General features: G+C 67.2%; 98 protein-coding genes (2 of these 98 running past the window's edge). 57 read left to right on the top strand and 41 right to left on the bottom strand.

Going from position 1 to position 115,343, the window contains the following annotated elements; genetic code table 11:
- Positions 1–1,726, bottom strand: partial view of a [protein-PII] uridylyltransferase gene (locus IP91_RS08180; RefSeq protein WP_145648455.1) — the 5' portion only. Its footprint begins 869 nt before the window's first position; 1,726 of the gene's 2,595 nt are visible here — the first part of the coding sequence; the start codon lies at positions 1,724–1,726; its stop codon lies beyond the left edge, outside the window.
- Positions 1,727–1,730: 4 nt separating this feature from the next.
- Positions 1,731–2,552: a type I methionyl aminopeptidase gene (gene map / locus IP91_RS08175; protein ID WP_145648453.1), complete on the bottom strand. Its 822-nt coding sequence runs from the start codon at positions 2,550–2,552 to the stop codon at positions 1,731–1,733.
- A gap of 291 nt (positions 2,553–2,843) precedes the next feature.
- Here map and IP91_RS08170 point away from each other — a divergent pair, with 291 nt between their 5' ends.
- The 3 genes from IP91_RS08170 to IP91_RS08160 all read left to right on the top strand — a co-directional run bounded on the left by IP91_RS08170 (position 2,844) and on the right by IP91_RS08160 (position 4,467).
- The gene (locus IP91_RS08170; protein ID WP_145648452.1) at positions 2,844–3,305 is read left to right on the top strand and encodes a hypothetical protein; all 462 of its coding nucleotides are present in this window, start codon (positions 2,844–2,846) and stop codon (positions 3,303–3,305) included.
- A 314-nt stretch (positions 3,306–3,619) separates the two neighbouring features.
- On the top strand, positions 3,620–3,988 hold the full coding sequence (locus tag IP91_RS08165) for a Rap1a/Tai family immunity protein (protein WP_145648450.1): 369 nt from the start codon (positions 3,620–3,622) through the stop codon (positions 3,986–3,988).
- Positions 3,985–4,467 carry a T6SS effector amidase Tae4 family protein gene (locus IP91_RS08160; RefSeq protein ID WP_145648449.1) on the top strand — a complete coding sequence of 161 codons (483 nt, stop codon included), beginning with the start codon at positions 3,985–3,987 and terminating at the stop codon, positions 4,465–4,467. Before IP91_RS08165 ends, IP91_RS08160 begins: the two co-directional genes overlap by 4 nt.
- 88 nt (positions 4,468–4,555) lie before the next feature.
- Here IP91_RS08160 and IP91_RS08155 read toward each other — a convergent pair whose 3' ends face one another.
- The 3 genes from IP91_RS08155 to IP91_RS08145 all read right to left on the bottom strand — a co-directional run bounded on the left by IP91_RS08155 (position 4,556) and on the right by IP91_RS08145 (position 6,994).
- Entirely contained in the window at positions 4,556–5,950 is a 1,395-nt protein-coding gene (locus IP91_RS08155; protein ID WP_307724403.1) for an extracellular catalytic domain type 1 short-chain-length polyhydroxyalkanoate depolymerase, read from the bottom strand.
- A 72-nt stretch (positions 5,951–6,022) separates the two neighbouring features.
- A complete protein-coding gene (locus IP91_RS08150) occupies positions 6,023–6,430 on the bottom strand; it encodes a ribbon-helix-helix domain-containing protein (RefSeq protein WP_145648447.1) in 408 nt (135 codons plus the stop codon).
- A 243-nt stretch (positions 6,431–6,673) separates the two neighbouring features.
- Positions 6,674–6,994, bottom strand: a complete 321-nt coding sequence (locus IP91_RS08145) for a hypothetical protein (protein ID WP_145648445.1) — start codon at positions 6,992–6,994, stop codon at positions 6,674–6,676.
- 287 nt (positions 6,995–7,281) lie between these two features.
- Between IP91_RS08145 and rpsB the strand changes: the two genes are divergently transcribed.
- From rpsB to frr, 4 genes are all read left to right on the top strand, one after another.
- A complete protein-coding gene (rpsB, locus tag IP91_RS08140) occupies positions 7,282–8,034 on the top strand; it encodes a 30S ribosomal protein S2 (RefSeq protein ID WP_145648443.1) in 753 nt (250 codons plus the stop codon).
- Between the two features lie 156 nt (positions 8,035–8,190).
- Positions 8,191–9,102 carry a translation elongation factor Ts gene (gene tsf, locus IP91_RS08135; RefSeq protein ID WP_145648441.1) on the top strand — a complete coding sequence of 304 codons (912 nt, stop codon included), beginning with the start codon at positions 8,191–8,193 and terminating at the stop codon, positions 9,100–9,102.
- 186 nt (positions 9,103–9,288) lie between these two features.
- On the top strand, positions 9,289–10,005 hold the full coding sequence (pyrH, locus tag IP91_RS08130) for a UMP kinase (protein WP_145648440.1): 717 nt from the start codon (positions 9,289–9,291) through the stop codon (positions 10,003–10,005).
- Positions 10,006–10,038: 33 nt separating this feature from the next.
- A complete protein-coding gene (gene frr / locus IP91_RS08125) occupies positions 10,039–10,599 on the top strand; it encodes a ribosome recycling factor (RefSeq protein WP_145648438.1) in 561 nt (186 codons plus the stop codon).
- Between the two features lie 76 nt (positions 10,600–10,675).
- Here frr and IP91_RS08120 read toward each other — a convergent pair whose 3' ends face one another.
- Entirely contained in the window at positions 10,676–10,978 is a 303-nt protein-coding gene (locus IP91_RS08120) for a hypothetical protein (RefSeq protein WP_145648436.1), read from the bottom strand.
- Between the two features lie 171 nt (positions 10,979–11,149).
- Between IP91_RS08120 and uppS the strand changes: the two genes are divergently transcribed.
- From uppS to IP91_RS08050, 14 genes are all read left to right on the top strand, one after another.
- On the top strand, positions 11,150–11,893 hold the full coding sequence (gene uppS, locus IP91_RS08115; protein WP_145648434.1) for a polyprenyl diphosphate synthase: 744 nt from the start codon (positions 11,150–11,152) through the stop codon (positions 11,891–11,893).
- A gap of 28 nt (positions 11,894–11,921) precedes the next feature.
- Complete coding sequence (locus IP91_RS08110; protein WP_145648432.1) at positions 11,922–12,755, top strand: phosphatidate cytidylyltransferase; 834 nt, start codon at positions 11,922–11,924, stop codon at positions 12,753–12,755.
- A gap of 114 nt (positions 12,756–12,869) precedes the next feature.
- A complete protein-coding gene (gene ispC / locus IP91_RS08105; protein WP_145648430.1) occupies positions 12,870–14,072 on the top strand; it encodes a 1-deoxy-D-xylulose-5-phosphate reductoisomerase in 1,203 nt (400 codons plus the stop codon).
- A 260-nt stretch (positions 14,073–14,332) separates the two neighbouring features.
- Complete coding sequence (gene rseP / locus IP91_RS08100; protein ID WP_145648428.1) at positions 14,333–15,691, top strand: RIP metalloprotease RseP; 1,359 nt, start codon at positions 14,333–14,335, stop codon at positions 15,689–15,691.
- A gap of 140 nt (positions 15,692–15,831) precedes the next feature.
- On the top strand, positions 15,832–18,165 hold the full coding sequence (gene bamA, locus IP91_RS08095) for an outer membrane protein assembly factor BamA (protein ID WP_145648426.1): 2,334 nt from the start codon (positions 15,832–15,834) through the stop codon (positions 18,163–18,165).
- A gap of 28 nt (positions 18,166–18,193) precedes the next feature.
- Positions 18,194–18,736, top strand: coding sequence for an OmpH/Skp family outer membrane protein (locus tag IP91_RS08090; RefSeq protein ID WP_145648424.1), 543 nt, complete (start codon positions 18,194–18,196; stop codon positions 18,734–18,736).
- Positions 18,737–18,809: 73 nt separating this feature from the next.
- Entirely contained in the window at positions 18,810–19,880 is a 1,071-nt protein-coding gene (gene lpxD, locus IP91_RS08085) for a UDP-3-O-(3-hydroxymyristoyl)glucosamine N-acyltransferase (protein ID WP_145648422.1), read from the top strand.
- Entirely contained in the window at positions 19,877–20,344 is a 468-nt protein-coding gene (gene fabZ, locus IP91_RS08080; protein ID WP_145648420.1) for a 3-hydroxyacyl-ACP dehydratase FabZ, read from the top strand. Before lpxD ends, fabZ begins: the two co-directional genes overlap by 4 nt.
- Before the next feature lie 11 nt (positions 20,345–20,355).
- The gene (lpxA, locus tag IP91_RS08075) at positions 20,356–21,144 is read left to right on the top strand and encodes an acyl-ACP--UDP-N-acetylglucosamine O-acyltransferase (protein ID WP_145648418.1); all 789 of its coding nucleotides are present in this window, start codon (positions 20,356–20,358) and stop codon (positions 21,142–21,144) included.
- A complete protein-coding gene (gene lpxB / locus IP91_RS08070) occupies positions 21,128–22,297 on the top strand; it encodes a lipid-A-disaccharide synthase (RefSeq protein ID WP_229474132.1) in 1,170 nt (389 codons plus the stop codon). The genes lpxA and lpxB overlap by 17 nt, the downstream gene beginning before the upstream one ends.
- Complete coding sequence (gene rnhB, locus IP91_RS08065) at positions 22,294–22,911, top strand: ribonuclease HII (protein ID WP_229474122.1); 618 nt, start codon at positions 22,294–22,296, stop codon at positions 22,909–22,911. The genes lpxB and rnhB overlap by 4 nt, the downstream gene beginning before the upstream one ends.
- A gap of 8 nt (positions 22,912–22,919) precedes the next feature.
- Positions 22,920–23,705: a TrmH family RNA methyltransferase gene (locus IP91_RS08060; protein WP_145648415.1), complete on the top strand. Its 786-nt coding sequence runs from the start codon at positions 22,920–22,922 to the stop codon at positions 23,703–23,705.
- Between the two features lie 36 nt (positions 23,706–23,741).
- Entirely contained in the window at positions 23,742–24,962 is a 1,221-nt protein-coding gene (locus tag IP91_RS08055; RefSeq protein WP_229474120.1) for an EAL domain-containing response regulator, read from the top strand.
- 384 nt (positions 24,963–25,346) lie between these two features.
- Complete coding sequence (locus IP91_RS08050; RefSeq protein ID WP_145648413.1) at positions 25,347–25,565, top strand: DUF6289 family protein; 219 nt, start codon at positions 25,347–25,349, stop codon at positions 25,563–25,565.
- A 293-nt stretch (positions 25,566–25,858) separates the two neighbouring features.
- Here IP91_RS08050 and IP91_RS08045 read toward each other — a convergent pair whose 3' ends face one another.
- Together IP91_RS08045 and IP91_RS08040 are read right to left on the bottom strand one after the other, a co-directional pair.
- A complete protein-coding gene (locus tag IP91_RS08045) occupies positions 25,859–26,992 on the bottom strand; it encodes a mechanosensitive ion channel family protein (protein ID WP_145648411.1) in 1,134 nt (377 codons plus the stop codon).
- Positions 26,993–27,226: 234 nt separating this feature from the next.
- Positions 27,227–28,159 (bottom strand): RNA polymerase sigma-70 factor, encoded by a 933-nt coding sequence (locus IP91_RS08040; RefSeq protein ID WP_145648409.1) that lies wholly within the window; start codon positions 28,157–28,159, stop codon positions 27,227–27,229.
- 166 nt (positions 28,160–28,325) lie between these two features.
- Between IP91_RS08040 and IP91_RS08035 the strand changes: the two genes are divergently transcribed.
- Positions 28,326–29,363 carry an SDR family oxidoreductase gene (locus tag IP91_RS08035; RefSeq protein WP_229474112.1) on the top strand — a complete coding sequence of 346 codons (1,038 nt, stop codon included), beginning with the start codon at positions 28,326–28,328 and terminating at the stop codon, positions 29,361–29,363.
- Between the two features lie 34 nt (positions 29,364–29,397).
- On the opposite strand, the gene IP91_RS08030 is transcribed toward IP91_RS08035, so the two are convergent.
- The gene (locus IP91_RS08030) at positions 29,398–30,210 is read right to left on the bottom strand and encodes a penicillin-insensitive murein endopeptidase (protein ID WP_145648407.1); all 813 of its coding nucleotides are present in this window, start codon (positions 30,208–30,210) and stop codon (positions 29,398–29,400) included.
- Positions 30,211–30,341: 131 nt separating this feature from the next.
- On the bottom strand, positions 30,342–31,202 hold the full coding sequence (gene ppsR / locus IP91_RS08025) for a posphoenolpyruvate synthetase regulatory kinase/phosphorylase PpsR (protein WP_199754539.1): 861 nt from the start codon (positions 31,200–31,202) through the stop codon (positions 30,342–30,344).
- Positions 31,203–31,450: 248 nt separating this feature from the next.
- Here ppsR and ppsA point away from each other — a divergent pair, with 248 nt between their 5' ends.
- The 5 genes from ppsA (at position 31,451) to IP91_RS08000 (ending at position 37,093) form a co-directional block, all read left to right on the top strand.
- Positions 31,451–33,823 (top strand): phosphoenolpyruvate synthase, encoded by a 2,373-nt coding sequence (ppsA, locus tag IP91_RS08020; protein ID WP_229474190.1) that lies wholly within the window; start codon positions 31,451–31,453, stop codon positions 33,821–33,823.
- A 240-nt stretch (positions 33,824–34,063) separates the two neighbouring features.
- Entirely contained in the window at positions 34,064–34,483 is a 420-nt protein-coding gene (locus IP91_RS08015; RefSeq protein WP_145648403.1) for an NfeD family protein, read from the top strand.
- Between the two features lie 58 nt (positions 34,484–34,541).
- On the top strand, positions 34,542–35,495 hold the full coding sequence (locus IP91_RS08010; RefSeq protein WP_145648401.1) for an SPFH domain-containing protein: 954 nt from the start codon (positions 34,542–34,544) through the stop codon (positions 35,493–35,495).
- A gap of 10 nt (positions 35,496–35,505) precedes the next feature.
- The gene (locus IP91_RS08005; protein ID WP_145648399.1) at positions 35,506–35,931 is read left to right on the top strand and encodes a DUF4259 domain-containing protein; all 426 of its coding nucleotides are present in this window, start codon (positions 35,506–35,508) and stop codon (positions 35,929–35,931) included.
- A 19-nt stretch (positions 35,932–35,950) separates the two neighbouring features.
- Complete coding sequence (locus tag IP91_RS08000) at positions 35,951–37,093, top strand: hypothetical protein (protein ID WP_145648397.1); 1,143 nt, start codon at positions 35,951–35,953, stop codon at positions 37,091–37,093.
- 15 nt (positions 37,094–37,108) lie between these two features.
- On the opposite strand, the gene IP91_RS07995 is transcribed toward IP91_RS08000, so the two are convergent.
- From IP91_RS07995 to IP91_RS07975, 5 genes are read right to left on the bottom strand one after another with little or no spacing between them, the layout of a single operon-like run.
- Positions 37,109–38,221: a TIGR03118 family protein gene (locus IP91_RS07995; protein ID WP_229474110.1), complete on the bottom strand. Its 1,113-nt coding sequence runs from the start codon at positions 38,219–38,221 to the stop codon at positions 37,109–37,111.
- Positions 38,222–38,272: 51 nt separating this feature from the next.
- Positions 38,273–38,986 (bottom strand): TorF family putative porin, encoded by a 714-nt coding sequence (locus tag IP91_RS07990; RefSeq protein WP_158643113.1) that lies wholly within the window; start codon positions 38,984–38,986, stop codon positions 38,273–38,275.
- Entirely contained in the window at positions 38,959–40,188 is a 1,230-nt protein-coding gene (locus IP91_RS07985) for a S8 family peptidase (RefSeq protein ID WP_307724402.1), read from the bottom strand. Before IP91_RS07985 ends, IP91_RS07990 begins: the two co-directional genes overlap by 28 nt.
- Complete coding sequence (locus IP91_RS07980; protein WP_145648393.1) at positions 40,185–40,802, bottom strand: zf-HC2 domain-containing protein; 618 nt, start codon at positions 40,800–40,802, stop codon at positions 40,185–40,187. The genes IP91_RS07985 and IP91_RS07980 overlap by 4 nt, the downstream gene beginning before the upstream one ends.
- Entirely contained in the window at positions 40,799–41,398 is a 600-nt protein-coding gene (locus IP91_RS07975) for an RNA polymerase sigma factor (RefSeq protein WP_145648392.1), read from the bottom strand. Before IP91_RS07975 ends, IP91_RS07980 begins: the two co-directional genes overlap by 4 nt.
- A 107-nt stretch (positions 41,399–41,505) precedes the next feature.
- Between IP91_RS07975 and IP91_RS07970 the strand changes: the two genes are divergently transcribed.
- Positions 41,506–42,333 (top strand): NAD-dependent protein deacetylase, encoded by an 828-nt coding sequence (locus IP91_RS07970; protein WP_145648390.1) that lies wholly within the window; start codon positions 41,506–41,508, stop codon positions 42,331–42,333.
- Between the two features lie 108 nt (positions 42,334–42,441).
- Positions 42,442–43,896: an alpha/beta hydrolase gene (locus IP91_RS07965; protein ID WP_145648388.1), complete on the top strand. Its 1,455-nt coding sequence runs from the start codon at positions 42,442–42,444 to the stop codon at positions 43,894–43,896.
- 52 nt (positions 43,897–43,948) lie between these two features.
- Here the strand turns inward: IP91_RS07965 and IP91_RS07960 are convergent, their stop codons facing one another.
- From IP91_RS07960 to smpB, 3 genes are all read right to left on the bottom strand, one after another.
- A complete protein-coding gene (locus IP91_RS07960) occupies positions 43,949–44,488 on the bottom strand; it encodes a FlgO family outer membrane protein (protein WP_145648386.1) in 540 nt (179 codons plus the stop codon).
- Entirely contained in the window at positions 44,488–45,174 is a 687-nt protein-coding gene (locus tag IP91_RS07955) for a hypothetical protein (RefSeq protein WP_145648384.1), read from the bottom strand. Before IP91_RS07955 ends, IP91_RS07960 begins: the two co-directional genes overlap by 1 nt.
- Before the next feature lie 137 nt (positions 45,175–45,311).
- Positions 45,312–45,761, bottom strand: coding sequence for an SsrA-binding protein SmpB (gene smpB / locus IP91_RS07950; protein ID WP_145648382.1), 450 nt, complete (start codon positions 45,759–45,761; stop codon positions 45,312–45,314).
- A 119-nt stretch (positions 45,762–45,880) separates the two neighbouring features.
- Between smpB and IP91_RS07945 the strand changes: the two genes are divergently transcribed.
- Together IP91_RS07945 and IP91_RS07940 are read left to right on the top strand one after the other, a co-directional pair.
- Positions 45,881–46,318 carry a type II toxin-antitoxin system RatA family toxin gene (locus tag IP91_RS07945; RefSeq protein ID WP_145648380.1) on the top strand — a complete coding sequence of 146 codons (438 nt, stop codon included), beginning with the start codon at positions 45,881–45,883 and terminating at the stop codon, positions 46,316–46,318.
- Positions 46,315–46,599, top strand: a complete 285-nt coding sequence (locus tag IP91_RS07940) for an RnfH family protein (RefSeq protein ID WP_145648378.1) — start codon at positions 46,315–46,317, stop codon at positions 46,597–46,599. Before IP91_RS07945 ends, IP91_RS07940 begins: the two co-directional genes overlap by 4 nt.
- 23 nt (positions 46,600–46,622) lie before the next feature.
- On the opposite strand, the gene IP91_RS07935 is transcribed toward IP91_RS07940, so the two are convergent.
- A complete protein-coding gene (locus IP91_RS07935) occupies positions 46,623–46,955 on the bottom strand; it encodes a helix-turn-helix domain-containing protein (protein WP_145648376.1) in 333 nt (110 codons plus the stop codon).
- Between the two features lie 147 nt (positions 46,956–47,102).
- Positions 47,103–47,606: a DUF4124 domain-containing protein gene (locus tag IP91_RS07930; RefSeq protein WP_145648374.1), complete on the bottom strand. Its 504-nt coding sequence runs from the start codon at positions 47,604–47,606 to the stop codon at positions 47,103–47,105.
- Between the two features lie 155 nt (positions 47,607–47,761).
- Between IP91_RS07930 and guaB the strand changes: the two genes are divergently transcribed.
- On the top strand, positions 47,762–49,222 hold the full coding sequence (gene guaB, locus IP91_RS07925; protein ID WP_145648371.1) for an IMP dehydrogenase: 1,461 nt from the start codon (positions 47,762–47,764) through the stop codon (positions 49,220–49,222).
- Between the two features lie 81 nt (positions 49,223–49,303).
- Positions 49,304–50,914 (top strand): glutamine-hydrolyzing GMP synthase, encoded by a 1,611-nt coding sequence (guaA, locus tag IP91_RS07920; RefSeq protein ID WP_145648369.1) that lies wholly within the window; start codon positions 49,304–49,306, stop codon positions 50,912–50,914.
- A 228-nt stretch (positions 50,915–51,142) separates the two neighbouring features.
- Here the strand turns inward: guaA and IP91_RS07915 are convergent, their stop codons facing one another.
- Complete coding sequence (locus tag IP91_RS07915; protein WP_199754538.1) at positions 51,143–52,570, bottom strand: MFS transporter; 1,428 nt, start codon at positions 52,568–52,570, stop codon at positions 51,143–51,145.
- Between the two features lie 302 nt (positions 52,571–52,872).
- On the opposite strand from IP91_RS07915, the gene IP91_RS07910 reads away from it, so the two are divergent.
- Positions 52,873–53,460, top strand: a complete 588-nt coding sequence (locus IP91_RS07910; RefSeq protein ID WP_145648367.1) for a cupin domain-containing protein — start codon at positions 52,873–52,875, stop codon at positions 53,458–53,460.
- A gap of 86 nt (positions 53,461–53,546) precedes the next feature.
- Here IP91_RS07910 and IP91_RS07905 read toward each other — a convergent pair whose 3' ends face one another.
- Positions 53,547–56,399, bottom strand: a complete 2,853-nt coding sequence (locus IP91_RS07905) for an ATP-binding protein (protein ID WP_145648365.1) — start codon at positions 56,397–56,399, stop codon at positions 53,547–53,549.
- A gap of 244 nt (positions 56,400–56,643) precedes the next feature.
- On the opposite strand from IP91_RS07905, the gene IP91_RS07900 reads away from it, so the two are divergent.
- The 4 genes from IP91_RS07900 to IP91_RS07885 all read left to right on the top strand — a co-directional run bounded on the left by IP91_RS07900 (position 56,644) and on the right by IP91_RS07885 (position 62,195).
- Positions 56,644–57,540, top strand: coding sequence for an alpha/beta fold hydrolase (locus IP91_RS07900; RefSeq protein ID WP_145648363.1), 897 nt, complete (start codon positions 56,644–56,646; stop codon positions 57,538–57,540).
- A gap of 25 nt (positions 57,541–57,565) precedes the next feature.
- Entirely contained in the window at positions 57,566–58,246 is a 681-nt protein-coding gene (locus IP91_RS07895; protein WP_145648361.1) for an isochorismatase family protein, read from the top strand.
- 96 nt (positions 58,247–58,342) lie between these two features.
- Complete coding sequence (locus tag IP91_RS07890; RefSeq protein WP_158643112.1) at positions 58,343–59,752, top strand: ATP-binding protein; 1,410 nt, start codon at positions 58,343–58,345, stop codon at positions 59,750–59,752.
- Positions 59,753–59,825: 73 nt separating this feature from the next.
- On the top strand, positions 59,826–62,195 hold the full coding sequence (locus IP91_RS07885) for an ATP-binding protein (RefSeq protein ID WP_145648357.1): 2,370 nt from the start codon (positions 59,826–59,828) through the stop codon (positions 62,193–62,195).
- 238 nt (positions 62,196–62,433) lie between these two features.
- Here the strand turns inward: IP91_RS07885 and IP91_RS07880 are convergent, their stop codons facing one another.
- On the bottom strand, positions 62,434–63,207 hold the full coding sequence (locus tag IP91_RS07880; protein WP_229474108.1) for a gamma-glutamylcyclotransferase: 774 nt from the start codon (positions 63,205–63,207) through the stop codon (positions 62,434–62,436).
- Positions 63,208–63,828: 621 nt separating this feature from the next.
- On the opposite strand from IP91_RS07880, the gene proV reads away from it, so the two are divergent.
- From proV to proX, 3 genes are read left to right on the top strand one after another with little or no spacing between them, the layout of a single operon-like run.
- Positions 63,829–65,064 (top strand): glycine betaine/L-proline ABC transporter ATP-binding protein ProV, encoded by a 1,236-nt coding sequence (gene proV / locus IP91_RS07875; RefSeq protein ID WP_145648355.1) that lies wholly within the window; start codon positions 63,829–63,831, stop codon positions 65,062–65,064.
- A 44-nt stretch (positions 65,065–65,108) separates the two neighbouring features.
- The gene (proW, locus tag IP91_RS07870; RefSeq protein ID WP_145648701.1) at positions 65,109–66,194 is read left to right on the top strand and encodes a glycine betaine/L-proline ABC transporter permease ProW; all 1,086 of its coding nucleotides are present in this window, start codon (positions 65,109–65,111) and stop codon (positions 66,192–66,194) included.
- 22 nt (positions 66,195–66,216) lie between these two features.
- Positions 66,217–67,266 (top strand): glycine betaine/L-proline ABC transporter substrate-binding protein ProX, encoded by a 1,050-nt coding sequence (proX, locus tag IP91_RS07865; RefSeq protein WP_145648353.1) that lies wholly within the window; start codon positions 66,217–66,219, stop codon positions 67,264–67,266.
- Positions 67,267–67,322: 56 nt separating this feature from the next.
- On the opposite strand, the gene IP91_RS07860 is transcribed toward proX, so the two are convergent.
- The 5 genes from IP91_RS07860 to IP91_RS07840 all read right to left on the bottom strand — a co-directional run bounded on the left by IP91_RS07860 (position 67,323) and on the right by IP91_RS07840 (position 72,679).
- Positions 67,323–68,516 (bottom strand): cation:dicarboxylate symporter family transporter, encoded by a 1,194-nt coding sequence (locus IP91_RS07860; protein WP_145648351.1) that lies wholly within the window; start codon positions 68,514–68,516, stop codon positions 67,323–67,325.
- A 15-nt stretch (positions 68,517–68,531) separates the two neighbouring features.
- A complete protein-coding gene (locus IP91_RS07855) occupies positions 68,532–69,290 on the bottom strand; it encodes a class I SAM-dependent methyltransferase (RefSeq protein WP_145648349.1) in 759 nt (252 codons plus the stop codon).
- A gap of 61 nt (positions 69,291–69,351) precedes the next feature.
- Entirely contained in the window at positions 69,352–70,689 is a 1,338-nt protein-coding gene (locus IP91_RS07850) for an MFS transporter (protein WP_145648348.1), read from the bottom strand.
- Between the two features lie 44 nt (positions 70,690–70,733).
- Positions 70,734–71,525, bottom strand: coding sequence for a substrate-binding domain-containing protein (locus IP91_RS07845; RefSeq protein WP_145648347.1), 792 nt, complete (start codon positions 71,523–71,525; stop codon positions 70,734–70,736).
- Between the two features lie 62 nt (positions 71,526–71,587).
- A complete protein-coding gene (locus IP91_RS07840) occupies positions 71,588–72,679 on the bottom strand; it encodes a porin (protein ID WP_145648344.1) in 1,092 nt (363 codons plus the stop codon).
- 107 nt (positions 72,680–72,786) lie between these two features.
- Here IP91_RS07840 and IP91_RS07835 point away from each other — a divergent pair, with 107 nt between their 5' ends.
- Both IP91_RS07835 and IP91_RS07830 read left to right on the top strand, forming a co-directional pair.
- Positions 72,787–73,740, top strand: coding sequence for a LysR family transcriptional regulator (locus IP91_RS07835; protein ID WP_145648342.1), 954 nt, complete (start codon positions 72,787–72,789; stop codon positions 73,738–73,740).
- A 708-nt stretch (positions 73,741–74,448) separates the two neighbouring features.
- Positions 74,449–74,676 (top strand): hypothetical protein, encoded by a 228-nt coding sequence (locus IP91_RS07830; protein ID WP_145648340.1) that lies wholly within the window; start codon positions 74,449–74,451, stop codon positions 74,674–74,676.
- Positions 74,677–74,706: 30 nt separating this feature from the next.
- Here IP91_RS07830 and IP91_RS07825 read toward each other — a convergent pair whose 3' ends face one another.
- Positions 74,707–76,743: a family 43 glycosylhydrolase gene (locus IP91_RS07825; RefSeq protein ID WP_145648338.1), complete on the bottom strand. Its 2,037-nt coding sequence runs from the start codon at positions 76,741–76,743 to the stop codon at positions 74,707–74,709.
- A 126-nt stretch (positions 76,744–76,869) separates the two neighbouring features.
- Positions 76,870–77,598 (bottom strand): GntR family transcriptional regulator, encoded by a 729-nt coding sequence (locus tag IP91_RS07820; protein ID WP_145648336.1) that lies wholly within the window; start codon positions 77,596–77,598, stop codon positions 76,870–76,872.
- Positions 77,599–77,824: 226 nt separating this feature from the next.
- On the opposite strand from IP91_RS07820, the gene IP91_RS07815 reads away from it, so the two are divergent.
- From IP91_RS07815 to IP91_RS07800, 4 genes are all read left to right on the top strand, one after another.
- Positions 77,825–79,186: an enolase C-terminal domain-like protein gene (locus IP91_RS07815; protein ID WP_145648334.1), complete on the top strand. Its 1,362-nt coding sequence runs from the start codon at positions 77,825–77,827 to the stop codon at positions 79,184–79,186.
- A 41-nt stretch (positions 79,187–79,227) separates the two neighbouring features.
- Positions 79,228–80,298 (top strand): porin, encoded by a 1,071-nt coding sequence (locus tag IP91_RS07810; RefSeq protein WP_199754558.1) that lies wholly within the window; start codon positions 79,228–79,230, stop codon positions 80,296–80,298.
- A gap of 26 nt (positions 80,299–80,324) precedes the next feature.
- A complete protein-coding gene (locus tag IP91_RS07805; RefSeq protein ID WP_145648330.1) occupies positions 80,325–81,677 on the top strand; it encodes an MFS transporter in 1,353 nt (450 codons plus the stop codon).
- A 166-nt stretch (positions 81,678–81,843) separates the two neighbouring features.
- Positions 81,844–82,692 (top strand): MipA/OmpV family protein, encoded by an 849-nt coding sequence (locus IP91_RS07800; protein ID WP_229474094.1) that lies wholly within the window; start codon positions 81,844–81,846, stop codon positions 82,690–82,692.
- Positions 82,693–82,710: 18 nt separating this feature from the next.
- Here the strand turns inward: IP91_RS07800 and IP91_RS07795 are convergent, their stop codons facing one another.
- The 4 genes from IP91_RS07795 to pelA form a co-directional block, all read right to left on the bottom strand.
- Positions 82,711–83,769: a glycosyltransferase family 4 protein gene (locus IP91_RS07795; RefSeq protein WP_158643111.1), complete on the bottom strand. Its 1,059-nt coding sequence runs from the start codon at positions 83,767–83,769 to the stop codon at positions 82,711–82,713.
- Positions 83,766–84,815 carry a glycosyltransferase family 9 protein gene (locus IP91_RS07790; RefSeq protein ID WP_145648326.1) on the bottom strand — a complete coding sequence of 350 codons (1,050 nt, stop codon included), beginning with the start codon at positions 84,813–84,815 and terminating at the stop codon, positions 83,766–83,768. Before IP91_RS07790 ends, IP91_RS07795 begins: the two co-directional genes overlap by 4 nt.
- 339 nt (positions 84,816–85,154) lie before the next feature.
- Positions 85,155–86,567, bottom strand: a complete 1,413-nt coding sequence (locus IP91_RS07785; protein WP_199754536.1) for a glycoside hydrolase family 88/105 protein — start codon at positions 86,565–86,567, stop codon at positions 85,155–85,157.
- A 15-nt stretch (positions 86,568–86,582) separates the two neighbouring features.
- Positions 86,583–87,872 carry a pectate lyase gene (pelA, locus tag IP91_RS07780; RefSeq protein ID WP_145648324.1) on the bottom strand — a complete coding sequence of 430 codons (1,290 nt, stop codon included), beginning with the start codon at positions 87,870–87,872 and terminating at the stop codon, positions 86,583–86,585.
- Between the two features lie 226 nt (positions 87,873–88,098).
- On the opposite strand from pelA, the gene IP91_RS07775 reads away from it, so the two are divergent.
- From IP91_RS07775 to IP91_RS07765, 3 genes are all read left to right on the top strand, one after another.
- Positions 88,099–90,432, top strand: a complete 2,334-nt coding sequence (locus IP91_RS07775) for a hypothetical protein (RefSeq protein WP_199754535.1) — start codon at positions 88,099–88,101, stop codon at positions 90,430–90,432.
- Positions 90,433–90,546: 114 nt separating this feature from the next.
- Positions 90,547–93,669 carry a glycoside hydrolase family 2 protein gene (locus IP91_RS07770; RefSeq protein WP_158643110.1) on the top strand — a complete coding sequence of 1,041 codons (3,123 nt, stop codon included), beginning with the start codon at positions 90,547–90,549 and terminating at the stop codon, positions 93,667–93,669.
- A 75-nt stretch (positions 93,670–93,744) separates the two neighbouring features.
- Positions 93,745–95,103 carry an MBL fold metallo-hydrolase gene (locus IP91_RS07765; protein ID WP_145648320.1) on the top strand — a complete coding sequence of 453 codons (1,359 nt, stop codon included), beginning with the start codon at positions 93,745–93,747 and terminating at the stop codon, positions 95,101–95,103.
- A gap of 18 nt (positions 95,104–95,121) precedes the next feature.
- On the opposite strand, the gene IP91_RS07760 is transcribed toward IP91_RS07765, so the two are convergent.
- Positions 95,122–95,826 carry a hypothetical protein gene (locus tag IP91_RS07760; protein WP_145648316.1) on the bottom strand — a complete coding sequence of 235 codons (705 nt, stop codon included), beginning with the start codon at positions 95,824–95,826 and terminating at the stop codon, positions 95,122–95,124.
- A 104-nt stretch (positions 95,827–95,930) separates the two neighbouring features.
- On the opposite strand from IP91_RS07760, the gene IP91_RS07755 reads away from it, so the two are divergent.
- Entirely contained in the window at positions 95,931–96,671 is a 741-nt protein-coding gene (locus IP91_RS07755; RefSeq protein WP_145648314.1) for a hypothetical protein, read from the top strand.
- Here the strand turns inward: IP91_RS07755 and IP91_RS07750 are convergent.
- Together IP91_RS07750 and IP91_RS07745 are read right to left on the bottom strand one after the other, a co-directional pair.
- The gene (locus IP91_RS07750) at positions 96,668–98,308 is read right to left on the bottom strand and encodes a glycoside hydrolase family 43 protein (protein WP_145648312.1); all 1,641 of its coding nucleotides are present in this window, start codon (positions 98,306–98,308) and stop codon (positions 96,668–96,670) included. The genes IP91_RS07755 and IP91_RS07750 overlap by 4 nt on opposite strands.
- On the bottom strand, positions 98,305–99,543 hold the full coding sequence (locus IP91_RS07745; protein ID WP_371860608.1) for an MFS transporter: 1,239 nt from the start codon (positions 99,541–99,543) through the stop codon (positions 98,305–98,307). Before IP91_RS07745 ends, IP91_RS07750 begins: the two co-directional genes overlap by 4 nt.
- 425 nt (positions 99,544–99,968) lie before the next feature.
- Here IP91_RS07745 and IP91_RS07740 point away from each other — a divergent pair, with 425 nt between their 5' ends.
- The 3 genes from IP91_RS07740 to IP91_RS07730 all read left to right on the top strand — a co-directional run bounded on the left by IP91_RS07740 (position 99,969) and on the right by IP91_RS07730 (position 106,085).
- Complete coding sequence (locus tag IP91_RS07740; RefSeq protein ID WP_145648310.1) at positions 99,969–103,085, top strand: TonB-dependent receptor; 3,117 nt, start codon at positions 99,969–99,971, stop codon at positions 103,083–103,085.
- 100 nt (positions 103,086–103,185) lie between these two features.
- A complete protein-coding gene (locus IP91_RS07735; RefSeq protein WP_145648308.1) occupies positions 103,186–104,391 on the top strand; it encodes an endo-1,4-beta-xylanase in 1,206 nt (401 codons plus the stop codon).
- Positions 104,388–106,085: a glycoside hydrolase family 43 protein gene (locus IP91_RS07730; protein WP_145648306.1), complete on the top strand. Its 1,698-nt coding sequence runs from the start codon at positions 104,388–104,390 to the stop codon at positions 106,083–106,085. The genes IP91_RS07735 and IP91_RS07730 overlap by 4 nt, the downstream gene beginning before the upstream one ends.
- A 204-nt stretch (positions 106,086–106,289) precedes the next feature.
- Here the strand turns inward: IP91_RS07730 and IP91_RS07725 are convergent, their stop codons facing one another.
- Positions 106,290–107,585, bottom strand: coding sequence for an SGNH/GDSL hydrolase family protein (locus IP91_RS07725; protein ID WP_145648304.1), 1,296 nt, complete (start codon positions 107,583–107,585; stop codon positions 106,290–106,292).
- Between the two features lie 14 nt (positions 107,586–107,599).
- Entirely contained in the window at positions 107,600–109,774 is a 2,175-nt protein-coding gene (locus IP91_RS07720; RefSeq protein ID WP_145648302.1) for an alpha-glucuronidase family glycosyl hydrolase, read from the bottom strand.
- A 318-nt stretch (positions 109,775–110,092) separates the two neighbouring features.
- Between IP91_RS07720 and IP91_RS07715 the strand changes: the two genes are divergently transcribed.
- Both IP91_RS07715 and IP91_RS25995 read left to right on the top strand, forming a co-directional pair.
- The gene (locus IP91_RS07715) at positions 110,093–111,295 is read left to right on the top strand and encodes a LacI family DNA-binding transcriptional regulator (protein WP_199754533.1); all 1,203 of its coding nucleotides are present in this window, start codon (positions 110,093–110,095) and stop codon (positions 111,293–111,295) included.
- A gap of 25 nt (positions 111,296–111,320) precedes the next feature.
- Positions 111,321–111,476 (top strand): hypothetical protein, encoded by a 156-nt coding sequence (locus tag IP91_RS25995; RefSeq protein WP_158643109.1) that lies wholly within the window; start codon positions 111,321–111,323, stop codon positions 111,474–111,476.
- An 88-nt stretch (positions 111,477–111,564) separates the two neighbouring features.
- Here the strand turns inward: IP91_RS25995 and IP91_RS07710 are convergent, their stop codons facing one another.
- Positions 111,565–112,584 (bottom strand): glycoside hydrolase family 43 protein, encoded by a 1,020-nt coding sequence (locus IP91_RS07710; RefSeq protein ID WP_145648300.1) that lies wholly within the window; start codon positions 112,582–112,584, stop codon positions 111,565–111,567.
- Positions 112,585–112,616: 32 nt separating this feature from the next.
- Complete coding sequence (locus IP91_RS07705; RefSeq protein WP_145648298.1) at positions 112,617–114,104, bottom strand: MFS transporter; 1,488 nt, start codon at positions 114,102–114,104, stop codon at positions 112,617–112,619.
- Positions 114,105–114,744: 640 nt separating this feature from the next.
- Between IP91_RS07705 and galB the strand changes: the two genes are divergently transcribed.
- Positions 114,745–115,343, top strand: partial view of a beta-galactosidase GalB gene (galB, locus tag IP91_RS07700; protein ID WP_229474090.1) — the start only. Its footprint extends 2,212 nt past the window's final position; only the first 599 of its 2,811 coding nucleotides appear in the window; its start codon is at positions 114,745–114,747; its stop codon lies off the right edge, out of view.

Raw genomic sequence — 115,343 nt, 5'->3', positions numbered from 1 at the left:
CGGTGAGCAGGTACAGGCCCGTGAGGTGGCGTTCGTCGCGCACGGTCTTCGCGAACGCGGCGATCACGTCCGGATCGGACAGGTCCTGCTTCTGCGCCACCGTCGACATCAGCAGGTGCTGCTCGACGAGGAAAGCCACCAGCTCCGTCTCGTCGCGGCTCATGCCGTGCTCCTGGCAGAACTGCACCGCGTCGGCCACGCCCAGCTGCGAGTGGTCGCCGCCGCGGCCCTTGGCGATATCGTGGAACAGCGCCGCCACGTACAGCAGCCAGTGCTGCGGATAGTTCGCCATCAGCTGGCTGCAGTACGGGTATTCGTGGGCATGCTCCGTCATCGTGAAACGGCGCATGTTCCGCACCACCATCAGGATGTGCTGGTCCACCGTGTACACGTGGAACAGGTCGTGCTGCATCTGGCCGACGATCTTGCGGAAGTTCGGCAGGTAGCGGCCCAGGATCGACAGCTCGTTCATGCGGCGCAGCGCGTGCAGGATGCCGGTGGGGGCCTGCAGGATGCGGAGGAAATAGGCGCGGTTGACGGGATCGGCGCGGAACGCCGCATCGATCTTGTGCCGCTCGTGCCATAGCGCGCGCGTGGTGCGCGCCGTGATGCCCTTCAGCGCCGGGCGCTCCGTCATCAGCACGAAGGTTTCCAGGATGGCCGACGGCGTGCGCTCGAACACATCGTCCGCGCTGATGTCGATGAAGCCGCTCACTTCGTTGAAGCGCGGATTGATCGGCTGCGGCTCGCCGCATTGCGGGAACAGCATCGCCTCGATGTTCTGCAGCAGGATCGTGTTCAGCTGCACCACCGTCTTGGCGGCCCAGTAGTAACGCTGCATCAGATACTCGCTGGCGCGGCGCAGGTGCACGCCTTCGCCGGTGGTCTCCATGCCCAGGCTTTCGGCGATCGCGGTCTGCACGTCGAACACCAGGCGGTCCTCGCGGCGGCCGGCGTGCAGGTGCAGGCGCACGCGGATATCCTTGAAGGCGCGCTCCTTCTCCATCAGCTGGCGCGCCTCGGTCTGCGTGATCAGGCCGCGCGTGGCCAGCGTGCGCCACGAGCTGGCCAGGCCGGCCGCCTTGGCCACCCACAGGATCACCTGCAGGTCGCGCAGGCCGCCCGGGCTCTCCTTGCAGTTCGGCTCCAGGCTGAACGCGGTATCCTCGTACTTGGCGTGGCGCTGGCGCATCTCGCCCGTCTTCGCGTGGAAGAACGCCTGCGGATCCATTGCCGCGTCGTAGGCCGCCTGCAGCCGCTCGAACAGCGCTTCGTCGCCGGTGACGAGGCGCGCTTCCAGGAGACTCGTCTGCACCGTGATGTCGGCCTTCGACTCCGTAAGGCATTCCTCCACCGTGCGGATCGACGAGCCGATTTCCAGGCCCAGGTCCCACAGCAGCTGCACCAGTTCCTCCAGTCGGTGGCGCGTGTCCTCGTCGGGCGGCTGGTGCAGCAGGATCAGCACGTCCACATCGGAATAGGGGAACAGCTCGCCGCGGCCATAGCCGCCGACGGCCACCAGCGCGCTCTGCGCGGGCAGCCCGGCCGCCTGCCAGGCCTGGGTGAGCACCTCGTCGACGCTCTGGCGCAGGCTGCGCAGCAGCTTTTCCGGCTTGCCGTCGTCCTTGAACGTGGCGATCACGACCTGGCGGTCGGACTTGAGCCGCATCCTCAGCGTGGTGCGCAGTTCCTCGCGCCGGTCCTTCTGCATCGCGTCGGCCAGCATGGTGTCAGGCGGCGGCCTGGGCGCCGGTGATGAAGGCCGGCGGGGGCGGCGTGCCTTCGGAAACCGTCAGCACTTCGTAGCCCGTTTCGGTGACGAGCACCATGTGCTCCCACTGCGCGGACAGGCTGCGGTCCTTCGTCTTGATCGTCCAGCCGTCGCCCATTTCGCGGATCTCGCGGCGGCCGGCGTTGATCATCGGCTCGATCGTGAAGATCATGCCGGGCTTGAGTTCCTCGCCGGTGCCGGCCTTGCCGTAGTGGAGCACCTGCGGCTCTTCATGGAACACCTTGCCGATGCCATGGCCGCAGAATTCGCGCACCACGCTGTAGCCGGCCTTTTCGGCATGGATCTGGATGGCCTGGCCGATGTCGCCGAAGTGCCCGCCCGGGCGCACCTGGGCAATACCGAGCCACATGCATTCGTAGGTGATCTCGGTGAGGCGCTTGGCCAGGATCGACGGCGGGCCGATATAGAACATGCGGCTGTTGTCGCCGTGGTAGCCGTCCTGCGTGATGATGGTGATGTCGAGGTTGACCACGTCGCCGCTTTTCAGCACCTTGTCGCCCGGGATGCCGTGGCAGATCACGTCGTTGACGGACGTGCAGATGGCCTTCGGGTAGGGCGTGTAGCCGGGCGGCGCGTAGTTCAGCGGCGCGGGAATCGTGCCCTGCACGTTCGTCATGTACTCGTGGCACAGGCGGTCCAGTTCGCCGGTGGTGACGCCCGGCTTGACGAACGGCGTGATGTAGTCGAGGACTTCGGCACCGAGGCGGCCGGCGCGGCGCATGCCTTCGATGTCTTCGGGGGATTTGATGATGATGGCCATAAGTATAGGAGTGCGTGCGGTCGCTTCGCGCGGTCCGGCAGCTGGCCGTGGGCGCACGCGCGACGTTTATTGGAAAGGGAGATTATAAGCGATGGTGCCCCTGCCGCGGCGGCGGCGCTGCTTGGCGCCGGGTGCCGCGGTAGATGGGCGAAGGATCACGCCGCGGCACCTGCATGTGGCTGCGGCAGCAATGCGACACCGTCGGATATTTCCGCGATGACGATTGCCGATCAGCCTAGAATAAGGCAGCGCTTGTCATTAACACATCCCTTTCGACAGGAGACCGATGCCATGCCCCTCGCCGCCAGATCGACCGTTGCCGTCCCTGCCGTTCCCGGTGTGGGCATGACCTGCCACGCCGCCACCTGGTTCTGGGCCGCCAAGGAGGCCCAGGCGCTCGGCCTCAGTGGTCCCAAAGCCGATCTGGTCACGCTGGGCAATGTGGGTGCGATGGGGCCGCAGGTGCAGATGCTGGCCCTGGTGGGGCCGGGGCGGTCCTCGTTCTGGGATTTTGCGATCGTGCCGGCCACGCCGCCGGATGGCAGCGTGCTCATCTGGACCGGCGGCGCCACGCATTCGGCGGTGGTGAGCGCACCCAATGCCATCACGGGCTACAACCAGCCCGTGCAGTTCCCCGGCGTCGGGGTCGGCCACACGACGAACGCGCCGGCCGCGCTGGCGGCCCACCTGCGCAGGTGCGTGGTCATTTCGGACGACGCGATCATTGCTGCCGCTGCGGCGTTCAATCTGTAACGTCTTCAAGCTGGCTGACGACCTGTCACCCCAGCGAAGAACCTCACTGTTGCGTGGACTGCATCGGGCCAAGGGTATTCGTACAGCTGTTAATCCTGCGGCCACCACCTCCTTCGGCCGTCTCGACATCGACGGCGGCGCGGTTCGCGCTCCGTGGCGCACACGTTTCCCGGCGAGTTGCCTGAAAACCATTGCCTGAAAAAGCGACGGACCCAGCCGGCTCATGTAATTGATTGGCCGCACGCGCGGGAACGTTAGGGCGCGGACCTTGCGGCCTCGGGCCTATGATGAACATCCCGCATCGAGAGGTACCCATGAAGCTGAAAACTGACTTCTTTCTCGTAACGTTTGCATTTCTGATGCCATGGCAAGCAGGCGCCGCACAGCGCTTCTACGATCTGAGCGGTGACCTGTATGTTCAGTTTCTATCCCGTCCGGAGCCTCTTGGCGAAGCAGATTATCGAAACCGTGACCGTGCATACAGTTACCTGGATGGAGTGAAAGATGTGTCGATAGGTACTGGATGGTGTCCAGCCCGCCCGCGCAAAACGTTCGAGCTGGCCTATGACGCAGCCGACTACATCCGGAAGCTTCCAGCCGATGCGCGTCATGGCAACGCCGCGCCGCTGCTTCTCGCGTTTTTAAATTCCCGCTATCCGTGTCCGAAAGGAGTTGACCGATGACCCGACCTGCATATGCTGTCGTGCGCAGTAACTTCCCGACCCGAGCCAGATATCCACGCGAGCGCCTTCTCACCGAAGTCCTGGGCTGGGAGGACCTGCTGGAAAATCACTCATTCGTAGACACCTGCGCCATGCGCGTAAGTACCGCGCTTGCGCTGTCAGGTGTCAAATTGATCGGTTCCCGGATGAAAGGGAAAGGCGGCGCCGCCAGAGACCGGATGATTGAACCCGGGCAGGCCAAGCTGTCGCATATCTTGCGACGTATCTGGGGGGCGCCGGAAAGGTACCGCTCCGAAGCCGCGGCTCGCGACGGTATCGGCAAGCGGAGCGGCGTCATATCGTTCTTTCGGATTCATCCAGAAGCAACTGTATCGCAAGGCCACATCGATCTTGTCGAACCTCGCAGCAATGGCTTTTCGGAATGCGCTACACAATGCTTTTTCGGTGCAGCCGAGATCTGGTTCTGGCCACTGAAGTAGTTATCCTTTTCGCGAGCGGCCTGCCGGTCAGGAAATCGGAAGCTACTCGCTTCGTTCAGCGCATTGCAATGCGCCCGACAATCCGCCACTAAGCCACGCGCTTGCTTTCCGCCACCTCGGCAAAGAAGTTCGCCATCGCCCGGCTGGCATCCGGCCCGGTGCCATCAGTGTAGCTGCCGCTGGCGCTGCCGCCGGCCCAGGCGTGGCCGCCGCCGTGCAGGACCCAGTGTTCGGCCAGCAACTTGCCATCCGCATCGCGGTGGATCGAGCGGGTGAACTTGCGGCCGCCCGGTGCCTTGGCCTTCTCGACTTCGGCGGCGGCGCCGGCACCCGCGCCGTGGCGCAGCACGTGTTCGCCGTTGGACGGGTGCACGGTGCGGTCCTTGTCGCCATGGAAGACGATCACCGGCGGCGTGCGCACCGCTTTGCCAGTCTTGCCGCCGCCCTGGTTCATGGCCTGCAAGGCGGACGGCAGGTCGGTCGCGCTGCCGAACGGCAGCCCGGAATGGACGCCCACCGCGCAGAACAGCTCGGGGTAGAGCGCGCCGACGATGACGGCCATTGCGCCGCCGGCGGACAGTCCGGCCACGCCGACCTGCGCCGCGTCGACGCTGTATTCCTGCATCACTTCCCGCGTGATACCGGCAATGATGGCGGGTTCGCCGCGGTCCCGCTGCTGGTCGGCGGTGTTGAACCAGTTCCAGCATTTCGAGCTGTTGGCCTGCTGGGTCTGGCACGGATAGGCGACCAGGCTGCCGGTTTCTTCCGCGATCGTGTTCATGCGGGTACCCGCCGCGAAGTCGTCCGGATCCTGCGTGCAGCCGTGCAGCATCACGATCAGCGGTGCCGGCTTGCTGCTGCTGTACGTGCTCGGCACATACAGCTTGTAGCCGCGCGTACCGGCCTGGCAGGTGAAGCTGGCGCTGTCGAAGCGGGCGCCGTCCGGCAACGGCGGGGGAGGGGTGCGCGGGCGCATGCCAGGCAGGTTGCCGTTCTGCAGGCCTTCCGGCATCTCGAAGCCTTCGGGCATCTTGAAACCCTCGGGCATCTTAAACCCTTCCGGCATCTTGAATCCTTCGGGCATTTTGAATCCTTCAGGCAGCTTCAATCCCTCGGGCATCTTCACACCGTCCGGCATTTTGATGCCGGCCTTGGCGAGGATGGCGGCGATGCCCGCCATGCCGGGAGCCTCCGGCGTGCTGCCGGTGTCCGCTGGCTGGGGCCTGGGCTGCGGCTTGTCGGGGCTGCGGCTGCCGCCTGTCGCCGGTTTCTTCGCCGTGCGGGCATAGTCGGGCGGCGGGTTCAGGTCCTTCATCGTGGCGCCCGGTGCGACGGTGTCGACGGTATCGCCCGTCTTTGCCGGCTCGGGTTCCTGTCCGGCCAGGGCGCGCTGGATCGCGGCGGTCGCGCCCAGCGGGCCGTCACTCATCAGTTGCTGCGTGGCCGCCTGCAGGCGGGCCATCATTGCGGAATCGAATTTCATCGTGCGCCTCTCGAGGTGCGTGGCTGGACGGCGGTTGCCGGCCAGGAGTGTCGTGTAAAAGTGTCGTGTAATTCAGGTAATGCGGCCGGCGAGGGCAGCCTTGACGGCCGGGCTGGCGTGCAGCGCACCCAGTACGGCAATCGACTGGATGGTTGCAGCGGCCAGTTCGGGCGTGACATCCGGCGCGATCGACGCGAGGCCGAGGACGCGTAGGTTGAGCGTTTCCCCTGCGGCCCGGACTGCCTCCAGCTCCGTCACGGTGAGATGCTGCATGCCCAGCACCAGCCGGTTGCGCTCGACGGCCTGGCGCACCACGTCCGCGTGCTGGCTCAGCTGGTTGCGGATCGCCGTGCGGATCAGGTCGGACCGGTTGGCATAGAACCCCTGCTGTACGAGCAGGTCGATCTGGCCCAGGTCGACGGGGAAAAGGTTGATCGTGATCTTTTCTGAATCCGATGCCCGTAATTTTGCTTCTGCCATGAAATCATCTCCTCACCATCCACATGGATGGTATTTGGAGTGATTATCCCGTAACGCAAGTCCCACGTGGAAGTTTTTCGCGCGTTAAGCGGCAGTCTGGATATGCTGTGTCGATGCGGGGTTTGCGGCCGAACTGCGGTGACAGGACGAGACTCAGGGAGCGCGGCCGGTGCTGGGCCGAGGGGACAGGGTATGGGGGAGTATTAGAGGAGCGGGCGCGGCGTGGCGCCGCGCCCCGGTACATCAGCGGGCCGGCGGCTCGACCAGCAGATCGTCGACGGCGAGATAGCCCTCGTTGGCAGCCAGCTGTGCCTCGGGCGGCAGGGCTTCGTGGGCGCGCGCCCGTTCCAGCAGCACCTGCACCGTGCCGATCTTGTGCCGCAGCGTCTCGGCCAGCGCCGGCGCGGTCAGCACCTCCGGCAACATCACTTCGCAAGCCAGTGCCGCCTGAGCGGCGGGGTGATCGGGCGAAAGAGCCCCGGTGCCAGCGCCTTCATCGCGCGCCACCAGTGCCAGCGCCTTGTGCAGCCCCTCATCCAGTTCTTCGAGCCGTTTTGATTCCATTGCGTTCCCCGCATGAGCATTGATCAAACCCGAGGATACGCCGCCGGCCGGCCGGGCGCCGCGCAGTTGCCCTGAATGCGCCGCATGCAGCCGAAACGGGCTTTGCAGAGTGAACCCGGGGTAGCAGCACGCTTGCCTGACGCTGGTCAATCCGCTATAATCTCGGGTTGCTCGGATCCGTCCGTGCAATGTTGTGAAATCCTTACTTTTTTATAAACTCGAATCCGCTCTGCAAGGGTGCCCGCAAGGGTGACTGAACGGATTCCAGACCCAACCCTGGAGTAATTATGTCTGTAACGATGCGTGAAATGCTGGAAGCCGGCGTCCACTTCGGCCACCAAACCCGATTCTGGAACCCAAAGATGGCACCGTTCATCTTCGGCCACCGCAACAAGATTCACATCATCAACCTGGAAAAGACCATGGAAATGTACCAGGAGGCGATGAAGACCGTTCGCCAACTGTCCGCAAACCGTGGCACGATCCTGATGGTGGGCACCAAGCGCCAGGCGCGCGACATCATCGCCGCTGAAGCACAGCGTGCTGGTGTTCCTTACGTCGACCAGCGCTGGCTGGGCGGCATGCTGACCAACTTCAAGACGATCAAGACGTCGATCAAGCGCCTGAAGGACATGGAAGCGCAGATCGAAGACGGCTCCGTCGAGAAGCTGACGAAGAAGGATGCACTGCTGTTCTCCCGCGAACTGGAAAAGCTGCAGAAATCCATCGGCGGTATCAAGGATATGGGCGGCGTGCCGGACGCGATCTTCGTGGTCGACGTTGGCTACCACAAAGGCGCGATCACCGAAGCCCAGAAGCTGGGTATCCCGGTCATCGGCGTGGTCGATACGAACCACTCGCCAGCCGGCGTGAACTTCATCATCCCTGGTAACGACGACTCTTCCAAAGCGATCACCCTGTACGCCCGCGGCGTGGCAGATGCGATCCTGGAAGGCCGTGCCAACGCCTCGACCGAAACCCTGGAAGCCATCAAGACGGCCTCCGGCGACGAGTTCGTGGAAGTCAACGAACAGGCTTGATGTGGTAACCCGCTCCCTCGGGAGCGGGTGTCGATTTGAAAAGGGGTGGCGTCCAGCTCCCCTTTTTTTTAACCGGGCTTGTCGGATGAGCAGGCCTGCCGCAAGGCGCCGCCCCGGCAACAGCACGAATCAATCTCAGGATTACAGGAGAAACATATGGCAGCGATTACCGCAGCAATGGTTGGCGAACTGCGCGCGAAAACCGACGCACCGATGATGGAATGCAAGAAGGCCCTGACGGAAGCGGCCGGCGACATGGACAAAGCGGAAGAAATTCTGCGCGTCAAGCTGGGCGGCAAGGCATCGAAGGCCTCCGCCCGCGTGACGGCCGAAGGCGTCGTGGCAGCATTCATCTCGGGCAATGTGGGCGCCCTGGTGGAAGTGAACTCGGAAACCGACTTCGTCGCCAAGAACGACGACTTCCTGGGCCTGGCAGCGAGCGCCGCCAAGCTGGTCGCCGAACAGAACCCGGCCGACGTGGCTGCCCTGCTGGCCCTGCCGACTGCCGATGGCAAGACGCTGGACGAAGTGCGCAGCGCCCTGATCGGCAAGATCGGCGAAAACATGTCGATCCGTCGTTTCCAGCGTTTTGAAACGACCGGCAAGCTGGCTTCCTACCTGCACGGCACGAAGATCGGCGTCATCGTCGAATTCGACGGTGCGGACGAGCAGGTCGGCAAGGACGTGGCGATGCACATCGCCGCCATGAAGCCGGTCTCGCTGTCGAGCGACCAGGTGCCGGCCGAACTGATCGAAAAAGAGCGTTCGGTAGCCCAGGCCAAGGCCGACGAAGATGCGTCCAAAGCCGCTGCCGAAGGCAAGCCGGCCCAGTCGCCGGAAATCGTCGCGAAGCGCCTGGAAGGCTCCGTGCAGAAGTACCTGAAGGAAGTGTCGCTGCTGAACCAGGCGTTCGTGAAGAACGACAAGCAGTCCGTCGAACAGATGCTGAAAGCGGCCGGCGCCACCGTGAAATCGTTCACGATGTACGTCGTGGGTGAAGGCATCGAGAAGAAGGTCGATGACTTCGCAGCCGAAGTCGCAGCCCAGATGGCTGCCAACAAGGCGTAATGACAAAAACGGGCCGCGAGGCCCGTTTTTTTAAGCACGCGTTTCAGCACGACTGAATCTGCACGATCCGGCCGCCCGTGCGCGCGGCTGGCGAAACACCGACACGGGGCAGCTTGTTGCTATCATGGCCAGCGCTGCCACCCGGCCGGAATGGTACCGAATACATTTACTTAGGAGCCCCAGCTCATGTCAAAACCAGCCTACAAGCGCGTCCTCCTCAAATTGTCCGGTGAAGCCCTGATGGGCGACGATGCCTATGGCATCAACCGCGCCACGATCGAGCGCATGGTGGCCGACGTGGCCGAGGTCGCGAAACTGGGCGTGGAACTGGCGGTCGTGATCGGCGGCGGCAACATCTTCCGCGGCGTGGCGCCCGGCGCCCAGGGCATGGACCGTGCCACGGCCGACTACATGGGCATGCTGGCCACCGTGATGAACGCCCTGGCGCTGGCCGATGCGATGCGCCACGTGGGCGTCGTGGCCCGGGTCATGTCCGCCATCGGCATCGAGCAGGTTGTCGAGCCGTATGTGCGCCCGAAAGCGCTGCAATACCTGGAAGAGGGCAAGGTCGTCGTCTTCGCCGCCGGCACCGGCAACCCGTTCTTCACCACCGATACCGCGGCCGCGCTGCGCGGTTCGGAAGTCTCGGCCGAAATCGTGCTGAAGGCCACCAAGGTGGACGGCGTCTACAGCGCCGACCCGAAGAAGGATCCGGATGCCACGCTGTACGACACGATCAGCTTCGACGAAGCGATCGCCAAGCAGCTGCAGGTGATGGACGCCACCGCGTTCGCCCTGTGCCGCGACCAGAAGCTGCCGATCAAGGTGTTCTCGATCACCAAGCCAGGCGCTCTGATGCGCGTGATCATGGGTGAGAACGAGGGCACCCTGGTTCACGTTTAAAATAGCAAACTCAAGAAATAATAGGAGAGCAGCATGTCCACCGCTGACATCAAGAAAAACGCGCAAGACAAGATGGCCAAATCGCTGGAAACGCTGAAGGCCGACCTGGCCAAGGTGCGTACCGGCCGTGCCCACACCGGCATTCTGGACCACGTGATGGTCGAGTACTACGGCAACCCGACCCCGCTGAGCCAGGTCGCCAACCTGACCTTGGTCGATGCCCGCACGATCGGCGTGCAGCCGTTCGAGAAGAAGATGGCGTCGACGATCGAGAAGGCCATCCGCGACGCGGACCTGGGCCTGAACCCGTCGTCGCAGGGCGACCAGATCCGCGTGCCCACGCCGCCGCTGACGGAAGAGCGCCGCAAGGAAATGGTCAAGCTCTGCAAGAGCGAAGCCGAGGATGCGAAGATCGCCGTCCGCAACATCCGCCGCGATGCCAACGAGCAGCTGAAGAAGCTCACGAAGGACAAGGCCATCTCGGAAGACGACGAGCGCCGCGCGTCGGACGATGTGCAGAAGCTGACCGACAAGGCCATCGTCGACATCGACAAGATCGTGGCCGAGAAGGAAAAGGAAGTGCTGACGGTGTAAGCGTCAGTCGGACGGGGCGGCCGCCGCATTGCGGCACCGCCTCGTGCCGCTGCCTGTTCCCGCATTGTTTTCTTCGTTAGTCGCAGCTGCCGCCATCCCCGCCGCCGCCGTCGCTGCTGCCGCAGCTGTCCGATGCACCGGTTCCCGAACTGTCCGTGTTTGACGTGGAATTGTCGGCGTAGACCACGCCGCCACTGTCCGCAGCACCGGCGCGTGCCTGCCCGGCAACTGCGCGGCGCCGGAGCCGTCGCACGGCCCATGCAATCGCCGCCATCACCGCAAGCGTTCCCCACAGGGGCTGCTCGATCACCATGTACATGATCAGGCTAACAACTCCCACGACCCCGCACGCCACGACCGGCGCCAGGAGCGCTGCCATGGCATCCGGCATTTTCGATCTGGTTCGCCTTTGCATGCGTCCTCCATTTCTGAAAGTAGTGCCGCACAGTAACGGCGCGCTGATTTGCTGGCGTGGAAATTGTAGACTGAAATTCATGCCGGTCCAGTTTTTTGCCTGTTAGAATTCATCTTTTGCCGGTTAGCGTTTCTAATGAGATATTCGAGTTCCACCACCGCGGTGCCAGAAGTGCCGAACGTACCGCGCCACGTGGCCATCATCATGGACGGCAACGGCCGCTGGGCGACGCGCCGTTTCCTGCCCCGCGTGGCGGGCCATGTGAAGGGCGTCGAGGCGGTGCGCACGGTCGTCGAGGCCTGCGTCGCGCGCGGCATCGAATATCTGACCGTGTTTGCCTTCAGCTCGGAAAACTGGCGCCGCCCGGAAGAGGAAGTGTCGCTGCTGATGCGCCTGTTCGTCACGGCCCTCGAGCGGGAAGTGGCTAAGATGCATGCCAATAATATCCGCCTGAAAGTGGTGGGCGACCTGTCCCGCTTCGACGCGAAACTGCAGGACATGATCAGCGCCGCCGAGCGCAAGACCGCCAACAATACCCGCCTCACCGTGACCGTGTGCGCCAACTATGGCGGCCGCTGGGATATGATGCAGGCCGTCGGCAAGATGGTCGCGGCGCACCCCGGCATCGGCGAGTACACGGAAGAACAGCTGGCGCCGCACCTGGCGATGGCGTATGCGCCGGAGCCGGACCTGTTCATCCGCACCGGCGGCGAGCAGCGCATCTCGAATTTCCTGCTGTGGCAGCTGGCGTACACGGAGCTGTATTTCACCGACACGTACTGGCCGGACTTCACGGCCGAGAAGCTCGATGAAGCCATCGCCTCGTACCAGCACCGCGAGCGCCGCTTCGGCCGCACCGGCGAGCAACTGAAAAAATAATACCGAATAAACGGAATAGATAAAAACAATGCTGAAGACCCGGATCATTACCGCTGTCGTGCTGTTCGTCGTGCTCGTGGCCGTGCTGTTCTCCGGCTCGCTGGCAGCCGTGCAGGCCGTCGTCGCCATCGCCTTCGGCGCCGCCGCCTGGGAGACCTTCCGGCTGTTCAAGCTGCGTGCACCGGCCTTCGTGGCCGCGGCATGGACGGCGGCCTTTGCCTACACCTTCTTCTTCAACCACGGCCTGGAACAGGCCCGCTTCTGGCTCGCGCTGGGGGTGGCGATCTGGCTGCTGCGCTTCGTGCCGTCGCTGAAGATCGGCTTGCCGCCTCTCGAAGGCTTCGGTAACACGCTGCTGTCGATGGTGTATGCGGCCACGCTGGTGTCGTGCTTCGTGGCGATCCTGGTGCTGTTCGGGCATTCCGCGCTGTACCTGGTCTCCGCGATGGCCCTGGTGTGGATCGCCGATATCGGCGCCTATTTCGCGGGTAAGAAATTCGGCAGGCGGAAGCTGGCGCCGTCGATCTCGCCGGGCAAGTCCGTGGAAGGCGCGATCGGCGGCTGGATCGCCGTGCTCGTGCTGGCCACCATCACGATCCTGGCCGCGCCCTCCGTGCCCTGGCTGCAGGACACGTTCGCCGTGCGCATGCAGGCGAAGCTGGGCTGGCTGGTGGCCCTGATCACGCTCACCGTCATCGTGGCCGCGTCGATTGCCGGCGACCTGTTCGAATCCCAGCTGAAGCGCCGCGCCGGCATGAAGGACAGCAGCAACCTGCTGCCCGGCCATGGCGGCGTGCTCGACCGCATCGATGCGCTGGTGCCGGTTCTGCCGATTGCTGCCCTGATTGGCGGCTGGCTGTAAGAAACATGCCAAGACCGTCCGTGGCGTTGTTGGGGCACCTTGCCGTGCAAAGGCACGGTCTGCGGCGCCCCGCCCAGCCACGAACGGTTTGATCAAGTTTCAGAGGAAATGACAATGCAAAGCATCACCATCCTGGGCGCCACCGGCTCCATCGGCGTCTCCACCCTCGACGTCATCGCCCGCCATCCGGACCGCTACCGCGTGTACGCGCTGACGGCGCACAGCAAGGTCGAGGAACTGGCCGCGCAGTGCCGGCAGTTCCGGCCTGACGTCGCCGTCGTCGGTACTGCCGCTGCGGCGGACCGGCTCGCGACGCTGCTGCGCGCCGCCGATCTGCGCACCCAGGTGGCGTGGGGCGAGCAGGCCTTGTGCGACGTGTCGTCCGCCCCCGAAGTGGATGGCGTGATGGCGGCGATCGTCGGTGCCGCGGGCCTGGCGCCCACGCTGGCCGCGGCGCGCGCCGGCAAGAAGGTGATGTTGGCGAACAAGGAGGCGCTCGTCATGTCCGGCCAGCTGTTCATGGATGCCGTGGCGGACAGCGGCGCCACGCTGCTGCCGATCGACTCGGAACACAACGCCATCTTCCAGTGCCTGCCGGCCAACTACCGCCGCGTGCCCGAAGCGGCGGGCGTGACCAAGATCCTGCTGACGGCCTCCGGCGGCCCGTTCCTGAAGCGCGCCGTGGCATCGCTCGATGCCGTCACGCCGGACGAAGCGTGCAAGCATCCGAAGTGGGTCATGGGCCGCAAGATCTCGGTGGATTCGGCCACGATGATGAACAAGGGCCTGGAAGTGATCGAGGCGCACTGGCTGTTCGGTGCGCCGGCCGCGCAGATCGAGGTGGTGATCCACCCGCAGTCCGTGATCCACTCGATGGTGTCGTATGCGGACGGCTCCGTGCTCGCCGAACTGGGCAACCCGGACATGCGCACGCCGATCGCCAACGCGCTGGCCTACCCGGAGCGCATCGCTTCCGGCGTGGCACAGCTGGACCTGACGCAGGTGGGCACGCTGCAGTTCGAAAAACCGGATTTCAACCGTTTCCCGTGCCTGGCATTGGCCTACGATGCATTGACGGCGGGCGGCACCGCGCCGGCACTGCTCAATGCCGCCAACGAGGTGGCCGTGCAGGCGTTCCTGGATGAACGCATCGGCTTCCGGCAGATCGACCGCGTGATCGCCACCGTGATGGACCAGCTGCCGCATGGTCCGGCGTCGTCGATCGAGGCGGTCATGGCGCAGGATGCCGCCGCGCGCACCGCTGCCGAACGCGTCATCGGCACGTTCGGCCAGCCGCTGAAGGCCGCTACGGCATAATGGCCTGCTCTGGGCAGCTGCATCATGCAGATGAACCAAGCCGATGCACCAGGTCGATCCACTAGGCCGCTGGACTAAGCCGATCCACTAAGCCGCTGGACTAAGCCGATCCACTAAGCAGCTGTACTAAGCCGATCCACTAAGCCGATCCACTAAGCCAATCCACTAAGCCGATCCACCAAGCAGATGCGCCAAGCTGCTGCCCGCAGCTGCTGCCTTGAGCGCCTGCTGCAATCACCGCCACCACCGAGGTCACTGCCATGAACCTGCTGCAAACCCTGGTCGCCTTCGTCGTTGCGCTGGGCACGCTCGTCGTGATCCACGAACTGGGCCACTTCCTCGTCGCGCGCTGGTGCGGCGTGAAGGTGCTGCGCTTTTCCGTCGGCATGGGCCGCATCGTCTGGTCGCGGCGCTTCGGCAAGGATCGGACGGAGTGGGCCATCTCCGCGCTGCCGCTGGGCGGCTACGTCAAGATGCTCGATGCGCGCGAACAGGGCATCGACCAGATCCCGCAGGCCGAGCTGCACCGCGAGTTCACGCGCCAGAACGTGTGGAAGCGCATCGCCATCGTCGCGGCCGGCCCGCTCGCCAATTTCCTGCTCGCGATCCTGATCTTCGCCGGCCTGTACATGCACGGCATCGAGGAGCCGTCGACGCGCCTGGCCGAACCGCCAGCGCAAAGCGCTGCGGCACTGGCAGGCCTCGACCGCGATGACGTCGTCCGGTCCGTCAACGGCGAACCCGTCACCGGCTGGTCGGAACTGCGCTGGGAGCTGATCCAGGCCGCCGTCGATGCGGAGGGCGGCGAGGGCGCGCGCATTGCGGTGGACCGTCCGGGCCGCGGCGAATTCACCTTCGTGCTGCCGGCCGCCGCGCTGCAGAAGGCCGACCTGGAGGAGGACGTGCCGGGCAGCCTGGGCTTCGACATCGCCTTACCGCCGCCGGCCATCGGCCGCGTCGAGGCGGGCGGTGCGGGCGGGCGCGCCGGCCTGCGCAGCGGCGACCAGGTCACCGCCATCGATGGCGTGCCGGTCGGCGATGTTGCCGCCTTCATGAAGGCGATCCGCGCTGCCGGCGGGCGCACGCTGCAGCTCGATGTGCGGCGCGGCGGCGATCTGATCCGGCTGCCCGTCACGCCGGATGCCGAACCGGGTAAAGACGGTGTAACAGTCGGTAAGATCAGGGTCGAGCTGCTGGGGCGGCCGGATATGATCGTCGTGGCCGATGGTCCCGCGACGGCGGCGGGCAAGGCAGTACGCAAGGTGTGGGACACCTGCGCGCTGACCGTGAAGATGATCGGCCGGATGATCACCGGCGAAGCCTCGTGGAAGAACGTGACGGGACCGATCACGATCGCCGACTACGCAGGCCAGAGTTCGCGCATCGGCCTGGCGAGCTATCTGTCCTTCATGGCCATCGTCAGCATCAGCCTTGGCGTGATGAATTTGCTTCCGATACCCGTTCTGGATGGTGGGCTTTTGCTGTATTATTCGCTGGAAGTTTTGACTGGACGCCCCGTGCCGGAGCGTTTTGGGGAGATTGCACAGCGCCTCGGTGTGGGATTGTTGGTGACCCTGATGGCGCTCGCTGTGTTCAACGACGTTGCACGGTTGCTTTGATCCGCAGTGATCGACACGGTCGTGCGTGCACTCTCGTATTCGGGAAGCTGGTTCGGAATGGTTATCGGGCTGCGGTGAGCTGTATGCCCCGCATCGTCCCTGGCCATCGCGAAGCAGCTTCCGAGCTATTTTAATTGCCAATGAAATTCAATTCTGACCGCCTTGCCCCTTCGTTTCGCCGCACGCTGATCGGCGCCGCCGTCCTGGCCTTCACCTCCGCCAGCGCGTTTGCCGTCCAACCCTTCGTCGTCAAGGACATCCGCGTCGAGGGCATCCAGCGTACCGAAGCCGGCACCGTGTTCAGCTACCTGCCGGTACGCGTCGGCGAAACCTTCAGCGACGACAAATCCGTCTCCACCATCAAGGCCCTGTACGCCACCGGCATCTTCAAGGACGTGCGCCTGGAAGTGGACGGCAACGTGCTCGTCGTGATCGTCGAGGAACGCCCGGCCATCGCCAAGGTCGATTTCACCGGCACCCATGAATTCGAGAAGGACATGCTCGTCAAGGCGCTGAAGGACATCGGCGTGGGCGAAGCAAAGACCTTCGACAAGGCCACCACCGACCGCGCCGAGCAGGAGCTGAAGAAGCAGTACCTGTCGCGCGGCCTGTACGGCGTGAAGATCACCACCACCGTCACGCCGATGGAACGCAACCGCGTCGGCATCACGTTCGCCGTGGACGAAGGCGAGATCTCCCGCATCAAGCAGATCAACATCGTCGGCAACAAGGTGTTCAAGGACAGCGAGCTGCGCAAGGAACTGAGCCTGAACACCAGCACCTGGCTGAGCTGGTACACCAAGGCCGACCAGTATTCCAAGACGAAGCTGACGGGCGACATCGAGGCGCTCAAGTCGTTCTACCTGGACCGTGGCTATGTCGAGATGAACGTCGATTCGACGCAGGTGTCGATCTCGCCGGACAAGAAGGACATCTACCTCACCATCAACATCACCGAAGGCGAGAAGTACAACGTCTCGGACATCAAGTTCGAAGGCGAGATGTTCGGCCGCGAGGACGAGCTGCGCCAGCTGGTGCTGCTGAAGAAGGGCGAAGTCTATTCCGGCGCGCGCCTGACGGCCACCAACAAGCTGATCACCGACCGTCTCGGCACGTTCGGCTACGCGTTCGCCAACGTGAACGCGAATCCGGAAGTGAACCGCGAGAAGCGCGAAGTGGCCTTCACGTTCTTCATCGATCCGGGCAAGCGCGCCTACGTGCGCCACATGAACATCCAGGGCAACACGACCACGCGCGACGAAGTGATCCGCCGCGAATTCCGCCAGTTCGAATCGAGCTGGTACGACGCGAACAAGATCAAGCTGTCGCGCGACCGGGTCGACCGCCTCGGCTACTTCAAGGAAGTGACGATCGATACGCCGGAAGCGCAGGGCACGTCCGACCAGGTCGACGTGAACCTGACGGTCGAGGAAAAACCGACCGGTAACTTCCAGATCGGCGGCGCGTTCTCGCAGGCCGAGAAATTCAGCCTGTCCGCATCGGTCCAGCAGGCCAACTTCGCCGGCTCCGGCAACACGGTCGGCATCGAGCTCAATACCAGCAAGTACAGCCGCACGATCGCGTTCTCGCAGACCAATCCGTACTACACGGACGATGGCGTATCGCAGAGCTACGAGCTGTACCTGCGCACCTTCGAACCGCCGGCGGTCAACATCGGCGCGTACTCGATCAAGCAGAAGGGCGGCCGTGTCAGCTGGGGCGTGCCGTTCTCCGAAGTCGACACCGTGTTCTTCGGCATCGGCCTGGAAAACGCCAAGGTCACGACGGATGAAACGTCGCCGAGCTTCTACCAGAAATACGTGGCCAACCTGGGCGGCCCCGCTTCCGGCGTCGGCACCGTGTCGTCGAACTCCGTGCCGCTGACGGTGGCCTGGGGCCGCGACAGCCGCGACAGCGCCGTCACGCCGACGCTGGGCCGCTACCAGCGCGCCAACCTGGAGCTGGACCTGATCGGCGATTCGAAGTACTACCGCCTGGTGTACGAGCACCAGTGGTACCGGCCGATCACCACCTGGGCCACGCTGGCGCTGAAGGGCGAGTTCGACTTCGGCCACGGCATCGGCGACCGCCCGTACCCGATCTTCAAGAACTTCTATGCCGGCGGCATCGGTTCGGTGCGGGGCTACTACAGCTCGTCGCTGGGCTACCTCGATCCGTCGAACGGCGATGCGCTGGGCGGCTCGTCGCGCCTGATCGGCAATGCCGAGCTGCAGTTCCCGTTCCCGGGGCAGGGCAAGGACCGCAGCCTGCGCTGGTTCGCGTTCATGGACGGCGGCCAGGTCTACCAGGAAGGCCAGAAAATGCGCCTGGGCGAGCTGCGCTTCTCCACGGGCCTGGGCGTGAGCTGGATTTCGCCGGTGGGTCCGCTGAAGTTGAGTTATGCTAAGCCCCTGAATTCGCTGCCGAGCGACCGCCTGGAACGCTTCCAGTTCCAGATGGGTACCGGCTTCTGATCCCCGGGCACGTGATAGGAGAACCGATTTGAAGACTGCATCCGCACCATTGGGCAAGGCGCTGGCCGCGCTGGGGCTGAGCTGCTGCGCACTGTTCGCGCTGGCGCCCGCCCATGCACAGACGGGCTCCGCACAGTCTTCCCGCATCGCCTGGCTGAGCCCCGAACGCATCTACAACGAGTCGAAACTGGCCAAGCTGGCCAGCGACAAGCTGAAGGAAGAGTTCTCGCCGCGCGAGAAGGCCGTCAACGAACTGGCGGCACGGCTGAAGACGGCGTCCGACAAGTACGCGAAGGAAGAAGGCGCACTGGGCGAGGCGGACCGCTTCCGCCGCCAGCGCGAAGTGGCGGACCTGGACAAGGAACTGCAGCGCCGCCAGCGCGAGTTCCGCGAAGACCTGTCCCAGCGCACCAACGAGGAACGCGCGTCCATCGCCGAGAAGGCCACGGCCATCATCAAGCAGCTGGCGCTGACGGAAGGCTTCGACATCGTGCTGCAGGATGCCGTGTGGGCCAGCCCGCGCATCGACATCACCGAGAAGGTCCTCGCCGCACTCGACAAGGGCAAATGATTTACACTGATGCCGGCCACGCCGCCCCTGGTTGCGGCGTGGCCGGCATTTTTACATTGAGATTGGATCATCCATGAGCATTCGACTGGCAGAACTGGTCGAGCGCTGCGGCGGGGAGTTGATCGGCAGCCCGGACACGCAGGTGACGGGCATCGCGCCATTGACCGAGGCCGGCGTTTCACACATCAGCTTCCTCTCCAACAGCAAATTGCGCGCGCAGGCCGGGCAGAGCCGCGCCGCCGCGCTGATCGTTTCGCCGAACGACGACGCGCTGGTGGCGCAGACCTACACGGGCGCGCGCATCGTGACGAAGAATCCGTATGCCTACTTCGCGCGCGCGGCGCAGTACTTCGAAGCGCTGACGGCCATCGTGCCGGCGCCCGGCGTGCACCCGAGCGCATCGGTCGACCCGGCCGCGCAGGTGGATGCCACCGCCCACATCGGCCCGCTCGTGACGATCGAGGCCGGCGCGGTGATCGGCGCCCACGTCGTGATCGATGCCGGCTGCTATGTCGGCCGCGATGCCGTCATCGGCGCATCCACGCACCTGTTTGCCAACGTGACCTTCCACGCGCGCTGCGTGATCGGCGCGCGCGGCATCCTGCATTCCGGCGCCGTGATCGGCACGGACGGCTTCGGCTTCGCCAACGAAGGCGGCGTCTACATCAAGATCCCGCAGACGGGCCGCGTGGTGATCGGCGACGATGTCGACATCGGTGCCAACACGACCGTCGACCGCGGCGCGCTGGCCGACACGGTCATCGAGGATGGCGTGAAGCTGGACAACCAGATCCAGATCGGCCACAACTGCCACATCGGCGCGCACACGGCGATGGCCGGCTGCGTGGGCGTGGCGGGCAGTGCGAAGATCGGCAAGTACTGCACGTTCGGCGGCGCGGCCATGGTGCTGGGCCACCTGACGATCGCCGACCACGTGCACGTTTCCTCGGGCAGCATGGTATCGCGCTCGATCCTGGAACCGGGCCAGTACACGGGCTTCTACCCGCTGGCCAAGAACAGCGAATGGGAAAAATCGGCCGCCATCGTACGCAACCTGTCGACCATGCGCGAGAAGATCCGTTCCCTCGAAAAAGCCATCAAAACGATAACTAATCAAGCCTCCGGGCACAAAGACGAATCATGACCACTGCTGACAACAAGACCCTCTGCATCAACCAGATCAAGGAGCTGCTGCCGCACCGTTATCCGCTGCTGCTGGTGGACCGCGTGCTGACCTGGGAAGCCAACAAGACCATCACCGCGATCAAGAACGTCACGATCAACGAGGAGTTCTTCAACGGCCACTTCCCGCACAAGCCGGTGATGCCGGGCGTGCTGATGATCGAGGCGATGGCGCAGACGGCCGCGATCCTGTCGTTCCTGACGATGGGCATCAAGCCGGACGAGAACTCGGTCGTCTACTTCGTGGGCATCGACAATGCGCGCTTCAAGCGTCCGGTCGGCCCCGGCGACCAGCTGAAGATGGATGTCGAGATCGTGCGCGTGTCGCGCGGCATCTGGAAGTACAAGGCCGTGGGCAGCGTGGATGGCCAGACCGCCGTCGAGGCCGACCTGATGTGCACCATCCGTAACACCGCCGAAGCGTAAGGGAATCCCCCATGGCGACCATTCATCCTACCGCGCTCGTCGACCCGCAAGCCCAGCTGGGTGAAGGGGTCGAGATCGGCGCCTATTCGATCGTCGGTCCGCACGTCGTGATCGGTGACCGGACCTGGGTCGGCCCGCACGTCGTGATCGAAGGCCATACGACGATCGGCAGCGACAACAAGTTCTACCAGTTCTCCTCGATCGGCGCGCCGCCGCAGGACAAGAAGTGGCACGGCGAACCCACCCGCCTGGAAGTGGGCGACCGCAACACGGTGCGCGAATTCTGCACGTTCAACGTCGGCACGGTGCAGGACAAGGGCGTGACGAAACTGGGCCACGACAACTGGATCTCCGCGTACGTGCACCTGGCGCACGACTGCGTGGTCGGCAACAACACCATCTTCTCGAACAACGCGCAGATGGCGGGCCACGTGGAGATCGGCGACTGGGTGATCATGAGCGGCTACGCCAATGTGCACCAGTTCTGCAAGATCGGCGCGCATGCCTTCGTGGGCATGAGCACCAGCCTGACGCAGGACGTGCCGCCGTTCGTGCTGCTGAACGGGAACCCGGCGCAGGCCCACGGCATCAATATCGAAGGCCTGAAGCGCCGCGGCTTTACCCGCGAGCAGATCAACGCGCTGCGCCAGGCATACAAGACGCTGTACCGCTCGGGACTGACGCTGGAGGAGGCCAAGGCGGCGCTGCTGGAGCAGGAGCAGAACACGCCCGATGCGGCCGAACACCTGCGTTCGTTCCGCACCTTCCTCGACACGGCCTCGCGTGGCATCGTCCGCTGAAGCTTCGGGCAGCTGCGCGATCGCGCTCGTTGCCGGCGAACCTTCCGGCGACCTGCTGGCCGCGCGGCTGCTGGCCGGCCTGCGGCCGCACCTGCCGGAGGCGCGCTTCCACGGCATCGGCGGTCCGGCGATGATTGCCGAAGGTTTCGTCTCCGAGGTGCCGATGGAAACGCTGACGGTGCGGGGCCTGTTCGAGATCATCCCGCGCTACCGCGAGCTGAAGGGCATCCAGCGCGCGCTGCGCGACCGGCTGCTGGCCGAGCGGCCCGCCGTGTTCATCGGCGCCGACTACCCCGGCTTCAACCTGGGCCTGGAAGGCGAGCTGAAAGCGGCCGGCATCCCGACCATGCACTACATCGGCCCGCAGATCTGGGCCTGGCGCGGTGGCCGCATCAAGAGCATCATCCGCAACGTGTCGCACATGCTCGTGATCTTCCCGTTCGAGGAGGAGATCTACCGCAAGGCGGGCGTGCCCGTCACCTACGTGGGCCATCCGCTGGCCGAACTGATACCGCTCGAGCCGGACGTGGCGGCGGCGCGGCGCGCGCTGGGCTTCGCCGACGATGCGCGCGTGGTCACCATCATGCCGGGCAGCCGCATGGGGGAGCTGAAGTACAACACGGCCGCCTTCGTGGGCGCCGTGAAGCTGCTGCAGGCGCGCGATCCCGGCCTGCGGTTCGTGGCGCCGATGGCAGGCGACAGGCAGAAGGCGTACTTCACCGAACTGAAGGCGCAGGCCGGCCTGCAGGATGTCGAGATCACGCTGCTGGATGGCCGCAGCCACACGGCGATCTGCGCGGCCGATGCCGTGCTGGTGGCGTCCGGCACGGCCTCGCTGGAAGTGGCACTGTTCAAGAAGCCGATGGTGATCGCCTATAAAATGATGCGGGCATCGTGGGAAATCATGCGCCACATGGGCTACCAGCCCTGGATCGGGCTGCCGAACATCCTGGCGCGCGAATTCCTGGTGCCGGAGCTGCTGCAGCACCATGCCAGCGCCGAAGCGCTGGCCGAGAACCTGTGGCAGCAGTTGACGGATGCGCCGCACCGCGCCAGGCTGGTGGAGCGCTTCACGGCGATGCACCACAGCCTGCTGCGCAACAGCGCCGCGGAAAGTGCCGCGGCCGTATTGAAAGTGATTGGAAGAGCGTGAAGACCTCCCAGAACGGGCTGTTCGACGATTTGCCTTATTCCCTCGAGGAGATCATCTGCGGCGTGGATGAGGCGGGGCGCGGGCCGCTGGCCGGGCCCGTGTACGCGGCCGCCGTGATCCTGCACCACGAGCGCCCGATCGCCGGGCTGCGCGATTCGAAGAAGCTGACGGAAGCGAAGCGCGAGGCGCTGGCCCCGCTGATCAAGCGCGACTGCATCGCGTGGGCGATCGCCAAGGCGTCCGAGGCGGAGATCGACAAGCTGAACATCCTGCAGGCCTCGCTGCTGGCGATGCGCCGCGCCGTGCATGCGCTCGAGACGATTCCCACGCTGGCCCTCATCGACGGCAACAAGTGCCCCGTGATGAAGATCCAGACCATCGCCATCATCGACGGCGACGACAAGATCGAATCGATTTCCGCCGCCTCGATCCTGGCCAAGACGGCGCGCGACGAGGCGCTGCGCAAGCTGCACAAGAAATATCCGCAGTACGGCTTCGACCAGCACAAGGGCTACGGCACTGCCCAGCACCTCGAGGCATTGCGCACGCATGGCGTTACCCCCATCCACCGCCGTTCGTTCGCGCCCGTGCGCGAGCTGCTCGAGCTGCTGTAAGTGTCCAGATGAAGCACATCACCTCGCGCGACAACGCGCAGTACAAGGATTTGAAGGCGCTGGCGACCAGCTCGCAGGCGCGCCGCAAGGCCGGCCGCACGCTGCTGGACGGCGTGCACCTGTGCGAAAGCTGGCTGCAGCTGCGCGGGCTGCCGGAACAGTGCATCGTCAGCGATAGCGGGCTGCTCAACCCCGAGATCGCGGCACTGGTGAGGGAGCTCGAAGCGCAGCACGGCCACTGCCTGCAACTGCCCGATGCGCTGTACGAGGCGCTGTCGCAGGTCGAGCATGGCGTGGGCATGATGTTCCTCGTCCCCACGCCGGAACGGGCTGCACCGGCCGCGCTGTCCGTCAATGCCGTCCTGCTCGACAATGTGCAGGACCCCGGCAACCTCGGGTCGATCCTGCGCAGCGCGGCCGCCGCCGGCATCAGTCAGATCTTCTGCAGTCCCGGCACGGCGTTCTGCTGGTCGCCGAAGGTGCTGCGCGCGGCGATGGGCGCGCACTTCGTGCTCGACATTTTCGAGAACGTGCCGCTCGCGCCGCTGTTGCAGGATGCGCCGATCGCGACCCTGGCCACCAGCGGTTACGCGAAGCAGAAGCTGTACGACGTGGACCTGAAAGGCCCGGTTGCCTGGGTGTTCGGCCACGAAGGGCAGGGCGTCTCGGACGCGCTGCTGGCGCTGGCGCGGCACCGCGTCGTCATCCCGCACCTGGGCCAGGTCGAATCGCTGAACGTGGCCGCATGTGCGGCGGTATGCTTTTTCGAGCAGGTCAGGCAGAATCTGGCCTAGACAGACCGGCGCGCAAGCCGGCATCCACGAAAAATCATGAAGGGAGAGCCGATGACGATCGCGGCGTGGCAGTTTCTGGTGGCCGAGAGCGAACCGGTGCAGCGCGAGCTGCTGGCCGGCGTATTGCGCAGTGCGGGCGCGCAGCACATCCAGGTGGTGGCCGATGGCCATGCCGCCCTGCGCGCCGTGCAGAGCGGTGCGCAGGGGCTGGCGGCAGCGATCGACATCGTCGTGCTGGACCTGGCGCTGGACGGCATGGACGGCCTGGAGCTCATCCGGCGCCTGGCCGAAGAGAAATGCCGTGCCGGCCTGGTCGTGGTCGGCGCGCAGAGCAGCGACATCCTGTTCTATGTCGAGACGATGGCGCTGGCCTACGGTGTCGACCTGCTGGGCGCGATCGCCAAGCCGGTGACGGCGGCGCGCATCGAGGCCCTGCTGGCGCTGTACGAGCCGCGCACGGACCAGTCCACAACGCCTGCCATCCCGTCCTTCAGCTTTGCCGAAGTGGGCAAGGGCCTGCAGGCGCGCGAGTTCGATCCGTTCTTCCAGCCGAAGATCGAGCTGGAGACGGGCGAAGTGAAGGGCCTGGAGATGTTCGCGCGCTGGCGCCATCCGCAGCATGGGGTGCTGGGCCCGGCGGCCTTCGTGCCGGTGCTGGAAGCGAACGGCCGCATCGATTTCCTCGACTGGAGCATGATCGAGAAATCCGTCGCCGCCTGCCGCACGCTGCATGACCAGGGCATTCCCATCGCGTGCTCCGTCAACGTCGACCCCACCACGCTGGCCCACCCGCAGTTCATCACGCAGATCGAAGGCTGCCTGGCGCGCCACCGCATCCTGCCCGGCCACCTGACGTTCGAGATCACCGAATCGGCCGTGTTGCAGACCGACCCGCACTTCCTGGAACGCCTGCTGCGGCTGCGCATGATCGGCTTCGGCCTGGCCATCGACGACTACGGCACCGCGCGCTCCAACCTGCAGCTGCTGGCCTCGATCCCGTTCTCGGAACTGAAGATCGATCCGAGCTTCGTCGACGGCGCCTCGAAGAAGCGCGCCATCGGCACCGTGCTCAAATCCTACCTGGGCCTGGCGCGCAGCCTCGACCGGTGGTCGTGCGCAGTGGGGGTGGAGACGAAGCAGGACTGGGACTTCCTGCAGAACCTGGGCTGCACCTACGCCCAGGGCTACTACATCGCCAGCCCGATGCCGGTCGAGGACGTGCCGGCGTGGCTGGCCGACTGGCGCCAGTTCTTCTGAGATAGTGCATTGCCTGTGCCGGTGCGGTTTCGCGGCCCTCCTCCGACCTGTCGCTGTTTGCAGTGACGCAATCCATCCCGCGAAGACGGAGCAGAGCCAGTACAGACCGGTGTAATTACCGGACTGCGCAAGCTTTCCGGATTCCGTTAGCGGAGTATGTTGCGACCACACATTATTAAACATCCGGTGCGAGCGGGATTCTATCCGCGAATAATTCCAGCGCTTCTCCTACACGGCGGTCCGTGTATCATCTATATTCGGCGAGATAAGGCCAGATCGATATTTATTTCCAAGTTAATAAATTGCTTGACGATATTATCTACCTGTTTTATTGTCTTCTGATCGGCGTCCGCCGATATCTAATGTCGACTACAGGGATATATCATGCTGAAGAAGATCGCTCTATCTGTCGCTGTTGTAGTTGCCGTAATAGGCGCGGCAAGTGCCTATGCGTCGCGACCGTACTCCATCGATTACGGCTATTACGACGACAACGGATCTCTGGTCGGAGAGGCATATTTGCCATGCTCCGGACACCTGATCATGCTGGGAGGCGAGGTGACTGCCAATATGGTAGAGCAAGGCCGCCAGCCGTGTCACTGACGCACGAGAAATCGACAATTTTTGGAGTCTCTATCCGGCATCGAGGTTCTGAGAATATATCGAGAATATATCGGGATCGTAGAAAAATTATTTGAAGTTTGGCTACCTGCCGCTTCGCGAACCGGCAGGTAGCCATTGCGTTTTAAATAGACCCGCCATTCGCAGGCCGTTAGCTGCGGATGCCTGCGGTGAATTGGGCCATATGTTGACTCCACAAGGCAGTTTCCCTTGAAAGCGACAGATACACAAACGTAATTGAGGTTCGTTCGACTCGTCTTGGCGCAATGTGAATGCTACTGCGCATTCGGCCGCAGGATGGTCGGCGCCTCCACGGCCGGCTCGCGGTCCGACGCGAACTCCTCGTTCGCCGCGGCGCCGCGCAATACGTCCGGGTTGTCCAGCTTGATGGTCTGGGTCGGGTAGGCGAAGTCGATCTTCTCCCGCGCGAAGCGACAGAACAGCTCCATGTTGATCGCCTGCTGCACATCCATGAACACGCCATAGTCGGCCGTCAGCATCGTGTACACCACCTCGAAGTCGAGCGACGACGGGCCGTACGACTTGAAGTGGGCGCGGTCGAAGCGCACCTGTTCCTGGCTGCTCACGATCTCCTTGAGCATGTCCGGAATGGCGCGCAGCTGCTGTTCCGTCACGTCGTAGGTGATGCCCACGGCGAAGACGATGCGGCGCGTCTGCATGCGCTTGTTGTTATGGATGCGGCTTTTCAGCAGGTCGCTGTTGGAGAACACGATCTGTTCGCCGTTCAGGCTGCGGATGCGCGTCGTCTTCAGGCCCACGTATTCGACGGTACCGGCCAGCTTGTCGACGGTGATGCTGTCGCCGACCACGAACGGCTTGTCCAGCAGGATCGAGACGGACGAGAACAGGTCGCCCAGGATGTTCTGCACGGCCAGCGCGACGGCGATACCGCCGATGCCCAGGCTGGCCACCAGCGTGGTGACGTTGACGCCGAAGTTATCGAGGATCATCAGCACGATGATCAGCCACAGCGCGGCACGCACGACGAAGGTGAGGGCCGCGGTGGAGGTGGTACTGGCGACATCGGTGGCGCCGCGCTTCTTGCGGTAGAAATCGATCCAGCCGCGCACGCCCACGTCGATCCAGCGCGCCACCTGCAGCAGCAGCGCGGCCACGGCGAGGTTGCGCACCAGCGCCTCGCTCTTGGCGCTCATCTCCAGCCACTGGCAGCCGGCATACACGCCCATCACGATGATGAACAGCGAACTGGTCTTGGACAGGATCTTGACGGCCATGTCGTCGATGTGCGTGGCCGTGTGGGCGGCAAAGGCGCCGATGCGGCGTACCAGCACGCCGTTCACCGTGTACAGCACGATGCAGACGGCGGCCGTGATGCCGAGGGCGATCGCCCAGGATGTCAGGTCATTACCCAGCACTACATAATTCATGTCTTCTCCTCGTTTGTGGGATGAAGGCCGGGCAGCGGGTGGGGCAGGCTGCCGGCGCGGCGGCTCCGTGCGGCGGGCGGACGAAGCCAGGAGAAGAGGGAAGCTGCGACCGACGCGCGATGGCGGCCAGTGCCCATTGCGGTGCGGTGCGCCCGCCCTCCAACGTAAAAAAATTGTAAACGTCGCCGGGCCGTGGGTCCGTTAGCCCACACACATTGCCGGGCGATCCGCCGGTCAGGAAAGGGGCGCGATCGCGGCCAGCTTGTCCGGATTGCGTACCACGTAGATCGCCACGATGCGCGTGCCGTCCACGATGAACGCCTGCGCCGACTCGATGGCGCCATCCACGTAGCGCAGCAGCCCGGGTTCGCCGTTGACGCGCGCCATCCGGTACGTGACTTCGCCCGGATGCGCATGTTCGACGGACCAGTAGACGCCGGCGATGCGCGCGGCGCCCTGCAGGATCCTGCCGAACGACGGCACCTTGCCGCCGCCATCGGAGACCAGCTGCACGTCGCCGGCCAGGAAGGTCTTCATCGCCTCCCGGTCGCCATTGGCGGCGGCCTGCATGAAGCCCGCCAGCACCTCGCGGTGCACGTCGCGCGGCACGTCGAAGCGGGGCTGCTCCTGCTGCACGCGTGCCTGCGCGCGGCTGACGAGCTGGCGGCAGGCCGCCTCGCTCTTGCCCAGGGTCGCCGCCAGGTCGGCGTAATCCTGGTCGAACACCTGACGCATCAGGAAGGCCGCGCGCTCCTCTGGCGCCAGCCGCTCCAGCACCCACAGCATCGCCATCGACACCTCGCCGGCCAGTTCCGCGGCCGATTCCGGCGTGCGCTCGTCCAGTTCCACCAGTGGCTCCGGCAGCCACCAGCCGACGTAGGCTTCGCGTTCGGACTGGCGGCTGCGCAGCCGGTCGATCGCCAGGCGCGTCACGATCGTCAACAGCCATGCCTCGGCGGAGCGCACGCCCGCGGGATCGCTGCCGTGCCAGCGCAGCCAGGCATCCTGCACCACGTCCTCGGCATCGGCCCGGGTGCCCAGCATGCGGTAGGCGATCGAGAACAGGCGGGGACGCAGCGCGTCGAAGACGGTTGTCGAGGAGGTGGCAGAAGGAGTGGCAGAAGGGGTGGCAGAAGGGGGGGCAGAAGGGGTTGCAGAGGCGGTCATGGTCAGGTCTCGTGGCAGTCGTCGATGGCTGGAAGACGGATCGGGGGGCGGTCTTGTGACAGATTGCCGCGAGCAAAGGTGTTGGCGGCGTGGCGGCAACTTGTCTACATTGACCCTCTGATTACACGCCAGTCTACCAACTCTCCCCACCACTTCAGGAGCTTCGATGGATCCGAAAGACCAGCAAACGAACCGGGAAGACGCGCCGGAAGCAGCGTCCATGCCCTCGCGCCGTCGCTTCGTGGGCGCCGTCGCCACCGGCATCGCTGCCGGCACCGCGGCCACCGGTGCGCTCGCGCAGACCGGCGGCCAGGGCCAGGGCAGCGGCGCCGCGCCGCGCAAGCCGAATCATCCGAAACCGCCGTTCCCGCGCCAGCAGCAGGAGTGGCCGGGCCTGGGCACGAAGATGATGCCGAAGCCCGACCATGGCGAAACCACCTACAAGGGCAGCGGACGGCTGGCCGGCCGCAAGGCGCTGATCACGGGCGGCGACTCCGGCATCGGCCGCGCGGCGGCGATCGCGTATGCCCGCGAGGGCGCCGACGTGGCGCTGAGCTACCTGCCGGCCGAGGAACCGGACGCGCGCGAAGTGGCGGAACTCATCCGCGCCGCCGGCCGCAAGGCCGTGCTGCTGCCGGGCGATATCCGCGACGAGGCGTTCTGCAAGAAGCTGGTGGACGACGCGGCGCGCCAGCTGGGCGGCCTCGATCTGCTGGTCAGCAACGCGGCCAAGCAGCACTCCGTCGATTCCATCCTGGACCTGACGACCGCGCAGTTCGACTGGACGATGAAGACCAACCTGTACGCGAACTTCTGGATCGTCAAGGCGGCCGTGCCGCACATGAAGAACGGCGGCGCCATCGTCGTCACCGCCTCCGTGCAGGCCTACGACCCGTCGCCGAACCTGCTCGACTATGCGCAGACCAAGGCCGCCCAGGTGGCTTTCGTGAAGGCACTGGCCAAGCAGCTCGCCGAGAAGAACATCCGCGTCAATGCGATCGCGCCGGGCCCCGTGTGGACGCCGCTGCAGGTGTCGGGCGGCCAGAAGCCGGAAGCGCTGGAGAAATTCGGCGCCGACACGCCGTTCAAGCGTCCCGGCCAGCCGGCCGAGCTGGCACTGGCCTACGTGACGCTGGCGGCGGACGAGTCGAGCTTCACCACCGGCCAGGTGTATGGCGTGACGGGCGGCGCGGGCTTCCCGTAAGCGCGTAGCACGCTGCGCCTGGCTCTGCGTGAGGTCAGCGCGCCATGCGCTTCGTCACCTTTGCCTGCGCCGCCGCCCGCAACGGCGCGCAGCGCAGGCTGAATTCCACGTGATAGTGCCCGCTGGGCGACGCCTCGCGCAGCGCCGTGCGGAACGGCAGGTGCTGCTTCAGCCAGGCGCCGCGCGGCGTGGCGAACAGTTTCGGCAGCAGCGCCGGGTCGAAGACTACCTGCGCAATCCCGCTGCCGTGTGCGTGCGCGGCCGCGTCGAGCCGGAACAGGTGCTGGGCCATCGCGTCGAAGTCAAGCGTGTAGTCGCCGTGGCGGCCCGCCGCATCGAAGTCGATGTCGTAGCCGAGCCGCGGCGTGTCCGTCGGCAGGGCCACCGAGCGGCCCGTCGCATCGCGCACGGGCACGAAGAAATCCGCCGCCAGGCCGTTCTGGTGGGTGCGGTGCGGCTTGAAACGCCCGCCGGTGGGCGCCCCCGTTTCGCCATACACGAACACATTGCCGGGCAGCGCCTGGTGCAGCAGTGCGTAGCTGCCCGCGATGATCTTCGCCACCGTCGTGTGCACGTAGGTGCGGCCGGCCATCGTGCCGGCCGTGCTGTACGCCGCGTAATTCGGCCCGCTGAGCGGCAGCCGGACGGCATCCTCGATGCGGCCGTTCGCCGAGCTGCCGAAGCAGCGGCTCGCCACGGCAGGAGGCGCTTCGATGCTGGCCAGGGCGGGCGCCGCTTGCAGCAGTGCCGCCGCAAGCAGCGCTGCGGACAGCGCGGCGCGCATGGCCGCAGGCGTTCGGCCGGACGGCGTTGCCGGGGACTGCAAAGCGGGACACTGCAGGAACATGGAGGCTCCATCACGACGGGATGCCCGGTATGGTAGCGCATGTAACTGTTGGTGGGAGCGGTAGTGTGGATTCCGGCGTGGCTCCAGGCGTGGCACCCGATACAGCTCCCGAAGCGGCTTCCGATGTGCCCTCAATACTCCCGCCGGTTCGGCTTGATCTCCTGCAGGATCGTGGTCGAGATCTCCTCGATCGACTTGGTGGTCGAGGACAGCCAGCGGATGCCCTCGCGCTTCATCATCGATTCCGCTTCGTTCACTTCATAGCGGCAGTTCTCGATCGACGCATACTTGCTCCCGGCGCGCCGCTCGTTGCGGATTTCCGTCAGCCGTTCCGGCGTGATCGTCAGGCCGAAGATCTTCGGCTTGTAGTCGTACAGCGCGGAGGGCAGGCGGCCCCGCTCGAAGTCGTCCGGGATCAGCGGATAGTTGGCGGCCTTGATCCCGTACTGCATGGCCAGGTACAGCGAGGTCGGCGTCTTGCCCGAGCGCGAAACGCCCACCAGGATCACGTCGGCCTCGGCCAGGTTCTTGTGCGACTGGCCGTCGTCGTGCGCCAGCGAGAAGTTGATGGCCTCGATGCGGTTGCGGTACTCCTCGCTGTCGACGATGTTGTGCGAGCGGCCGATCGTGTGCGTCGACTTCAGGCCGAGCTCCAGCTCGAGCGGTGCCACGAAGGTCTGGAACAGGTCCATGTGCAGCCCGCTGCACTGGCGGATCACCGAGGACAGCTCGCTCTGCACCAGCGTGCTGAAGATGATGGGCTTGTTGCCATCGGTCGCGGCGGCCTCGTTGATCTTGCGCGCTGCAGCATGGGCCTTGTCGACCGTGTCGATGAACGGCAGGCGGATCTGGCGGAAGCGCATCTCGAACTGCGTCAGCACGGAGTGTCCGAAGGTCTCGGCCGTGATGCCGGTGCCATCCGAGACGAAGAACACGGTGCGGGCGGGCGGATTGCGCAATTCCTGGCGCGGCTCAGTGGGTTCGGAAGTCATCTGTAGGGGCTTTTGATTGTGAATCGTCAATTTTTCTGCGCAGGCTGTAAAATGGCCGGCAACGGTCCGATTGTGCTGCACGGCGTCAAGAATAACAACCACAGTCCGTGCACACGCTCCGCTTGGGGAAATCGACCAACAGGTTTCTATCATCAGAAGGTGTCATCATGACTAACTTGTCCAACGCAGCAGTACTCAAGGAGGCAGGCCGCGACGCGACCTACGTAGCATCGTTCGAAACCTTGCGCATGACGGATGTGGAATCCGTCGGCGGCAAGAACGCATCGCTGGGCGAAATGATCAGCCAGCTCGCGGAAGCGGGCGTGCGCGTGCCGGGCGGCTTTGCCACCACCGCGCAGGCGTTCCGCGACTTCCTCACCCATTCGATCGATGGCGGCGCGCCGCTGGCCGAGCGCATCGCCAGCCGCCTCGCCGACCTGAATATCGACGACGTGCGTTCACTGACCCAGGCCGGTGCCGAGATCCGTCAATGGATCATCGATACGCCGTTCCAGCCCCGCCTGGAGCAGGAGATCCGCGCGTTCTACGACGAACTCGTGAAGAATTCGGAGAGCGAGATGTCGTTTGCCGTGCGTTCCTCCGCCACGGCGGAAGACCTGCCGGATGCGTCGTTCGCGGGCCAGCAGGAGTCCTTCCTGAACGTGGTCGGCATCGACAATGTGCTCGAAGCGATGAAGCACGTGTTCGCTTCGCTGTACAACGACCGCGCGATTTCCTACCGCGTCCACAAGGGCTTCACCCATGCCGAGGTGGCGCTGTCCGCGGGCGTGCAGCGCATGGTGCGTTCCGATACGGGCGCGGCGGGCGTGATGTTCACGATCGATACCGAATCCGGCTTCAAGGACGTGGTGTTCATCACGTCCAGCTACGGCCTGGGTGAAACGGTGGTGCAGGGCGCGGTCAATCCGGACGAATTCTATGTCCACAAGCCGATGCTGGAGCTGGGCAAGTCGCCCGTCATCCGCCGCAACATCGGTTCGAAACTGATCAAGATGGAGTTCACCAGCGAGGCAAAGGCCGGCCGTTCGGTGAAGACCGTGGACGTGCCGATCGAGCTGCGCAACCGCTACTCGCTGGCCGATGCGGAAGTGGTGGAACTGGCGAAATATGCCGTGATCATCGAGCGCCACTACGGCCGCCCGATGGATATCGAGTGGGGCAAGGACGGCCGCGACGGCAAGCTGTACATCCTGCAGGCGCGCCCGGAAACGGTGAAGTCGCAGCAGAAGTCGACCGATGCGCAGCAGCGCTTCAAGCTGAAGTCGACCGGCACGGTGCTGGCCTCCGGCCGCGCCATCGGCCAGAAGATCGGCGCCGGTCCGGTGCGCGTGATCCACGACCCGGCCGACATGGAACGCGTGCAGCCGGGCGACGTGCTGGTGGCGGACATGACGGACCCGAACTGGGAACCCGTCATGAAGCGCGCCGCGGCGATCGTCACCAACCGCGGCGGCCGCACCTGCCACGCGGCGATCATCGCCCGGGAACTGGGCGTGCCGGCCGTCGTCGGCTGCGGCGATGCGACGGAAGTGCTGAAGGACGGCACGTTCGTCACCGTGTCCTGCGCCGAGGGCGACGAGGGCCGCATCTATGACGGCCTGCTGGAGACGGAAGTGTCGGAAGTGGCGCGCGGCGAGCTGCCGCAGCTGCCGGTGAAGATCATGCTCAACGTGGGCAACCCGCAGCTGGCCTTCGACTTCCAGCAGGTGCCGAATGCCGGCGTGGGCCTGGCCCGTCTGGAATTCATCATCAACAACAATATCGGCGTGCACCCGAAGGCGATCCTGGAATATCCGCACATCGATCCGGACCTGAAGAAGGCCGTGGAATCGGTCGCGCGCGGCCACGCTTCGCCAAAGGCCTTCTATGTCGACAAGCTGGCCGAAGGCGTGGCGACGATCGCCGCCGCGTTCTGGCCGAAGCCCGTCATCGTGCGCCTGTCGGACTTCAAGTCGAACGAGTACAAGAAGCTGATCGGCGGCTCGCGCTACGAGCCGGACGAGGAAAACCCGATGCTGGGCTTCCGCGGCGCGGCACGCTACATCGCGGAGGATTTCGCCGAGTCGTTCAACATGGAATGCCAGGCGATGAAGCGGGTGCGCGAAGACATGGGCCTGACGAACGTGGAGCTGATGGTGCCGTTCGTGCGCACCGTGGGCCAGGCGAAGAAGGTGGTGGACCTGCTGGCGAAGAACGGCCTGAAGCGCGGCGAGGGTGGTGGCGAAGGCGGCCTGCGCCTCATCATGATGTGCGAGATCCCGTCGAACGCCGTGCTGGCCGACGAGTTCCTGCAGTACTTCGACGGCTTCTCGATCGGCTCGAACGACCTGACCCAGCTGACCCTGGGCCTGGACCGCGACTCCGGCATGGAACTGCTGGCCGCCGACTTCGACGAACGCGATCCGGCCGTCAAGGCGCTGCTGGCGATGGCGATCTCGGCCTGCCGCAAGCAGGGCAAGTACATCGGCATCTGCGGCCAGGGCCCATCCGACCATCCGGACCTGGCCGAATGGCTGATGGAGCAGGGCATCGAGTCGATGTCGCTGAACCCGGACTCGGTCGTCGACACCTGGCAGAAGCTGGCGGAGCTGCGCAAGTAACAGCAGGCGACCCCGGCCCGCGCCGTACGCGCACCGGGGTCTGTCCCCGCCAAGTGTCGGCGCGGGTGCTTGCCACTTGCGCCGCCAGGGACTGACCCCAGCCTTGCGCGGCACCGGCTGCGCCGTTCACCGGCGCCCAGCCCCTACCCAACGCTACGGTTTTGCTCTATCGTTACGCCAACCCTCGCCGCCTTCCAGGGCCGCGGGGGTTTTTAATTTGAAAACAAGGAGACCGACATCATGGCTGACTGGATCATGTGGCTCATCGCCGCCGGGGTGCTGGTGGCGCTGGAACTGTTCAGCGGCACCTTCTATCTGCTGATGCTGGCGCTGGGTGCGCTGGCCGGTGCGCTCGTCGCCGCGCTGCGCATCGACATTCCGGGCCAGATGCTGGCCGCGGCCGTGGTCGGCATCGCCGCCACCGTGCTGCTGCGCCGCAGCCGCTACGGCAGGACGGTCAAGACGGACAGCGCGAGCGATCCGAGCATCAACCTCGATATCGGCCAGTCGATCGAGGTGGCCCTGTGGAGCGAGCGCACGGCACGCGTGATGTACCGCGGCGCGCTGTGGGATGTGGAACTGGCCCCGGGCATGCCGTCCGAGCCCGGCATGTACGTGATCCGCGAAGTGCGCGGCAGCCGGCTCATCGTCAGCCGCTGAATTGTCGCCGACCTTTCGCTGACCTTCGCTGTCACCAACAACACACCAGGGAGATCGCATGGAAATCACTTTCGGCACCGTCACGCTCGTCGTCCTCGTCGTGGCACTCGTGTTCGTCTTCAAGACCATCAATGTGGTGCCGCAGCAGCACGCCTGGGTCGTGGAACGCCTCGGCAAGTACCACGCCACGCTGGCGCCCGGCCTGAACATCGTCGTGCCGTTCATCGACCGCATCGCCTACAAGCACAGCCTGAAGGAGATTCCGCTCGACGTGCCGCCGCAGGTCTGCATCACGAAGGACAACACGCAGCTGCAGGTGGACGGCATCCTGTACTTCCAGGTGACGGACGCGATGCGCGCATCATACGGCTCGTCGAACTACATCGCCGCGATCACGCAGCTGGCCCAGACCACGCTGCGCTCCGTGATCGGCCGCATGGAGCTCGACAAAACCTTCGAGGAGCGCGACCACATCAACCTGACCGTCGTCAACGCGATCGACGAATCGGCCGCCAACTGGGGCGTCAAGGTGCTCCGCTACGAGATCAAGGACCTGACGCCGCCGGCCGAGATCCTGCACGCGATGCAGGCGCAGATCACGGCGGAGCGGGGCAAGCGCGCGCTGATCGCCGCCTCCGAAGGCCGCAAGCAGGAACAGATCAATATCGCCACCGGCGAGCGGGAGGCATCCATCGCCCGTTCCGAAGGCGAGAAGCAGGCCGCCATCAACCGCGCGCAGGGCGAGGCATCGGCCATCGTCGCGATCGCGGATGCCACGGCGGCCGCACTGCGCGAGGTGGGCGCGGCCATCGAGCAGCCGGGCGGCGAGCAGGCGATGAACCTGAAGGTCGCCGAGCAGTACGTGGACGCGTTCCGCGCGCTGGCGAAAACCAATAATTCGCTCATCGTGCCCGCCAACCTGGGCGACATGAGCAGCCTGATCGCCACGGCGATGCAGGTCGTGAAAACCCAGGCACCGGACGCCGCACGCGTCGTCCGCACGCCAACCTGAGGAGAACAGCATGGGCACCTGGGCCACCGGACCCTACGGCAACGACTTCGCGCAGGACTGGGCGCAGGACCTGCACGAATCGAACGATCTGTACTTCATCGCCGACACGCTCGACAACGTGCTGTCGCCCGATCACGCGGACTACCTGGAAGCGCCGTTCGGTGCCGAAGGGCTTGCCGCCGTCGAAACGCTGCTGCGGCTGGAAGGGCGGGGCGGCGCGGCCGACGAGGACAGCGCAGGCATCGACGAATGGGTCGCCGTCGTGCGGCCGAAATACAAGTCGCGTACCGACTTGGTGGAGAAGGCGGGCCGCGTGCTGGAGTTGGTGCTTGGCGAGCGCTCCGAACTGCGCGAGCTGTGGCAGGATAGCGAGCATTACGACAGCTGGCGCGCCACGGTGGAAGACCAGGTGGCGCGCCTGCGCCGGGCCGGGTAACAGCAGAGCAAGGAACCAGATGGCAGTAGCGAAGAAGTGGGCAGTGGGCTGGTGGTGTGCGCTGGCCGTGGCCGGGATGATGTCGACGCCGGCAGCGGCGGCACCGGAAGACGACACGCTGGCGAAACTGGCGCAACTGCGCAACCTGCCGGCGACATCGGCCGCGGCGGATGTCCAGCAGGGGCGCAAGGAACTCGATAATGCCTGGCGCTGGCTGGGCAACAACAAGGCGGCGGCACTGCCCGTGCTGCGCCGCGAACTGGCGGCGGAGCTGAAGAAGGCGCAGCCGAACCAGTACCTCCTGCTGGAGCTGGGGCACTTCCTGCGCGTGCAGGGCACGGCGGCGGACCGCGCCCTGTCGCTGCAGGCGTTGCTGGCGCTCGACCCGGTCGGCATCGTGCCGCAGACGCAGCAGGACCAGCTGTTCCGCTTCGTGCATGCCAGTGCGGCCGACCGCGATCCGCGCCTGTTCAAGCTGATGGACCAGGTGTTCCTGCGCGGCCATGTGACCGTATTCCTGCCGCAGCATGGCTACACGGTGGACGAAACCTCCGTCTGCATCTACCTGTATGGCCAGTATGGCGCGCTGGCCGAACGGCACCTGGCCGGGCTGCTGCACGATCCGCAAGCCGTCCACCGCGCGCTGGAGCTGCTGATGTGGGTCGGCTCGCCGGACAGCGTGCCGGCCGTGGCCGCCCTGTTGAACACGGCCGATGCCGATACCTTCGCACGCGCGACGACCTTCCTGCTCCGTGCCGGCGGACCGGCGGGCCGCGAGGCACTGGGCAATTTCGATGCGCGCGGCCTGCAGGGCAAGGCGCGCGAGTTCTACCTGCAGACGCGCCAGCAGCTGGCATCGATGAACTTCGACACGCTGGTGCACCAGCTGGAAGAAGCCCCGGGCGGCGACGGCAACCAGCCGCCGCGCCGCCTCGATGCCGCCGCCGCGCAGGCTGCGCTGGCCGCGCTGGAGCAGAACTACGGCAGCTACGCGGATGTGCAGCCGGCCGAAATCGCCACCTCGGCGCTGCCGGCAGCGCAGCTGATCGACGGCTTGATCCGGGTACGCGAACGCAGCCTGCTGCGCATCTCCGGCGAGGCGCTGACGGACATCGACACCACCAACACGCTGATCAACACGCTGCGCTTCCGCGGCGACTGATTTTTTTACGAGGCTTCAGCGCACGTCGATGCGGCCATACAGGCCGTGCGCCTCGTCGTCCGGGCCGGCGGTGAAGAACAGCGTGTTCTTCGGCTGCCCGTTCAGGCCATTGCCGAAGGCGATGCCCCACAGGCCGTCGATGACGATCGGCGTGCCGTCGGTCTGCGTCAACGGTCCTGCCGGGGCGCCGGTGGCGGCATCGTAGGCATTGATGCGGCCGTCGCCGAAGTTCGCCACAAGCAGTTTGCCGGCAAAGGTGCCGAAGTCCGCCGGGGCCAGGGCCAGCCCCCACGGCGCATTCAGTGCCCCGCCGGCCACCAGCGAGCGCACCAGGTTGCCGCGCATGTCGAACACCGAGACATAGCCGAAGCCGGCGCCCGCCTCGTCGTCGTCACCGCTCGCTTCGCGCTTCGCGTACGTCACGTACAGCCGGTCGCCGATCGCCTGGATGCCGAAGGGTGCATAACCGGCGGGGATCGACGCGTCGCGGAACGTGCCGGCCGGCGTGATTTTCGTGAAGGTGCCGTCGAACACGTCGATCGCGTTGTTGCGGAAGTCCGTCGCATACAGATAGTTCGCCCCGGCCACGGCACCGATGGCCAGTCCCTTGTAGACGGCATTCCGCCCGCTGCCGTCATACGCTTCGATGGCCACGGTGCGATTGACGCCGGGCGACCAGCCAGCGATCCGCCCGCTCTCGGTGGCGAAGAGGAAGGGACTGGCGCCGCCCAGGCCATTCTGCGTCACCCTGAAGTCCTGCGTGCCGTTGAACACGATGCCGGTCGGTTCCGGCGGCGTGCCCACCACCAGCGTCTGCGGCACGCCTAGGCCGTCGTACAGCGTGGATTTGTCGGTGCCGCCCGCGCTGACCCACACGAAGCCGTTCGGATTGAACGCGATGCCCCAGGCATTGACGAGGTTCGGATCAGCGTGGGCGGCACCGGGCGCGTCGCCCACCAGTTTCGTGGCGATGTAGTGGGTGGCGGCTGGTGGCGGCGGTGCGGCGATCACCGGCGTATCCGAGCCACCGCCGCCGCAGCCGGCGCCCAGCAGCAACAGGGCGATGGCGAGCAGCCGGCCCAGCCTGGCCGGCATGCCATTGTTGTTTGTCTCCATGAGCGTGTTCATGATCCCCTCCAGGTGTGCGGGACCGTGTATGCCGGCGCGCGCCGGAAAGGTTCAGAAGGCGGTGCCGATCGATGCGATGAACGCATGCGGCGTGCCGCGGCTGGCATGGGCGTAGTCGTGACTGCCGCCGTAGTCGAAGCCGCGGCGCTGCGTGTGTTCATAGGCCAGCTGCACGCGCGCGCTGCCGAACCGCGCCGAGATGCCGGCGCGCCAGTCGCTGCGTTCGGGTGGCGGCGTGCCGGACAGCGTGGTGAGGATGCCGCCGCGCAGGAATGCATCGAGGTCGCGACCCAGTGCCCGGCTGGCCTCCAGCTGCAGGTACACAATGCGCGCGTCACCCGGCCGATAGCGGGGCGACCAGGCCACGCGCAGGCCGGCGCTGCCTGCCGCACCGCTGCGGGACAGGCCTGCGTACAGCTCCTGGTAGCTGCCATAGCCGCCGCGCGTCGCGTGGCTGGCGCTGATGCCTGCGTCCCAGGCAAAACCATCGGCCAGGCGTTGCGCGCGGCCGCCGTACACGAGCAGCTGGGCACCGGTGGCACCGTCCACGTGGGTACGGGCCGCGAAGCCGCCGGCATACCAGCCGTCTGCTGCATCGTAGGCCACGCCGCCCTGCACGGAAGGGCCGCCTTCGCTCAGGTCGATCCCGCGCAGGCGGTAGGAAGACGTCAGGGCCGCGCTCCCGGACCATTGCGCGTGTGCAGTGCCGGCCAGCAGCGCGGTGCAGGCAAGCAGTGTCAGGGTTGCGATGCGTCGGACATGCATGAGCAGGCACAGGCGCCCGAGATGCGGGCGATGGTGGCACATGCATCGATGGTAGCAGTGTTCGGCAGGGTGGCGGGGTGCAGGGGCGGTTTCGGTTGCAATTGCGCGGCCAGCGCAGCCAGTCCGGCGACATGGGCGGCGGCAAAGGAACTGCCGGACACGAAGCCCCAGCGCGCACCGGGCAGCGGCGCCGGGATGTCGCGGCCCGGCGCGCGCAGCGGAGCGGCCCCCGGCGTGGGCGGATCCTCCACCGCGGCGACGGCCAGTACGCCCGGGTGGCTGGCGGGGAAGGGGGAGGTCCCCAGTGCATCGGCCGCGCCCACCACGGTGATGCCGCGGGCCAGCGCGGCATCGAGCAGGGTGGCCAGCAGGCGGTCCTGCGGGCCGCCGACCGACAGGTTGATCACCCGTGGCGGGTGCAGCAGCGCGTAGTGGAGGGCCTTGGCCAGCGTGAACGTGTCGCAGCGCGTTTCCGCAGCCTGCTGCCAGCAGGCGCGCAGCCCGAGCAGCCGGGCACCGGGCGCCACGCCGACGATGCCGGCACCATTGCCGCCCCGCGCCGCGATGATGCCGGCCACCGCCGTGCCATGGGCTTCCGCCTGCGCGCCGTTGCCCACGAAGTCCTGCGCATCGACCACCTGTCCCGCCAGGTCCGGGTGGCTGCGGTCGACGGCGCTGTCGATCACGGCTACCACCACGCCGCGGCCGGTCACCTTGCGGTGCAGTTCGGCCACGTGCCACAGCCGCGCGCCGGGCTGCGCCGGGTAGAGGGGATCCCCGATGGCCACCGCCATGCCGGAAAACCGCTGCACGCGCTGCACCCACGCCACGCGGGGATCGCGGTCCAGCAGCGCGGCCGCGCGTTCGGGCGACACGCCCAGCGGCACTTCCAGCACGTAGCAGTCGATGCCGACTGCCGGCATCGGCCAGCCGTCCTTCAGCACGAGGCCGTGGCCGCGAGCCAGGTCGGCGGCGATGCGGCGCCGCGCCGCGCTGCCGCCATCGTCGCCATAGCGGCCGCCGTAGGCCAGGTCGGGACGGAAGTGGGGCGGCGGCAGGCGCAGCATCAGCAGCAGGCGGGGCGCCGGCTCGCTGGCCTGGACCTGCGCCTGTGCCAGGGGCCGTGTCAGCGCCTCCCCACTGGCGGGCCCAACGCAGGCTATCGCGCAGAGTGCCGATACCAGCAGCGCCGGGACTCTCACGGCGGCACTCCCGCCCCCAGCGGTTCGGCCAGCAGCACGGCCGGTTCCGCGCGCAGCCGCGCCAGGGCCGCCGCGCGCCGTTCGGGGCCGAGCCGCAGCACGTAGGCGCCAGCCACCGTCGGGCCATGCACCGTGCCGGCGCCCGTCGCTGCCAGGATGCGCCGCACTTCAGCGGCGCCGGTATCGGGGCGGAACATCACCGTGGCATCGGCCGGCGGCGCCAGAGGACCCAGCGCGTGGTAATCGGGCGGGCGGTCGAGCGACAACGCCAGGCACAGCGCGGCGATCGTTGCCGCCAGCGCTGCCGGCACTACCGGCGGGCGGGAAAGCCACGCCACCAGGGACGCCAGCAGCGAAGCGGGGGCGGGTTCCAGCCTGGGAAGCAGGCGGGCCAGTGCCGCGTCCGCATCCGCGCAGACCGGGGGCGGGGCGGCCCGGCCGGCTGCCGCACGCAACTGCCGCTCCCAGGCCAGGTCGGCGCGGCAGGCGGCGCAGGTGGCGAGGTGCTCGCGCACCTGTGTCGCCGCCGGTTCCTCGAGCTGGCCGGCCGCATGCCAGGGCAGCAGCGGTGCCACTGCGGCGTGCGGGTTGTCGTTGTCGGTGTAGGCGTTCATCTGTCGTCCTCCTCGCCGGCCAGCAGCGCCTTCAGCCGCCGCCGCGCGTGGAACATGCGGGTCTTGACCGTGTTGACGGGGCAGTCCGCCACGGCAGCGATCTCCGCGTAATCCATGTCGTGGAAATAGGTCAGCACCACCACCATCCGCTGCGGCCAGGGCAGGCGCTCCACCGCGGCGGCCAGGCGCTGCGCCAGTTCCGCCGCTGCCATGCGCAGCTCCGGCGCGGGCTGCGGGTCGGCCTGCTGGTCCGGGTCGTCGCCGGCGGGCAGCTCCCGGACCGAGAGCGCCTTGCGGGCCTTGCGCCAGGCGATGCCGAACACCCACGTCGAGACCTTGCTGCTGCCATCAAAGCTGTCGGCGCGGCGCCACACGACCAGCATCGTGTCGTTGATGAGCTCCTCGACCAGCGGCGCGGACGGCGTCATGCGGCCCAGGAAACGCGCCAGGCGCGGGAAATAGCCCCGGTACAGCCGTTCGAAGGCGTGGCGGTTGCCGGCCGCGACCTGCACCAGCAGGCGCGCTTCTTCCGCGTCGGCAGTGCTGGCCGGCCGGGCCGCGCGGGCTGGCGGGGCGCCCGTGATCGTCTGCTGCATGCGGTTCTCCCGTGACAGCCGGTGATGGTCGGTGGTGTGCACCGTATATTCCCGCTTCCGGCAGGGCGGTTCAAGCGCGCCGGCCGGGCCGGGTGTAGGATGCGGCCATGACCCCACAGATCGACCAGCTCGCCGACTTCCTCGACCGCCACCGCAACGTGCTCGTGCTGACCGGGGCGGGGTTGTCCACCGCTTCCGGCATTCCCGGCTACCGCGACGAGGAAGGCGTCCGCCACGGCAAGCCGCCGATCCAGGGACCGGAGTTCCGCAGCAGCGATGCGCTGCGCCGCCGCTACTGGGCGCGCAGCATGGTGGGCTGGCCCACGCTGGCGCAGGCCGCGCCGAACGACGGCCACGTGGCGCTGGCGCGGCTGGAAGCGGCGGGACACGTCGGCCAGATGATCACGCAGAACGTCGACGGGCTGCACCAGCGCGCCGGCAGTGCGCGCCTGATCGAGCTGCACGGCAATATCCACACGGTGCGCTGCCTGGCCTGCCAGCGCCGCCAGCATCGCGGCGCGCTGCAGCAGCGGCTGCTACGCGACAATCCGGCGCTGGCCAATGTGCTGGCCCGGCCGCTGCCGGATGGCGATGCCCAGCTGGAGCCGGAAGCCCTGCACGAGTTCGTGGTGCCCGCGTGCGAGGTGTGCGGCGGCGTGCTGCAGCCGGACGTCGTTTTCTTCGGCGACAATATTCCGGCCGAGCGGACGCGGGAGGCGCTGGCATGGATGGACGAGGCCGATGCGCTGCTCGTGGTCGGCTCGTCGCTGATGGTGTTTTCGGGGTTCCGCTTCTGCAAGCTGGCCGCCGAAGCGGGCAAGCCGATCGCTGCCGTCAATGCGGGCAAGACGCGCGCCGACGAGCTGATCGGGCTGAAACTGGCGCTGCCGGCGCAGCAGGTGCTGCCCGCCGTGGCGGCGCTGCTGGCCGCCTGAGCCGCGCCGTATTGCACCTCGCTTGCCGCCTCGCTTGCCGCACGCTACAGTACGGCATCGACCGGCAGTCACCATCCGCCGGTAACCTTGGCGCGAGGAGGTGGTGGCATGAGCAGATGGCTGTCAGCCTGGTTCGGCTGCGCGTGGTTTCTTGCCGCGGCGGCATGCGCGGCGCCCCGCGCCGGTGACGTCATGATCGAACAGGGCGCCGTTACGGCGGACGACGGCAGCGTCATCCCCTATGAAATCGGCACGATCCTGGTACCCGAAAACCGCGCAGTGGCGGGCAGTCGCCTGATCGGCGTCGGCTTCGCCCGCATCCGCGCGCGCGTGCCGACGGACGCGCCGCCCGTGTTCTGGCTGCCCGGCGGTCCCGGCCTGGCGGTACTCGATGCCCCGGATGGCACGGACTCGGCGGCGCGCGGCCGGCTGAAGTCGTGGCTGACGTATGGTGCGGTGGCGGATCTGGTCATCGTCGAACAGCGCGGCTACACGCTGCGCGGCGAGCGGCTCGAGGTCGCGGCGCCGGCACTGCCGCTCGACCGGCCGCGCACGGCAGGGGCGGATGCCGCGGCCGCCATCGCCCTGGCACGCCTTGCCGTCGCAGCGCATCCCGGCAAGGACCTTGCCGGCTACACGATCCGCGCCTGCGCGGACGACGTGGACGATGTCCGCCGCGCCCTCGGCTACGAGCGCATCGCGCTGTTCGGCAGCAGCTTCGGTTCGCAGTGGAGCCTGGCCGTGATGCGCGCGCATCCGCGCATCGTGGCGCGCGCCGTGCTGTCCGCCGTGGAGCCGCTCGACTACGGCTATGACATGCCGTCGCCCCTGCTGGCCACGTTGCGGCGGATCGCGGCGGACGCGGACCGGGATCCATCCCTGCGGCCTTTCCTGCCCACGGGCGGCTTGATGGCGGCGGCTGCGGCCGTGCGCGACCGGCTGGCAAGTGCGCCGGTCACCGTGCGTGTGCACGGCCGGGAGGTCGTGCTGGGTGTCGAGGATTTTCGCGCCGACCTGCTCGATCGGGCCGCGGCGCCGGAGGCCTGGCCCGCGTTCGTGCTGGCGCTGTACCAGGGCCGCTATGAGGCATGGGCCGGCGCGGTGCTGCATGACCGCGCGGCGCAGCCGGTAAAGCTCATCGGTCCCCTGATCGACACGAGCCTGGGCATCACGCCGGGGCGGCTGCGCCAGCTGCGCAGCGATCCTGCGGCGGCGTGGACCGGCACCGGCGGCTTCGAGCCCTATCTCGCCGCGGCGGACGCCTGGCCGACGCCCGACATGGGCGACGACTTCCGCACGATGACCCCGTCGCCGATTCCCGTGCTGCTGGTGCATGGCGACTGGGATACGTCCACGCCTGTCGACAACGCGCTCGCCCAGCTGCCGTACTTCCCGAACGGCCATGCGATCGTCGTCCACCGGGGCGGGCATGACGGACCCTTCTATCTCCTGCGGGAAGCGCCGGCCGTGAAGGAGGCGGTGTACCGCTTCCTGCGCACGGGCAGCATGGCGGGGCTGCCCACGGAAATCACGCTGCCGCCACCGCGGTTCGCGTTGCCGTAGCCATAGGAGCGGTCCCCGGCGCCGGTCCGCCCAGACTGACCGGGAAGGATTGCTAGCGCTGCAGCAGCATCGAACGCACGATGCCTTCCTTCTGCAGCACGTAATCGTGGCCGGCCAGCACGAAGTTGGTCTGCGGCTGCACCACCTTGATGTTGATGAACACCATGTCGCTCGTCTCCGCATAGGAGCCCACCACGACGGCCTGCGCATTGTGCGTCTGCGCCACTTCGCCGATCTCGCGCGTGAGCATCAGCTCGCCCTGGCCCCGCTTCAGGTAGACGTTGTTGCGCAGCTTCATTTCCAGCATCTTCAGCCCGCCCTGCGCCAGGCGCGTGGACACCTGCTCGGAGACGAGGCGGCCCAGCGTCGAGGTCTGGTCGAGTGCATCGATGTTGACGATGGTTGCCATGATCAGGGGCTTGTCGGCCGCCAGCTTGCCGCCCAGCTGCACCAGCAGGGCATCGGCCGCCTTGTAGTTGGCGGAAACGAACTGGTTCGACGAGACCGTCGCATAGTTCGCTTCCTCCTTCGGTGCGGTGGCGCAGCCGCCCAGCAGTGCCGCGCCCAGCACGGCGATGGCGAGGGGGCGCATCAGCGGCCTCCCACCACGGTGAATTTCTTCACGAGGGGTGCATCGTCTTCCCGGATGCCGTACAGCGCGCGGTCGGTATCGGCCACGTAGTAGGCGGACGTCGAACGGGCCAGGTAGCGGAACTGGTCGCCGACCGACAGCGTGACGATCAGCTCCGTCTGCGGCGTGGCGCCCGGCGCGAACTGGCTGTGGAACCAGTGGTACGCATCGCCGGCACCGGCCAGCGCGACGACGCCGACCACCGGGTCGATATCCGACAGCACCCAGGCGCCGGTGACGACGGCCGTGGCGGCGCCGGAATAGCGGTATTGCGGACGGTTCCGCGTGAACGTGACGGCCTGGATGTCGATCTCCACCTTCCAGGCACCGGCCGGCGAACGGGCCACCACGTAGCCGTCCTTCACCAGCGAGGTGACCAGTTGGGTCGTGAGCGCCCGCTTGAACGGCGAGGCTTCCCGGTCCTCGGCCACGTAGAACGGCCGCTGCGGATGCTTCTTCATGTCCGCGACGATGCGCTGTTCCACATGATCGGCGATGGCGTTCCAGTGCGCGGCGGCCTGCAGCTTGTCCTGGCGCGTGGTCGGGAAATTCGTCGCCAGCGGGGCAGGGCTGTAGGGAACGGCGCAGCCGGCCAGCAGGGTGGCAACGGCGACAAGAAGAGCGGCGGAGGCGGCTTTGGCAAGCATGGCGGGCGGGGGAGTCGAAGGCCTGCGCAGTGTAGCATGCGGGCGTTGCCGCTTGGAAATTATGCAGCCGGGGCGCCGGCCGGCGTGGCAGGGGCGCGACGTGGCCGGATGGTCAATGCTGCCCCGGCGACATCAGATCAGCGCTTGTTCTGCTTCATCGCCGCCTGCACCTCGCGGTTGGCATCGCGGTCCTTCTCGGTGGCGCGCTTGTCGTGCTGCTTCTTGCCCTTGGCCAGGCCGATCTCGCACTTCACGCGGCCGCCCTTGTAGTGCAGGTTCAGGGGCACGAGCGTGTAGCCGGAGCGTTCCACCTTGCCGATCAGCTTGTCGATCTCCTGGCGGTGCAGCAGCAGCTTGCGGGTGCGCACGGCCTCCGGGTGGATATGGGTGGAGGCGGTCGGCAGGGCGCTGACGTGGGCGCCGAACAGGTACAGCTCGTTGTTGCGGATCGTGACGTAGGCCTCCTTGATCTGGACGCGCGCATCGCGGATCGCCTTCACTTCCCACCCTTCCAGCACGATGCCCGCCTCGTAGCGGTCTTCGATGAAATAGTCGTGGAAGGCTTTCTTGTTATCGGCAATGGTCATGGGTGAAGTCTATCAGGCAAGTCGGTCAAGCGTGCGTGCGGCGCTGGTCGGTTAAACTACGGTCTTCGTTCGCGCGACTGGGGCGCGATTCGTCCAACATGATATCAAACGGTTAAAAAATGGCAGTAGTGCACAAATCGGTATTCCTTGGATACAGCGCGCAACAGATGTTCGACCTGGTGGACCGGGTGGAGGATTATCCCAAATTCCTGCCGTGGTGTGGCGGGGTGGACATAAAGGAACGGGGCGAGAACGGTGTGGTAGCGTCCATTGGCATCAATTTTCATGGCGTGAAGCAGAGTTTCACGACGGCCAACACGAACACGCCACCGTCCCTCATCAAGATGAACCTCGTCGACGGCCCGTTCAAGACGCTCAATGGCACCTGGACCTTCAAGGCGCTGCGCGAGGATGCCTGCAAGGTGGAACTGGACCTGCAGTACGAGTTCTCCAGCCGCCTGCTGGAGCAGGTGATCGGCCCCGTGTTCGGCATGATCGCCAACAGCATGGTCGATTCGTTCTGCAAGCGCGCCGAAACGGTCTATGGTGTCCCGTGACTGAACGCATCAAGGTATCGCTGGTCTACGCCCCCGGCCCGCAGCCGCTGCTGCTGGCGCTCGATGTCGATGCGGGCACCACGATCGGCCAGGCCATCGAGCAGTCCGGCATCCTGCAGGACGCACCGGAGATCAACCTGGTGACGATGCCGGTGGGGATCTACGGCAAGAAGAAGACGCTCGAGACGGTCCTGCAGCCGCGCGACCGCATCGAGATCTACCGGCCGCTCATCGCCGACCCGAAGGATGCGCGGCGGCGCCGGGCGAAGAAGGCTGGCTAGCGCCGGGTTTTACGCATCCCGTCTTACAGGTCCAGCAGCTGCGGCGCGATGCCGAACGCGCGCGCAATGCGCTCGCGGGTGGACCTGCGCGGCCGCAGCCCCGCTTCCTGCTGCGCATAGGCCGGCTGGCTGATGCCGATGCGGGTGGCCACTTCCTGCTGCGTCATGCCCAGGTATTCGCGCCAGGCGCGCGCCGGCGTCCAGGCGTGATCGGCAATCATGCTCACCACCTGGTGCGGCACCTGTTCATCCTTGTGGCGCGACTGCGTGCGCATGTACGTGGCGTAAGGGATGACGACATACACGGGTTCGCCGTTCGGCCCGTTGATGATCTGAACATTGGAGAATGCGTTCATGGGATGCTCGCTGGTCGGGTCGTGCTGCTCGTTGATCAAATAAGCCTTCACACAGTTTGGCTTATATTGCTGAGCCGGCCCCGCCAATGCATGCTCTCTTGCGGACGATCAAACCTCGTTGCTTTCCAGGATCGACTGATGACGCCGCTACTTGCAGCTCATGGCGATGATGTCGCGGCTGCGTTTCAGCTGCGCGGCCTTCTGCGCATCGTCGAGGAAGACGCGTTCGCCGTTCGCATCGGCCGTGGCCACGCGGATGCCCGATTCCAGCATGCGCTGGTTGTCACGGGCGTTCTGGCAATTGGCTGCCTCGCTGGCCTTGTTCTGCGCCTCGGTGGCGGCCTGCTGCGCCGTCTGTGCCGCTTCCTGGCGGCGCTTCTCGTAGTCCTCGTTGCGCTGCGCCAGCGTCGGCTTGCCCTTTGCGGCAGGGGCGGCAGGCGTCGCGGCCGCGGACGGCCCGGTCATTTCCCTGCGCAGGTCCGGCAGCTGGCCGGGGGGGGCCTTCAGCACGTTCGACAGGGGCACGGAAGCCGGCGGCGGCTGATCCGAATACTGCCGCACGCCTTTCGCGTCCTTCCACACCCATTGCGCCTGGGCTACCGTGCTGCAGGCAACGAGCAGGGTGCCGATCATCCAATGCCTGTAGTTCATGAGTCTGTTTCCAAAATGAATCTGGATCGATTGGACTCCGTTTTACGCGCAACTGTCAATTGGCGCTCGCGAAAGGCGACCAACTTTTCCATGGCGCAAGGACGAAAGAGACAAACTTCTGTATAATTCGCTTTTGCGCCGATAGGAAAACTACCATGCGTCTTCTTCAAAAAGCACTCACGTTCGATGATGTGCTGCTCGTCCCAGCCTACTCGAACGTCCTGCCTGCCAATACGTCCCTTCGTACCAAGCTGACCCGCAATATCTCGCTGAATATCCCGCTGCTGTCGGCCGCGATGGATACCGTCACCGAGGGCCGCCTGGCGATCGCGATGGCACAGGAAGGCGGCATCGGCATCATCCACAAGAACCTGCGCCCGGCCGACCAGGCCCGCGAAGTGGCGAAGGTCAAACGCTTCGAAGCCGGCGTGCTGCGCGACCCGATCACGATCCCGCCGGACATGAAGATCCGCGACGTGATCACGCTGACCGAACAGTACGGCATCAGCGGCTTCCCGGTCGTGGAGGGCGAAAAAGTCGTCGGCATCATCACCAACCGCGACCTGCGTTTCGAAGAAGAGCTCGATGCGGAAGTGCGTGCCAAGATGACCCCGCGCGAAAAGCTGGTGACGGTCACCGAGACCGCCGACACGGCCGAGGCGAAACGCCTGATGAACAAGCACCGGCTGGAGCGCGTGATCGTGGTGAACGAGGCCTTCGAGCTGCGCGGCCTGATCACGGTGAAGGACATCCAGAAGTCGACCGAACACCCGAACGCCTCGAAGGACCAGCATGGCAAGCTGCTGGTCGGCGCCGCTGTCGGCGTGGGCGCCAAGGATGAAGAGCGCATCGACCTGCTGGTCGCCGCCGGCGTGGACGTGCTGGTGGTCGATACCGCGCACGGCCACTCGCAGGGCATCCTCGACCGCGTCAGGTACATCAAGACGAAGTACCCGCACGTGGACGTCATCGGCGGCAATATCGCCACGGCCGCCGCGGCGAAAGCACTGGTCGAATACGGCGCCGATGCGGTGAAGGTCGGCATCGGTCCCGGCTCCATCTGCACCACGCGCATCGTGGCCGGCGTCGGCGTGCCGCAGATCACCGCGATCTCGAACGTGGCGGCGGCACTGGAAGGCACGGGCGTGCCGTGCATCGCCGATGGCGGCATCCGCTTCTCCGGCGATATTTCCAAGGCGCTCGCAGCGGGTGCACACACGGTCATGATGGGCTCCATGTTTGCCGGTACCGAAGAAGCGCCGGGCGAAGTGATCCTGTACCAGGGCCGCTCGTACAAGTCCTACCGCGGCATGGGTTCGCTGGGCGCGATGGCGGAAGGCTCGGCCGACCGCTACTTCCAGGAAGCCTCGGCCAAGGCCGACAAGTTCGTCCCCGAAGGCATCGAAGGCCGCGTGGCGTATAAAGGCTCGGTGCTGGCGATCCTGTTCCAGCTGGTCGGCGGCGTGCGCCAGTCGATGGGCTACTGCGGCTGCGCCACGATCGACGAGCTGCGCGAGAAGGCGGAATTCGTCGAGATCACGTCGGCCGGCATGCGCGAATCGCATGTGCACGACGTGCAGATCACCAAGGAAGCGCCGAACTACCGTTCGGAATAAGCGGTCCTTCAAACGCCGGCCGGTCTTGCAAAAGCGGCCGGCGTTTTTCCATTCCAGTTTCAGCTTCTACAGAAAACTTCAATGCACTCCAAGATCCTCATCATCGATTTCGGTTCCCAGGTTACCCAGCTGATCGCCCGCCGCGTGCGCGATGCCGGCGTGTTCTCCGAAGTCTATCCGTACGACGTCTCCGAAGAATTCGTGCGCAACTACGGCGCCTCCGGCGTGATCCTGTCCGGCTCGCACAGCTCCACGCTGGAAGGCGATGCGCCACGCGCGCCGCAGGCCGTGTTCGAACTGGGCGTGCCGGTGCTGGGCATCTGCTATGGCATGCAGACGATGGCCGCGCAGCTGGGCGGTAAAGTCGAAAACGGCATCGTGCGCGAATTCGGCTACGCCGAAGTGCGCGCCCGTGGCCATACCTCGCTGCTGAACGGCATCAACGACTTCGTTACGCACGAAGGCCACGGCATGCTGAAGGTGTGGATGAGCCACGGTGACAAGGTGCTGGACATGCCTCCCGGCTTCAAGCTGATGGCGTCGACGGAGAGCTGCCCGATCGCCGGCATGGCCGACGAGGACCGCAAGTTCTACGCCGTGCAGTGGCACCCCGAAGTGACGCACACGGTGCAGGGCAAGGCCATGCTGGGCCGCTTCGTGCACGAGATCTGCGGCTGCAAGTCCGACTGGAACATGCCGGACTACATCAGCGAAGCGGTGGAGAAGATCCGCGCGCAGGTGGGCACCGATGAAGTGATCCTGGGCCTGTCCGGCGGTGTCGATTCGTCCGTGGCGGCGGCGCTGATCCACCGCGCCATCGGCGACCAGCTGACCTGCGTGTTCGTCGACCACGGCCTGCTGCGCCTGAACGAAGGCGAGATGGTGATGGACATGTTCGCCAAGAACCTGGGCGTCAAGGTCATCCGCGTCGATGCGACCGACCAGTTCATGGGCCACCTGGCCGGCGTGACGGATCCGGAACAGAAGCGCAAGATCATCGGGCGCGAATTCGTCGAGGTGTTCCAGGCCGAATCGGCGAAACTGCCGAGCGCGAAGTGGCTGGCACAGGGCACGATCTATCCGGACGTGATCGAGTCCGCCGGCAAGGGCAAGAAAGGCCAGACGATCAAGAGCCACCACAACGTGGGCGGCCTGCCGGAGACGATGAAGCTCGAGCTGCTGGAACCGCTGCGCGAACTGTTCAAGGACGAAGTGCGCAAGCTGGGCGTCGCGCTCGGCCTGCCGTACGAGATGGTCTACCGCCACCCGTTCCCGGGTCCGGGCCTGGGCGTGCGTATCCTCGGCGAAGTAAAGAAGGAATACGCCGACCTGCTGCGCCGCGCCGATGCGATCTTCATCGAAGAGCTGCGCAATACCCCGTACGAGGCGGTGATCGTGCCGGGCTTCGACCAGGACGCCGCACCGCGCAACTGGTACGAAGCGACCTCGCAGGCGTTTGCCGTGTTCCTGCCGGTGAAGTCGGTCGGCGTGATGGGCGATGGCCGCACGTACGACTACGTGGTGGCGCTGCGCGCCGTGCAGACGCAGGACTTCATGACGGCGCACTGGGCGCATCTGCCGCACGAGCTGCTGGGCAAGGTGTCGAACCGCATCATCAATGAAGTCCGCGGACTGAACCGGGTCGTGTACGACATCTCCGGGAAGCCGCCTGCCACGATCGAGTGGGAATGATCGTTCCTCCGGGAAGCTCAGCTTAAGGTCTGGAAAGCTCGTTTCGGCGAGCTTTTTTTATGAGCTCGCCGATCCGACAACTGTTCTCGTAAGCTGCTTCGCGCCTTGGATCAACTCCTGACAGTGTGTGACAGGAGGCCTCGGATGGCACTGGTGGTTGTCGCCAAATGGCGTAACGCGCACCTCGACAGCGAGGCCAGAGCGAAGCCGTTAGCCAGGCAGGGCAGGTTATTTCGGCGGCGCATTACCGGGGCGTACCCAGATGAAGGCGCATAGGGCTGCGGCGGCGGCGCTGGCAGCGCACACCGCCAGCGCCGCATGGAATGGCGCCAGCAGAGCGCGACCCTGCGCGGTAAGCACCATACCCAGCATTGCCGTTGCGATCAGGCCGCCGCCACGTGCCACCGCGCTGTTGAAGCCGGATGCGATCCCGGTATGGCTTCCGTCGACCGAGGACAGGACGGCCGTGGTTAATGGCGCTGCCACACACGCCATTCCTAACGCGATGATCAGCATTGCCGGCAGCACCGTCGCGGTATAGCTGCCGGTCCCAATGCGCATGGCCAGCAGGAAGCCGCCGGCCACGGTCAGCGCCCCAATCGATAGCGGCAGGCGCGAGCCGTGGTTGGCAGCCACGCGTCCCATCAGTGGAGAGCCAATTGCAAGCACGATCGGAAAGGGCAACAGCGCCGCTCCGGCCTGTTTCGCCGAGTAATCCAGCGCCTGGATCAGCACGAACGGTACCAGCAGCATCAACGCGCCGATTGCGCCGTAGAGCAGGAAAGTCATCAGGTTCAGTCCGGAAAACCCGCTCGCACAGAACAGCGTCAATGGCAGCATTGCTCGCTCGCCGGCGCGCCGCTCGGTCCACAAAAAGGCTAGCAGGATCAGGAAGCCGGCCGCCAGTGCTATTCCAGCCCACGAGGTCAGTTGCTTTTCGGCCGATGCCTCAGCCAGGCCCCAGGTGATGCAGGCGAGCCCCAGGCTGGCGAGCAAAGCCCCGGCTGGGTCGAGCGGAACCGGCTTGCCGTGCGTTTTCAGCAGCACGAAGCGCCAGCCCATGAAAATCGCCAGCGCCGCGATGGGTAAATTGATGTAGAAGACCGCGCGCCAACCCACGGTGTCGATCAGCCAGCCGCCCAGCAATGGTCCGATCGCGCCTGCGGCGGCACCGGCCGCGGCCCAGATACCGACCGCCTGGGCACGCTTCTTCCCTTCGAAGGTCGCGCTGAGGATTGCCAAGCTGTTCGGCAGCACCAGCGCCGCGCCCAGGCCTTGCAGGACTCTTCCCGCGACCAGTAGCGATAGCCGCGGCGCCAGCCCGCATAGCAGCGACGCCAGCGCGAACACAGCGATCCCGGCCAACAGCACGCGCTTGCGTCCGTAGTGGTCGCCCAGCGCTCCGCCCAGCAGCAGCAGTGAGCTGAGCGGCAGCAGGTAGCCGTTGACCACCCATGACAGGTCCGCGCCCCGGCCTGCCAGGTCCTGTCCGATCGCCGACAAGCCGACGTTAACGGCGGAGCCGTCGATGAAAGCCAGGCTGCTTGCCAGGATCGAGGTGCACAGCACCAGGTTCGGGTGTGCCGGCGGCTCGGCTAGAGCCGGCGCGGCGCCCGCGACGAGCCCGCGGTCGCAGTCGCTTGGCAGGGCGCTCACGCGCGGGCCTCCGATAGTTGGAATTCGTGCGATGGCAGCATAACTGCATCATGCTGATCCGCTGGGAGTCGCGTCTGTTCGCATGCGCACACTTGTGCGCGCTGGGTGTTTAAAACGACGTTGTGGTCGCAAAAGCTGAAATGCAGGTATCAGCTTCTTCGGCAGGATTGGCACGCTCGGAGCAGCACTGCCCGTATGCCAAAGGGATGACGCCGCCGCAAATATCTTGACCGTCGCACGGCCATGACTTAATTTCGAAGCAACCGACAGCCGGCACGACGGCATCCCTTCGAAAGGTTTTCATGGCGCTTCCCCCGATCCACCGCGTCGTCACGGGACACGACGACGAAGGCAAGGCCATCATCGCGAGCGATGGGCCGCTCGCGGCCGTCGTGGCATTCGACGCCATTCCCGGCATGGTGTTCCACGAGGTATGGGAAGCCTCGGGGATGCCGGTGCCGCTCGATAATGGCATCGATCCCACCACGGGGCCGACCGTGCATGGTCCGCCGAAACACGGCGTACGCATCCGCTTCGTCGACCTGCCGCCCGATGCGGATTATCTGGCCGACGCGGCGCGGCGCATCCAGTCGCTGTTCGATGAGGTCAACAATCCCGAAGGGTTGACGACCACGGCGGAGTCGCCGCACCCGATGATGCACCGCACGGAAGCACTCGACTACGGCGTGGTGATCGACGGTGAACTGACGCTCGTGCTCGACAAGGGGGAGGTGGCGCTCAGGCCCGGCAGCGTGGTCGTCCAGCGCGGCACCAACCACGCCTGGGCGAACCGCTCGGGCAAGCCATGCCGCATGCTGTTCGTCCAGATCGACGGCCAGTACGCGCCACCGATCGCCGCCGCACTCGCGCGGCGCCACGCCGCGTCTTAAGCTATCGGAACTTTCGTGCTATGGAACGGGCAAGCAGCGCGCGCGCTCTGTTGTTGCCGCCATTATCCCTGCCATTATTCTCGCCATTATTCTTGCCATTGCGCGAGGAGCCGCGCCACATCGGCAAGGTCGCGGGTCGCGAACCCTTCCGTGAACTGCGCCCGGACGCCTGCCAGCAGGGCGCGTGCCTCGCAGTCGCGCGGACCGGCCCGCCACAGCGTGGCAAGATCGGTGGCCGCGCGCAGGCGCCACGCCAGGGCACCCGTTTCGCTGGCGACCTTCATCGCGTCGAGCAGTAACGTGGCTGCCCGCTCCGCCTGCCCCCGCCGCGCCGCCATCCCCGCCTGGATGCGCCATACCTCCGGCAGGCACCACTGCTCTTGCTGTTCTGCGGCCTTGTCGAGCGCGATGCCGATGGTCGTTTCGGCGGCATCGGGATGCCCGCCGTGGTCGAGCGCATCGGCCAGCACGCTCAGATAATAGGGCATGCGGGCCAGGTGATTGGTGCCGTTGAACTCGTCGATGGCCCGGCGCAGGGCACCGATGACGGCGGCCGAGGCGCCTTCCCGCGCATAGGCCACGGCGGCCCCGTAGAAGCTGGCCACGGGCTTGCGGGTGATCAGACCGTGCCGCGCGATCTGCTCGTCGAGCATGGCGACATAGCGGGCGCATTCGTCATGGTCGCCGGCCCAGTAGAACAGCGCGCAGGCGTAGGACAGGACGTTGTTCAGCGATAGATGGTGCCTGGTCAGGCGCGCGTCCGCCATGGCCGCGGCGGCCGTGCGCATGGCCGTGTCGGGCGAGCCGGTCAGCCACTGGGCATGCATCAGCGCGCTGCGCACGAGGACGATCGGGTCCGACAGGTAGCGCACGGAGTAGGAACCGTAATAGCGCAGGTCGCGCCGGGCCAGGGACTCGAGGCGGTGCCGGGAGGCGGGCAGCTTGCCGAGGAACAGTTCCGCGATCCCCATGTGTACCTCGCTTTCCGGCAGCACCGACGGGTCAGCCACGCGCGCCACCGCCGCGAACCGCTCGAGCGTGCGCAGGGCTGCGACATGCTGGCCGGCGAACAGGGCGTGGATGCCAAGCATCATCAGGCAGCGCAGCTGATAATCCGTGTCGCCGATCCCGGCGGCGATCTGCAGCGCACGCTGCAAGGTCTCCGTGACCTCGTGCGTCAGGCCGCGCGTAAACATCCTGGCGCCGCCGAGCGACAGCTTCAGCTTCATTTCCAGCGCCGTGCCGGTGAGGCCTGCCGCGTCCAGCGCGGCCACCGCGTGGGAGGCATGTTCGTCGCACTCTTCCGTCAGCGAGAAATGGTTCCATAACAGCAGGCCCGCAACGGTCAGCCGGATCGACAGCGGCCCGTCGGGCGCCACGTGCCCGGTCCAGCCCAGGGCCACACGCAGGTCGCCGAGCAGGTCGCGGCAGGCCTTTTCCCACTCGCCCGCCGGCAGACGTGCCCATTCGCCGGCGGCCCGCTCCAGGGTTGCACACATGTGCTGCGCATGGCGCTGGCGCACGGCATGGTCCTCACCGCTGGCGCGCAGCTTCTCGGCGCAGTACACATGCGTCGTTTCCAGCAGCCGGTAGGCGATGGCGTTGCCGTCGACGCCGGTCATGAGCAGGGATTTCGCCGCCAGCTGCGCCAGAAGGGCGGTCGCCTCGTCGCGCGGTATGGCGGCCACGACGGCCGCGCCATCGCTGTCGAAAAACCCCGCGAACACGGCGACGGCCCGCAGCAGTGCCGCCTCCTGCACCGACAGCAGGCCATAGCTCCAGGCCAGCGTGGCCGCCAGCGTGCGGTGCCGCTCCGGTCCCGAACGGCGCCCCGTCAAAACCCCGAAACAGTGATCGAGCTGGCGCAGCAGGCCACCGACCCCGAATGCGTCGATGCGCGTTGCGGCCAGCTCGATGGCCAGCGCCAGGCCATCGAGCCGCTGGCAGATTTCCGCCACGGCCGGCGCCTCGTCGTCGCGCAGCGTGAAGGAATCGACCCGGTCGGTGGCGCGGTCGACGAACAGCTGCACCGCCGGGAACATCATGGCCTCCTGGGCGTCCAGGCGTTCCAGCGAGGGCGGCGTAGCCAGTCCGGGCAGCCGGCGCACGCGTTCATCGGGGAGCCGGAGCGGCTCGCGGCTGGTGACGAGGATGCGCACGTCCGGCGCCTGCGCCAGGATCGCGCTGGCGCAGGCGGCGCAGGCATCGATGACATGTTCGCAGCTGTCGAGCACGAGCAGCATGTCCCGCTCGCGCAGGGACCGGCACAGCATCTCGAGGCTGTCGGGCGCGCCGCCCGCCGCGCCGACGACGGCCGCGATGGCGCTGGCCGTCATGTGCGGGGCTTTCGTCAGGGCCAGGTCGACCAGCCAGACACCATCCCGGTACGAGCCGATGGCTTGTTCGGCGACCGCCAGTGCGACGGTCGTCTTGCCGATGCCGCCCGGGCCGACGATCGTCACCAGGCGCGCCACGCCGAAATCGCGCCGGATGGCATCGATGGCGTCGGCCCTGCCAAGCACGCGCGTCGTTCCGGTGGGCAGATTATGCAGGCGGGGCGGCGGCGCCACGGCTCCCGGCGCGAAGTCGGACAGCGCGCCCGGCGTCACGGGCGCGATCAGCCGGTAGCCGCGGCCGTTGACGGTCGCGATATAGCACGCGTCGTCCGAACCGCCATCGCCCAGCGCCCTGCGCAACGCGGCGACATTGACCTTCAGGTTGCTCTCGTCGACGATCGTATCGGGCCACACGCGCGCCAGCAATTCGCGCTTGCTCACCAGCTCGCCCGCGCGCTCGACCAGTGCGGTGAGGATATCGAGCGCGCGGCCGCCCAGCCTTACCGCTACACCATCCTGCAACAGCGCCTGGCGTTCCGGGACAAGGACGAACGCCCCGAACGCGAATGCGCGCTCGCCGGTGGCTACGAAGGAGTTTCCCATGGCTGTTCCCCTGATGATGGTGTGCGTGCGGCGCTCACGCAGGTCGCCGGCCGACCGCTGGTTCCCATCATAACGACTGCCGCCCGGGTCCGGGGGTCTGCGCTGAAAGCTTTAACCACGCTTAACTTCGCGCCGGCACACGCTGGCGCTAGAGTGGATTCCAGCAGCGCCGTCCACCCACCTGCAATCGAGCTTCCTGCAGTCCACCCATCTTTTGGCGCTGCCGTCCTCAAGGAGAAAAAAAATGAACCAGTCCGTCACCCCGGCAGTCGCCGTCCCCGTCATCCATTACAGGAGCATCAGCATCGACGGCATCAACGTGTTCTACCGCGAAGCGGGGCCGGCGGATGCGCCGGTCCTGCTGCTGCTGCACGGCTTTCCAACCTCGTCGCACATGTTCCGCAACCTGATTCCCCTGCTGGCCGACCGCTACCGCGTGATCGCGCCGGACTATCCCGGCTACGGCCAGAGCGACATGCCCGACCGGTCCGCGTTCGCCTACACCTTCGCCCATTTCACGGACATCGTCGACCGGCTCACGGTTGCGCTGGGTGCAGACAAATACAGCATGTACGTGATGGATTACGGCGCCCCGATCGGCTACCGGCTCGCACTGAAACATCCGGACCGCGTGCAGACCTTGATCGTGCAGAACGGGAATGCCTACGTCGAGGGACTCGGCGCATTCTGGGACCCGATCAAGGCCTACTGGGCCGATGGATCGGCCGCCAACCGCGCCGCGCTGGCGCACCTCGTGACGCTCGACATGACGAAGTTCCAGTACACGGACGGCATGAGCGATGTCGCCCGGATCAGCCCCGACAACTGGGTCGTCGACCAGGCGCTGCTCGACCGGCCGGGCAACGCCGACATCCAGCTCGACATGCTGCACGACTATGGCACCAACCCGCCGCTGTATCCCGAGTTCCAGGCGTTTTTCCGCCAGTACCAGCCGCCCACCCTCATCGTCTGGGGCAAGAACGACAAGATCTTTCCGGAGCCGGGCGCCCATCCCTACCTGCGCGACCTGCCGAAGGCGGAACTGCATATTCTCGACAGCGGCCACTTCGCGCTGGAGGATCGGCTCGACGTGATGGCGCCGCTGATAGGCACCTTCCTCGACAAGCACCTGCTGCGCTGAGCGCCGCACGACTGGAGCCACCATCATGCAAACGAACCACACGAAAACCAGCGTGCTGCCCTCGGGCGGCGGCGCGATGCTGCTCGATCCGGCCGATACGCTGGTGCTGCTGCTCGATCACCAGTCGGGCCTGTTCCAGACCGTCAGGGACATCGAAGTCGCGGATCTGCGCCGCAATGTCGAGGTCATCGCCAGGCTGTGTACCTTGCTGGACATTCCGGTCATCACGACGGCATCCGAGCCGGCCGGCACCAACGGCCCGTTGATGCCCGAGATTGCCGAGTATGCCCCGCATGCCGTCCATGTCGCGCGCAAGGGCGAAGTCAATGCCTGGGACAACGACGATTTCGTCGAGGCGGTCCGCAGCAGGGGGCGCAAAACGCTTGTGATGGCGGGCGTCTGGACGGGCGTGTGCGTCATGTTCCCCGCGCTCGATGCCCGCGCGGCGGGGTACCAGGTGTATGCCGTGATGGATGCATCCGGCGACCCGAGCGAGATGGCCTCGCGCGTTTCGCTGGCGCGGTTCGTGCAAGGCGGTGTCCAGCCGACGACCACCAATGCGCTGCTGTCGGAACTGCACCGCACTTGGGCGCGGCCCGAAGCCCCCGAGCTGGCACGGCTCTACGGACTGGTCGCGCCCAACTACGCTGCCGTGGCCGAGAGCTACCGGCGCGCGCAGCAGGCGGCGCTGGATGCCGGGCAGTGAGTAGGCCATTTACTGTCGGCCATTTACCGCATTTAACTTGAGCGAAGCCTGGCGCGGACCTACACTGCACATCGGACGATAACCATGGGGACCTCCTTGACTGCCCAGATTTCCACGACGGACGCCGCTTTTGCATTTGGTCCGTTCCTGCTCGTGCCAAGGCAAACGCTGCTGCTGGAAAACGGCCGGCCGGTGCGCATCGGCCGGCGCGCGTTCGACGTGCTCGCGCTGCTGGTGGCCGCGCACGGCCGCGTGGTGGGCAAACGGGAACTGCTGGCCCGGGCGTGGCCCGGCCTGGTCGTGGAAGACGGCAACCTGAAAGTCACCATTGCCGCCATCAGGCGCCTGCTGGGCGAAGATGCCCGGACCGATGCGCCGCGCCATATCGCCACCGTGGTGGGCCGGGGGTACCGGTTCATCGCCATCGTCCGCCAGGAATCCTATGGCACCGGGCGTGACGGTGATGCCATGCCGGCGCCGCAGCGCGTGATCGGCCGCGATGCCGTGCTCGCCGCGATCGTCCGTGACCTCGAGGATGCCCGGCTGGTATCGATCGTCGGGCCGGGCGGCGTGGGCAAGACGGCTGCCGCGCTGGCGGTGGCCGATCTGGCCGCCGGTGCGTTCAATGATGGGTGCCGCTTCGCCGATCTGGCCCCGCTCGACGATCCGGCACGGGTGGCCGATGCCATCGATGGCGCCCTGCGCGGCCGTGCCCACGGCGCCATACTGCTGGTCCTCGACAATTGCGAGCACGTGGTCGGGGCGGTCGCGTTGCATGCCGATCGACTGCTGGCCGGCACGCACCAGCTGAAGCTCATCGTCACCAGCCGCGAACCGCTGTGCATCCGGGGCGAGCGGGTCCGGCGGCTGTCCGGCCTGGCCGTGCCGGACCACGCGGACGGCATTGGCGCCGTGGATGCCATGGCGTTTCCGGCCGTGCAGCTGTTCGCACGTTGCGCCACGCATGCCGCCTGCGCCGCCGGGCAGGCGCCAGTCTTTCTGCTCGACGACGCCAATGCAGGCGCCGTGAGCGCCATCTGCCGCCTGCTCGACGGCCTGCCGCTGGCCATCGAACGGGCGGCCCAGCGCGCCGGGACGATGGGCGCCGCCGCGGTGCTCGACCATCTCGTGCGGCGCTTTGCCATGTTCGACGGCTTCCATGCCGGTCCGGCGCGGCACCGCACGCTGACGGCAACCGTGCATGCCAGCTATGTCCTGCTGGCGCCAAGCGAGCAGGCGGTGCTGCGCCGCCTGGCCGTGTTTGCCGGCGCCTTCGGCCTTGAGGCGGCCTGCGCGGTCTGCTGCACGCACGATACCGATCGTTCGTCCGTGATGGAGGCGATCGCCAGCCTGGTCGCCAAATCCCTGCTCCTGGCCCAGCCGTGCCAGCGCGGCATGGCGTACCGGCAGGGTTTCCTGACACGCGCCTTCGCGATGGAACAGCTGATCGCGCACGGTGAACTGCAGGACGCGCAGCGGCGGCAGGCCCAGGGTACCGATGCCTAGCGGTCAGGTCATCCCGTTCACGCCCGCCGAACCGCCGCGCACGCGCCATAATCTGCCGCCGTTAGCAACGCGCATGGTGGGGCGCGCCGAGGTGATCGGCATGCTGGCGCAGGCCGTCGGCGTGGCCCGGCTCGTTTCGATTGTCGGTGCCGGCGGCATCGGCAAGACGACCGTGGCCCTGGCCGTTGCAGGCCGCTCGCTCGAGGCGTTCCCCGATGGCGTGTGGTTCGTCGATTTCGCGCCCCTGCGTGACGGGGCGCTGGTGCCCCATGCCATCGCCAGCGCCACCGGGCTGGTGGTCCATGCAGGCGACGTGCTGGCAGCGCTATGCCGGTCCCTGCGCGCGCGCCGTGTGCTGCTCCTGCTGGACAATTGCGAACACCTGGCGCCGGCCATCGCGCCCTGTGTGGCGCGGCTGCTGGAGGAGGCGCCCGGCGTGCATGTGCTGGCAACCAGCCGCGCCGCGCTGCGCATCGGCGGGGAACAGGCGCACCGGCTCGCAGGCCTGGCCTGTCCGCCGGAAGGCGTCGCACTGACGGCGGCGCAGGCGCTCGACTACGCCGCGGTCGCGCTGTTTGCCGAACGCGCGCGCGACCGCGCGGAGGGCTTCGTCCTGGCCGACGACGACGCGGCGGCAGCAGCCGACATCTGCCGGCGCCTCGACGGCATCGCGCTGGCGATCGAGCTGGCGGCCATGCGCGTCGACAGCTTTGGCGTGCAGGGCCTGCAATCGCAGCTGGGCGACCGCTTCCGGTTGCTGGGCAGCCGTCGCGCCGGACTCGAGCGGCACCGCACGCTGCTCGCCACGCTCGACTGGAGCTACGGCCTGCTGCCGGCCGCCGAGGCGGCGCTGCTCCGGGCCATCGCGGTGTTTCCGGGCGCGTTCCGGATCGATGGCGCGGCGCGCGTCGCCGGCCTGCCGGCCGATGCCGCGCGCGCCATGCTGGCCGAGCTGGCCGCCAAGTCGCTGCTATCGGGCGAAGCGGACGGCGAGCCGGTCTACCGTGCACTGGAAACCACGCGCGTCCATTGCCTCGACAAGCTCGCTCTGGCGGGCGAAGAGCAGACCGTGCGGCAACGGCACGCCGCGCATGTCTGCGCGGCTGTCCAGCAGGCTGCCGCTGCATGGGGCGAGCGGCCATCGCGCGAGTGGGGCGCGGCATACGGCGGCCTGCTCGATGACCTGAGGGCCGCACTCGCCTGGACGCAGTCCGCGGCCGGCCAGAGCCGGTTGCAGATCGACCTGACCGCCGCCGGCATCCTGCTGTGGAATCACTTTTCCCTGACCGACGAAAGCCGCGGGCATCTCGCCGGGGCCATCGCCCGGCTCGACGCGGCCGGCTGCACGGGGACGGTGGCCGACATGCACCTGCATTTCGCGCTGGCCGGCGCCATCCTCTATACCTGCGGCACGGGTCCGGAAGTGCGCGCCGCCATCGGCCGCGCCCTCGCGTTGTCGGAGCGTCTGGCCGACACCGATTTTCGCCTGCGCTGCCTGCGGCTGACCAGCACGATCGAACTGTTTTCTGGCGAACATGACGCAGGCATGCGCACGCTGGCCACGTTTCTGTCGATTGCCAGCACGGACGACCCGTCCGCGCTGGCCGAGGGGGAGACGCACCTGGGCGTCGGCGAGATCTTCACCGGCCGCCTGCTCGATGCCCGGCGCCGCATGGAACGACTGGCGGCGCAACAGGCGCAGGATTTCAACGATGCGCGCTTCGTGCGTTTCCAGTACAGCAACAGCGTCAATATCCTTGTCGTGCTGTCGCATGCGCAGTGGCTCACCGGCCAGACCGCTCAGGCGGCCGACATGGCGCAAACGATACTCGCGTACGGACGGGCAGCGAACCACGAGCTGTCCCTGAGCATCGCGCTCGCGTGGAACTGCCTGCTGTTCTTCTGGCTCGGGCAGGACGACGCGTGCGCCCACCATACCGCCATGCTCGACGAACTGGTCGAGCAGCACGGCATCGTGACGTGGCGACCGATCGTCACTTTCTGCCGCGGCGCGCTGGCCGTGCGCGGCACGCCGGATTCCCTCGCCGGCATCGACGAGATGGTGCGCGCGATCGCGCAGTTCCGGGCGACCGGGCATCGGGCGCGCCTGCCGTATTACCTGGCTGTCCTGGCCGAGGCGCTGGGCAGGCAAGGGCGCTTGCACGAGGCCGCGGCGACCCTCGACGACGCGCTGGCCCTGGCGGCCGTTCAGAACGAACAGTGGTGCATGCCCGAACTGCTGCGCATCCAGGCGTTCCTCGCGACGGCCCGGGGCGAGCCTGAAGCAGCCCAGGCGCTGCTGCGGCACGCCATCGCGCTGACGGAGCAGACGGGGGGCGTGAGCTGGCAACGGCGCATCCACGAGGATCTCGCGGCGGTGACTGCGCAGCCTGCGGCACCATCGTCCCCACAGCCGCCTGGAAGCGGAGGTGGGGCTGACTGATTCACGGCAGCCGTGAATTGATGGTCGCCACAAGCACGGCTTCTCAAAAAAAAGATGGCCGCGCTGTCGTATCGCGTTGCGGCGGCGCGGCAGCTTTTCGATCGAAGACTGGCGTTCGACGCCCGATGCGCGGCCGGCTTTGCCAGGCATCGGGTCGTCCGGGGCTAGCAAGTGGATCGTTGTCCGGGATGAATAGGGGGAAAGCGGCCCGCCGGGCGGCGCGGAACGCGGCCGTGCTTCAATCCGGGGCGAAGCAACGTTCGTCTTCGTGCTCCGCCCCAACCAGCGTAGCCAGGCGTTCGAGTGCCGGATCGCGGATGCCGTTGGCCTGCAGGCTGTCGCAGGTCCGGAACAGGTAATCGGCACAGCTGCCAAGCCCGCCCGAAGCCGTCGCGAGCCGCCGCACCGTGACGGCTTCGTCGACGTCGCCCGCGTAATGCGGATGGTCGCGATCGATGGTGAATGCGATCGCCCAGCCGAAGGCATTGCCGTTGCAGTCGTTCAGCTGGACCCAGCGCGGCACGTAAGCGCCACAGGCCATTTCGCGGCGCCACAGCAGGCGCAGTTCGCTGTCGACATCGGACTCCGCGAGGCGGTAGGCGGCGCCGCAGCAGGCCCCGCCCCGATCCAGCGCCAGCATCAGGCCGGGCCGATCGACCGTGGCGCGCAGTGCCGTGATCGACAGGCAGAAAGACCGATGCCAGCCATCGATCCGGGCGATACGCCGTTCCACCGAATGGATGGCGGCATTCCAGATCAGCGATCCATAACCGAAGACCCAGACATCGCCCGGCGGCCGGATTCCCAGCAGTTCCCGAAGCGATGCGGCGCGCTCGGCCTCGGTGAGAAGCGGCATGCCGGGAGAATCGATGGCAACCAGGGCCTCGATGCTGGCCTGCTCCAGCAGGTGCCGGGTCAAACGCGGGACTGGATGGCGTGCGCCGGTGCGGACCCGTTCATCGGGCAGGATATCGTTGGCAATCATGGTTACCTCGTCGTGATTGTGGGTCATGCGCGTGAACCTTCGCCGCGCCTGGTGACACTTTGCCGAGGAGGTTGTCGCTGGGAACTCCGCATCTTGCGATGGAATCAGATAATTCCGAGTAGATGAGTGCTACGGCCTGGGCGATCAGCACGGTTTTACCCGGCATCTGGTGATGATTGCGTCCATTGGCAGAGCGAGGTGTGTTCTCCGGCGCACACTGGCACGCAGTGTTGGTTTGCATGATAACTGTACATTTATGTATTGTCGCGTTATAATACCGGCACATCCAAAACAGTTCGCCGCGGCAGCGTCCCTGCCGCACCGACTCCCCGGCAGTCACCGGGAAGTCATCCTTGGGCCCAGCGCCCGCATCATGAATCGTCCGACGCATCGTCCGTCGGACACCTCTGCCAGGTTTTGCCTGGCACCGCGTGGTCGAGAGTCCTGAACCCCAGCTTCTCCTGACGCGCACCTGACACCCTGTCGTCCAGGCGCCTGCGCGCCGGTCAGCCGTGTCTCGCCCTGTCCATCGCCTGCGCGCGCCTTTGCGCCGTTGCATCGCCGTCGGCACAGGGTTCGCCGATTCCCGCGCATGGCCAACGGCCTGCGGGTGTCATTCATTCGCGCAATCGAAGGAAGGACCACAACGTGGCAAAACAAATCCATATCGACCATGTCTTCAAGGTCTTCGGCGACCAGCCCGAAGCGGCGCTGGAGCTGGTGCATCAAGGCGCCAGCAAGCAGGACATCCTGGCCCGCACCGGCTGCACGCTCGGCGTGTTCGACGCCACCTTCACCATCGAGGCGGGCGAGATCTTCGTCATCATGGGCCTGTCCGGCTCCGGCAAGTCGACGCTGGTGCGCATGCTAAACCGCCTGATCGAACCGACCGCCGGCCGCATCCTGATCGACGGCAGCGACATCAACACGCTGCCGGACGCACAGCTGCGGGCCCTGCGCCGCAAGGACATCAGCATGGTGTTCCAGTCGTTCGCGCTGCTGCCGCAGCTCTCCGTGCTCGACAACACCGCGTTCGGCATGGAGCTTGCCGGCATGCCGAAGGCCGAGCGCCATGCGCTGGCCCGGCAGGCGCTGGAGCAGGTCGGCCTCGCCGCCTACGCGGGCAGCTATCCCGACGAACTGTCCGGCGGCATGCAGCAGCGCGTGGGCCTGGCCCGCGCGCTGGCCTGCGATCCGTCGATCCTGCTGATGGACGAGGCGTTCTCCGCGCTCGATCCCATCATGCGCACGGACATGCAGTCGGAGCTGCTGCGCCTGCAGCAGATCAAGCGCCGCACCATCGTCTTCATCTCGCACGATCTCGACGAAGCCATGCGCATCGGCGACCGCGTGGCGATCATGAAGGACGGCCACGTGGTGCAGGTGGGCACGCCGGAGGAAATCCTGCGCCGGCCCGCCAACGACTACGTGCGCAGCTTCGTGCGCGGCGTCGATGCGGCCGCCGTGTTCAAGGCCGGCGATATCGCCCGCAAGAGCCAGATCGTGGTGTCCGAATCGCCGACCCGCGGTGCGCGCGCGGCGCTGTCGATGCTGGAAGAGCAGGACCGCAGCTATGCCTACGTCGTGAATCCGCAGCGCGAGTTCCTGGGCCTGGTCTCGGCCGATTCGCTGCGCAGCGCGCTCGATGGCCACACCGGGCCGCTGGGCCTCGCGCATGCTTTCCTGCCGGACGTGCAGACCATCGATGCCGACGAACCGGTGGCCGGCCTGTTCGGCCAGGTGGCGCAGCTGCCGTATGCGGTACCCGTCGTCGGCAGCGACCGCCTCTACCGCGGCGCGATCAGCCGGACCACGCTGCTCAAGTTCCTCGACCGCGACACCCCGGCGATTGCCGAGCCACAGACCCAGAAGGAGCCCGCATGAATGCCGCCAATGCCAATGCCGCCGTGACCGCTATCGATGCTGCCATGGAGACGGCGATCGAGCCGGTCGTGCAGACGACGGCGCAAACCAACCCGTGGCTGCCATCGCCGCCCGCCGACACGGCCTGGCTGGATGCCGCAACGCCCGCCGCCGCGCCGGCACACGCCGACGGCGTGCACCTGTCGAACCTGTTCGATGGTTCGCTGCCGCTGCAGTCCTGGATCAACCAGGGACTGGGCTGGGTGGTCGAACATTTCCGCCCGCTGTTCCAGGCGGTGCGCGCGCCGATCGATGCCACGCTGACCGGCATCGGCGACGTGCTGCTGGCCGCGCCATCGCTGGTGGTCATCGCCATCATCGGCCTCTTCGCGTGGCAGTTCGCCAGCCGGGCGCTGGCCATCGGCACCGTGCTGGCGCTGCTGGCCGTGGCGCTGCTGGGCGTCTGGCCGGAAGCGATGATCACGCTGTCGCTGGTGCTCACGTCGCTGGCGTTCTGCCTGCTGATCGGGCTGCCGCTGGGGATCTACCTGGCCAGCAGCGACCGCGCCCAGAACATCCTGCGCCCGCTGCTCGATGCGATGCAGACCACGCCAGCGTTCGTGTACCTGGTGCCGGTGGTGATGCTGTTCGGGATCGGCAATGCGCCGGGCGTGATCGTGACGATCATCTTCGCCCTGCCGCCGCTGGTGCGCCTGACGAACCTCGGCATCCGCCAGGTGCGTCCGGACCTGATCGAGGCGGCGCGCGCCTATGGCGCGTCGCCATGGCAGCTGCTGACGCGCGTGCAGTTCCCGCTGGCCATGCCGTCCATCATGGCCGGCATCAACCAGTCGCTGATGCTGTCGCTGTCGATGGTGGTGATCGCCTCGATGATCGCCGTGGGCGGCCTGGGCCAGATGGTCCTGCGCGGCATCGGCCGCCTGGACATGGGCCTGGCCACCGTGGGCGGCCTGGGCATCGTGCTGCTGGCCATCACGCTGGACCGCCTGACGCAGGCGATGGGCCAGCCGCGCCGCGGCGCGCGCCACTGGTACCAGACGGGCCCCGCCGGCCTGGTGCTGCGGCTGACCCGCAGCAGCGCGGAGCGCGATGGAGCAACCGCACCAGCAACGCCCCGCACCGCACACTGAGAAAACAAGACAAAGGCAACCCATGCAGCATATCGAACACTTCAAGGACACCCAAAGAACCCAGCGCCGGGTGCGCTGGCTGTCGGCCCTGGCGCTGGCCGCACTCGCGCTGACCACCAGTCTCGCCATGGCGCAAACGCCGGCAGCCGCGTTGCCGGGCAAGGGCATCAAGGTGCAGGCGCTGCAAAGCCCGATCGCGGAAGAGACCTTCCAGACCATGCTGGTCGAGCGCGCGCTGCAAAAGCTGGGCTACGAGACCCAGCCCATCAAGGAAGTCGAGTACCCGACGGCGCACATCGCCATCGCCAACGGCGACGCCACCTTCCTGGCCGTGCACTGGGACCCTCTGCACCAGGATTACTACGACAATGCCGGCGGCGACGCCACGCTGCTGCGCACCGGCCAGTACGCCGGTCCGGCCGCGCAGGGCTACATGATCGACAAGGCCACGGCAGAGAAGTACCGCATCACGAACATCGACCAGCTGCGCGACCCGGAGATCGCCAGACTGTTCGACCATGACGGCGACGGCAAGGCCGACCTCACCGGCTGTAATCCGGGCTGGGGCTGCGAAGCGGTGATCGAACACCACATGGACGCCTACAAACTGCGCGCGACGGTGCAGCATGTGCAGGGCAGCTATTCCGCGCTGATCGCCGACACCATCGGCCGCTACAAGCGGGGCGAATCCATCCTCTACTACACCTGGACGCCGTACTGGGTGAGCGGGGTGCTCGTGCCGGGCAAGGACGTGGTGTGGCTGCAGGTGCCGTTCTCGGCGAATCCGCAGAAGGCCAGCACGCGGCTGGACGACGGCAGCGACTATGGCTTCTCGGTCAATACCACCCGCATCGTCGTGAACCGGGCCTGGGCGGAGAAGAATCCCGCGGCCGTGAAGCTGTTCGAAGTGATGCGCCTGCCGATCGCCGACATCGATGCGCAGAACGGGCGCATGCGCGATGGCGAGAACACGCCGGCCGATATCGCGCGGCATACGGAAGGGTGGATCAAGTTCCACCAGGCGGTGTTCGATGGCTGGATCGCGCAGGCGCTGGCGGCCGCCAGGCCCTGACCTGATCTGACAAGATCAGCGCGCAGAGGGCCCCTTGCTGAAAACCTGCCGGGGCATCACCCGCGGGCGAGACCTTCCCGCAGCGCCTCCCGCTCCAGCGTGCCATCGCTGGCGGCCAGCACGATGCAGGCCAGCGCATGGCCGATCACATTGGTCAGCAACCGGCATTTCATCGTGCGGTCGATCGCCAGCAGCAGGGCCACCGTGTCGGCCGGGGCCACATGCAGCAGCGCGGCCGTTGCGGCCAGCGTGGCGAAGCCGGAACCGGCCACGCCCACGGCGCTCTTGCTGCTCAACAGGCCCACGCCCAGCATGGCCGCCAGCTCATGCCATCCCACCTGGACCGACGAGGCTTCGGCCAGGAACACCAGTGCCATCGCGATGTACAGATAGGTGCCGGCCAGGTTCAGCGAGTAGGAAAACGGCAGCACGATGTCCGTGAGACGGCGCGGGCAGCCCAGCCGCGCGAGCTTGTCGCTCAGTGGCGCGAGTGCCGCGAGCGTTGCGCCGGTGACGGTCACGAGCACCAGTTCGTCGCGCAGGAACACCACGAGGCGTGGCAGCGACAGGTGCACCAGCCGTGCCACGCAGCCGAACACCACGAGGATGAACAGCACGCTGGCCAGGTTGATCGCCACGACGAAGCGCAGCAGCGGCAGCAGCGCGGCCAGGCCGCCCCGCCCCACGGCGGCGGCCATCGCACCGAAGGCGGCTGCCGGCGACAGCCACAGGATCATCCGGACCGCGGCCAGCAGCATCTTGCGGGCGGCATGGATCGGTCCGAGCACGGACACGCGGGGCCACAGGCCGGCCGCAAGGCCGACCGGCAGGGCCAGGGCCAGTACCACCAGATTGTTGACGTGCACCGGCGGCAGGTAATCCATCCAGGCGGGCAGCACCATCGTCCCACCGCCGGCCAGCGCCGCACCGCCGGCGGCGGACGCCATGCCGATCCCCGGTTCGAGGACCCAGCCGGCCGCCAGGCCGGCCAGCATCGACAGCACCGACATGGCGCTGAAATACAGCAGCATGGCCACGCCGAGCCGCCCGAGGGTGCGGTTGCGGCCGAGCGCGGCGGCGCCATCGACCAGCATGCAAAAGATCAGCGGACACATGACCCATCCCAGCAGGCGGATGAACGCCTCGCCGAGAAAATGCATCTGCACGGCCGCCACCGGCGCCGACAGGCCGAGGGCGAGCCCGGCGCCGATGGCCAGGGCCAGCGGCAGGATCTGGAAGGGTGCGCGCAAGGCCGCGTCCCGCTGCTACAGGCGTCCGATCCGCATATTGAGCGGCCAGCACACGGGCCGCGGCGCTTCCGGATCGCCCCAGGCCTTGCCCAGATCGGCGGCGAAGGCCGTCAGCAAAGCGTCGCGGCCGGCCTCCCTGGCGCTGCGTACCGCGGACCAGGTGGTCAGGTAGCCCAGCAATTGCGGCAGCGTCCATTCGCTGCGGATCGCCAGCGCCGGCGGTGCAATTTCATCGAACGGGAAGTCCAGCGTTGCGTAGCCGGTATCCACCAGCTTGCGCTGCGCCGGCCAGTAGGGGCCGATCTCGTTCCGGTAGAAGGCCTGGAAGCGTTCGTCGAGTGCGGCGTCGAGCCGGAGGACACCGTAGCTGACCAGTGCCAGGATGGCGCCGGGGCGGGCGATGCGGCGCGCCTCGCGGTAGAACGCCGGCAGGTCGAACCAGTGCGCGGCCTGCGCCGCCGCGACCAGGCTGGCGCTGGCATCCGGGAGCGGCATGTGTTCAGCGGGGGCGCAGCGATAGTCGATACGGTCGTGCGGCGCGGCGTTGGCGATCTGGTCCGCGCTGGGATCGATGCCGACCACGCGCTCGAAGGCGGGCGCCAGCACGCCGGTAAGCTGGCCATTGCCGCAGCCGGCATCCACGGCCAGGCGGCGGTCCGGGGCCGCGCCGGCCAGGAAGTCGGCGAGGGCGGGCGGATAGCCGGGGCGGAAGCGGGCGTAGGCGCTGCCGCCCTGATCGAACCAGTTGCGGGCGGGCGGGGCGGTGGTGGTCATGCGCGGCACTCTCGGGACTCGGACGGCGCCATCATACCCGGCGCACGTCGCATCAGTCCCTTCAGGCGTGCGCCGGCACGCGCTCCTTGACGATGCCGCGGTAGACCAGGAACGTGGCGACCAGGCTGATCGCACCGGCACCCGCCATCCAGTAGCCGGGAGCGGCCTTGTCGCCCGTGACCTCGATCAGCCACGTCGACAGCAGGGGCGTCATGCCGCCGAACAGCGCCGTCGCCAGGCTGTACGCCAGCGAGAAGCCCGTCGTGCGGATCTGCACCGGAATGATTTCCGTCAGCGCCACGATCGTCGCGCCGTTGTAGCTGCCGTACAGGAAGGACAGCCACAGCTCGATCATCACCATGTGGCCGAAGCTGGGGTTGGCGATCAGCCAGGACAGCGCCGGGTAGGCGGTCACCGCGGTGAGCGTGGCGCACACGGCCATCACGGGCCAGCGGCCGATGCGGTCCGACAGCGCACCCATCACGGGCAGCCAGATGAAGTTCGACACGCCCACGCACAGCGTGACGAGCAGGCTTTCCTCGGTGCTCAGTTTCAGCACGCTCTTGCCGAACGTGGGCGTGTAGACGGTGATCAGGTAGAACGCGACGGTGGTCAGCACCACCAGCATGGCGCCCACCGTGACCAGCGGCCAGTTCGCCGTCATCGTGCGCATCATCTCGCTGAACGTGGGATGGTGCTTCTGCGCCAGGTAGGCTTCCGTTTCCTGCAGCGACTTGCGGATGTAGAACACCACCGGGATGATGGAGCAGCCGACGAAGAACGGAATGCGCCAGCCCCAGTCGGCGATGACCTCCTGCGGCATGCTCTGGTTCAGCGCATAGCCCAGCGCAGCGGAGCAGATCACGGCGAGCTGCTGGCTGGCCGACTGCCAGCTGACATAGAAGCCCTTGTTGCCGGGCGTGGCCATCTCCGACAGGTACACCGACACGCCGCCCAGTTCCACGCCCGCCGAGAAGCCCTGCAGCAGGCGGCCGATCAGCACGAGTACCGGTGCCAGCAGGCCGATCGTGGCGTAGCCCGGCACGAAGGCGATCAGCGCCGTGCCCGAGGCCATGATCGCCAGCGTCAGCACCAGGCCCTTGCGGCGGCCGATGCGGTCGATGTAGCTGCCCAGGAAGATCGCCCCCAGCGGCCGCATGAAGAAGCCGGCGCCGAAGGTGGCGAAGGTCATCATCAGCGCGGCATATTCGCTGGTGGCGGGGAAGAACGCGGCGGCGATGTGGCTGGCGTAGAACCCGAACAGGAAGAAATCGTACATCTCGATGAAGTTCCCGCTCGTCACGCGGATGACGGTGGCGAGTTTCGAGTGCGCGCGTGCGGGCTTGGGGGCGACGGGCGGTGCGGCGTAGTCGGCCTTGGCGATGGATTGGATGGACATGATGACCTCGTGATGTGAGCGCCGGCGCACCGGCACGAAAGAATTCAGTGGGTGGCCGCGACCGGTTGCAGGCCGGTCGCTTCGATGGCCCCGGCGTTGGCCGGCGCGGCGAGGAAGCGCAGCAGCGCACGGCCGGCCTCCTGGTGCCCGCTGCCGCGCACCAGCGCGCCGGCGAATTCGGTCTGCAGCTGCACGGCCGGCGGCAGCAGGCCGACGATGTCGATGCCCTCGACCGGCTGCAGCTCGCTGCGCTGCTGGCAGCCGAAATCGGCGTCGCCATGGGCGATGATCTCGCCGACCGGCGTGGCGGGAATCTGCGCGGCCTTGCCTTCCATCTGCTGGCGGATGCCCAGCTTGTCCATCAGTTCGCGCTTGATGTATTCGCCGCTGGCGCTGTCCGAGTAGGCCACGTGGCGCGCCCCCAGGAAGGCGGCGCGCAGGCCCGCGACGCTGGAGATGTCCGGCCGGGCGGCGCCATGGCGCACCGCGCAGGCGATCGGCGAGTTGGCCAGGCTGACCTTGCTGCCCGGTTCCAGGCGGCCCTCGGCCATCAGCTTGTCGAGCGCGTCGCCCACCATGATCACGACATCGACCGGTTCGCCGCGTGCCAGGCGCGCCGGGATCGCGTTCTTCGTGGCGCCCATCGACGGCCCCCACTCGGACACCAGGTGGTCGCCGCTGCTGCGCTCGTAGGCGCCGGCCAGGTCCTTGTAGGCCTGGGCGAAACCGCCGGAGCTCACCACGTGCAGCTCGGTCGCGCTGGCGGCGCCGCCGGCTGCCAGGGCCAGCGCGGCCAGCGTGGCGATCGCGGCATGCCGGAGGGTGTGGGGACGCATGGCGCGACCGGTCTTCTTTGTATCGATAGGCATGGCTGGGGTGTTCATTGCACTGGTCTCCATCAGAATTTCTGCATCAGGCCGAGGGTCAGGCCGGCGCCGTGGCGCTCGTTGGCCAGGCCCCCGGTCAAGCCGGCGGCATCGCCGTGCCAGGTCGTGTAGTCCGCTTCGAGATAGGCGGTGGTGCTGGGGGCCAGCGCCTTCTCGACGAACAGGAATTCGCGGTCGAAGCCGTCGTCGCGCTGGCCGGTGGCCTCGCGCCGCACGCCGTACCACGCGGCGGTCACCAGCCAGTCATGGCCGAGCGTGCGGCTGGCCCCGGCCGACGTCACGCGCTGGTGCACGGTGCGGTCGGCGCCCGTGTCGGCAGTGTTGCGGGCGAAGTTGGCCTTGAACTGCCAGGCGCCCTGGCGCACCATCGCACCGAGGGACCAGGCATCGAGCGGCAGGCCGTCCTGGCTGCGGAACTGCATCGCGGCGCCCGACACCGCCCATTCGGGACGCTGGTAGGCGAGGGCGGCGCCATGGCTGGACCCGGCCGAGGCATCGCCGGCGACCTCGCCGAACGCATAGGCGGCGCGCGCCTGCCACGGGCCCACGGTGGCCGTGTACTTGAGCGTGTTGTCGAGCCGGTAGAAATTGTCGGCATAGCCGCTGGGGCCGTACTGCGTGCCGAAGGAATGCGTGCCGAACTTGGTGTTGCTGAGGCCGGCGACATTGATGTTGGGGTTGAAGCTGGCGAAGCGCTTGCCGATCGGATCGACGGCGATCAGCGCGTCCGAGATCAGGTTCGGCTGGCGGCCCAGCAGCACCGTGCCGTAGGGCGATTCGAGGCCGACCCAGGCCTGGCGGTCGAACAGCCGGTCGCTCTTGGCCGGCGCGCCGGTGTCCGCATTGATGCCGCCTTCGACGCGGAACAGGGCTTTCCAGCCGCCGCCGAGGGACTCCTGGGCCCGGAAGCCCCAGCGGCTGGTGCCGTTCACACCGCTGCTGATGGAGTTCGTGCGGCCGCCCGGGACCGGTGCGTTGCCGGCATTGAGGCCGTCGAGCGAGCGCATGCCGAGGTCGACGATGCCGTACAGGCCCACGCTGCTCTGGGCGAAGCATGAGCCGCTGGCAATGAGCAATGCCGCGAGCATGCAGGGATGGCGCATATTGTCTCCTGTGAGGCCTTCTTGGCGAGGCGCTTGGTTGTATGGGAGCTATCATCCGCCAGATTCGCTGATTTGATAATTGCAAGTTTCCGGCGTATTCTTGCGCCATGCGCATCAATTACGACATCCTCGACCTGCAGGCCTTCGTGGCGGTCGCCGAGCGGGCCAGCTTCCGCCAGGCGGCCGCCGACCTGTTCCTGTCGCAGTCGGCGCTCAGCCGCCGCATCGACAAGCTGGAAGAGGGGTTGGGCGTGAAGCTGTTCGAGCGCACCACGCGGCGCGTGCAGCTGACCAACGTGGGCGAAACCTTCCTGGTCAATGTACGCACGGCACTCGATGGCCTGGAAGACGCAGTGCTGGGCATTGCCGACCTCGCGGCCCACCGCACCGGCACCGTCACGTGCGCCTGCGTGCCGTCGGCCGTCTGGCATTTCCTGCCGGCGGTGCTGAAGCGGTTCAGCGCGCGCTATCCGCGCATCCGCGTGCGCGTGCACGACGAGAGCGCCCAGGACGTGCTGAACCTCGTGCTGCGGGGCGAGGCGGACTTCGGCATCAATTTCGCGGGGGCGGAAAATCCCGAGATCGAATTCGTGCCGGTCCACGTGGAGAGCTATGTGCTGGCGCTGCGGCACGACCATCCGCTCGCGGGCCGCAAGGAACTCGCCTGGAAGGACACGGTCGACGAGCGCTATATCTCGGTGGCCAAGTCGAGCGGCAATCGCACCGTGATCGATGCGGCGCTGGCCGGCATCGAGAAGCACCCGGTGATCTTCTGCGAGGTCAACCACGTTTCCGGCGTGCTCGGGCTGGTGGAGGCGGGGCTTGGCGTGGCCGCCGTGCCCGGGCTCTCCGTGCTGCCGGGTAGGCCGGGTGGCATCGTCGGCGTGCCGCTGGTGAATCCGGAGATCAAGCGCACGCTCGGGCTGATCAGCAAGCGCGAACACAGCATGGCGCCGGCGGCGCGCACGCTGTTCGACATGCTCAAGGAAGAGCTGCTGCATTCGTCATCGGGGACGCCCGAGGGCAAGGTGGAACAGGGCGGACAAGTGGCGGGAACTTAACGCGCGGATGGTAGTTCGGCAGCCGCCTGTCTGCGCGGTGTAGGTGAAGGATTCGATAGCCGCCTGTCGATCGGCTGGGCACGAAGCCCGGTAGCCGCCAGTCTGCGGGCCGGAAACGAAGGCCTGGATAGCCGCCAGTCTGCGGGTCGGGGCGAAAACTTGGATAGTCGGCGACCTGCCGGCTGAAAACGTAGGCTTAGATAGCCGGGGACCTGCAGGCTGCAAACGAAGGCATCGACAGACCGCGACCTGCAGGCGAGGACGAAGGCTGCAATGACCGCCAGCCTCTCCCGCGAGCGGGCCCGTCCAGCCCCAGCCGACCGCACGCACCGGCCAGTGAGCAATCCGCGCACCTCCTAAATTGCAACTAACCGAAGGTGATCATGGCGATCGCAACTTCCGGCGCCATCGTCGGCCCATGCGAGCGGTCTACAGGAAGAGGGGCAGTCGCCGGGCACCCGGCGTGGCGCTGGCTGAGTGCTGCCGCCGCCGACGCGGGAAGTGGACAGCGGTGCTGGTGAACGAGAAGGTCGGCAGGGAGGAGGTAGAATCCGCCTTTATGACGGCGCCGGTGAGGCCGTCCAGGGTGCTCGCAGGTTGCCGGACCCGGACGACTGATCTTGCGGGCTGCCGCGCCAGCAACCCGAAGCTTCGGGCCGAACGCCCGGTTCGCGTCGCATCCTGCAAAACAACCAAGGAACCCACCAGATGACCATTTTTGCCGCACCCGTCTTCGATGCCACCGTGATCTACGAAGGCCAGGAATTGTTCAAGGGGCAGGGCGCCGCCGGCGTGTGGGCCGAAAAGCTGGCCCGCGAGATCGAGACCCCCGTCACCGTGCAGAAGATCGGCACGGGCTGGGCGCTGTGCGGCACGGTCGATGGCGCCGAACGCAAATGGGGCATCCACGGCCAGCGGCTCAAGCAGCTGGGCTAGGTGGGATGCCCTCGGCCCCGCGGTTGCTCCTTACTCGGACCACACGAAGCGCGAGCCATCGCTGCCGTCGGGGACGGGGCCGGCACTGTCGGCGCTGACGGTGCCGCTGGCCGCATCGGCACGCAGGTAACGGTTCGTGGCCAGCGACATCAGTAGCAGTTCGCCGGTCGGCGTCTCCATCCACTGGAACGTCGCCGCGGTGCCCGGTGCGCCGCTGCGCAGGACCATCTGCCCGGTGCGCTCGACCGTCACGTGCCCTTGCCCGGACCGCAGCGCGACACGTCCGCTGCCCATGTCGATCACCTGGAACGGCGCAGCGGATGCCAGCGCCAGCCTGCTGCCGTCTACGGCCAGGCCGGTGCTGCCGGCATGCGCCCGCAGCCGGATCGTCCGGCCCAGCGGGATCGGCCGCATCAGGCCGCGCGGGTGCGGCTGCTGCACGTCCACGCTGTCGAAGTCGGCATGGCCGGCCACGGATGGCGTGGTGCTGTAGCTGAACAGCGCATAGCGCACCCCTTGGAAGGTCTTCAGCTGGAACACCATCGTGAACGGCTCGCCCACGGGTTCGAAGTGGCGGCCGTCCAGCGAGTAGCTGAACGTGGCCTGTTCGGTCAGGAAGTCGCAATGGGCGCGCAGCCAGACGCGCGTGGCGGCGATGCGCACGGTGCTGCGCCGGTTGCGCGCCTGGTCGAACAGCACGATGGCCAGCCCGGCTTCGTCCCGCTCCACGCCGAGCGTTGCATACGGCAGCAAGAGCAGCGCCAGTCCCGCCGTGCCGCCCGGCAGCAGGCCGGCCGCATCGAGGACGACGGTGGGCGTGGACACCGGCCCGATGGCGCGCTGCGTGAGGCTGTTGCGGGCCTGCCAGAACGACGTGGCGGGCAGGGCCTGCAGGCGCAGGTAGCCGGGCCGCTCCGTCAGGGACCACCGCCCGTCGTCCGGTGCGTGGTTCCATTGCCAGACGGGTTTCAGGGGGCCGTTGAAATCGTCGTTGCGCTCGAACGGCACGCTGGCGGGGACCGTGGCCGCCGTCTTCGGTTTCACCCAGGTGCGCGGATTGCGGCCCAGGTTGCCGGGCAGGCCGAAGTACGGCCAGCCGTCCTGCCAGGTGATGGGCGACAGGCCGAGCAGCCGGCCCACCGAGTTATAGTCCATCATCGAGAAGCCCCACCATTCGCCGGCCGGCGTCAGCACGATGCCGCCCTGGTGCAGTGCCGTGCCGTCGCGTGACGCCGGATCGGGCGGCGTGATCCGGAACGGCGGGTCGAACGAGGCGAGCCGGTAGCCGCGCACCAGGCCGAAGCCTTCATCCTGGCTGATGGCACGGTTGACTTCATACGGGCCGTACACGTGGTCGGCGCGCGCGGCCGGCATGCGGAAGCCGCCGGCATAGTTGGCGCTCAGGATGAAGTAGCGGCCATCGATCTTGTAGAAGTGCGCGCCTTCGCCCATGCCGTCCGCTTTCCCGAACAGCACCCGTTCGGTGCCCGCGACGATGTCGGTCAGGTCCGCATTCAGCTGCGCGATGTGCATCTCCTGGTGGCCCCACACCGCATACGTCCTGCCGTCGTCGTCGAACAGTACGGACAGGTCGTGCAGGCCGCGGCGCATCTCGTGGTGGCGCCATGGTCCGCGCGGATCGCTTGCGGAATAGACCTGCGTCGCCCGGCCGTTCACGTTCGTGAAGATGTAGAACGTGCCGGCGTGGTAGCGCAGGCTGGGTGCCCAGATGCCGCGCCCGTACGCCGACTGGCCGCCTTCGAGACGATAGGCCGGCCCGGCATCGAGGCGCGGCGCCGCGTAGCTGACGAATTCCCAGTTGACCAGGTCGCGCGAGCGCAGCACGGGCAGGCCGGGCATCGCGTGCATCGTGGTGCCCGTCATGTAGAACCAGTCGCCCACGCGGATCACGTCCGGATCGGAAAACTCGTCGTAGAAGATCGGGTTCGTGAAGGTGCCGTTGCCGTTGTCTGCCCTCCAGCCGCGTTCCGGCGGTGCGGCGCAGGCCGAAAGCAGCAGGCACGTGGCGACGAGCCAGCATCGGCGCAGTTTCTGTCTGATGGCCATTGGCCGTGTCTCCTGTTGTCTTGTCTCGGTACGGCGGCACGGCGGCTGCCATGGCCGACATGGCCCGGCTGCGAAGTCGTCGCGGTGAACGGGGACCCGGCAAATGCGACGCTCGCCGCAGCGCGATCAGGCCGGCGTGCGTTCGACGAAGTCCGCCATCGGCAGCATGTAGTCGGGATAGCGTTCGCGCAGGCTGTCCAGCTCCGCCAGCGTGCCGGATAAGTGCTGGCGCACCCAGTCCTGCGCCTCGGCCGCATTGCCTTCGCTGATCGCGCGCGCTATCCCCGTGTGCTGCTCCAGCACGGCCTGCGCCTTGCCGTTCAGGGGCACGTGCAGGCGGCGCAGCCGGTCCAGGTTGCCGCTGGCGCCGCGGATCATGTGCCAGACATTCATCAGCCGCGCCTCGCGGTACATCGTCAGGTGGAATTCCTGGTCGAACGTGATGAAGCCGCCGAAATCGTCCACCTCGAGGCAGGCGCGCTGCTTCGTCACGGTGGCCAGCAGCGCTTTCGCCACGGCCGGTCCGGCATTCTTCGCCAACCCGAACACGATCTCCAGTTCCACGGCCAGCCGCAGCACGTGCACCTGGCGCGCCGAATCCACGTCGATGCCCCGCACCCGCGTCAGGTGCTGCGGAAAGATCTCGACAAGGCCTTCCTTTTCCAGCTGCGACAGCGCTTCGCGCACGGGCATCGGCGACAGGTTCAGGCGCTCGGCAACCTGGGTGCGCGACAGCGGCGTGCCGGGCTCCAGGGCGAGGGTGACGATCAGTTCGCGCAGGAATTCGTAAACCTGCGAGGTGGCGCTGCGCGAGCGGTCCAGAGTGAAGGCGGCGGACAGGCTCTCGAGGCTCATGGGGCGGGCGCATAACTAAAGGGGTTTCCATTTTAGCACGGGCCATTTTGGTCCCGCCCGGGCGCCCCCCGGCTTTCATGCTGCAAGTGCACATCGAAAGCTGCCGAAACCGGTAGCGCAAAGACATCGATTTCCATTACACTCAGACCGTATCCTAGGATCCCAGCTGGATTCCATGCGGTTTCCGGCCCACCTTCCAACGACAAATCCCACGCGAGACGCCACCATGGACCGAACCAGTACCCCGACCATCACCACCATGCAGGTCATCCCCGTCGCCGGCCGCGACAGCATGCTGCTCAACCTGTGCGGCGCCCACGCGCCGTACTTCACCCGCGTGCTGGTGCTGCTGAAGGACAGCGCCGGCCACGTGGGGATGGGCGAAGTACCGGGTTCGGCCGGCATCCTGGCCGCACTGGAGAGGGCGGTGCCGCTCGTCGCCGGTACCGAGATCGGCCGCTACAACCGCACGCTGAACGCGATGCGCAGCGCGATCGCCGGCAAGGCCAACCACCAGGTCACCAATGCGGCCGAGGAAGCCGTCATGAAGCAGCCGCACGAGATCAACCTGCGGCTGGAGAACGTCATCGCGGCTGTCGAAGCGGCGCTGCTCGACCTGCTGGGCCAGCACCTGGGCGTGCCCGTCTGCGAACTGCTCGGCAGCGGCCAGCAGCGCACCGAGGTGCCGATGCTGGCCTACCTGTTCTACATCGGCGACCGCACGCGCACCGACCTGCCTTACCTGTCTGGCGAAGGCAAGCAGGGCTGGTACCGCGCCCGCCACGAGGAGGCGCTCACGCCCGAGGCGATCGCCGACCTGGCCTCGGCCAGCGTCGATAAATACGGCTTCACGGACTTCAAGCTGAAGGGCGGCGTGATGCGCGCCGAGGAAGAAGTCGAGGCCGTCGCCGCCATCATGCGGCGCTTCCCGCAGGCGCGCGCCACGCTGGACCCGAACGGCGCCTGGTCGCTGGCCGAGGCGATTGCCGCCTGCAAGGGCAAGGGCCACATCCTGGCGTACGCCGAGGATCCTTGCGGTCCTGAAAACGGCTACTCGGGCCGCGAGATCATGGCCGAGTTCAAGCGCGCCACCGGCATCCGCACGGCCACCAACATGGTTGCCACCGACTGGCGCCAGATGGCCCATTCGCACCTGCTGGGCGCCGTGGACATTCCGCTGGCCGACCCGCACTTCTGGACGCTGCAGGGGTCCGTGCGCCTGGCGCAGCTGTGCCATGAATGGGGCATGACGTGGGGCTCGCACTCGAACAACCACTTCGACGTGTCGCTGGCGATGTTCACGCACTGCGCGGCCGCGGCGCCGGGCGAGATCACCGCGATCGACACGCACTGGATCTGGCAGGAGGGCGAGGAGCGCCTGACGCGCGAGCCGCTGCAGATCGTGGGCGGCAACGTGCAGGTGCCGGACCGGCCGGGCCTGGGCATCGAGCCGGACATGGACCGCATCCACGCCGCCCACGAGCTGTACAAGCGCGTGGCCGGCGGTGCGCGCGACGATGCCGCCGCGATGCGCTACCTGGTCCCCGACTGGACCTACGATCCGAAGCGCCCGAGCATGGCGCGCTGAAAAAACAAAGCTTCAGGAGACACGTTTTGCAGAACAAATTCATGGCCGCGGCAGTGGCAGGCGCACTGGCGCTGGCGGGCCAGTCCGCGCTGGCGCAGTCGAGCATCACCATCTACGGCATCGCCGATGCCGGCCTCTCCTTCGAGAGCGGCAACAAGGCCGGCGCCGTCACCAAGGTCACCGGCGGCATCGAGTCCGGTTCGCGGCTGGGCTTCAAGGGCGTCGAGGACCTGGGCGGCGGCAATACCGCCCTGTTCCTGCTGGAGCATGGCATCCAGCTCGACACGGGCAACTCGGGCCAGGGCGGCGTGCTGTACGGCCGCCAGGCCTATGTCGGCATCGCCAACCAGGACCTGGGCACGCTGACCTTCGGCCGCCAGTACGCCAACCACTACCTGGCGGCCGTGTCTGCCGATCCGTTCAGCAGCGGCACGTCGGCGGACGAGAAGAACCTGATCAACGCCGTCTCGAACGGCGGCCGCATGGACAACAGCATCAAGTACGCCAGCGCCGTGTTCAAGGGCTTCAGCGCCAACCTGGATTACGCGGCCGGCGAGGTGAATGGCGATGCATCGGCCGGACGGTCGATGGGCGCGGGCCTGGCCTACACGAACGGGCCGCTGGCACTGCGCCTGGCCGTGCACAACAAGAGCAACGACACGGCGACGATCCGGCTGGGCAGTGCCCGCAACACGCTGCTGGCGGCGAACTACACGTTCAAGCCGGCCAAGCTGTACCTGGCGTATGGCGTGAACAAGGGGCCGCTCAGCTCGACCCTGCGCAACGCCACCAATCCCTACGGCCTGGCCGTGGCGCCCGTCGCCACCGCCGTCACGCAGGACAGCACGGATGCACTGGTGGGCGTGAGCGTGCCGCTGGGCCTCCACACCGTGCTGGCCTCGTGGATCCACAAGGACGACAAGGAGGCCGCCAACCAGGATGCCGACCAGTTCGCCCTCGGCTACCGCTACAACCTGTCGCGCCGCACCGACGTGTACCTCGTCTACGCGCGCATGCTCAACAAGAACGGCGCCAGCTACACGCTGGGCAATGCCAGCGATGGCGGCAGCGGCAACCGCGCCGTCAACCTGGGCATGCGCCACGCCTTCTGATCAAGACCTAAACCAAGGAGACCATCGTGAGTCAAAACGGCGCAACAGTCGGAGCAGGGAAGGCCGGGGCGGACAATCCGCTGCTGGCAGCGGCGATCAGCAAGGTCAAGTGGCGTATCCTGCCGCTGTTCGTCATCATGTTCATCGCGAACTACATCGACCGGGTGAACATCGGCTTCGTGCGGCCGCACCTGAGCAGCGACCTGGGCATCGATGCCGCGGCCTTCGGCTTCGGCGCCGGCCTGTTCTTCATCGGCTATGCGCTGTTCGAAGTCCCATCGAACATGATGCTGCAGCGCTTCGGCGCCAAGGCCTGGCTGACGCGCATCATGTGCACCTGGGGCCTGGCCGCCACCGGCATGGCCTTCGTGCAGGGCGAAACGTCGTTCTACGTGATGCGCTTCATCCTCGGCGTGGCCGAGGCGGGCTTCTTCCCGGGCGTGGTGTACTACTTCACGCGCTGGCTGCCGCGCGGCGAGCGGGGCAAGGCCATGGCCATCTTCCTGAGCGGTTCGGCGGTGGCCTCCGTGCTGTCCGGCCCGATCAGCGGCGGCCTGCTGCAGGTCGAAGGCATGGGCCTGCACGGCTGGCAGTGGATGTTCATCATCGAAGGCATGTTCTCCGTGCTGCTGTGCGGCGCCGTGTGGTTCTACCTGGACTCCGAACCGAAGGATGCCAAGTGGCTGTCCACCGCCGAGCGCGATGTGCTGATCAACGAGATCGCGGCCGAGCAGAAGGAACGCGAGGCCGAACAGGGCAAGCACAGCGGCGGCTGGCGCCTGATGCGCGACCCGCAGATCCTGCTGTTCTGCGTGATCTACTTCATGATCTCGGTAACGATCTACGGTGCCACGTTCTGGCTGCCGACGATGATCAAGAAGATGGGCGACTACAGCGAGTTCCAGGTCGGCCTGTTCAATTCGGTGCCGTGGATTATCTCCATCGTGGCGATGTATGCGTTCGCGGCCCTGGCGGCGCGCTTCAAGTACCAGCAGGGCTGGGCGGCGACCGCCTTCGTGGTGGCCGGCGTGGGCATGTTCGCCTCGGCATCCACCGCCAATCCGGTGTACGGCTTCATCGCCGTGTGCTTCGCCGCGATCGGCTTCAAGGCCGCTTCCGCGCTGTTCTGGCCCATCCCGCAGGCCTACCTGGACGTGCGCATCGCTGCCGCCGTGATCGCGTTGATCAACTCCCTGGGCAACCTGGGCGGCTTCGTGGCGCCGACCGCGTTCGGCATGCTGGAACAGCGCACTGGTTCGATCCAGGGCGGCCTGTATGGCCTGGCCGCTGCTTCGCTGCTCGGCGGTATCGCGGTGCTGTTTGCCCGCAACCGGCCCGGCAAGAAGGGGCCGGCAGTGCTGGCGCCTGCTGCCGGCTGACCGGCCTGCGGCCGCGGGGTGGCCGCAAATTCGCCGCAAATCCGCAGCAAATTCGCGGCATGGCGCCTGTCCGGTGCCATGCCGTTTTTTCCGCCACGTTCGTGGCGAACGCATGTGCCGCTGACCGGATGCTAGAATTTCCGGTCCCGCCACTGCCATCTGTCCAATGACGTCTTTCCAGCTGCGCCTCTCGCCCTGCATCGCCATGCTGGCCATGATGGCGGCCGCGTCCGCTCAGGCGTCGGTGCCGGAACCGGCACCCGGCCTGCCGTTGTGGGAGCTCGGCCTTTTCGGCGGTGCGGCTTCCACGCCGGCCTACCCCGGTGCGGACGACCGCTCGACCCGCGCGCTGGTGCTGCCGCTGGTGATCTACCGCGGCAAGGTGCTGCGCGCCGACCGCTCCGGCATCAGCGCGCGGCTGTTCAACAGCGATCGCGTGGAATTCGACCTGGGCTTCGCGCTGTCGCTGCCGGCTCGTTCCGACGACGTGGCGGTGCGGCAGGGCATGCCGGACCTGAACTCGCTGCTCGAATTCGGTCCGCGCGTGAAGGTGCTGCTGGCCGAACCGACCGCCACGAGCCGCGTGCGGCTGGAACTGCCGCTGCGCGTGCCGGTGGAACTGGCGGGCGGGTTCCGCCGCGAGGGCCTGGTATTCGAACCACGCGTCGTGTTCGAGGCGGGCGACCGGGCCGGCAAGTGGCAGGCCGATGCCAGCATCGGTGCCATGTATGGCAACACGCGGCTGAACCAGTATTTCTATGAAGTGGCGCCGCAGTACGCGACCGCCGCACGTCCCGCCTACCGGGCCGATGGGGGCATGATGATGACCCGCCTTGGACTGAGCCTGTCGCGCCGCCTGTCGCCCGATTGGCGCGTGTTCGGCTTTACCCGCTACGACAACCTGAGCCACGCCGCGAATCGCGACAGCCCGCTGTTCCGCAAGACGAGCGGGCTGTCGGTCGGTGCCGGTTTCACGTGGGTGATCCGGCGGTCCTCGGCGCGCGCCTGGGAATAGTGGCAACAGGCCGCAGCGTCAGCGCCCCAGCACGTCCCGGTACACGTCGAGATAGGCACGGGCGGCGTTCTCCCACGTGAATTTCTGTGCATGCTCACGGGCGCGTTGGGCGCCGTCTTCGCGGCCGAAGCGCGCCATCCCGGCTGCAAACACTTCGCGCATGTGGTCGGGATCGAAGCCGTCGAAGTAGTTCGCCACGTCGCCACCCACTTCGGGCAGGCTGGTCAGCCGTGACAGGAACACGGGCCGGCCGTGGTGCATCGCCTCCAGCACCGGTAATCCAAAACCTTCGGCCAGCGACGGGAACAGGAACGCCGCGCAATGCGCGTAGTACCAGTCCTTGTCCGCCTGGCTCACGGGCCCGGTGACCACCACCCGGTCGGCGACGCCCAGCCGGGCCGCTTCGGCAAGGATCTGCTGCCCATACGGTTCCTTGATCACGCCGGCAATCACCAGCGTGTGGTCGGTCCCCTGCAGCAGCGGCACCAGCACGTGGAAATTCTTCTTCGGGCAGACCATGCCGACCGCGAACAGGAACGGGCCGCGTGGCACGAAGGCCGGCTGGTGGCCGTCCGGCGCGAAGCTGGCATCGGCACCGTTGTGGATGACCGTGATCCGGCCCGCCACCTCGGGAAAGAAGCGCAGGATATCCGACTTGACGAAGTCCGAAATGGCCACGATGCGGTCGACGCCGACGATCCGCTTGCGCATGCGACGCAGGTAGCGTTCCAGCTTGCGGCTGCCGGGCGCCCGTTCGTGCACCTGGTTCAGGTCATGCACGGTCATCACCGTGGGCGCGTCCACGCGGCCCGGGCCGAAGCGGCAGTACTGGTCCGCGAAGTGCACCACATCGTACCGGCCGTGCCGGGGCAGGAACCAGCGGTGGTAGCGGCGGTGCGGCACGTAGGCCACGTCGCTGCCGAGGAATCCATGCTGGGCCGGGTAGGTGTAGGCGGTGGTCGCCAGCGCCCCGCCACCCTGGTCGACGAGGGCGCGGGCCAGGCTGCCCCCGAAGGTGTGCAGTCCGGTGTTCGCAAAGCGCATGGAGTCGAGTGTGAGCAGCAGCCGCAACGTCATGGCCAGGCGGTTGCCACGCTGGCTTTCGTGTCGCGGGTCACCGTGCCGGCACGCCAGCCGGCGACCACGCGCGCGACCTGGTCGGCGCCGATCGCCGTCATGCACACGCACGACGCCGCGCCGGTGCAGCTGTCGCATTGCTTTTCCGCGGCCATGGACGTGGCGCGCGCGCCGAGCGCACCCCAGCGCTTGATGTCGATCGGCTGCACGGGCGGGAACAGGCCCAGCGTGTTGCGGCCCAGCGCCGCGGCCATGTGCAGCGGTCCGGTGCCGCTGGCCACCAGCCCGTCGGCCTGGCCGATCAGCGCGACCAGCCCCAGAAGATCGTAGCGGCCGCACAGGTTGCGCACGTTGGGGCTGGCCAGCAGGGCGCCGGCTTCGCGCTGCAGCAGCTCGCCTTCGGCGCGGCTGCCGGTGACCCAGATCGCCACGTCCGGATCGGCGCGCAGCTGCTCCGCCAGTTCCGCATAGCGCCCCAGCGGCCATTCGCGGCCGTTGCCATTCGATTTCGGATGCAGGATCAGGTTGAACGGCGCGGCGGCGAACAGCGCGTCGATTTCCGGCAGGTGCGGTGCATGCAGGCCGTACAGCGGCGGGATCTCGGCCAGCGCGGGCACGTGGTCGATGCCGAGGGGTTTCAGGAGCAGGAAATTGAGCTGGGCCTCGTGCAGGCTGGAGCGCACCCGGCTGAAGTGGGCCAGGCGGTTGCACGTCCACCAGTGCTGCAGGCGGTGGCTCGTGCCCACGCGGTTGCGCACGCCGGCGCGGCGCGCGGCAAGCGCCAGCGCACGCTGCGGGAAGGCGAAGATCACCGTGTCGTAAGACTCGTCGTCGAAGAACCGTTCGATGTCCAGTTCCTCCAGCGCCAGCACGCGGTCGACGAAGCGGCAGCAGCGCACCACCGGCGCGGCGTACGCGCGGCACACCATGTCCACCTGCACCCCGGGGATCAAACCCTTCAGATACCCGGCCAGCGGCAGGGTGAGCACGACGTCACCGATGTTATCGGTGCGGCAGATGAGGATGCGTGACAAGGCAGGAGGCATTACTCGGATTCTGAAGTAGCTTTTCAGGACAGGCAAACACGGTTAGCGGACCGCACGACGGGCTGCACGAGCCTGCGGACGGGTGCGTGCGACGGCCGTCGATGGCGCACGCACGTGAATGGTAGCCGAAAATGGCGCCGCGGCGGCAATATCCGCTACCGGGGCGGCATCATCCCGTGTTTTTCGGTGCCTTGCAAGGGCGGCCACGGCGGGCCAGGGCGGTCGATGCCGGGAAAATGGCGGTGGGCCACCGGGGCGGACGGGCAGGAACTGCCAGGTCACCCGGCGGCCAGGCGCACTGGCGGCTTATTTGGCGCTTATTTGGTGCTTACTTGGTGCTTACTTGGCGCTTTTCAGCATCGCCGGGTCGTAGGTGAATGCCCGGGTCGCCCGCATTTCCTGCTCGCGGCGGGCTTTTTCGGCGTCCCCCACGACGGTCTTCGGCAGCACCGGCTGCGGCGTCGTCGCCAGGATCGTGGCCTCGTCGTCGCGTGGCAGGGCCGCTTCGGGCAGCGCCTGCACCGGCCCGTCCAGGTCCATCACCTCCAGGCCGGCCAGCAGGTAGGCGCCGGTGGCATACGGGCCCACGTCGTCGGACCGGGTCGGCACCGGACGATCCCCGGTCTTCTGTGCAGCGCCGATCAATCCGCCCGGCAGAACATGGCGGTTCAGCGCCGCCCAGCCTTTCGTCACGGCCGGCAGGTAGGTTGGCCGATCCAGCAGGCCATGGTTGATGCCCCACGCCAGTGCATGGACGAAGAAACCGGACCCGGACGTTTCCGCTTCCGGGAAGCTGGCCGGGTCGTTCAGGTCACTGCGCCACAGGCCGTCGGCCTGCTGCAGTCCGGCGATGCGGCCGGCCATCTTGCGGAACAGGTCCACATAGAAGGGACGGCCGGCGAAATCGGCCGGCATCGTCTCCAGCAGCCGCGCCAGGCCGCCCAGCACCCAGCCATTGCCGCGCGCCCAGTAGATGTTCTTCCCGCCGGCGCCGCGGTGGTCCGCATCGCCGAACCGCGGGTCGCGCAGGAACAGGCGGTCCTGTTCGACCCACAGGCGCGCGGCCGTGCGGCGCCATTCGCGGTCCATCGCCGCCAGGTAGCGGGGATCGCCCGTCAGGGCCGACTGGCGCGCCAGCACGGGCGGCGCCATGAACAGCGCGTCGCACCACCACCAGATGATGGCCTGCGTCTCCGCCTTGCGGTCCAGGTGCGGCAGCATGTAGTCGAGGCGCTGCTGCAGCGGCATCAGCACGCCCGGCTGGCCGCGGCGCGCATACAGTTCCTGGTACAGGTCGCCGATCGCCAGGTCGTCCGCGTTGAGGAGCGAACGCTCGGCCCGCGCGCCGCGCAGGGCATAGTTGTAATGCTCGGCCGTGGCGGTGAGGAAGCGCAGGATGTCGCGGTTCTCCGAGGCACGCGCCAGCCGTGCCGCGCCCACGTAGAACGCGGCAGCCACCCAGTTCGACGAAATCTCGGACAGGTTCGAGCCCGTCGACAGCTGGATCGGGCGGCGGCTCATGTCGGCGATCTGCGCGGCCGCCACGTAGTCGAGCGCCGCCAGCACGGCCGTGCGGCCGGCCAGCCGGTCCGGCGCGAAGTCGAGCGCGGGCCGTGGCGGCGGCGTCAGCCAGGCTGTTTCGATGCCGGCCACGGGCGCGGCGGGCGGCTGCGCGCCGAGGGACAGGGGCAGGGCGCACAGCGCCAGCGGCAGGGCGGACTTGCGCAGCAGGGTGGCTAAGGCATGGGGCATGGCGGGGCTTCCGATCTAGGGCTGGACCAGGGCGGTCTTGCGCAGCGCCGCGTAGGCATCGAGCGCCTTCTGCGGCGCCGTGTTGTACCAGGAATAGCCGTTGCGGCGGCCCTTGGAGATCTCGTTCACGTCGTCGTGGATCGACTTGTCCCAGTCGCCGAAGATCGGCCGGGCCGTGGCGATGTCGTAGTTGCGCGACCATAGCGGGCCCGCGCCCGGCCGGTCCACCAGCTTGCGGCCTTCCTCGTCGCTGACCTTCGTAAAAGCCTTGTCGTAGACCGCGTGTGCCGTCAGCCACGCGATGCCGGCATCGACGGCAGCACGGATCTCGGGTGTCTGCCGCGGCTGGCGCATCAGGAACTGCAGCACCTCGGCCGTCTCCGCGCTGGCCAGCGAGCGCATCTCGTAGTTGCGCGCCGAGATGGGTTGCAGCGTGATGGCATCGACCTGCTGCGGCCAGATGGTTTTCTTGCCCTCGACGACGACCTGCGCATCGAGGATGGGGCGGATCGCGCGGGCGCTGGCGGCACCGGCCTGGTCGCGCAGTGGCTGCGGCACGAACGCGAAGTCGGCATGGCCTTCGGCGATGTCCTCGAGGATCATCGCCGCTTCGGCCACGGCATTGTCGTTGAAGGTGATCCCGTCGTGGAAGCCGCCTTCCAGCGGATAGTTCTGCGGCCAGCCGCCGTTCGGGTACTGCGCCATCAGCAGGTAGCCGATCGCCCTGGCGATGCTGGCCCGGTACGCGTCGCCATCCCTGCCGGGCAGCTGCGCCTGCACGCGGCCCAGGAACCTCATCTCGGTGGTCGTCGCGCCGTTGTCCAGCGTGCCGACGAAGGTCCAGAAGCGGTCATGGGGCGCATCGAAGGAACCGGTGCCCACTTCCATCGTCTCGGCGTTGTTGGCGTAGCGCTGGCCGCGCAGGCGCGGTGCCCTGGTGCGGTCCTGGTTCTTGCTCCAGCCGCCGGACGGGGTCTGGAAACTGACGATCGTTGCCGCGATGGCGCGGGCTTCGGCCGAACCGTACCACGCGGCGTCGCGGGCGAGCGGCATCCTGCCGCTACCGGCCACGGGCGGCGGCGGCGCCGTCTCGCCGGGCTGCAGCTCCGCGGCCAGGGTCGCGCGGTCGAACGCCATCTGCTTCTGGGAGCGGGCGATGTAGTCGGCCCAGGCGGGGCGCTGGGCGGCGGGCAGCTCGGCGAGCCGCGCCATGGTCACTTCCGCAGCAGGGGTATTGGTGCCGATGGTGGCACCGTGCGCCCCGGCAGCGAGCGCGCAGCACAGCGCGCCGATGATGGTTTTCATGCCGTCTCCTCGCCGGTTGGCCCGGCTCGTCTTCTGGATTATGTTCATTACCTATAAAATACCGGCCATCATGACATGTTCCCGGGGGCGGGCGAAGGCCCGGGTTCGAAAAACGCAGCCAAATGATTAGTTCGGGCGCCGCGGCATGAAAGCCTTCACTTTCCACCGGGCCGCATGGTTGAATTGCCCGCCCTGAGGGCTTCGATTCCACCACAAAGGCCTACCGATGCAGCCGATCTCGATGCAGCCCATCTCGATGCAGCCCACCTCGATGCAGCCCACCTCGTTCTCCCGCCGCCGCCTGATGCTGGGGGTGGCCGCCGCAGGCGGCGCGCTCGCGCTGCCCGCATCCGTCCATGCCGCCGACCGCATCGACCGCAAGGCCCTTGTAACGCGGCACAACCCGGTGCTGACCCGCGTCGATCCTTCCGCGCCGCTCATGCTGGGCAACGGCAGCCTGGGCTTCACGGCGGACATCACCGGCCTGCAGACCTTCACGGAACCCTACAGCCGCATCGCGCCGCTGCTCACCGAAGCGCAGTGGGCCTGGCACAGCTTCCCGAACCCGCAGGGCTACACGGTGCGCGACACGCAGGTCGAGCTCGATGTGCGCGGCCACAAGCGCCGCTATGGCTACATCGCCGACTGGGCCGAGGCGGCGAAGAACCCGGCGATGGCCTGGATCCGCGAAAACCCGCACCGCTTCTCGCTGGGCCGCGTGGCGCTGGACCTGCGCGCAAAGGACGGCTCCCCGGCACGTTTTACGGACCTCGCCGGCACGCGCCAGACCCTCGACCTGTGGACCGGCACGCTCACCAGCCGCTTCGTGTATGACGGCGAGACGGTGACGGTGGTGACCAGGGTGCTGCCGGACCAGGACACGGTGCACGCCGAAGTGACGTCAACACTGGTGGCGCAGGGCCGCCTGGCTGTCGCCATCCGCTTCGCGGGCGTGTCGAAAACGCTCAATCCCGATCCGGCGGACTGGACGAACGATGCCGGCCACGCCACCGCCGAAGTCTCGCGCCAGCCTGGCGAAGTGCGCCTGAAGCGGCAGATCGACGCCACCGTGCATTACGCGGCCATTGCGGCGCCGGGCGCCACGATAGAAAAATCCGGTGCCCACGCCTACCGGATCGGCAGTGCCTCGGACACGGTGACCGTGCTGGCGCAGTTCTCTTCGCAGCCGGGTGGCGTGGTCCCCGCACCTGCTGCGGCGGCACGGGCAACGGCACGCCACTGGAAGGAATACTGGAGCGATGGCGGCATCGTCGACTTCTCCGGTTCGACCGATCCGCGCGCGCCGGAACTGGAGCGCCGCGTCATCCTGTCGCAGTACCTGATGGCGGTGAATGCGGCGGGCCGCTTCGCACCGCAGGAAGAGGGCCTGTTCTCGAACAGCTGGAACGGCAAGTCGCACCTGGAGATGCATCCCTGGCATGCGGCGCACTTTGCCCTGTGGGGCCGCCCGCAGCTGCTGGAGAGGAGCCTCGGCTGGTATGTCGACTTCCTGCCCAGGGCGAAGGCACGCGCGCAGGAGCAGGGCCTGCAGGGCGCCTGGTGGCCGAAGATGATCGGGCCGGACGGCGTCGACAGCCCGTCGAAAGTCTCGCCCTTCATCATGTGGCAGCAGCCGCACCCGATCTACATGAGCGAGCTGCTGTACCGCGCCGCAGCGCAGAAGCGGGACGGGGCACGCGTGCTGCATGCCTACGGGGAGCTGGTGGAGGAATGTGCCAGCCTGCTGGCGTCGTACCCCCACGTCGATGCAGCGAGCGGCAAGTACCGGCTCGGACCGCCGATCATCCCGGTGCAGGAGAACTTCGCGCACCGGTCCACCTTCGATCCCGCCTTCGAAGTGGCCTACTACCGCTGGGGCATCGAGACGGCGCAGGCCTGGCGCGAGCGCGCCGGCAAGGCGCGCCGGGCGGACTGGGATGCCGTGCTGGCCCGGTGGCCGGACCTGCCGCAGCGCGACGGCCTGTACCTGCCGGTGCGTTCCGAGCCGGACTTCTGGGACAGGGCCGCCGGCGCCTGCCGGGCCAATGCGCTGGAGGAGCACTGCCAGAACCGCGACCACCCGTCCTTCCTCATGCCGCTGGGCTGGCTGCCGGGCCGCGATGTCGACAAGGCCGTCATGCGCCGCACCTTCGACCGCATGCGGCGCGACTGGGACCTGCGCCAGACCTGGGGCTGGGATTATCCGATGATGGCGATGACGGCGGCGCGCCTGCGGGCGCCGGAAGAAGCGGTCGACTGGCTGTTCTTCGACGCGAAGAACAACCAGTTCGGCAGCAGCGGCATGACGCCCCGCGTGCACCTCGATGCGCATGCCGCCGCCTTCGTGCCGACCGCCACCGGCGCGGGCGCCCAGGCGGGCGTGGGCCCGGACGGTCCCGGCTACCAGCGCGCCGCCGAGACCTACTTCCCGTCCAATGGCGGCCTGCTGCTGGCCGTGGCGCTGATGGCGGGCGGCTGGGACGGCGAGCGTGGCAGGGCGCCCGGTTTCCCGAAGCGGGGCTGGCAGGTGCGCGCCGAAGGGCTGGCACCGTCGCTCTGACGGACACCGGCTTCACGAGAATTGCTACGGCGCCTGCGAATTTTCGCAATGGCAGCCGGGCCGCGGCTGGCGCATGCTGCACGCGGTCTCCTTCAACTTACGGAAAGCACGCGCATGCCGATCTCCCTCAGCCGCCGCAACGTCCTGGGTGCCTCCGCGGCACTGGGCCTGGCCAGTACCGTCGATGCCTTCGGTTTCGCCAGCGCGGGCAAGGAATCGCTCACCGCCCCCGGCCACAGCGCCATCGCCGACGATGGCTGGACCCTGTGGCTGGACCGCGCGGCGCGCTGGCAGGACGACGTGATCCACCTGCCGGAACGGGTGCCGCCGCTGTCCGCGCTGCCCGTCCATCCGCCCACCGGCGGCTGGAACGCGCTGTACCGGGGCCAGGGCCTGGCGGTGACGCTGCCGTCCACCGTCGAAGAACACTACTGGGGCCAGTTCGGCGCGCGTCCCTACACCGCCGACGAATACCGCTATGCCGAGGACGATCCCGTGCCGCAGAACGGCGCCGTGCCCGGCATCTCCTGGTGGTGGAAGACCATCGACATTCCCGCGTCGGCGGCAGGCCGGCAGCTATGGCTGCACATCCGCGGCGCCCGCATGCGCGCGGAGGTGTTCCTGAACGAGGTGCTGGTCGGGTATTCGATCATGTCCGAGCTGCCGATCGACTGCGACCTGACGGGCGCCATGCAGCCGGGCCAGCCGAACCGGCTCGCCATCCGCATCACCAATCCGGGCGGGCGCTACGACTGGAAGGATTCCAACAACACGGCCTGGGGGAAGGTGAAGCTGTACCACTCGCATGGCTTCGGCGGCATCGACCGCGGGCTGCGCCTTTCCGTACACCCGAAGGAGGGGCGCATTCGCGACGCCTGGGTGCTGAACACGCCCGCGCCGCGCGTCGTTACGCTGCATGCGGAGATCGCGACGGCGCGCACGGTGCCGGCAAGCGAGCTGCGCGCCACGCTGCTCGACGCCGCGGGCCGGAAGCTCGCTGCCAGCGTCACCGTGGAACAGCTCGCGGCCGCCGATGGCATCACGACGGCGCGCCTGCGCGTCCATGCACCCTCGGCGCGGTTGTGGGATATCGACACGCCGAACCTGTATCACCTGCGCCTGCAATGGCAGGTTGGGGAGGAGGTCGACACCCGTATCGTGCGCTTCGGCTTCCGCTGGTTTGCCGCGCAGGGCATCGGCACCAACGCGCTGTTCCGCATGAACGGCCGGCGCATCAAGCTGTACACGGCGATTTCGTGGGGCTTCTGGGGCTACAACGGCCTGTTTCCCACGCCGGAACTGGCGCGCCGGGAAGTGGTGGCGGCCAAGGCGCTCGGCCTCAATTCGCTGGCCTTCCACCGCAACGTCGGCAAGCCGGAAGTGCTGGACTGCCAGGACGAACTGGGCCTGACGCGCACGATGGAGCCGGGTGCCGGCCGGCAGGCGCTGGGCCGCATGCTCAAGCCCGGCGAGGCGCTGTCGCCCGCCGATGCGTTCAGCCGGGACTTCATGGTCTCGAAGTGCAAGGCCATGGTGCGGGCGATGCGCTCGCATCCCTCGCTGGTGCACTACACCTTGCAGAACGAGGTGTCGGCGGACCTGAACAATCCCGATGTGGAAACCGTGCTGCGCGCGATGCACGATCTCGATCCGAGCCGCAGCGTGATCCTGAACGACGGCTTTGTCGGCCGCGGCGCCGCGCAGGCGATGCTGCTGCCGTACGACGAACACCTGTACCGTTCGGACGTTGAAAAGGCCGGTGGCTGGTGGGTCAACCACCAGGGCGCCGGCGACCAGTGGTACGACAGATTCTATGTCGACCGGGAGCGCTACATCCATCGCCAGACGATGCGCGAGGCAATCGTCGAATTCGGCGAGATGGAAGGCTGCGCGGTGGGCGACAACCATGTGCGCATGATCGCCGACATCGAACGCCGCGGCGGCCGGAGCTACGACCTGGCGGACCACCGGGCGATCGTCGCCGGCGCCACGGCCTTCCTCGACAAATGGGGCTTCCGCCAGGCCTTCCCGACCACTGAAAGCTACTTCCTGGGCGTCGGCAGGCGGCAGTACGACGCGTGGCAGAACTACCTGGAGAACATCCGCATCGGCGACGAGGTCGACATGGCGGCGATCAGCGGCTGGGAATCGACCTCCATCGAGAACCATTCCGGCATCGTCGACAACCTGCGCTACTTTCACGCCGACCCGGACCTGATCCGCGCCAGCCTGCTGCCCCTGCGGCCGGTGGCCAAGCAGCGCCGCTATACCTATGCGACGGGCGAGGTGGCGGAGCTGGACCTGTGGCTGCTCAACGATACGGGCCAGGCGCCGTCCGGCACGCTCACGCTCAGCGTCTCCGCGCCGGACGGCCGCACGGTAAAGGTCGCGGACCATGCGGTGCCCGTCCATGTGCCCGACCAGTTCAGCTACCTGCTGGCCGAGCGTGTGCCGGTGCCCGCCTTCACGCAAGCGGGGGCGTACACCATTCGCCTGGCGCTGTCCGGCCGGCCGGACGTGACGTTCGAACGGGCGCTGTGGGTCACCGAGCTCCAACCGGCGGCACGGCCGCTGCGGATTGCCGTGTCGGGCATCTCCCGGTCGCTGCGCAACCGCCTGGCAGCCCTGCCGGGCGTGACGCTGGAAGAGTTCCGGGCGGACGCACGCTACGATGGCCTCGTCGCTTCCGGCCTGAAGGCGGACGAGATCGCACGCCGGCAGATCGGCGACCAGACCGGCCTCGAAGCGGCGCCGAAGAAGGGCGACAAGCCGAAACTGGTACCGGGCGAACTGCCGCCGGAGGTGCTGCAGGCGGTGTCGCGCGGACTGCCGTTGCTGGCGCTGGTGCCGGAAGACGGCCTGTCCGATGGCGTCGCCAGGCAGCTGGCGGCCCTGGGCCTGTTCGGCTACGCCGGCGCGGTCGGCAACCTGCGCGCGCCGTGGATGGGCAACTGGAACATCCTGCGCGCGCACCCGCTGTTCGACGGCATCCCGAGCGACATGGCGGCCGGCGTCTGGCACCAGATCGAGGGCCAGCCATCGAACGGCCTGCTGGTCGACGGTCCCGGCCTCGAGGTCATCGCCGCCTACAGCCGCGACCACGACCGCCGGCTCGGCGCGGCCAGCTTCACCGCCCGGCACAAGGGCATGAAAGTGCTGTTCCACCGCCTGCCGGATATGGTGGCGCCGCTGCAAGCGCGCTTCCTGCTCAATGCGCTGGGGTGGCTGGCGGGGTGACGACCGTGTACTCTTCGCCTTGCCGTGGCCCGGCGCTTCCGCCGGCGGCCGACGCGCACGACTCGAGAACGACACATGACCCAGCCAGCCCTCACCATCTCCCGCATCCTGCACGCCGGCTACCTCTTCGACTGTGCCGGCACGCGCATCGCGTTCGACACCATCTTCGAGAACCCGTTCAGCCGCAACTGCCATGCCTTTCCGGACGTGCGCTTCGACCACGAGGCGATCCGCCGCCAGCGGTTCGATGCCGTGTTCATCTCGCACTTCCACGACGACCACTGCTCGCTGGAGAGCCTGGACCTGCTGGACCGCGCCACGCCGCTGCACATCTACTGCCAGTTCGACGCGCTGTTCGACATGGTGCGCCAGCTCGGCTTCACGAATGTTCACGCGTTGGCGCTGAACGTGCCGGTGGACGTCGGCCCGTTCCAGGTGATCCCGCGCGAGGCGATGGATGCCGATGTCGATTCGATGTTCCAGGTGCGCGCGGCCGGGCTGAACGTGCTGAATGTCGTCGATTCGTGGATCGACGACGGCACGCTGGCCCAGCTGGTGCAGGAGGGGCCGTGGGACATGGTGCTGTGGCCGTTCCAGACGATGCGCGAGATCGAGGTGCTGGCGCCATCCCGCGCAGCGCCGGCACCGCCCGCGCTGCCGGAGGAATGGATCCCGCAGTTGCAGGCGCTGGCGCCGCGCTACATCGTGCCGAGCTCCTGCCAGTTCCTGCTGGAGCCCTGGTCTTGGTACAACCGCGCCTTCTTCCCGATCACGTATGCCCAGTTTGCGCGCGAAGCGACGGCGGCGTTGCCCGCGGCGCAGGTGATCCGCCTCGATCCTTCCCGGTCGGTGCGGCTCGACGCCGTGTCACTGCAGCCCGGTGCGCCGCTGGACTGGGTGGTGCCGGTCGGCCTGCAGGACGTCGACTACGCCTATGAAGGCAATGCCGCGCCGCCGCACACGGCCGATATCGCGCGCCACTTCGCGCCGCTGACGGAGGCGCAGATGGCGCGCGTGCTGGACTACTGCCGCACTGGTCTGGTGGAGAAATACGGCGACGTGGAAGCGGCCTCCGACTACTTCGACCAGCCGCGCCTCTGGGAACTCACGCTGTACGACCACGCCGGCGCTATCACGCGCTTTCATTACCGGCTGGCGCCCGATGGCGCGACCCGGGTCGATGCGGATGCCGGGCCGCCTGGCTGGACGACCGAGATCCCAGCAACGAAGCTGTACGCCGCGCTGGCAGAGGGCGAGGCGCTCACCTCGATGTACCTGCGCATCAACGACACCGTGTTCGATGCGGCGACCGAGCGCGCGCTGGCCGACGCCGACGTGGTCGACGATCCGCTGGTCCGCTGCCTGTTCAGCGACACGTTCGGCGCCTACCAGGCCGCGCAGCTGCGCCGGTTGCTGGCGCGCGAGGCTGGCTAGACGCGGCGCCGACCCGAACTACTTGCCCAGCAAATACAGCGACCGGTTCCAGTCGTCCTGCCAGGCATGCAGGAAGTCCTGCGTCTGGAACGCCCGTTTCAGGGGACCCATCGGCACCCCGTACACATCGTGCAGGCCGAGGGCCAGCGTGACGGGATTCCACACGGCGTTCTTCTTCGACTTCTTCGCGCTGGCCTTCACGCGCGCGCCATCGTCGCCGAAGATGCCGATCGCATCGTCCAGCGCCTTGTCCAGGTCCAGCCGGGGCAGCCGGCCGAAGGCGGCCAGCACTTCCGCCTTGCCGATGCCGGCCTTCGATTCCGCCGCCGGCTTGACGACAGGCGGCTGCGCCTCGGATTTCAACCGCGCGGCGAGCTTCTCGAGGTCCTTCTTCTGGAAGCGCAGCGCATCGAGCGGGCGCCGCAAGCCCGGCGCGGGCAGGCGCGCCACGATCTTGTAGGCGTCCTTCGTCATCGTCATCAGCACGTCCTCGCTGCCGGCCGCGAGCCGCGCGATATCGCCCTCGAAGAAGATCGGCGCCGCGTAGCCGCCGTTGGCGTCACCGAACAGGTCCGGGTAGGCGGCGTCGTAGTCCAGCCACACGTAGGGCGTCAGCGCATGTTCGAGCAGGCGCGCCAGCGTCCACGGCGTACCCGTCTGCTGTTCGAGCCAGGCGCAGGCTTCGGCGGTGGTGGCCCGGAAGGGCAATTCAATGGTGCTCATGGTGCAGGGCGTTGGTGGCGGCGGAGCGCCATTGTAGTGCACGCGTCGTGCCTGGCCACGCGAATCCCGGCGATAATGCCGGCATTGCAATCCAAGGAAACGTCATGCACGAGCTGATCGCACAATTACTGCGCCTGTACCTGCCGGCAGGCGCGGCGCCGGAAGGGCTCGAAGCCCATCTGGATGGCCGCGCCACCCGCAGCTTCGACCTGGTGCGGAATGGCGCGGTGCGCTGCATCGTGCTGCCGTTCGAGGGCGCCAGCGGCGGGTGGGAACGCCTGTGCGAGGTGGCCAATGCGGTGCAGGGTGCACTGGGATTGCCAGCGCCGGCCGTCAGCGTTTCCGGTACCACGGGCTTTCGCCTATGGCTGTCGTTTGCCCGGCCGCTGGCGGTGGCGGACGCGCAGCGTTTCGCCGACCTGCTACGCGCGACCCATTGTCCCGAGGTGCCGCGCCAGGACGTGACCGCACCGGTCGAACTGCCGCCATGCCGGCAGGGCGCCACCGGCAAATGGGCCGCCTTCATCCACCCGGGCATGGGCGCCTCGTTCGCCGAGGAACCGGCGCTGGAGATGGCGCCGCCGTCGGCGGCGCAGGCGGCGTTCCTGCACGGGCTGGAATCGATCGATGCGGCGCAGCTGCACCATGCGCTGGCAGTGCTGCAGCCTGCGGTGGCCGCGGCACCTGCGCTGCCGCAGCCGCAGGCCGCGCAGGCATCGTACGGACAGCCCTCGGGCGTGCAGCAGGACCTGCTGCTGAGGGACGCCACGCTGGAAGACATCGTGCGCTTCCTGCATGCGCAGAACATCGAGCCCACCTTCCGGCACCTGCTGCCGCCCCGCTAGCCCCCGGCCTTCGGATTGACGAGGTAGGCGCGGGCGCGGTAATCGAACCAGTCGAAGTCCGCATGCAGGCCCGTTCCCGCCATGTCCTGGCAGGCCATGCCGATGAATGCGCCCGTGAAATTCGGCGCGCCCGGCGCGCAGGCCTCGTCGGACAGGATGCTGGCGTCGAACTGCTGTGGCAGCCAGTTCCATGCACCGTCGTCGACCCGCCAGGCGAACAGCAGGCGTTCTTCATCCACTTCCACGCGCAGCTGTACGGGCACGCCGGACGGCACCGGCACCGGTTCCGTGAACGTATCGGCCTGCACGTGGTTGGGCAGGCTGCTCATCACGCGCAGGTGGCGGCCGAGCGCCTCGTCGTGCGACAGGTACAGGTAGTGGAACTTGGTGCCGCCGTAGTAGCACACCAGCCCGGCCTGCTGCTGGTAGTGCTGCGGCTCGAAGTCGACCACGGTGGCCGCGCTGAAGCAATGGCCGTCCTGCCGCCGCGCCACGAGGGCCTGGCGGAACTGGCTGCCCAGGCTTTCGCGGCCGAACAGGCGCAGGTGGCCGGGCCGCGCCGCGAGGCTGAACAGCTCCTCCGGCCACGGCGTGCGCAGCCACTGGAACGGCAGCGGCAAGGCCGCGTCATTGAAGCCTTCGCGCACCGGCGCGGCGTCGAAGCGGTGCTCCGGCAAGGCGGGCGATGCAGCCTGCAACTGTGGCGTGCCGCGTCCATCGGCGGTGCGCAGCCAGCCGTCCTCGCCCCACGCCATCGGCTGGATGGCCGTCTCGCGGCCCAGCGTGCAGGTGCCGCGGTTGCGCAGCGGACGGCCGCACAGGTACACCATGTAGGTCTGGCCATCCGGCGTGTCCACCAGGTCGGCGTGCCCGGCACGCTGCAGGGCCACGTCCGGCCGGTCGCGCGCGGTCAGGATGGTGACGTCCGGATGCAGCTCGTATGGCCCGAGCAGTGCGCGCGCGCGCGCCATCGTCACGCCGTGCTGGAAGCCGGTGCCGCCTTCGGCCGTCAGCAGGTAGTACCAGCCGTTGCGCCGGTACAGGTGCGGCGCTTCGGTGAGCCCGTGCGCCGTGCCGGGGAAGATGTTCACGCGCTGGCCGACCAGCCGGCCCTCCGTCACCGAATACTCCTGCGCGACGATGCCGTTGAACCGGTTGCTGCCCGGGCGGTGGTCCCACAGCTGGTTCAGCAGGTACTTGCGGCCGTCGTCGTCGTGGAACAGCGAGGGATCGAAGCCGCTGCTGTTCAGGTGCACGGGATCGGACCACGGACCTTCGATCGTGGGACTCGTCACCAGGTAGTTATGGAAGTCGCGCAGCGACGCACCGCCCGAGGCGGCGCCGGTAGAGGTGCGGCCGTAGCGCTTCACGTCCGTGTAGATCAGCCAGAACAGGCCGTCCGCGTAAGTCAGGCACGGTGCCCACACGCCGCAGGAGTCGGGCGCGCCCAGCATGTTCAGCTGGCTGGCGCGGTTCAGGGGGCGGGTCAGCAGCCGCCAGTGCACCAGGTCGCGCGAGTGGTGGATCTGCACGCCCGGGTACCATTCGAAGGTGGAGGTGGCGATGTAGTAGTCGTCGCCGACGCGCACGATGGACGGGTCGGGATTGAAGCCGGGCAGTACGGGATTCTGGATCATTTCGTTTCGATAGGGAGGACAGGCGGTGCTTCTTCGCGCACGAGGCCCCACAGCAGCACGGCCGCGACGAGATCGAGCACGGCCAGCGTGACGAAGAACGGCGTGTAGCCGACCGTCGCCATCAGGCCGCCGATCAGCAGCGAGAACAGCAGCAGGCCGAAATTGCCGAAGGTGCCGCACAGGCCGGCCACGGTGGCCACCTCGTTGCGCTTGAAGAGATCGGAGGACATCGTAATGACGGTGACGGACAGCGTCTGGTGCGCGAAGCCGGCCAGGCTGAGCAGCGCGATGGCAGCATACGGGCTGTCGACGAAGCCCACGAAGGCCACGCCCATCATCATGCAGGCGCCCAGCGTGAACGCGCCGCGGCGGGCATTGATCAGGCGGACGCCGCGCTTCTGCAGCGCCAGCACCACCATCGGCCCGAACAGGCAGCCCAGGTCGGCAGCGAGGAAGGGCAGCCAGGCAAACATGGCGATCTGCGCCAGGTCGAAATGGCGCACCGTGGTCAGGTACAGGGGCACCCAGAACGCCAGCGTGCCCCAGGCCGGATCGGCGAGGAAGCGGGGCAGGGCGATGCCCCAGAAATTGCGGCGCGCCAGGATGCTGCGGATCGACGGCCGCTTGCCATCGCCCTCCAGATGGTGTTCCTGGCCTGCGGCGATATGGGCCGCTTCGGCGGCGGACAGGCGGCGGTGGCGCGCCGGGGCGTCGTACAGCAGCAGCCAGGCGGCAACCCACACGAGGCCGAGCGCGCCGGTGATGACGAACGCGGACTGCCAGTTGTAGTGCAGGATCGCCCACACGACCAGCGGCGGCGCCAGCATCGAGCCGAACGAGGCGCCGATATTGAACACGCCGCCGGCCAGGCCCCGCTCCCTGGCGGGAAACCATTCGGAGACGGCCTTCATGCCGGCCGGGTTGGCGGACCCTTCGGCCAGGCCCAGCATCCCGCGCAGCACCGCCAGCATCTGCCAGTTCGTGGCGAAGCCGTGCGCCATGCAGATCACCGACCAGGCAGCGGCGAACAGGGCGAAGCCGTACTTCAGGCCGATCACGTCCAGCACGTAGCCGCACACGGGCTGCAGCATGATCGCGCCCTGGAAGGCGGCCGTGATGTACGAGTATTCCTGGGTGGTGATGTGCAGTTCCGTGAGCAGCGTGGGTGCCGCCACGGCCAGCGAACTGCGGGTGAGGTAGTTGATCACCGCGCCCAGCATGATCAGGCCGATCATGTACCAGCGCAGGCCCCGGATCTTGCGGAAGGCCGACCGTGGCCCGCTGGCCGGATTGCCCGGCGTGCCGATGCCCGGTAGGGGCGCGCTGCCGTCACCCATCCCGGCCGACGCTCTGTCGGCGTCCACCTTGCTGCTGCTGCGTGTCTCCATGATAACGCAATCATTTTTGTGGTAATGCCGTAACACTAGCACACAATCATGGCGCTGTAACCACTGGCGGAGCCCATGCGATGGTCCTCTATCGATTCCCCTTTTCGCGAACGGCGCCTGGACGCCATTCCCGGTCCGGCCAGAATGTTAGCGTACAACAAAGAGTGATAAAAGATGTTGACTTTGTTCCGGGCCGCTTCTAGACTCGATTTCGTTGCGCCGAAAAAAGCAACATGGCGCAAAGCGACGCTGATAAAAAACAGGAGACAACCATGAAACATCCCTCGACCGCCGGCCGGCGCGTCGCGCTGGGCCTGACCGCCATGGCCAGCCTGATCGCCCAGGCCTATGCGCAGGACACCACCACCGCGCCCGCAACCACCACGACGCCTGCCGCCACGCAGGAAGCCCCTGCCGCCGCCACCGCCACCGCCACCGCCGGCAACGGCGAAGTCGTGGCCATCAAGGTCACCGGCTACCGCAACAGCCTGCTGTCTTCCGCACGCGACAAGAAGGAAGCCGTGGGCTTCCAGGATTCCATCAATGCCGAGGACTTCGGCAAATTCCCGGACAAGAACATCGCCGAATCGCTCAGCCGCGTGCCGGGCGTGCAGGTGGCCCGCGACGTGACGGGCGAGGGCATGACGATCCAGATCCGCGGCCTCGGTTCCTCGTTCACCAAGATCCTGCTGAACAACGCGCCGATCGCCGTGGCGTCCTCCGGCCCGATCGACGGTGCCAGCACCAACCGCGAGGTCGACCTCGACCTGCTGCCGACCGACCTGTTCACCAAGCTCACCGTCAGCAAGAGCCCGACGGCGGACCAGATCGAGGGTGGCGCCGCCGGCGTCGTGAACCTGCGCAGCGCGCGGCCGTTCGACAAGGAAGGCCGCCAGCTGTCGATGGGCCTCACCGGCACCAAGCAGCAGATCGCCGACAAGGCCGGCTTCCGCGGCAATGTCGTGGCCAGCAATACCTGGGACGGCAAGTTCGGCCTGCTGGGTGGCATCTCGTTCTCGCGCCAGGAAGCCCGCACCAGCGGCTTCGAAACGGTGGGCTGGACCAACCCGAACCTGACTGCGGCGCAAAGCTCGTCCGCCACGCGCAACAACACGGGTGGCGGCAACTGGACCATCCCCGCCACCGTGCCCGTCAACGCGGGCAACGGCCTGGTGGCCGGTACCGCGATCAACCAGGCCTTCCTGCTCTCGCACAATCCGGGCCTGACGATCGACCAGATCGACAACGCCATCGTGCCACGCCTGGGCCGCACGATGGAGTACTACGGCCAGCGCGACAAGATCTCCGCCGTGTTCGCGGCCGAGTACCGTCCGACCGACGAGCTGCACTTCTACCTGGACACCATGTACAGCAAGAAGGACGACGACATGCAGCGCAACGCCTACACGTGGGCGGTGCGGAACAATGCGTCGATCCCGCTGAACATGACGGTCGACCGCAGCGACTGCGCGGCCGGCTGCGTGGTCACGGGCGGTACCTTCGCCAACGCGCTGAACTTCATCGAGTTCGGCCCGCGCCGCGACAAGGTCGACCTGCTGGGCATCAACCCGGGTGCGGAATGGAAGATCACGCCGAAGCTCACGCTCGATGCGGCGGCCAACTGGAACCGCAGCCGCTTCTCGCACGAGGCGCCGACCATCATGCCGATCACGGCACCGAACAGCGGCAACACCATCACCTACAGCAACGATGGCGGCGTGCCGTCCATCGTGTCGAACCTGGACCTGAACAATCCCGCCAGCTACCAGTGGGTGGGCGGCCGCGTTAACATCCAGAACGAGCTGCGCGAAACGGAAACGAAGGGCTTCCACACCAACCTGGCGTGGGGCGACAAGAAGCTGACCATCAAGGGCGGCTTCGCGTGGGACGACATCAACCGCCGCATCCGCGCGCAGGACAACTCCGCTGCCTGGCAGGCTGCCGTGTGCGGCAACAATCCGAGCGTGTTCCTGCAGGGCCCGAACGGCGCGCCGCCATGCGATGGCGCCAGCACGCCGGGCGCCAGCGCCGCTGCACTGTACCCGGGCTACGGCACCGGCTACACGGCCGGCCAGACGGCGCCGCTGACCTACGGCGGTTCGCTGATCACCAACGCCAATCTGCAGAACTACCTGGTGCCGGGCCCTTACGGCCGCGTGGCGCTGGACTGGGACCGCTTCCGCACCGATTCGCAGTACGACAAGTACGTGGCGTCGGCACCGGATTCGGGCGCCTCGTCGACCGGCGCCAGCGCCGGCTACATCCGCGAGAAGGCCAAGGCGGTGTACCTGGAAGCGAACGGCGAACTGCAGCCGGCCGGCCACATGCTGCGCTGGAATGCCGGCGTGCGCTACATCCGTACCGAACAGCTGGTGGGCGCGCTGAACTCGATCTCCGATCCGCGCAATGCCAGCCTGCCGCTCAATGGCAGCAAGTACCCGAACATCAGCGAGTGGGTGTACCGCAATTCGGACTACACCAACACGCTGCCCTCGGCCACCATGGCACTGGACCTGACGAAGGACTTCGTGTTCCGCGCCGCCGCCTCGCGCAGCATGACGCGCGTGAATCCGGACTCGCTGCGCCCCGGCATCAACTTCTCGGGCGTGTCGGCGGACACGGGCACGATCGGCAATTCGGACCTGAAGCCCTACCTGTCGGACAATATCGACCTGGGCCTGGACTGGTACACGGGCCGCGAGGGCTACCTGTCGTTCACGGTGTTCCAGAAGCGCGTCAACGGCTTCACGGTCAACGAGAACATCACGCTGCCGTTCTCCGACCTGGCCGCGTATGGCATCAACTACGGCACGCTGATCCCGGCCCAGCAGCAGGCGATCGATTCGCGCGGCGGCCCGGCCAATGCCACCGTCGTCATGACGCGGCCACGCAATGCCGACGGCATCCTGCGCATCCGCGGCCTGGAAGTGGGCTGGGTCCAGCCGCTGGACAAGTTCCTGCCATGGCGCGGTTTCGGCTTCAACGAAACGCTCACGCTGATCAACCAGAAGGCCAGCGGCGAGGGCAGCAACGGCTTCATCGCGCTGGGCGTGCCGAAGAAGACCAACAACTTCGGCTTCTACTACGAGAACCATGGCTACATGGCACGGGTCTCGCATACTTATTCGCAGGGCAGCCAGGTGGCCAACGCCAACCAGAGCGGCATCACGGCCGCGGCGCTGTTCGGCCGCGACTACAAGCAGTGGGACTTCTCGTCCAGCTTCGAGCTGGACCAGATCTTCGACCGCGAAGGCCTGCCGATGCTCACGTTCGACGTGGTCAACATCAACAAGGCCAAGCGCAGCGGCTACTTCCAGTTCGCCAATGCCACCATGTCGCAGTACGATCCGGGCCGCACCTTCGCCCTCGGCCTGCGCATGAAGTTCTGATGTAGCCGACCGGCCGCAGTACCCCGCCACGGGCGTGCCATGCGCACGCCCGTTTTTCGTTGGCCGCACCATCGACCAGCGACATTCGACAGGAGACACCGTGACGACACGCCGCGACTCACTGCAGCTGCTCGGCACCGCCGCATCGGCGCTGCTGGCACCGGCGGCCTTTGCCGCCGCCGCGCAGAGCAAGGAAGCACAGAACAAGCAGGCACCGAACAAGAATGCACCCCCGTACAGCGAACCGCTGAAGGACATCGCCGTCCGCAAGGGTCTACGGTTCGGCAATGCCATCGGCATCCGCAACGACAAATCGGGCAGGACCCACTTCAACGACCCGCGCCAGCGCGCGCTGATGGCGCGGGAATGCGGCGTGCTGGTGGCCGAGAACGAAATGAAGTGGCAGGCCACGCAACCCAGGCCGGGCGCGCACGACTTCGCCGCCGCCGACCGCCTGGTCGCGTGGGCAAAGGAAAACCGCATGCTGGTGCGCGGCCACACGCTGGTGTGGCAGGAAGCGAAATGGCTGCCGGACTGGGTGAACCAGCACGACTTCGGCACCCAGCCGGCGCGCGAGGCGGAGCGGCTGATGACGGAACACATCGCCGCCGTCTGCGGCCATTTCGGCCGCGACATCTACAGCTACGACGTGGTGAACGAAGCGGTGGATCCGCCCACCGGCACGCTGCGCCGCAATGTGCTGAACGGGAAGCTGGGCGCGGTCGAACAGATCGACGTGGCGTTCCGGCTGGCGCGCCAGCATGCGCCCCATGCGCAGCTGGTCTACAACGACTTCATGGGCCCGGCGGCGGACAACGCCAGACACCGCGATGGCGTGCTGCGGCTGCTCGAAGCGCTGCAGAAGGCCGGCACGCCGATCGGCGCGCTGGGCCTGCAGAGCCACATCGGCTCGTGGGGCGCCACCGCCGCAGCGTCCGCGCGGCGCAAGGGGCTGGACGACTGGCGCAGGTTCCTCGACGAGGTCACCGCCATGGACCTGGACCTCCTGATCACGGAATTCGACGTGAGCGACCGCACGCTGCCGGCCGATATCACCACGCGCGATGCCACGGTGGCGGCCGTCGCGCGCGATTTCCTCGACCTGACCCTGAGCTATCCGCGCTGCCGCGATTTCCTCACCTGGGGCCTGTCCGACGATGTCAGCTGGCTGCAGACCTGGGCCGAGGCGAAGCGGCCGGACGGCTTGCCGTCGCGGCCCTGTCCCTACGACGCGCAGCTGCGTCCCAAGCCGCTGCGCGATGCGATCGCCGCAGCCCTGCGCGGCATGCCGCAGAGGACGGCATGAGGGCCGGCACCGTACTGCGGCGCGCGCCGCTGGCCATCGTCATTGCGGCGGCCCTGGCTGCCTGCGCCAGCCCGGGCATTCCAGGCGAAGGCAACGATGGCGCCGCCCGCTTCGAGCGTTTCTCGTACACCGGCCGCTCGCAGGACGCCGTGCAGGCCGGGCCGGGGGAATACCGCAACCCGATCCTGCCCGGCTACTATCCCGACCCGTCCGTCGCGCGCGTGGGCGACGACTACTACCTGATCAACTCCTCGTTCACCAACTTCCCCGGCCTGCCGCTGTTCCGCTCGCGCGACCTGGTGAACTGGCAGCAGATCGCCAATGTACTCGACCGCCCGTCCCAGTTCAGCTTCCAGGGCATCGGTTCGTCGCGCGGCATCTACGCGCCGGACATCTCGTACCGCGACGGCCTGTTCTATGTCGTGACGACCTGCGTGGACTGCGGTGGCAATGCGGTGCTGACGGCCACCGATCCGGCCGGGCCGTGGTCCGAACCGCACAAGCTGGCCTTCGGCGGCATCGATCCGTCGATCTTCTGGGACAGCGATGGCAAGGCCTACATCGTCCACAACGACGCGCCGGCCGAAACGCCCCGCTACGATGGCCACCGCGCCATCTGGCTGCAGGAGTTCGATCCGAAGGCCATGCAGGTCGTCGGTCCGCGCACGCTGCTCGTCAATGGCGGCGTCGACCTGGCGACGAAGCCGATCTGGATCGAAGGGCCGCATGTCTTCAGGCGCGGCAGGTACTACTACCTGATGGCCGCGGAAGGCGGCACCGGCGACAGGCACTCCGAGGTGATCTTCCGTTCGACCAGCGTGCGCGGGCCGTTCGAACCGTACCGGCACAATCCCATCCTCAGCCAGCGCAATCTGCGCGCCGACCGTCCCGATGCCGTCACGTCGGCGGGACACGCAAAGCTCGTCGAAACCCGGGACGGGCAGTGGTGGGCCACGTTCCTGGCCACGCGGCCCTACGAGGGCGACCTGTACAACATCGGCCGCGAGACCTTCCTGCTGCCCGTCACCTGGAAGGATGACTGGCCGGTGATCCTGGAGGACGGCAAGCCGATTCCGCTGGCGGCCCGCAAGCCCGCGCTGCCGGAAGGGCCGCGCTCGCAGCTGCCCTCGGCAGGGGACACCAGCTACATCGATGAATTTGACGGCAACCGGTTGGCGGCCCAATGGATCGGCGTGCGCACGCCGGCGCAGCCGTTCTACCGCGTGGCGGGCGGCGGCCTGGTGCTGCGATCGGCCGGCGAGCTGGGCGACCTGGCGCGCACGCCGGCCTTCATCGCGCGCCGGCAACAGCACCACAGCGCCACCGTTGCCACCAGCCTGCACTTCCAGCCGGTGCGGGATGGCGACCGCGCCGGCCTGGTGGCGTACCAGAGCGATGCGTCGCACCTGTTCTACGGACTGACCCGCGTGCACGGGCAGACGGTGGTGGCGGCCTATGCGCGGCAGAAGGGCCAGGCCGACCGGCTGCTGGCCAGCGCACCGGTCACCGGCGCTGCAGTCGACCTGGAGATGATCGCGGAGGGCGGTCGCATGCGCTTCCGCTACACGGCAGGCGGCGCGCAGCGCGAGCTGCTGGCCGACGCCGACATCACCTTCCTGTCGACCAGCAAGGCGGGCGGCTTCACGGGAACCCTGATCGGCCCCTACGTCTGGCGCGCGGCCGGGAACCAGTAGACACCGCGCGCTCGCGGCGCATCAGTTGGCCGCGAGCGCCCGCACGGTGCCGGCCCGGGGCCTGGCACCGCTGCCCGGTGCTTCTCGCGTCGCGTCAGACAGTCGCGACGGCGCGCCCGGTGTCGGACCGGTGTCCGACACCGCAGTTCGGTGCCAGACACCGGTCCGACTGCCGACGCCAGCCCGGACCCTCGCAGTCGCCTTTCATTTCCGCCGCACCGCATACGAACATTCCTTCACCGCCCCCAGCGGCACGGCCTGCGCCATCGCCCGGTAGCCCTCGGCCGAAGGATGCAGGCCGTCGTTGTCGTACGCCTTCAGCAGCCGATCGGGCTGTGCCGGATCGCGCAGCGCCGCATCGAAATCGGCCACGCCATCGAAGGTTCCCGAAGTGCGGATCCAATGGTTCAGGTCGAGCCGCTCGCGTTCGTTGCCGGCGTCGGGCTGGTAGTACTGACTCGCCGCATACGGCGTGATGGTGGCGCCGATCACGCACACGCCTTGCGCGTGCGCGCGCGCCACGAGCTGGCGGTGCGCTTCCTTCATATCGTCGATCAGCCGCGCGCGGCCGCCGGCCGTGGGCGTGTTGCCGTGCGCCTGGCCACCGAGGTCGTTCACGCCGATCATCACGATCGCATGGCTCGCGCCGGAACGGCCCAGCACGTCGCGCTCGAAGCGTGACGCCATGTTCGGCCCGAGTCCGTCCCGCAGCAGGCGCCCGCCGCCGATGCCGGCGTTGACCACCGCGAGGTCCGGCACGCGTTGGTCGGCCAGGCGGCGCACGAGGAAATCCGTCCAGCGCGTGTTGGTGCCCAGCGCCACGCCATAGCCATCCGTGATCGAATCGCCGATCGCGACCACGCTGCGCGCCTGCGCGGGCGCCGCCACGTCGACATCGGCCAGCTGGTACCAGCGCGGGATCGCCTGGGCTTCCGGCCACTGCATGGCATCGCCCTGGCTGCCCTTGACGAGGAAACTGTTGGTGCGCGAACCCGGGTGGCCCGTCTGCCGCACAGGCGCGGTCGTGAAATGCAGCGAGACCGCCAGATCGGTGCCGGCCTTCACCGGCAGGTCGACGGGATCGCTGAAGTACTCGGCACCGGCCGGCACGGTGACGGCGGCGCTGCCGCCGAAGCGCAGCGGCCGCAGCGTGCCGGAAACCAGGTCGGGCCGGCCATCGGCCACGGCCTGCGCCACGGTGGCGCCATCGACCTGCAATGGCTCGGTGCCCAGCACGTTACTGATGCGCACCCGCAGCTGCGGCCCGCCCAGCGACAGGCGCACGATCTGGCGCAGCGTGGTGTCGGTGAGCTGTTCCGGTGCCAGCGCGTTGTCCTTTTCGGCGATCAGCTGTGCGGTGCCCCAGGCGGCCACCCAGTGCACCGGTGGCCCGGCAGGAGCGGCGGCCGCCTGGCAGGCGACGGCAGTGGCGATGGCGGTGGCAACGCAGGTGCCAACGCAGGTGCCGAGACAGGTGGCAAAAGAGTTCGGTGTTTTCATCGGTTGGTCTCCGTTCAGCCGTTACCGGGCGGGTAGGGGAATTTCAGCGCCTTGTAGTCGTCCAGCGATTGCGCGGGGGCCCGTGCACCGGCCGGCAGCGGCAGGCCGTTGATCGACTGGAAGTAGGCGATGCTGGCATCGCGCCACCACAGCGCTTCCCGGTGCTGCACCTTCAGGCGCTGCGCGGTGTCGGCATGGCGTTGCGGGTCGATGTACGGCGCCAGGGAATCCCACTGCTTCTGCATCGCGGCGACGGCCGTCACGCCGGCATCGTAGCGGTGCACCAGTTCGTCCCACAGCGGGCGGCCGGAGCGCGTCGTGTAGGTCCATGGCAGGTGGTGGAACCACAGCAGCAGGTTTTCCGGCGTGCTGGCGGGATCCTCGTACAGCCGCGCCAGCGCGGGCGCGTACTGGCCCGCCGAACCGCTGCCGCCCTTGCCATGCGCCGTGCGGTCGAAGCCGATGCCGGCCTTGTCCGCGCGGTGGTAGTAGACGGGGTTCCAGTCCGGCCGGGCCAGGTTGTCCACCCACGGTGCGGGACCGTGGTGGTGGCCGGTACCCATCACGTGGTGCAGGCCCAGCGGCGTCATGTAGTCGACCACGGCCTCGCGCGAGGCCATCATCATGGCGCTGACGGTATCGACCACGCGCGGTGCGCGGCTGAAGGTCTGCGCCGCCCATTCGCGGGCGATGGCTTCGGCGCCAGCCTCCGGGTTCCAGGCCAGGCGGCCGAACACATACCAGTTGGCCTGGTCGAAGTGCGAGCCGCTCCAGTTCCGGTCGGTGCCGATGTTCGCCACGCCGGCCATGCCGGTGGCCTGGCCGTGATCGAGCGTGCCGTCGAGCACGCGCGTCACGGTGGCCGCTTGTCCGCCTGCGCCGATGCCGGGACGCAGGTCGGTGCGCAGCGTTTCCTCGAACATGGTGCCGAGGTAGGCCAGGTGCGTGCTGAAACCCAGGTACTCCTTGGTGATCTGGAATTCCATCAGCAGCGGCGTGCGCGGCATCGCGCCGAACAGGGGATGCACGGGTTCGCGGGGCTGGAAATCGATCGGACCGTTCTTCACCTGCACGATGACGTTCTTGTCGAACTGCCCGTCCAGCGGCGTGAACTGGTCGAAGGCCTGGCGTGCGCGGTCGGTCGGCTTGTCTTCCGAATAGACGAAGGCGCGCCACATCACGATGCCGCCATGCGGCGCCACCGCGCGGGCCAGCATGTTGGCGCCCTCGGCATGGCTGCGGTGGTAATCGTGCGGGCCCGGCTGGCCTTCCGAATTGGCCTTGACGAGGAACCCGCCGAAATCGGGGATCGCGGCATACAGCTCGTCGGACTTGGCGCGCCACCAGGCGGCAACGGCCGGGTCGAGCGGATCGGCCGTGGCGGTGGCCTTCAGTTCCAGCGGCGTCGACCAGCGCACCGACAGGTACACCTTGATGCCATAAGGGCGCAGCACGTTCGCCAGCGCGGCCGCCTTGGCGATGAACGGGGCGGTCAGGATGTCCGGCTTCGCGTTGACGTTGTTGAGGACTGCGCCGTTGATGCCGAGCGACGCGTTGGCGCGGGCGTAGTCGGTGTAGCGCTGGTCGAGGATGTCCGGCAGGTTCCACCAGTGCCAGATCGACGCGCCGGCATAGCCCCGCTCGACGTGGCGGTTCAGGTCATCCCAGTGGTTCAGCAGCCGCAGCGGCAGGCGAGGCGTGCTGCGCAGGTCCGGTGCCTTCTGCGCGCCATCGGTGGCGATGCCGCGCAGGTAGGCGAAGCTGCCATACAGCAGGCCGCGGTCCGTATTTGCCGCGATCACCGTCACGCTCTGGCCTTCCAGGCGCGTGCGCAGTACGCGATAGCCTTCCTGGCCCAGCCCGTCGAACCATGCTGCCGTGGCGCCCCGGGTGGCGGGCATGGCCAGCACGATGGCGCCGGCACGGACTTCATCGGTGCGTGCCGGGGCGGTACCGAGCCACCCGCCCACGCCCCGCTGCAGTTCGCCGATCGCGGCATCGAGCATCGGTGAAGTCGTGGCCGGCGCAACGATCGCGCGGGCATGCGGCGCCAGCCGGGCCGCTTCCGCGGCGGGCAGCGCGCGGTAGCGCAGCCACAGGTCGTAGCCATCCTCGCTGGCAGGGGCGGCACCGGCCGAAGCGCAGGTGCAGAACAGGACGCTCAAGAGCAGTCGGGTGAAGAATCGCATCGTGTCTCCCGGGCCCGGTCGCGTGTACGCCGGTCCTCGTTGTGTTGAAAGGGCAGGCCGTGTCGGTCGCCTGCCAGGGTGGGTAGTGCATGACGACGCCCGGGCCGTGATGGCGCTGTCGGCATCGCAGCGCGCGGCGCGGCCAGGACCCGTTGCAAGGTTTTCCAAGCCGGCCCCGCCACCGATGATAGCGCAAACAAAATCGCTTGCCTAATCATTTTCGCGACGTTTCAAGGGGCTCCGCCCATAGGGAAGGAGGCGGAAAAATGTTACGGACGTGATAAAGTGTGCGGTATCAAAAGCACGCAAGGCGAAAGTATGAGCACGACAGGAACGGGCACCGGCAAGAGCGCGGAGAACAAGAGCGCGGGGAGCAAGGGCGCGGGGAGCAAGGGCGCAGCCGGCAGCGGCAAGCCCGCCAGGGGCACGGTCACCGGCCGGCGCGGCGGTGCCGCGGAATCGCGCCGTGGCCCGAGCATGGAAGACGTGGCGCACATGGCCGGCGTGTCGCCGATGACGGTGTCGCGCGTGATGAACGGCGTGGGCAAGGTCAGCGCGAAAACGCAGGCGCGCGTGAAGGAGGCGGCGGCGGCACTGAACTACGCGCCGAACCGCGAGGCCCGCGCGCTGGCCGGATCGAAGCCGATCCGCATCGGCTTCCTGTACAACCTGCCCAGCGTGCGCAGTGGCACCTATCTGACCGAAATCCTGCTTGGCCTGCTGAACCAGGTCAGCGTCAGCAATGTGCAGCTATTCGCGGAAAAGAGCGAGGCGGGTGAAGGCCTGCTGGAGCAGACGCGCCGGCTGATCGGCAATGCGCTGGACGGCATCATCCTGCCGCCGCCCCATTGCGACAATCCGGAACTGGTGAACCTGATCGCGGAAGCGGGCGTGCCGCTGGTCGTGATCGCATCCGGCAATCCCGACCCGCGCGTGAGCGCCATCGGCATCGACGACCGCGAGGCGGCCTACGCGATGACGCGCAACCTGATCGAGCTGGGCCACCGCCGCATCGGCTTCATCACGGGCAATCCCGCGCAGTTCGTGAGCGGTTCGCGGCTGGCCGGCTACCGCGCGGCGATCGAGGAATTCGGTGCCGATGCGGCGCCCGACCTCGTCACGGAAGGCCTGTTCAACTACCACTCGGGACTGGATGCGGCCGAACTGCTGCTGTCGCTGCCGGACCGGCCGACGGCGATCTTTGCCAGCAATGACGATATGGCGGCAGCTGCCGTCGCCGTGGCACACCGCATGGGCCTTGACGTGCCGGGCGATATCGCGGTGGCCGGCTTCGATGACACGGCACTGGCCACGACCATCTGGCCGGCGCTGACGACGGTGCGGCAGCCAACGATGGACATGGCGGAGGCGGCGGTGCGCACGATCGTGCAGCGCGTGACGGCGGAGCGGGGCGGCAGCGCCGTGCCGATCGAGCACACGCGCCTGGCGTTCGAATTGATCCGGCGCCAGTCGGATGCGCCGCCGCGGCTGCGGCCGCCGGCGCGGGTGCAGCTGGCCTGATGGGCGCCCCAGTGCCGGTGGAAGCATGCTGCGGCCGCCGCGCTACGGGGTCTGGCCCTGGGCGCCCGGGACTTCCGATCCGGTCAGCGGCGGGTTCGCGGGCCTGACCCCAGCCTTCTGCATGCGCTTCGGCGGCGCGTTGAAAGGCTGGGGCCAGGCCCGCGGCAAGGTCATCGACTGAGAGCAGCGCCGCCGGCGCTTGGGGCCAGACCCGGTGCGCAGCGGCCGCGGGCGGCAGCAAGCGTTCGTTGCTGCCTACCTTGCGTCGTTCAGCCAGCACCCTCGCCATACGGATGCAGCGTCACGATCCGCCCCTCTTCATCGTAGAACAGCTCCGTGACCTTCACGGAGCGCAGGTGCGTCACGCCTTCGGACAGGCTGCTGTCGTGATAGAACAGGTACCAGCGCCCCAGCACCTCGACGATCGAGTGGTGCGTGGTCCAGCCGATCACCGGCGTGAGGATCACGCCCTGGTAGGTGAACGGGCCGTACGGGCTGTCGCCGGTGGCGTAGCACAGCAGGTGGGTGTCGCCGGTCGAATACGAGAAATAGTATTTGCCGCGGTACTTGTGCATCCACGGCCCCTCGAAGTAGCGGCGTTCGTGGTCGCCGGCCAGCAGCTCGTTGCCGTGTTCGTCCAGGATCACCACCGCGCGCGGCGGCTCGGCCAGTTCCTGCATGTCCACGGACAGTCGCGCCACGCGCGCCGTCAGCGCCGGTTCGTGGGCCGGCGGCTCCGCATGGTCGTCGCCGAACACATTGTCCCGGTACTTCTGCAGCTGGCCGCCCCAGATGCCGCCGAAATACAGGTAGTGCGCGCCGCCGTCCTCGAACACGGCGGGGTCGATCGAATAGGTGCCGGCAATCGGCAGCGGTTCCGGCTCGAACGGACCGGACGGGCTGTCGCTGACGGCCACGCCGATGCGGAAGATGCCCTGGGCATCCTTGGCCGGGAAGTACAGGTAGTACCGGCCATGCGCGTGCGCCGCATCCGGTGCCCACATCTGGCGCGCCGCCCACGGCACGTCCTTCACGTGCAGCGCCACGCCGTGGTCGACCACCGGGCCGCCGGGCCAGTCCATCGACAGCACGTGGTAATCCTCCATGCCGAAGTGGTCGCCGTTGTCGCTGAACGGGATGCCCGCATCGATGTCGTGCGAAGGATAGATGTAGAGCCGGTCCTCGAACACGTGGGCCGACGGATCGGCCGTGTAGAGGTGCGTGACGAGCGGTTGCGAGATGGCCCGTTCGCGCAGGCGGCGGGCGCGCTCTTTGGAAATGTCTGACATGGCTGTTTATCGAGTCTGGATGGGAAGTGAAGTCATTGCTGCGCGGCGAGGCGGCGTGCGCCCAGGTCGCGTTCCAGCGTGTGTTCCACGGCCTTGCCGATGTCGTAGAACGCCAGGCTGGCCACGGCCAGCAGGAACGGCAGGCCCGCGTACAGGCTGATCGCCAGCCGGATGCCGTCGACGACGGCCGGTGCCTGCGTGGCGCCATGCGGGTCGTAGCCGAAGGAGGACAGTAGCGCCGCCACCAGTGCGCCGCCGATCGCCAGGCCCGCCTTCAGGCCGAAGATCATGGCCGAGAACAGCAGGGCGGTGGCGCGGCGGTGGTTCTTCCATTCCGAATAGTCGGCCACGTCGGCGATCATCGCCCACAGCAGCGGGATGGTGATCCCGTAGAAGAAGCCGTGCAGCAGCTGGGAGATGAACACGATGCCGATCGAGCCCGGCGCATAGAAGTAGAACGCCAGCAGGAACAGCGTGGAGACGAACAGCGCGCCGCCGAACACGACGCGCTTGCCGAAGTGGTCCGCCAGCGGCCGCGAGAAGCCGATGCCGACCACCATCATCAGGATGCCGATCGCATTGAACAGGCTGAACGCGGACGTGGCGGCATCCTCGGGCCACTGGAAGGCGGTCAGGCCCAGTCCCGCCAGCAGGCCGTTCAGGCCGGCGATGAAGTCGTTGAAGCCGATCCCGCGCAGGAACGCGGCCAGCTGCGCCGGGTCCAGGTAGCTGCGGAAGTAATAGATGTACAGGCCGCCCTTCAGGGCCAGCGTGATGAAGACGAGGACCGTCACGCAGAGCATCACCACCCACGGGCGGTTCTTCAGCAGGTCGGCAATGTCCTGGCCGATGCTGGAACGCTGGGCTGCGCTGGGCACGATGCGTTCGCGGGTCGTCATGAACGTGATCAGGAAGCACAGCGTGCCGGCGATCGCAAAGATGATCATCGTGTTGCGGAAGCCCGCCACCTTGTCGCCACCGCCCAGGATCAGCACCAGCGGCAGCAGCAGCACCTGGATGATGAACTGCGCGACCATCACGGCCACGAAGCGGTACGACTGCAGGCTGTTGCGGTCGCTCATGCTGCCCGTCATGACGCCGGACAGCGCCGAATACGGCAGGTTGTTGGCCGAGTAGACCAGCATCAGCAGCACGTAGGTGAGGGAGGCGTAGATGATCTTGCCGTCGTTGCCCAGGTCCGGCGTGCTGAAGGCGAGGATGGCGATCAGGCCGAACGGGATCGACGTCCACAGCAGCCAGGGCCGGAACTTGCCCCAGCGGGTGCTGGTGCGGTCCGCGATCAGGCCCATCAGCGGATTGAAGCAGGCGCCCACGATGCCGCCCGCGAAGATGATGGTGGCCGCCGCATTGGCGGGAATGTTGAACACGTCCGTGTAGAAGAACGCGATGAAGGTGAGCAGGGTCTGGAAGATCAGGTTGGCCGCCAGGTCGCCCAGGCAGTAACCCAGTTTTTCCGGCACACCCAGCCTGGCCGGCGCGCTGCTGGCAGTGAAGGTCATGATGTTGTCTCGCTTTATCGTTATGGGCTGGTGCGCTGCCGCGTTGAAGCCGCGGTCTAACAGTCGTGGTTAGCGCTACCATTGACAATAGTAGCCCATTTCGTAACGCTTGGGAGGGTTGTGGTGCGAATTGCACAGCACAGGCAGGGAAGAGACAGCAGGCAGGGCGGTGCTGCGCCCGGAAGAAAGACCCGGAACGTCGGAACGTTCCGGGAAAGGAGATAGACAACACAGCACGCCCCGGGCGCGCGCCCTGGTCATGCCAAGTGCAGCGTACTCCCGGTGCGAGCGGTAGTCAATTAGCGTTTGCGCAAACAGCGCGGATTTTCCGGTCTCCGCTTCCGCACGGCCAGGGGCGCTGCACGAAGGCGCGGGCAAACGCAGCAATGACTAGCAAATGTTGAGCGATCCTCTTAGAATGATTGCGCTTAACATCCTGCTGGCCGTGAATTGCTGGCCGTGACTTGCTGGCCATGCATCGCTGGCCAAGAATCGGCTGTTGCGATCGATGGCCATGATCCGGCTGCCGGGAATCGGTTGCCATGATTCGGCTGCCATGATTCGGCTGCCATGAATTTGCGGCAATACATGGCTGCCATTGCATTGTCCTTCGACCCTGCGTCGCCTTCCGGGAGTATCAGTGAACCTGTTTTCCGTTTCCCCCTCGGGCACGTGCCCGCCTGCCAACGTGCCGCGCCCTGCATGCCGCACCGCGATGCTACTGGCCACGCTGGCCGCACTGCTGCCGGCCACCGTCGCCGCGCAGGTCCGCATGCCGGACCACGAGCGGGCGCAGCTGGCGCCGCGCGAACGCCTGCTGATCAACGATGGCTGGCGCTTCACGAGCGGCGACCCGGCAGATGCCGGCGAGCGCCTCGCGTATGACCTGCGCCCCGTCGTCAAGTACTCCGAAGATGGCAAGGCGGCCGACGCGGAACCGGTGGCACCGGAGCGGCTGGCCGCGGCCGGCCACTCCGTGCTCAAGCCGTGGATCCTGCCGACCGGGAATGCCTTCATCGCCGATCCGTCGAAACGGCATGTGCGTCCGGCGGGGCATCCGGGGAGCGATGTCTCGTATGTGCAGCCGGCGTTCGACGACCGCGCCTGGCGGCAGGTCGACCTGCCGCACGACTGGGCGATCGAAGGGCCGTTCCTGCCCGAGGGCCCCTACGGCGGCATGGGCCGCCTGAAAAGCTGGGGCCCCGTCTGGTACCGCAAGGCGCTGGCCATTCCCGCGGC

This window comes from Pseudoduganella lurida (assembly GCF_007830455.1).
Classification (GTDB): domain Bacteria; phylum Pseudomonadota; class Gammaproteobacteria; order Burkholderiales; family Burkholderiaceae_D; genus Rugamonas; species Rugamonas lurida.
The sequence above is the reverse complement of the archived record's forward strand: the minus strand, read 5'-3'. Positions and strand labels throughout refer to the sequence as shown.

Coding starts and splice junctions, on each gene's coding strand:
- map (WP_145648453.1), bottom strand. CDS start 2,552: ATGGCCATCATCATCAAATCCCCCGAAGACATCGAAGGCATGCGCCGC.
- IP91_RS08170 (WP_145648452.1), top strand. CDS start 2,844: ATGCCCCTCGCCGCCAGATCGACCGTTGCCGTCCCTGCCGTTCCCGGT.
- IP91_RS08165 (WP_145648450.1), top strand. CDS start 3,620: ATGAAGCTGAAAACTGACTTCTTTCTCGTAACGTTTGCATTTCTGATG.
- IP91_RS08160 (WP_145648449.1), top strand. CDS start 3,985: ATGACCCGACCTGCATATGCTGTCGTGCGCAGTAACTTCCCGACCCGA.
- IP91_RS08155 (WP_307724403.1), bottom strand. CDS start 5,950: ATGAAATTCGATTCCGCAATGATGGCCCGCCTGCAGGCGGCCACGCAG.
- IP91_RS08150 (WP_145648447.1), bottom strand. CDS start 6,430: ATGGCAGAAGCAAAATTACGGGCATCGGATTCAGAAAAGATCACGATC.
- IP91_RS08145 (WP_145648445.1), bottom strand. CDS start 6,994: ATGGAATCAAAACGGCTCGAAGAACTGGATGAGGGGCTGCACAAGGCG.
- rpsB (WP_145648443.1), top strand. CDS start 7,282: ATGTCTGTAACGATGCGTGAAATGCTGGAAGCCGGCGTCCACTTCGGC.
- tsf (WP_145648441.1), top strand. CDS start 8,191: ATGGCAGCGATTACCGCAGCAATGGTTGGCGAACTGCGCGCGAAAACC.
- pyrH (WP_145648440.1), top strand. CDS start 9,289: ATGTCAAAACCAGCCTACAAGCGCGTCCTCCTCAAATTGTCCGGTGAA.
- frr (WP_145648438.1), top strand. CDS start 10,039: ATGTCCACCGCTGACATCAAGAAAAACGCGCAAGACAAGATGGCCAAA.
- IP91_RS08120 (WP_145648436.1), bottom strand. CDS start 10,978: ATGGCAGCGCTCCTGGCGCCGGTCGTGGCGTGCGGGGTCGTGGGAGTT.
- uppS (WP_145648434.1), top strand. CDS start 11,150: ATGAGATATTCGAGTTCCACCACCGCGGTGCCAGAAGTGCCGAACGTA.
- IP91_RS08110 (WP_145648432.1), top strand. CDS start 11,922: ATGCTGAAGACCCGGATCATTACCGCTGTCGTGCTGTTCGTCGTGCTC.
- ispC (WP_145648430.1), top strand. CDS start 12,870: ATGCAAAGCATCACCATCCTGGGCGCCACCGGCTCCATCGGCGTCTCC.
- rseP (WP_145648428.1), top strand. CDS start 14,333: ATGAACCTGCTGCAAACCCTGGTCGCCTTCGTCGTTGCGCTGGGCACG.
- bamA (WP_145648426.1), top strand. CDS start 15,832: ATGAAATTCAATTCTGACCGCCTTGCCCCTTCGTTTCGCCGCACGCTG.
- lpxD (WP_145648422.1), top strand. CDS start 18,810: ATGAGCATTCGACTGGCAGAACTGGTCGAGCGCTGCGGCGGGGAGTTG.
- fabZ (WP_145648420.1), top strand. CDS start 19,877: ATGACCACTGCTGACAACAAGACCCTCTGCATCAACCAGATCAAGGAG.
- lpxA (WP_145648418.1), top strand. CDS start 20,356: ATGGCGACCATTCATCCTACCGCGCTCGTCGACCCGCAAGCCCAGCTG.
- IP91_RS08060 (WP_145648415.1), top strand. CDS start 22,920: ATGAAGCACATCACCTCGCGCGACAACGCGCAGTACAAGGATTTGAAG.
- IP91_RS08055 (WP_229474120.1), top strand. CDS start 23,742: ATGAAGGGAGAGCCGATGACGATCGCGGCGTGGCAGTTTCTGGTGGCC.
- IP91_RS08050 (WP_145648413.1), top strand. CDS start 25,347: ATGCTGAAGAAGATCGCTCTATCTGTCGCTGTTGTAGTTGCCGTAATA.
- IP91_RS08045 (WP_145648411.1), bottom strand. CDS start 26,992: ATGAATTATGTAGTGCTGGGTAATGACCTGACATCCTGGGCGATCGCC.
- IP91_RS08040 (WP_145648409.1), bottom strand. CDS start 28,159: ATGACCGCCTCTGCAACCCCTTCTGCCCCCCCTTCTGCCACCCCTTCT.
- IP91_RS08035 (WP_229474112.1), top strand. CDS start 28,326: ATGGATCCGAAAGACCAGCAAACGAACCGGGAAGACGCGCCGGAAGCA.
- IP91_RS08030 (WP_145648407.1), bottom strand. CDS start 30,210: ATGTTCCTGCAGTGTCCCGCTTTGCAGTCCCCGGCAACGCCGTCCGGC.
- ppsR (WP_199754539.1), bottom strand. CDS start 31,202: ATGACTTCCGAACCCACTGAGCCGCGCCAGGAATTGCGCAATCCGCCC.
- ppsA (WP_229474190.1), top strand. CDS start 31,451: ATGACGGATGTGGAATCCGTCGGCGGCAAGAACGCATCGCTGGGCGAA.
- IP91_RS08015 (WP_145648403.1), top strand. CDS start 34,064: ATGGCTGACTGGATCATGTGGCTCATCGCCGCCGGGGTGCTGGTGGCG.
- IP91_RS08010 (WP_145648401.1), top strand. CDS start 34,542: ATGGAAATCACTTTCGGCACCGTCACGCTCGTCGTCCTCGTCGTGGCA.
- IP91_RS08005 (WP_145648399.1), top strand. CDS start 35,506: ATGGGCACCTGGGCCACCGGACCCTACGGCAACGACTTCGCGCAGGAC.
- IP91_RS08000 (WP_145648397.1), top strand. CDS start 35,951: ATGGCAGTAGCGAAGAAGTGGGCAGTGGGCTGGTGGTGTGCGCTGGCC.
- IP91_RS07995 (WP_229474110.1), bottom strand. CDS start 38,221: ATGAACACGCTCATGGAGACAAACAACAATGGCATGCCGGCCAGGCTG.
- IP91_RS07990 (WP_158643113.1), bottom strand. CDS start 38,986: ATGCATGTCCGACGCATCGCAACCCTGACACTGCTTGCCTGCACCGCG.
- IP91_RS07980 (WP_145648393.1), bottom strand. CDS start 40,802: ATGAACGCCTACACCGACAACGACAACCCGCACGCCGCAGTGGCACCG.
- IP91_RS07975 (WP_145648392.1), bottom strand. CDS start 41,398: ATGCAGCAGACGATCACGGGCGCCCCGCCAGCCCGCGCGGCCCGGCCG.
- IP91_RS07970 (WP_145648390.1), top strand. CDS start 41,506: ATGACCCCACAGATCGACCAGCTCGCCGACTTCCTCGACCGCCACCGC.
- IP91_RS07965 (WP_145648388.1), top strand. CDS start 42,442: ATGAGCAGATGGCTGTCAGCCTGGTTCGGCTGCGCGTGGTTTCTTGCC.
- IP91_RS07960 (WP_145648386.1), bottom strand. CDS start 44,488: ATGCGCCCCCTCGCCATCGCCGTGCTGGGCGCGGCACTGCTGGGCGGC.
- IP91_RS07955 (WP_145648384.1), bottom strand. CDS start 45,174: ATGCTTGCCAAAGCCGCCTCCGCCGCTCTTCTTGTCGCCGTTGCCACC.
- smpB (WP_145648382.1), bottom strand. CDS start 45,761: ATGACCATTGCCGATAACAAGAAAGCCTTCCACGACTATTTCATCGAA.
- IP91_RS07945 (WP_145648380.1), top strand. CDS start 45,881: ATGGCAGTAGTGCACAAATCGGTATTCCTTGGATACAGCGCGCAACAG.
- IP91_RS07935 (WP_145648376.1), bottom strand. CDS start 46,955: ATGAACGCATTCTCCAATGTTCAGATCATCAACGGGCCGAACGGCGAA.
- IP91_RS07930 (WP_145648374.1), bottom strand. CDS start 47,606: ATGAACTACAGGCATTGGATGATCGGCACCCTGCTCGTTGCCTGCAGC.
- guaB (WP_145648371.1), top strand. CDS start 47,762: ATGCGTCTTCTTCAAAAAGCACTCACGTTCGATGATGTGCTGCTCGTC.
- guaA (WP_145648369.1), top strand. CDS start 49,304: ATGCACTCCAAGATCCTCATCATCGATTTCGGTTCCCAGGTTACCCAG.
- IP91_RS07910 (WP_145648367.1), top strand. CDS start 52,873: ATGGCGCTTCCCCCGATCCACCGCGTCGTCACGGGACACGACGACGAA.
- IP91_RS07905 (WP_145648365.1), bottom strand. CDS start 56,399: ATGGGAAACTCCTTCGTAGCCACCGGCGAGCGCGCATTCGCGTTCGGG.
- IP91_RS07900 (WP_145648363.1), top strand. CDS start 56,644: ATGAACCAGTCCGTCACCCCGGCAGTCGCCGTCCCCGTCATCCATTAC.
- IP91_RS07895 (WP_145648361.1), top strand. CDS start 57,566: ATGCAAACGAACCACACGAAAACCAGCGTGCTGCCCTCGGGCGGCGGC.
- IP91_RS07885 (WP_145648357.1), top strand. CDS start 59,826: ATGGTGGGGCGCGCCGAGGTGATCGGCATGCTGGCGCAGGCCGTCGGC.
- IP91_RS07880 (WP_229474108.1), bottom strand. CDS start 63,207: ATGACCCACAATCACGACGAGGTAACCATGATTGCCAACGATATCCTG.
- proW (WP_145648701.1), top strand. CDS start 65,109: ATGGAGACGGCGATCGAGCCGGTCGTGCAGACGACGGCGCAAACCAAC.
- proX (WP_145648353.1), top strand. CDS start 66,217: ATGCAGCATATCGAACACTTCAAGGACACCCAAAGAACCCAGCGCCGG.
- IP91_RS07855 (WP_145648349.1), bottom strand. CDS start 69,290: ATGACCACCACCGCCCCGCCCGCCCGCAACTGGTTCGATCAGGGCGGC.
- IP91_RS07850 (WP_145648348.1), bottom strand. CDS start 70,689: ATGTCCATCCAATCCATCGCCAAGGCCGACTACGCCGCACCGCCCGTC.
- IP91_RS07845 (WP_145648347.1), bottom strand. CDS start 71,525: ATGCGTCCCCACACCCTCCGGCATGCCGCGATCGCCACGCTGGCCGCG.
- IP91_RS07840 (WP_145648344.1), bottom strand. CDS start 72,679: ATGCGCCATCCCTGCATGCTCGCGGCATTGCTCATTGCCAGCGGCTCA.
- IP91_RS07835 (WP_145648342.1), top strand. CDS start 72,787: ATGCGCATCAATTACGACATCCTCGACCTGCAGGCCTTCGTGGCGGTC.
- IP91_RS07830 (WP_145648340.1), top strand. CDS start 74,449: ATGACCATTTTTGCCGCACCCGTCTTCGATGCCACCGTGATCTACGAA.
- IP91_RS07825 (WP_145648338.1), bottom strand. CDS start 76,743: ATGGCCATCAGACAGAAACTGCGCCGATGCTGGCTCGTCGCCACGTGC.
- IP91_RS07820 (WP_145648336.1), bottom strand. CDS start 77,598: ATGAGCCTCGAGAGCCTGTCCGCCGCCTTCACTCTGGACCGCTCGCGC.
- IP91_RS07815 (WP_145648334.1), top strand. CDS start 77,825: ATGGACCGAACCAGTACCCCGACCATCACCACCATGCAGGTCATCCCC.
- IP91_RS07810 (WP_199754558.1), top strand. CDS start 79,228: ATGGCCGCGGCAGTGGCAGGCGCACTGGCGCTGGCGGGCCAGTCCGCG.
- IP91_RS07800 (WP_229474094.1), top strand. CDS start 81,844: ATGACGTCTTTCCAGCTGCGCCTCTCGCCCTGCATCGCCATGCTGGCC.
- IP91_RS07795 (WP_158643111.1), bottom strand. CDS start 83,769: ATGACGTTGCGGCTGCTGCTCACACTCGACTCCATGCGCTTTGCGAAC.
- IP91_RS07790 (WP_145648326.1), bottom strand. CDS start 84,815: ATGCCTCCTGCCTTGTCACGCATCCTCATCTGCCGCACCGATAACATC.
- IP91_RS07785 (WP_199754536.1), bottom strand. CDS start 86,567: ATGCCCCATGCCTTAGCCACCCTGCTGCGCAAGTCCGCCCTGCCGCTG.
- pelA (WP_145648324.1), bottom strand. CDS start 87,872: ATGAAAACCATCATCGGCGCGCTGTGCTGCGCGCTCGCTGCCGGGGCG.
- IP91_RS07775 (WP_199754535.1), top strand. CDS start 88,099: ATGCAGCCGATCTCGATGCAGCCCATCTCGATGCAGCCCACCTCGATG.
- IP91_RS07770 (WP_158643110.1), top strand. CDS start 90,547: ATGCCGATCTCCCTCAGCCGCCGCAACGTCCTGGGTGCCTCCGCGGCA.
- IP91_RS07765 (WP_145648320.1), top strand. CDS start 93,745: ATGACCCAGCCAGCCCTCACCATCTCCCGCATCCTGCACGCCGGCTAC.
- IP91_RS07760 (WP_145648316.1), bottom strand. CDS start 95,826: ATGAGCACCATTGAATTGCCCTTCCGGGCCACCACCGCCGAAGCCTGC.
- IP91_RS07755 (WP_145648314.1), top strand. CDS start 95,931: ATGCACGAGCTGATCGCACAATTACTGCGCCTGTACCTGCCGGCAGGC.
- IP91_RS07750 (WP_145648312.1), bottom strand. CDS start 98,308: ATGATCCAGAATCCCGTACTGCCCGGCTTCAATCCCGACCCGTCCATC.
- IP91_RS07745 (WP_371860608.1), bottom strand. CDS start 99,543: ATGATCGGCCTGATCATGCTGGGCGCGGTGATCAACTACCTCACCCGC.
- IP91_RS07740 (WP_145648310.1), top strand. CDS start 99,969: ATGAAACATCCCTCGACCGCCGGCCGGCGCGTCGCGCTGGGCCTGACC.
- IP91_RS07730 (WP_145648306.1), top strand. CDS start 104,388: ATGAGGGCCGGCACCGTACTGCGGCGCGCGCCGCTGGCCATCGTCATT.
- IP91_RS07725 (WP_145648304.1), bottom strand. CDS start 107,585: ATGAAAACACCGAACTCTTTTGCCACCTGTCTCGGCACCTGCGTTGGC.
- IP91_RS07720 (WP_145648302.1), bottom strand. CDS start 109,774: ATGCGATTCTTCACCCGACTGCTCTTGAGCGTCCTGTTCTGCACCTGC.
- IP91_RS07715 (WP_199754533.1), top strand. CDS start 110,093: ATGAGCACGACAGGAACGGGCACCGGCAAGAGCGCGGAGAACAAGAGC.
- IP91_RS25995 (WP_158643109.1), top strand. CDS start 111,321: ATGCTGCGGCCGCCGCGCTACGGGGTCTGGCCCTGGGCGCCCGGGACT.
- IP91_RS07710 (WP_145648300.1), bottom strand. CDS start 112,584: ATGTCAGACATTTCCAAAGAGCGCGCCCGCCGCCTGCGCGAACGGGCC.
- IP91_RS07705 (WP_145648298.1), bottom strand. CDS start 114,104: ATGACCTTCACTGCCAGCAGCGCGCCGGCCAGGCTGGGTGTGCCGGAA.